The organism is Pseudomonas moorei (genome assembly GCF_042846945.1).
Taxonomy (GTDB): domain Bacteria; phylum Pseudomonadota; class Gammaproteobacteria; order Pseudomonadales; family Pseudomonadaceae; genus Aquipseudomonas; species Aquipseudomonas moorei.
In genome coordinates this window covers 970682-1082475 of record NZ_AP035776.1, presented here as the reverse complement: position 1 = coordinate 1082475, position 111794 = coordinate 970682, and the positions used below count along the sequence as shown (strand labels likewise).

At 60.5% G+C, this 111794-nt stretch carries 104 protein-coding genes and 1 other RNA gene (2 of these 105 running past the window's edge); 67 read left to right on the top strand and 38 right to left on the bottom strand.

What is annotated here, in order from left to right:
* Positions 1–427, top strand: partial view of a YaiI/YqxD family protein gene (locus ACGJAX_RS05155; RefSeq protein WP_390957686.1) — the 3' portion only. The gene continues 29 nt to the left of window position 1, outside the view; only the last 427 of its 456 coding nucleotides appear in the window; its start codon lies beyond the left edge, outside the window; its stop codon occupies positions 425–427.
* Between the two features lie 42 nt (positions 428–469).
* Here ACGJAX_RS05155 and elbB read toward each other — a convergent pair whose 3' ends face one another.
* Positions 470–1138, bottom strand: coding sequence for an isoprenoid biosynthesis glyoxalase ElbB (elbB, locus tag ACGJAX_RS05150; protein WP_248914523.1), 669 nt, complete (start codon positions 1136–1138; stop codon positions 470–472).
* A 115-nt stretch (positions 1139–1253) separates the two neighbouring features.
* Between elbB and ACGJAX_RS05145 the strand changes: the two genes are divergently transcribed.
* On the top strand, positions 1254–2489 hold the full coding sequence (locus tag ACGJAX_RS05145; protein WP_390957684.1) for a sterol desaturase family protein: 1236 nt from the start codon (positions 1254–1256) through the stop codon (positions 2487–2489).
* On the opposite strand, the gene ACGJAX_RS05140 is transcribed toward ACGJAX_RS05145, so the two are convergent.
* On the bottom strand, positions 2470–3102 hold the full coding sequence (locus ACGJAX_RS05140; protein WP_090326472.1) for a DedA family protein: 633 nt from the start codon (positions 3100–3102) through the stop codon (positions 2470–2472). The two genes, ACGJAX_RS05145 and ACGJAX_RS05140, sit on opposite strands and share 20 nt — an antisense overlap.
* Before the next feature lie 207 nt (positions 3103–3309).
* Here ACGJAX_RS05140 and hemB point away from each other — a divergent pair, with 207 nt between their 5' ends.
* Together hemB and ppk1 are read left to right on the top strand one after the other, a co-directional pair.
* Positions 3310–4323 carry a porphobilinogen synthase gene (hemB, locus tag ACGJAX_RS05135; protein WP_090326469.1) on the top strand — a complete coding sequence of 338 codons (1014 nt, stop codon included), beginning with the start codon at positions 3310–3312 and terminating at the stop codon, positions 4321–4323.
* A gap of 18 nt (positions 4324–4341) precedes the next feature.
* Positions 4342–6561: a polyphosphate kinase 1 gene (gene ppk1, locus ACGJAX_RS05130; RefSeq protein ID WP_090326467.1), complete on the top strand. Its 2220-nt coding sequence runs from the start codon at positions 4342–4344 to the stop codon at positions 6559–6561.
* 115 nt (positions 6562–6676) lie between these two features.
* Here the strand turns inward: ppk1 and ppx are convergent, their stop codons facing one another.
* From ppx to ACGJAX_RS05105, 5 genes are all read right to left on the bottom strand, one after another.
* Entirely contained in the window at positions 6677–8179 is a 1503-nt protein-coding gene (gene ppx, locus ACGJAX_RS05125) for an exopolyphosphatase (protein ID WP_090326463.1), read from the bottom strand.
* 129 nt (positions 8180–8308) lie between these two features.
* A complete protein-coding gene (locus tag ACGJAX_RS05120; RefSeq protein WP_090326459.1) occupies positions 8309–9046 on the bottom strand; it encodes an amino acid ABC transporter ATP-binding protein in 738 nt (245 codons plus the stop codon).
* A complete protein-coding gene (locus ACGJAX_RS05115; protein WP_090326456.1) occupies positions 9033–9683 on the bottom strand; it encodes an amino acid ABC transporter permease in 651 nt (216 codons plus the stop codon). The genes ACGJAX_RS05120 and ACGJAX_RS05115 overlap by 14 nt, the downstream gene beginning before the upstream one ends.
* Positions 9680–10348 carry an ABC transporter permease subunit gene (locus ACGJAX_RS05110; protein WP_390957680.1) on the bottom strand — a complete coding sequence of 223 codons (669 nt, stop codon included), beginning with the start codon at positions 10346–10348 and terminating at the stop codon, positions 9680–9682. The genes ACGJAX_RS05115 and ACGJAX_RS05110 overlap by 4 nt, the downstream gene beginning before the upstream one ends.
* 22 nt (positions 10349–10370) lie before the next feature.
* Positions 10371–11156 carry a transporter substrate-binding domain-containing protein gene (locus ACGJAX_RS05105; protein WP_047534861.1) on the bottom strand — a complete coding sequence of 262 codons (786 nt, stop codon included), beginning with the start codon at positions 11154–11156 and terminating at the stop codon, positions 10371–10373.
* A gap of 256 nt (positions 11157–11412) precedes the next feature.
* Between ACGJAX_RS05105 and ACGJAX_RS05100 the strand changes: the two genes are divergently transcribed.
* From ACGJAX_RS05100 to ACGJAX_RS05075, 6 genes are all read left to right on the top strand, one after another.
* Positions 11413–12120 (top strand): FadR/GntR family transcriptional regulator, encoded by a 708-nt coding sequence (locus ACGJAX_RS05100; RefSeq protein ID WP_247254377.1) that lies wholly within the window; start codon positions 11413–11415, stop codon positions 12118–12120.
* A gap of 121 nt (positions 12121–12241) precedes the next feature.
* Positions 12242–12571: a thioredoxin TrxA gene (gene trxA / locus ACGJAX_RS05095; protein WP_003206727.1), complete on the top strand. Its 330-nt coding sequence runs from the start codon at positions 12242–12244 to the stop codon at positions 12569–12571.
* A gap of 247 nt (positions 12572–12818) precedes the next feature.
* On the top strand, positions 12819–14078 hold the full coding sequence (gene rho / locus ACGJAX_RS05090; RefSeq protein WP_003206716.1) for a transcription termination factor Rho: 1260 nt from the start codon (positions 12819–12821) through the stop codon (positions 14076–14078).
* A 140-nt stretch (positions 14079–14218) separates the two neighbouring features.
* Positions 14219–16174 carry an SGNH hydrolase domain-containing protein gene (locus ACGJAX_RS05085; protein ID WP_390957677.1) on the top strand — a complete coding sequence of 652 codons (1956 nt, stop codon included), beginning with the start codon at positions 14219–14221 and terminating at the stop codon, positions 16172–16174.
* Between the two features lie 80 nt (positions 16175–16254).
* Positions 16255–17721, top strand: coding sequence for a 4-hydroxy-3-polyprenylbenzoate decarboxylase (gene ubiD / locus ACGJAX_RS05080; RefSeq protein WP_090326443.1), 1467 nt, complete (start codon positions 16255–16257; stop codon positions 17719–17721).
* Positions 17721–18689, top strand: coding sequence for a 2Fe-2S iron-sulfur cluster-binding protein (locus tag ACGJAX_RS05075; RefSeq protein WP_390957675.1), 969 nt, complete (start codon positions 17721–17723; stop codon positions 18687–18689). Before ubiD ends, ACGJAX_RS05075 begins: the two co-directional genes overlap by 1 nt.
* A gap of 47 nt (positions 18690–18736) precedes the next feature.
* Here ACGJAX_RS05075 and ACGJAX_RS05070 read toward each other — a convergent pair whose 3' ends face one another.
* Positions 18737–19213: a sn-glycerol-3-phosphate transporter gene (locus ACGJAX_RS05070; RefSeq protein ID WP_390959808.1), complete on the bottom strand. Its 477-nt coding sequence runs from the start codon at positions 19211–19213 to the stop codon at positions 18737–18739.
* A gap of 350 nt (positions 19214–19563) precedes the next feature.
* Here ACGJAX_RS05070 and ACGJAX_RS05065 point away from each other — a divergent pair, with 350 nt between their 5' ends.
* On the top strand, positions 19564–20232 hold the full coding sequence (locus ACGJAX_RS05065) for a gamma-glutamylcyclotransferase (protein WP_390957673.1): 669 nt from the start codon (positions 19564–19566) through the stop codon (positions 20230–20232).
* 112 nt (positions 20233–20344) lie between these two features.
* On the opposite strand, the gene ACGJAX_RS05060 is transcribed toward ACGJAX_RS05065, so the two are convergent.
* Complete coding sequence (locus tag ACGJAX_RS05060; protein ID WP_247254381.1) at positions 20345–21322, bottom strand: NADPH:quinone oxidoreductase family protein; 978 nt, start codon at positions 21320–21322, stop codon at positions 20345–20347.
* A gap of 150 nt (positions 21323–21472) precedes the next feature.
* On the opposite strand from ACGJAX_RS05060, the gene ACGJAX_RS05055 reads away from it, so the two are divergent.
* Complete coding sequence (locus tag ACGJAX_RS05055) at positions 21473–21880, top strand: flagellar basal body-associated protein FliL (RefSeq protein ID WP_247254382.1); 408 nt, start codon at positions 21473–21475, stop codon at positions 21878–21880.
* A 34-nt stretch (positions 21881–21914) separates the two neighbouring features.
* Here ACGJAX_RS05055 and ACGJAX_RS05050 read toward each other — a convergent pair whose 3' ends face one another.
* The 4 genes from ACGJAX_RS05050 to ACGJAX_RS05035 all read right to left on the bottom strand — a co-directional run bounded on the left by ACGJAX_RS05050 (position 21915) and on the right by ACGJAX_RS05035 (position 27300).
* Positions 21915–23033 (bottom strand): ABC transporter permease, encoded by a 1119-nt coding sequence (locus tag ACGJAX_RS05050; protein WP_390957671.1) that lies wholly within the window; start codon positions 23031–23033, stop codon positions 21915–21917.
* Entirely contained in the window at positions 23033–25756 is a 2724-nt protein-coding gene (rbbA, locus tag ACGJAX_RS05045) for a ribosome-associated ATPase/putative transporter RbbA (protein WP_390957669.1), read from the bottom strand. The genes ACGJAX_RS05050 and rbbA overlap by 1 nt, the downstream gene beginning before the upstream one ends.
* Positions 25753–26718 (bottom strand): HlyD family secretion protein, encoded by a 966-nt coding sequence (locus ACGJAX_RS05040; protein ID WP_247254384.1) that lies wholly within the window; start codon positions 26716–26718, stop codon positions 25753–25755. Before ACGJAX_RS05040 ends, rbbA begins: the two co-directional genes overlap by 4 nt.
* 132 nt (positions 26719–26850) lie before the next feature.
* The gene (locus ACGJAX_RS05035) at positions 26851–27300 is read right to left on the bottom strand and encodes an EVE domain-containing protein (RefSeq protein WP_247254385.1); all 450 of its coding nucleotides are present in this window, start codon (positions 27298–27300) and stop codon (positions 26851–26853) included.
* Between the two features lie 196 nt (positions 27301–27496).
* Between ACGJAX_RS05035 and ACGJAX_RS05030 the strand changes: the two genes are divergently transcribed.
* A complete protein-coding gene (locus tag ACGJAX_RS05030) occupies positions 27497–27652 on the top strand; it encodes a hypothetical protein (protein ID WP_390957666.1) in 156 nt (51 codons plus the stop codon).
* Between the two features lie 34 nt (positions 27653–27686).
* On the opposite strand, the gene ACGJAX_RS05025 is transcribed toward ACGJAX_RS05030, so the two are convergent.
* The 4 genes from ACGJAX_RS05025 to ACGJAX_RS05010 all read right to left on the bottom strand — a co-directional run bounded on the left by ACGJAX_RS05025 (position 27687) and on the right by ACGJAX_RS05010 (position 29111).
* Positions 27687–28292, bottom strand: a complete 606-nt coding sequence (locus tag ACGJAX_RS05025; protein WP_247254386.1) for a 5-formyltetrahydrofolate cyclo-ligase — start codon at positions 28290–28292, stop codon at positions 27687–27689.
* Between the two features lie 86 nt (positions 28293–28378).
* Positions 28379–28557, bottom strand: a non-coding RNA gene (gene ssrS, locus ACGJAX_RS05020) — 6S RNA.
* Positions 28558–28587: 30 nt separating this feature from the next.
* Complete coding sequence (locus ACGJAX_RS05015; RefSeq protein WP_090326411.1) at positions 28588–28905, bottom strand: cell division protein ZapA; 318 nt, start codon at positions 28903–28905, stop codon at positions 28588–28590.
* A complete protein-coding gene (locus ACGJAX_RS05010; protein WP_007982902.1) occupies positions 28902–29111 on the bottom strand; it encodes a TIGR02449 family protein in 210 nt (69 codons plus the stop codon). Before ACGJAX_RS05010 ends, ACGJAX_RS05015 begins: the two co-directional genes overlap by 4 nt.
* Positions 29112–29303: 192 nt before the next feature.
* Between ACGJAX_RS05010 and ACGJAX_RS05005 the strand changes: the two genes are divergently transcribed.
* From ACGJAX_RS05005 to gcvH, 9 genes are all read left to right on the top strand, one after another.
* Positions 29304–29864: a YecA family protein gene (locus tag ACGJAX_RS05005; RefSeq protein ID WP_090326407.1), complete on the top strand. Its 561-nt coding sequence runs from the start codon at positions 29304–29306 to the stop codon at positions 29862–29864.
* Between the two features lie 26 nt (positions 29865–29890).
* A complete protein-coding gene (gene pepP / locus ACGJAX_RS05000) occupies positions 29891–31225 on the top strand; it encodes a Xaa-Pro aminopeptidase (RefSeq protein ID WP_390957663.1) in 1335 nt (444 codons plus the stop codon).
* Positions 31222–32409, top strand: a complete 1188-nt coding sequence (ubiH, locus tag ACGJAX_RS04995) for a 2-octaprenyl-6-methoxyphenyl hydroxylase (protein ID WP_390957661.1) — start codon at positions 31222–31224, stop codon at positions 32407–32409. The genes pepP and ubiH overlap by 4 nt, the downstream gene beginning before the upstream one ends.
* Complete coding sequence (locus ACGJAX_RS04990) at positions 32402–32887, top strand: DUF4442 domain-containing protein (RefSeq protein ID WP_390957659.1); 486 nt, start codon at positions 32402–32404, stop codon at positions 32885–32887. The genes ubiH and ACGJAX_RS04990 overlap by 8 nt, the downstream gene beginning before the upstream one ends.
* 9 nt (positions 32888–32896) lie before the next feature.
* Entirely contained in the window at positions 32897–34114 is a 1218-nt protein-coding gene (locus ACGJAX_RS04985) for a 2-octaprenyl-3-methyl-6-methoxy-1,4-benzoquinol hydroxylase (RefSeq protein WP_247254539.1), read from the top strand.
* A gap of 246 nt (positions 34115–34360) precedes the next feature.
* On the top strand, positions 34361–35365 hold the full coding sequence (locus ACGJAX_RS04980; protein WP_390957657.1) for an extracellular solute-binding protein: 1005 nt from the start codon (positions 34361–34363) through the stop codon (positions 35363–35365).
* Positions 35366–35555: 190 nt separating this feature from the next.
* Positions 35556–37172: an ABC transporter permease subunit gene (locus ACGJAX_RS04975; RefSeq protein WP_390957655.1), complete on the top strand. Its 1617-nt coding sequence runs from the start codon at positions 35556–35558 to the stop codon at positions 37170–37172.
* Between the two features lie 156 nt (positions 37173–37328).
* On the top strand, positions 37329–38411 hold the full coding sequence (gene gcvT / locus ACGJAX_RS04970; RefSeq protein ID WP_090326388.1) for a glycine cleavage system aminomethyltransferase GcvT: 1083 nt from the start codon (positions 37329–37331) through the stop codon (positions 38409–38411).
* Between the two features lie 47 nt (positions 38412–38458).
* Entirely contained in the window at positions 38459–38842 is a 384-nt protein-coding gene (gene gcvH, locus ACGJAX_RS04965; RefSeq protein ID WP_090326385.1) for a glycine cleavage system protein GcvH, read from the top strand.
* Positions 38843–38888: 46 nt separating this feature from the next.
* Here the strand turns inward: gcvH and ACGJAX_RS04960 are convergent, their stop codons facing one another.
* On the bottom strand, positions 38889–40028 hold the full coding sequence (locus ACGJAX_RS04960) for a DegT/DnrJ/EryC1/StrS family aminotransferase (protein ID WP_390957653.1): 1140 nt from the start codon (positions 40026–40028) through the stop codon (positions 38889–38891).
* 154 nt (positions 40029–40182) lie between these two features.
* Between ACGJAX_RS04960 and gcvP the strand changes: the two genes are divergently transcribed.
* Complete coding sequence (gene gcvP / locus ACGJAX_RS04955) at positions 40183–43056, top strand: aminomethyl-transferring glycine dehydrogenase (protein WP_390957650.1); 2874 nt, start codon at positions 40183–40185, stop codon at positions 43054–43056.
* A gap of 109 nt (positions 43057–43165) precedes the next feature.
* Here gcvP and ACGJAX_RS04950 read toward each other — a convergent pair whose 3' ends face one another.
* The 3 genes from ACGJAX_RS04950 to ACGJAX_RS04940 form a co-directional block, all read right to left on the bottom strand.
* Positions 43166–43483 carry a DUF2388 domain-containing protein gene (locus tag ACGJAX_RS04950; RefSeq protein ID WP_010466645.1) on the bottom strand — a complete coding sequence of 106 codons (318 nt, stop codon included), beginning with the start codon at positions 43481–43483 and terminating at the stop codon, positions 43166–43168.
* Between the two features lie 71 nt (positions 43484–43554).
* On the bottom strand, positions 43555–45339 hold the full coding sequence (locus ACGJAX_RS04945) for an ATPase, T2SS/T4P/T4SS family (protein WP_390957648.1): 1785 nt from the start codon (positions 45337–45339) through the stop codon (positions 43555–43557).
* A 90-nt stretch (positions 45340–45429) separates the two neighbouring features.
* Positions 45430–45768, bottom strand: coding sequence for a hypothetical protein (locus tag ACGJAX_RS04940; protein ID WP_247254395.1), 339 nt, complete (start codon positions 45766–45768; stop codon positions 45430–45432).
* A 125-nt stretch (positions 45769–45893) separates the two neighbouring features.
* Here ACGJAX_RS04940 and ACGJAX_RS04935 point away from each other — a divergent pair, with 125 nt between their 5' ends.
* Positions 45894–46358, top strand: a complete 465-nt coding sequence (locus tag ACGJAX_RS04935) for an Lrp/AsnC family transcriptional regulator (RefSeq protein ID WP_247254396.1) — start codon at positions 45894–45896, stop codon at positions 46356–46358.
* Between the two features lie 124 nt (positions 46359–46482).
* Here the strand turns inward: ACGJAX_RS04935 and ACGJAX_RS04930 are convergent, their stop codons facing one another.
* Positions 46483–47850: a CYTH domain-containing protein gene (locus ACGJAX_RS04930; protein WP_390957646.1), complete on the bottom strand. Its 1368-nt coding sequence runs from the start codon at positions 47848–47850 to the stop codon at positions 46483–46485.
* A gap of 156 nt (positions 47851–48006) precedes the next feature.
* On the opposite strand from ACGJAX_RS04930, the gene argE reads away from it, so the two are divergent.
* Positions 48007–49167 (top strand): acetylornithine deacetylase, encoded by a 1161-nt coding sequence (gene argE, locus ACGJAX_RS04925; RefSeq protein WP_248914508.1) that lies wholly within the window; start codon positions 48007–48009, stop codon positions 49165–49167.
* A 246-nt stretch (positions 49168–49413) separates the two neighbouring features.
* Positions 49414–50712, top strand: coding sequence for an amino-acid N-acetyltransferase (argA, locus tag ACGJAX_RS04920; protein WP_090326363.1), 1299 nt, complete (start codon positions 49414–49416; stop codon positions 50710–50712).
* A gap of 106 nt (positions 50713–50818) precedes the next feature.
* On the opposite strand, the gene tauA is transcribed toward argA, so the two are convergent.
* Positions 50819–51808, bottom strand: coding sequence for a taurine ABC transporter substrate-binding protein (tauA, locus tag ACGJAX_RS04915; protein ID WP_390957643.1), 990 nt, complete (start codon positions 51806–51808; stop codon positions 50819–50821).
* Between the two features lie 363 nt (positions 51809–52171).
* Here tauA and ACGJAX_RS04910 point away from each other — a divergent pair, with 363 nt between their 5' ends.
* The 9 genes from ACGJAX_RS04910 to ACGJAX_RS04870 all read left to right on the top strand — a co-directional run bounded on the left by ACGJAX_RS04910 (position 52172) and on the right by ACGJAX_RS04870 (position 61246).
* Positions 52172–53512, top strand: coding sequence for an OprD family outer membrane porin (locus ACGJAX_RS04910; RefSeq protein WP_390957641.1), 1341 nt, complete (start codon positions 52172–52174; stop codon positions 53510–53512).
* 412 nt (positions 53513–53924) lie between these two features.
* Positions 53925–55292 (top strand): OprD family porin, encoded by a 1368-nt coding sequence (locus ACGJAX_RS04905; protein WP_090326354.1) that lies wholly within the window; start codon positions 53925–53927, stop codon positions 55290–55292.
* 357 nt (positions 55293–55649) lie between these two features.
* Positions 55650–56288: a peroxiredoxin gene (locus tag ACGJAX_RS04900; protein ID WP_247254401.1), complete on the top strand. Its 639-nt coding sequence runs from the start codon at positions 55650–55652 to the stop codon at positions 56286–56288.
* Between the two features lie 291 nt (positions 56289–56579).
* Entirely contained in the window at positions 56580–57173 is a 594-nt protein-coding gene (gene ssuE / locus ACGJAX_RS04895; RefSeq protein ID WP_390957639.1) for an NADPH-dependent FMN reductase, read from the top strand.
* Between the two features lie 90 nt (positions 57174–57263).
* A complete protein-coding gene (locus ACGJAX_RS04890; RefSeq protein ID WP_390957637.1) occupies positions 57264–58229 on the top strand; it encodes an aliphatic sulfonate ABC transporter substrate-binding protein in 966 nt (321 codons plus the stop codon).
* Between the two features lie 25 nt (positions 58230–58254).
* Positions 58255–59403 carry an FMNH2-dependent alkanesulfonate monooxygenase gene (gene ssuD / locus ACGJAX_RS04885; RefSeq protein ID WP_007939251.1) on the top strand — a complete coding sequence of 383 codons (1149 nt, stop codon included), beginning with the start codon at positions 58255–58257 and terminating at the stop codon, positions 59401–59403.
* Positions 59404–59411: 8 nt separating this feature from the next.
* On the top strand, positions 59412–60194 hold the full coding sequence (ssuC, locus tag ACGJAX_RS04880; RefSeq protein WP_047534732.1) for an aliphatic sulfonate ABC transporter permease SsuC: 783 nt from the start codon (positions 59412–59414) through the stop codon (positions 60192–60194).
* Complete coding sequence (gene ssuB, locus ACGJAX_RS04875; RefSeq protein ID WP_090326342.1) at positions 60191–60997, top strand: aliphatic sulfonates ABC transporter ATP-binding protein; 807 nt, start codon at positions 60191–60193, stop codon at positions 60995–60997. The genes ssuC and ssuB overlap by 4 nt, the downstream gene beginning before the upstream one ends.
* A 33-nt stretch (positions 60998–61030) precedes the next feature.
* Positions 61031–61246: a molybdopterin-binding protein gene (locus tag ACGJAX_RS04870; RefSeq protein WP_007967989.1), complete on the top strand. Its 216-nt coding sequence runs from the start codon at positions 61031–61033 to the stop codon at positions 61244–61246.
* Between the two features lie 57 nt (positions 61247–61303).
* On the opposite strand, the gene ACGJAX_RS04865 is transcribed toward ACGJAX_RS04870, so the two are convergent.
* Positions 61304–61936 carry a TetR/AcrR family transcriptional regulator gene (locus tag ACGJAX_RS04865; protein WP_090326339.1) on the bottom strand — a complete coding sequence of 211 codons (633 nt, stop codon included), beginning with the start codon at positions 61934–61936 and terminating at the stop codon, positions 61304–61306.
* 225 nt (positions 61937–62161) lie between these two features.
* Positions 62162–63538, bottom strand: a complete 1377-nt coding sequence (locus tag ACGJAX_RS04860) for a glutamine synthetase family protein (RefSeq protein WP_090326336.1) — start codon at positions 63536–63538, stop codon at positions 62162–62164.
* Positions 63539–63816: 278 nt separating this feature from the next.
* On the opposite strand from ACGJAX_RS04860, the gene ACGJAX_RS04855 reads away from it, so the two are divergent.
* The 8 genes from ACGJAX_RS04855 (at position 63817) to ACGJAX_RS04820 (ending at position 72643) form a co-directional block, all read left to right on the top strand.
* Positions 63817–64125: a glutamine amidotransferase gene (locus tag ACGJAX_RS04855; RefSeq protein ID WP_390957633.1), complete on the top strand. Its 309-nt coding sequence runs from the start codon at positions 63817–63819 to the stop codon at positions 64123–64125.
* A gap of 93 nt (positions 64126–64218) precedes the next feature.
* Positions 64219–65577: a glutamine synthetase family protein gene (locus ACGJAX_RS04850; RefSeq protein ID WP_390957631.1), complete on the top strand. Its 1359-nt coding sequence runs from the start codon at positions 64219–64221 to the stop codon at positions 65575–65577.
* 59 nt (positions 65578–65636) lie between these two features.
* On the top strand, positions 65637–67001 hold the full coding sequence (locus ACGJAX_RS04845; protein ID WP_090326331.1) for an aspartate aminotransferase family protein: 1365 nt from the start codon (positions 65637–65639) through the stop codon (positions 66999–67001).
* Between the two features lie 168 nt (positions 67002–67169).
* A complete protein-coding gene (locus tag ACGJAX_RS04840) occupies positions 67170–68282 on the top strand; it encodes a polyamine ABC transporter substrate-binding protein (RefSeq protein WP_090326329.1) in 1113 nt (370 codons plus the stop codon).
* Positions 68283–68525: 243 nt separating this feature from the next.
* Positions 68526–69623, top strand: a complete 1098-nt coding sequence (locus ACGJAX_RS04835) for an extracellular solute-binding protein (RefSeq protein WP_390957629.1) — start codon at positions 68526–68528, stop codon at positions 69621–69623.
* A gap of 73 nt (positions 69624–69696) precedes the next feature.
* The gene (locus ACGJAX_RS04830) at positions 69697–70839 is read left to right on the top strand and encodes an ABC transporter ATP-binding protein (RefSeq protein ID WP_090326325.1); all 1143 of its coding nucleotides are present in this window, start codon (positions 69697–69699) and stop codon (positions 70837–70839) included.
* Positions 70840–70874: 35 nt separating this feature from the next.
* Positions 70875–71756, top strand: coding sequence for an ABC transporter permease subunit (locus tag ACGJAX_RS04825; RefSeq protein ID WP_174552510.1), 882 nt, complete (start codon positions 70875–70877; stop codon positions 71754–71756).
* Complete coding sequence (locus tag ACGJAX_RS04820) at positions 71753–72643, top strand: ABC transporter permease subunit (RefSeq protein WP_090326320.1); 891 nt, start codon at positions 71753–71755, stop codon at positions 72641–72643. The genes ACGJAX_RS04825 and ACGJAX_RS04820 overlap by 4 nt, the downstream gene beginning before the upstream one ends.
* 143 nt (positions 72644–72786) lie before the next feature.
* Here the strand turns inward: ACGJAX_RS04820 and ACGJAX_RS04815 are convergent, their stop codons facing one another.
* Positions 72787–73428 (bottom strand): HD domain-containing protein, encoded by a 642-nt coding sequence (locus tag ACGJAX_RS04815; protein WP_248914504.1) that lies wholly within the window; start codon positions 73426–73428, stop codon positions 72787–72789.
* A 305-nt stretch (positions 73429–73733) separates the two neighbouring features.
* Here ACGJAX_RS04815 and ACGJAX_RS04810 point away from each other — a divergent pair, with 305 nt between their 5' ends.
* Positions 73734–74699 (top strand): DJ-1/PfpI family protein, encoded by a 966-nt coding sequence (locus ACGJAX_RS04810; RefSeq protein WP_390957626.1) that lies wholly within the window; start codon positions 73734–73736, stop codon positions 74697–74699.
* A 127-nt stretch (positions 74700–74826) separates the two neighbouring features.
* Here ACGJAX_RS04810 and ACGJAX_RS04805 read toward each other — a convergent pair whose 3' ends face one another.
* Positions 74827–77238 carry a penicillin acylase family protein gene (locus ACGJAX_RS04805; RefSeq protein WP_390957624.1) on the bottom strand — a complete coding sequence of 804 codons (2412 nt, stop codon included), beginning with the start codon at positions 77236–77238 and terminating at the stop codon, positions 74827–74829.
* Positions 77239–77337: 99 nt separating this feature from the next.
* Positions 77338–77919: a DUF6436 domain-containing protein gene (locus ACGJAX_RS04800; protein ID WP_390957622.1), complete on the bottom strand. Its 582-nt coding sequence runs from the start codon at positions 77917–77919 to the stop codon at positions 77338–77340.
* A gap of 97 nt (positions 77920–78016) precedes the next feature.
* On the opposite strand from ACGJAX_RS04800, the gene ACGJAX_RS04795 reads away from it, so the two are divergent.
* Entirely contained in the window at positions 78017–78964 is a 948-nt protein-coding gene (locus ACGJAX_RS04795; protein ID WP_248914500.1) for an alpha/beta hydrolase, read from the top strand.
* Between the two features lie 19 nt (positions 78965–78983).
* Here the strand turns inward: ACGJAX_RS04795 and ACGJAX_RS04790 are convergent, their stop codons facing one another.
* On the bottom strand, positions 78984–79736 hold the full coding sequence (locus ACGJAX_RS04790) for a DUF2059 domain-containing protein (protein ID WP_390957620.1): 753 nt from the start codon (positions 79734–79736) through the stop codon (positions 78984–78986).
* A gap of 108 nt (positions 79737–79844) precedes the next feature.
* Between ACGJAX_RS04790 and ACGJAX_RS04785 the strand changes: the two genes are divergently transcribed.
* Both ACGJAX_RS04785 and ACGJAX_RS04780 read left to right on the top strand, forming a co-directional pair.
* Positions 79845–80477 carry a 2OG-Fe(II) oxygenase gene (locus ACGJAX_RS04785; protein WP_390957618.1) on the top strand — a complete coding sequence of 211 codons (633 nt, stop codon included), beginning with the start codon at positions 79845–79847 and terminating at the stop codon, positions 80475–80477.
* Positions 80478–80479: 2 nt separating this feature from the next.
* On the top strand, positions 80480–80965 hold the full coding sequence (locus tag ACGJAX_RS04780) for a 2-thiouracil desulfurase family protein (RefSeq protein WP_390959805.1): 486 nt from the start codon (positions 80480–80482) through the stop codon (positions 80963–80965).
* Positions 80966–81093: 128 nt separating this feature from the next.
* Here ACGJAX_RS04780 and ACGJAX_RS04775 read toward each other — a convergent pair whose 3' ends face one another.
* On the bottom strand, positions 81094–81678 hold the full coding sequence (locus tag ACGJAX_RS04775; protein WP_390957616.1) for a transporter substrate-binding domain-containing protein: 585 nt from the start codon (positions 81676–81678) through the stop codon (positions 81094–81096).
* A 134-nt stretch (positions 81679–81812) separates the two neighbouring features.
* On the opposite strand from ACGJAX_RS04775, the gene ACGJAX_RS04770 reads away from it, so the two are divergent.
* Entirely contained in the window at positions 81813–82238 is a 426-nt protein-coding gene (locus ACGJAX_RS04770; protein ID WP_390957614.1) for a DUF4399 domain-containing protein, read from the top strand.
* A gap of 62 nt (positions 82239–82300) precedes the next feature.
* Here the strand turns inward: ACGJAX_RS04770 and serA are convergent, their stop codons facing one another.
* A complete protein-coding gene (gene serA, locus ACGJAX_RS04765) occupies positions 82301–83530 on the bottom strand; it encodes a phosphoglycerate dehydrogenase (protein WP_077048552.1) in 1230 nt (409 codons plus the stop codon).
* A 204-nt stretch (positions 83531–83734) separates the two neighbouring features.
* Between serA and ACGJAX_RS04760 the strand changes: the two genes are divergently transcribed.
* From ACGJAX_RS04760 to ACGJAX_RS04745, 4 genes are all read left to right on the top strand, one after another.
* Positions 83735–85129: an FAD-binding oxidoreductase gene (locus ACGJAX_RS04760; protein WP_090326295.1), complete on the top strand. Its 1395-nt coding sequence runs from the start codon at positions 83735–83737 to the stop codon at positions 85127–85129.
* A gap of 23 nt (positions 85130–85152) precedes the next feature.
* Positions 85153–85818, top strand: coding sequence for a fumarylacetoacetate hydrolase family protein (locus ACGJAX_RS04755; RefSeq protein ID WP_090326292.1), 666 nt, complete (start codon positions 85153–85155; stop codon positions 85816–85818).
* Positions 85819–86015: 197 nt separating this feature from the next.
* Positions 86016–86942, top strand: a complete 927-nt coding sequence (locus tag ACGJAX_RS04750; protein WP_390957611.1) for an SdiA-regulated domain-containing protein — start codon at positions 86016–86018, stop codon at positions 86940–86942.
* 112 nt (positions 86943–87054) lie between these two features.
* A complete protein-coding gene (locus tag ACGJAX_RS04745) occupies positions 87055–87972 on the top strand; it encodes an SdiA-regulated domain-containing protein (RefSeq protein ID WP_390957609.1) in 918 nt (305 codons plus the stop codon).
* Between the two features lie 123 nt (positions 87973–88095).
* On the opposite strand, the gene rpiA is transcribed toward ACGJAX_RS04745, so the two are convergent.
* On the bottom strand, positions 88096–88770 hold the full coding sequence (gene rpiA, locus ACGJAX_RS04740) for a ribose-5-phosphate isomerase RpiA (protein WP_090326285.1): 675 nt from the start codon (positions 88768–88770) through the stop codon (positions 88096–88098).
* Positions 88771–89060: 290 nt separating this feature from the next.
* Between rpiA and ilvA the strand changes: the two genes are divergently transcribed.
* Together ilvA and ACGJAX_RS04730 are read left to right on the top strand one after the other, a co-directional pair.
* Positions 89061–90575, top strand: coding sequence for a threonine ammonia-lyase, biosynthetic (gene ilvA / locus ACGJAX_RS04735; protein WP_390957607.1), 1515 nt, complete (start codon positions 89061–89063; stop codon positions 90573–90575).
* Positions 90576–90614: 39 nt separating this feature from the next.
* The gene (locus ACGJAX_RS04730; RefSeq protein ID WP_390957605.1) at positions 90615–91040 is read left to right on the top strand and encodes a DUF2269 family protein; all 426 of its coding nucleotides are present in this window, start codon (positions 90615–90617) and stop codon (positions 91038–91040) included.
* A gap of 119 nt (positions 91041–91159) precedes the next feature.
* Here the strand turns inward: ACGJAX_RS04730 and ACGJAX_RS04725 are convergent, their stop codons facing one another.
* Entirely contained in the window at positions 91160–91816 is a 657-nt protein-coding gene (locus tag ACGJAX_RS04725) for an HAD family phosphatase (protein ID WP_090326278.1), read from the bottom strand.
* Positions 91817–91959: 143 nt separating this feature from the next.
* On the opposite strand from ACGJAX_RS04725, the gene ACGJAX_RS04720 reads away from it, so the two are divergent.
* Together ACGJAX_RS04720 and ptsP are read left to right on the top strand one after the other, a co-directional pair.
* On the top strand, positions 91960–92439 hold the full coding sequence (locus ACGJAX_RS04720; RefSeq protein WP_007897732.1) for an RNA pyrophosphohydrolase: 480 nt from the start codon (positions 91960–91962) through the stop codon (positions 92437–92439).
* Between the two features lie 22 nt (positions 92440–92461).
* Positions 92462–94741, top strand: a complete 2280-nt coding sequence (gene ptsP / locus ACGJAX_RS04715; RefSeq protein WP_090326277.1) for a phosphoenolpyruvate--protein phosphotransferase — start codon at positions 92462–92464, stop codon at positions 94739–94741.
* Between the two features lie 114 nt (positions 94742–94855).
* Here the strand turns inward: ptsP and ACGJAX_RS04710 are convergent, their stop codons facing one another.
* Positions 94856–95602 carry an NRDE family protein gene (locus ACGJAX_RS04710; RefSeq protein ID WP_390957603.1) on the bottom strand — a complete coding sequence of 249 codons (747 nt, stop codon included), beginning with the start codon at positions 95600–95602 and terminating at the stop codon, positions 94856–94858.
* A 132-nt stretch (positions 95603–95734) separates the two neighbouring features.
* Here ACGJAX_RS04710 and ACGJAX_RS04705 point away from each other — a divergent pair, with 132 nt between their 5' ends.
* The 3 genes from ACGJAX_RS04705 (at position 95735) to ACGJAX_RS04695 (ending at position 98433) form a co-directional block, all read left to right on the top strand.
* Positions 95735–96517, top strand: a complete 783-nt coding sequence (locus tag ACGJAX_RS04705; protein ID WP_090326273.1) for a sulfite exporter TauE/SafE family protein — start codon at positions 95735–95737, stop codon at positions 96515–96517.
* Positions 96518–96600: 83 nt separating this feature from the next.
* Entirely contained in the window at positions 96601–97413 is an 813-nt protein-coding gene (gene lgt, locus ACGJAX_RS04700) for a prolipoprotein diacylglyceryl transferase (RefSeq protein ID WP_090326270.1), read from the top strand.
* Between the two features lie 48 nt (positions 97414–97461).
* Positions 97462–98433 carry a thymidylate synthase gene (locus ACGJAX_RS04695; RefSeq protein WP_248914491.1) on the top strand — a complete coding sequence of 324 codons (972 nt, stop codon included), beginning with the start codon at positions 97462–97464 and terminating at the stop codon, positions 98431–98433.
* Between the two features lie 133 nt (positions 98434–98566).
* On the opposite strand, the gene cadR is transcribed toward ACGJAX_RS04695, so the two are convergent.
* A complete protein-coding gene (gene cadR / locus ACGJAX_RS04690; RefSeq protein WP_390957600.1) occupies positions 98567–99016 on the bottom strand; it encodes a Cd(II)/Pb(II)-responsive transcriptional regulator in 450 nt (149 codons plus the stop codon).
* A gap of 85 nt (positions 99017–99101) precedes the next feature.
* On the opposite strand from cadR, the gene ACGJAX_RS04685 reads away from it, so the two are divergent.
* The 7 genes from ACGJAX_RS04685 (at position 99102) to ACGJAX_RS04655 (ending at position 108177) form a co-directional block, all read left to right on the top strand.
* A complete protein-coding gene (locus tag ACGJAX_RS04685) occupies positions 99102–101393 on the top strand; it encodes a heavy metal translocating P-type ATPase (RefSeq protein ID WP_390957598.1) in 2292 nt (763 codons plus the stop codon).
* Between the two features lie 16 nt (positions 101394–101409).
* Positions 101410–102273 (top strand): LysR substrate-binding domain-containing protein, encoded by an 864-nt coding sequence (locus ACGJAX_RS04680; RefSeq protein ID WP_390957596.1) that lies wholly within the window; start codon positions 101410–101412, stop codon positions 102271–102273.
* A gap of 218 nt (positions 102274–102491) precedes the next feature.
* Positions 102492–103568 carry a putative 2-aminoethylphosphonate ABC transporter ATP-binding protein gene (locus ACGJAX_RS04675; RefSeq protein WP_090326194.1) on the top strand — a complete coding sequence of 359 codons (1077 nt, stop codon included), beginning with the start codon at positions 102492–102494 and terminating at the stop codon, positions 103566–103568.
* Complete coding sequence (locus ACGJAX_RS04670; RefSeq protein WP_390957594.1) at positions 103568–105292, top strand: putative 2-aminoethylphosphonate ABC transporter permease subunit; 1725 nt, start codon at positions 103568–103570, stop codon at positions 105290–105292. Before ACGJAX_RS04675 ends, ACGJAX_RS04670 begins: the two co-directional genes overlap by 1 nt.
* A gap of 53 nt (positions 105293–105345) precedes the next feature.
* Positions 105346–106371: a putative 2-aminoethylphosphonate ABC transporter substrate-binding protein gene (locus tag ACGJAX_RS04665; RefSeq protein WP_090326187.1), complete on the top strand. Its 1026-nt coding sequence runs from the start codon at positions 105346–105348 to the stop codon at positions 106369–106371.
* Between the two features lie 115 nt (positions 106372–106486).
* Positions 106487–107620: a TIGR03364 family FAD-dependent oxidoreductase gene (locus tag ACGJAX_RS04660; RefSeq protein ID WP_390957592.1), complete on the top strand. Its 1134-nt coding sequence runs from the start codon at positions 106487–106489 to the stop codon at positions 107618–107620.
* Complete coding sequence (locus ACGJAX_RS04655; protein WP_090326182.1) at positions 107620–108177, top strand: phosphonate degradation HD-domain oxygenase; 558 nt, start codon at positions 107620–107622, stop codon at positions 108175–108177. The genes ACGJAX_RS04660 and ACGJAX_RS04655 overlap by 1 nt, the downstream gene beginning before the upstream one ends.
* A 59-nt stretch (positions 108178–108236) precedes the next feature.
* Here the strand turns inward: ACGJAX_RS04655 and ACGJAX_RS04650 are convergent, their stop codons facing one another.
* Together ACGJAX_RS04650 and ACGJAX_RS04645 are read right to left on the bottom strand one after the other, a co-directional pair.
* The gene (locus ACGJAX_RS04650; protein ID WP_390957590.1) at positions 108237–109601 is read right to left on the bottom strand and encodes a DUF3482 domain-containing protein; all 1365 of its coding nucleotides are present in this window, start codon (positions 109599–109601) and stop codon (positions 108237–108239) included.
* Positions 109594–110964 (bottom strand): DUF2868 domain-containing protein, encoded by a 1371-nt coding sequence (locus tag ACGJAX_RS04645; RefSeq protein WP_390957588.1) that lies wholly within the window; start codon positions 110962–110964, stop codon positions 109594–109596. The genes ACGJAX_RS04650 and ACGJAX_RS04645 overlap by 8 nt, the downstream gene beginning before the upstream one ends.
* Before the next feature lie 100 nt (positions 110965–111064).
* On the opposite strand from ACGJAX_RS04645, the gene ACGJAX_RS04640 reads away from it, so the two are divergent.
* Positions 111065–111577, top strand: a complete 513-nt coding sequence (locus tag ACGJAX_RS04640; RefSeq protein ID WP_247254430.1) for a dihydrofolate reductase — start codon at positions 111065–111067, stop codon at positions 111575–111577.
* Between the two features lie 44 nt (positions 111578–111621).
* Here the strand turns inward: ACGJAX_RS04640 and ACGJAX_RS04635 are convergent, their stop codons facing one another.
* Positions 111622–111794: the final stretch of a cation:dicarboxylate symporter family transporter gene (locus tag ACGJAX_RS04635; RefSeq protein ID WP_390957586.1), read on the bottom strand. 1219 nt of this gene lie beyond the right edge of the window; the window shows 173 of its 1392 coding nt (coding positions 1220–1392); its start codon lies beyond the right edge, outside the window; it ends in the stop codon at positions 111622–111624.

The following is a 111794-nucleotide window of genomic DNA, read 5'->3' as shown; positions in this document are numbered from 1 at the left end:
CCCCAGGGCGGCCAAGGACCTGGTGATGAAGTTCGCCCTCAAGCGCCGCTTCGAAGTGGTGCTGGTGGCCGGGCAGCCGCAGATCAAGCCGGGCCTGGCGCTGGTGAAGCTGATCGTGGTGCCGAGCGGCCCGGACGCGGCCGACGATTACCTGGTTGAGCACGCGGTGCCTGGGGAGTTGGTGATCTGCAGCGATGTGCCGCTGGCCGACCGTCTGGTGAAAAAGGGCGTTGCCGCGCTGGACCCGCGAGGCAAGGAGTTCGATGCGCAGAACATGGGTGATCGGCTGGCAGTGCGTAACCTGTTCACCGATCTGCGAGAGCAGGGGCAGATGGGTGGTGGCCCGGCGCCGTTTGGCGAGCGGGAAAAGCAGGCGTTTGCCAATGCACTGGATCGGATTTTGACCCGGTTATCGCGCAACGCCTGAGCGTGTGCCGCCCTCGCCACAGAAATCAGTCACTGCGATGTGTCAGGCGTCGTTTTCGTGGGTCAGCTCAAGCACTCGGTCGACCAGCTTGTTGATGCCGGACGCCGCTTCGCTGATCGACTGCGCCAACATGTACGCCGGAGTGGTCACCAGTTTGCGTGCCTTGTCTTCGACGATTTCGCTGACTGCGCATTCCTTGTGGGTTGCGCCCATCTTGTTCAGGGCGGCTGCGGTATCGGCGTCGTTGCCGATGGTGCAGGTCACGCCCGGCCCATAGATCTTCGCTGCCAGTGCCGGCGAGATGCAGATCAGGCCGACCGGCTTGCCGGCCTCGGCAAAGGCTTCGGTCAAGGCCAGTACGTCTGGTTGCACGGTGCAGCCGGTGCCTTCGACGGCAAAGTTGGAGAGGTTCTTGGCCGAACCGAAACCGCCGGGAACGATCAAGGCATCGAAATCCTCGACGCTGGCTTCGCGGATGTCCTTGACCTCGCCACGGGCGATGCGCGCCGACTCCACCAGCACATTGCGCGACTCGGGCATTTCTTTGCCGGTCAGGTGGTTGATCACATGCAACTGCGCGATGTCCGGGGCAAAACACTGCACCTGGGCGCCGCGCTGGTCCAGGCGCAGCAAGGTAATCACGCTTTCGTAGATCTCTGCGCCGTCGTACACGCCACAACCGGAAAGGATCACTGCAACTTTTTTGCTCATGGGCTTTTCTCCAGATTCATGGCGTTAAATGTCCACTAATTTGTCACTCGTTGCCATAGGGTTAAATCGCGGCTACACATAGCATCTGTCCCCAGGATTCCGATCAGGGCGCGTCATGGACTTCATTCTGTATGCGGTGCCGTTTTTCTTTGTGCTCATTGCCGTCGAGCTGTTGGCCGACCGTTGGCGCGGGATGAGCAACTATCGGGTGGCGGACGCGATCAACAGCATCAGCACCGGCGTGCTGTCGACCACCACCGGCCTGCTGACCAAGGGCGTGGGGCTGGTCACTTATGCCTTTGCCCTCAAGCATCTGGCGCTGTTCGAGCTTTCGGCCGACAGCGTTTGGGTCTGGGTTTTCGCCTTCGTCTTCTACGACTTCTGCTACTACTGGCTGCATCGCATGGGCCACGAACGCAACATTCTCTGGGCCGCGCATTCGGTGCACCACCAGAGCGAGGACTACAACCTCTCCACCGCCCTGCGTCAGACCAGCACCGGATTTCTGCTGAGCTGGATCTTCTACCTGCCCTTGGCGGTGGTTGGCGTGCCGCTGCTGGTATTCGTCAGCGTCGCCGCGCTGAACCTGCTGTACCAGTTCTGGGTGCATACCCGGCACATTCCCAAGCTCGGTTGGTTCGAGTGGTTCTTTGTCACGCCGTCCAATCATCGGGCTCACCATGCACAGAACGCTCTTTACATGGATCGCAACTACGGCGGGGTGTTCATTATTTGGGATCGCCTGTTCGGCTCGTTCCAGGAAGAAGACGACACCGAACCGGTGATCTTCGGCGTGACCACGCCGCTGGCGAGCTGGAATCCGATATGGGCGAACGTTCAGTTCTATGCGCAGTTGTGGGCGGATGCCCGGCGTGCGCAAAGCACCTGGGACAAGTTGCGGATCTGGTTCATGCGCACCGGTTGGCGGCCGGCGGACGTAGCGGCCAAATACCCGATGAGCAAACCGGACCTGACCCAGTTCCGCAAGTTCGAGGTGCCGCTGGACGGGCGTCAGCAGCTCTACGTCTTGCTGCAGTTCTGCGTTTACATCGCGTTGGGCAGTTACTTGATGAATCTGGAGCCGAGCCTGTCGACCACCGCTCTGGTCTTGGGCTGGAGTGCAATGGCGTTGGGACTGTTCGTGCTGGGCGTGGCCCTGGAGAATCGCTCGTGGGCGTTGAAGCTGGAGTTATTGCGACTGGTGTCGAACGTGCCGCTGGTATGGCTGGCGCCGCTGGTGGGGCTGTGGCCGGCCAGCGCGGTGGGCTGGGTCGGCCTGCTCAGTTACAGCTTGCTCAGCGGCATCGGTCTCTACTGCTGCAGAAACCGCTTCACTCGGCTGGCGTCTTAGGACTTTCGGTTTTGGCCCGCTCGGCCTTCAGGGCTTGCTCGTCGGCATAGATCTGTTTGGCCAGGCGGGCATTCTTGAAGCGTCGGCGCAGCCACAGGATCAGGCCCAGGATGAGCAGGGCGCCCAGCACCCATAGCTCGTATTTCTTGATGCTGCCGAGCATGCCTTCCAGCACCGCGCCGAAGTGATAGGCGGCGGCAGCCAGCGCGGCAGCCCAGACCGCGGCCCCAATGCCGTTGAGCAGCAAGTAGCGGCCCGGTGGGTAGCCCGACAGGCCGATGGCGACGGGCATCACGGTGCGCAACCCATAGACGAAGCGGAAGCTCAGCACCCAGATGTCCGGGTGTTTGCGGATATGTTCCAGCGCCCGGTCACCCATCAGTTGCCAGCGGGGTTTGCGCGCAAGCAACTTGCGCCCGTGCTTTCGTCCCAGGAAGTACCACAGCTGATCGCCGGCATAACTGCCGAAGAACGCCACGACCACCACCAGGTTGATATCCATGTATCCACGGAACGCGAGGAAGCCTGCGAGCACCAGAATGGTTTCGCCTTCGAAGAACGTGCCGAGAAACAGGGCAAAGTAGCCGAAGTCATGCAGAAATTGTTGGAGCATTGTCTGGGTGCTGGCGAAATGAACGCGCAGCCTAACCCTTCGTACACATTCAGGAAAGTGTCCAAATGTGTCTCGACGTGAACATTTCCTACAAGGACAATGGAATGCGGCTACCTGTCGCAGCGTGCACATAACTGTCACACGTTGGTCATAATGGCCGCTTATAACTGTCACGCTCGCCCGTCAGCGCGGGCTCAGGAGTCTGCCGTGAGCTTTACCCCCGCCAACCGTTTGTTCCCTGCAACCCGCCTGCGCCGCAACCGCCGTGATGATTTTTCGCGTCGTCTGGTCCGTGAAAACGTGTTGACCGTCGATGATCTGATCCTGCCGGTGTTCGTGCTGGACGGTGAGAACCGTCGCGAAGCGGTCGCCTCGATGCCGGGCGTCGAACGCCTGACCATCGATTTGTTGCTGGAAGAGGCGGCCAAATGGGTCGAACTGGGGATTCCGGCGCTGGCGCTGTTCCCGGTCACTCCGCCTGAACTCAAGTCGCTGGACGCCGCCGAAGCCTGGAACCCCGAGGGTATTGCCCAGCGTGCCACCCGGGCCTTGCGCGCGCGGTTCCCTGAGCTGGGCGTGATCACCGATGTCGCGCTGGACCCGTTCACCACCCACGGTCAGGACGGCATTCTCGACGAAGAAGGCTATGTGCAAAACGACATCACCGTCGACGCACTGGTCAAGCAGGCCTTGTCCCATGCCGAAGCCGGCGCTCAGGTCGTTGCTCCGTCGGACATGATGGACGGTCGCATCCAGGCCATTCGCGAGGCACTGGAACTGGCCGATCATGTCAATGTGCGGATCATGGCCTACTCGGCCAAGTACGCCAGCGCCTATTACGGCCCGTTCCGCGATGCGGTGGGCTCGGCGCTGAACCTGGGCAAGGCCAACAAGGCCTCCTATCAGATGGACCCGGCCAACAGCAACGAAGCCCTGCACGAAGTGGCGGCTGACTTGTCAGAAGGCGCAGACATGGTCATGGTCAAGCCAGGCATGCCCTATCTGGACATCCTCTGCCGGGTCAAAGAAGAATTCAAAGTGCCGACTTTTGTTTATCAGGTCAGCGGCGAGTATGCCATGCACATGGCGGCGATCCAGAATGGCTGGTTGAGCGAAGGGGTGATCCTCGAATCCCTGACCGCCTTTAAACGTGCAGGCGCTGATGGCATCCTGACGTACTTTGCCGTTCGCGCAGCTCAATTGTTACGAGAGCAAAAATAGCCCTCCCAGGAACATTCGATGAATACCGAAGTACTCACTGAAGTTGCCGTAAAAGACGCTCAGCCTGTGGTGGAGCAAATCGACGAAACCCCGCCGGAGCTGGAGCCCGCTCCGCAAGCGGTCGCCGAAACCGCCGCGGCAGCGCCAGCGATTGCGATTCCGGGCCTGGATGACAGCAGCCTGTATATCCACCGCGAGCTGTCGCAACTGCAGTTCAACATCCGCGTACTGGAACAGGCGCTGGATGAGTCCTACCCCTTGCTGGAGCGGTTGAAGTTTCTGCTGATCTTCTCCAGCAACCTGGACGAGTTCTTCGAAATTCGCGTGGCTGGCCTGAAGAAACAGATCACCTTCGCCCGTGAACAGGCCGGTGCCGATGGCCTGCAACCGCATCAGGCCCTGGCCCGCATCAGCGAGCTGGTGCATGGTCACGTTGACCGTCAGTACGCGATTCTCAACGATATCCTGCTGCCGGAGCTGGAGAAGCATCAGGTCCGCTTCATTCGTCGCCGGCACTGGACAACCAAGCTCAAGACCTGGGTTCGTCGTTACTTCCGCGATGAAATCGCCCCGATCATCACCCCGATCGGCCTCGATCCGACGCACCCGTTCCCGTTGCTGGTCAACAAGAGCCTGAACTTCATCGTCGAGCTCGAAGGCATCGACGCCTTCGGTCGCGATTCCGGCCTGGCGATCATTCCGGCCCCGCGCCTGTTGCCACGGATCATCAAGGTGCCGGAAGAAGTCGGCGGCTCCGGCGACAACTATGTGTTCCTGTCATCGATGATCCACGCTCACGCCGATGACCTGTTCCAGGGCATGAAGGTCAAGGGCTGCTATCAGTTCCGCCTGACCCGTAACGCCGACCTGGCGCTGGACTCCGAGGATGTCGAGGACCTGGCCCGCGCCTTGCGCGGTGAACTGTTCTCCCGTCGCTACGGTGACGCGGTGCGTCTGGAAGTGGCTGATACCTGCCCGAAACACCTGTCCGACTACCTGCTCAAGCAATTCAACCTGAGCGAGACCGAGCTGTATCAGGTCAATGGCCCGGTGAACCTGACGCGACTGTTCAGCATTACCGGCCTGGACAGCCAGCGCGAGCTGCAATACGTGCCGTTCACGCCGCAGATCCCCAAACTGCTGCAGAACAGCGAAAACATCTTCAGCGTGATCAGCAAGCAGGACATCCTGTTGCTGCACCCGTTTGAGTCATTCACCCCGGTGGTCGACCTGCTGCGCCAGGCGGCAAAGGACCCGCACGTTCTGGCCGTACGCCAGACGCTGTACCGCTCCGGCGCCAACTCGGAAATCGTCGATGCGCTGGTGGATGCCGCGCGTAACGGCAAGGAAGTCACCGCCGTCATCGAATTGCGCGCGCGGTTCGACGAAGAATCCAACCTGCAACTGGCCAGCCGCCTGCAAGCGGCGGGTGCGGTGGTGATTTATGGCGTGGTCGGCTTCAAGACCCACGCCAAGATGATGCTGATCCTGCGTCGCGAGGCCGGTGAAATCGTGCGTTATGCCCACCTGGGTACCGGTAACTACCACGCCGGCAACGCCCGCCTGTACACCGACTACAGCCTGCTGACCTCCGACGACGCCTTGTGCGAAGACGTTGGCAAGCTGTTCAGCCAGTTGATCGGCATGGGCAAGACGCTGCGCATGAAGAAGTTGCTGCATGCGCCGTTCACCCTGAAGAAGGGCATGCTCGACATGATTGCCCGCGAAACCCAGTTCGCCCTCGACGGCAAACCGGCGCACATCATCGCCAAGTTCAACTCGCTGACCGATCCGAAGATCATCCGTGCGCTGTACAAGGCCAGCCAGTCGGGCGTGCGCATCGATCTGGTGGTGCGTGGCATGTGCTGCCTGCGGCCGGGCATCGCCGGGGTTTCGCACAATATCCATGTGCGCTCGATCATCGGTCGCTTCCTCGAGCACACCCGGGTCTTCTACTTCCTCAACGGCGGCGACGAGCAGATGTTCCTGTCCAGTGCCGACTGGATGGAGCGCAACCTCGACAAACGCGTCGAGACTTGCTTCCCGGTCGAGGGCAAGAAGCTGATCATGCGGGTCAAGAAGGAGCTGGAGTTGTATCTCACTGATAACACCCACAGCTGGAGCTTGCAGTCGGACGGCCGTTACATCCGCAATACGCCGACCGGCAACCAGAACCCGCGCAGTGCACAGGCGACATTGCTGGAGCGCCTGGGCAGCCCGATCCTGACGGTTCGTTAACGCACAAAACCTGTGGGAGCGAGCAAGCTCGCTCCCACAGGGGTGGGTTACTTGCTGAATCGCGGGCACAAAAAAGGGCGATCCATTGGATCGCCCTTTTTGCTTTTGCTGGTTTTCAGCGAGCGTTCAGGACGATGTCGACCCGGGTGAGCCATTCCGCTTCGATGGCGAAATCAGCCTGTGTCAGCTGGTTGTCGTCCAGCCAGTTTTCCGGGAATACCACTTCCAGGCTGTTGCCATTGGCATTGAGTTCGACCTGAGGCATGGCTTGAGTGCCGCGGATGTGATGGAACAGGATCGCGAAGCGCAGCAGCACGCACAGGCGAATCAGTTTGATGCCGTCATCGCCGAACTCGGCGAATTTGTCCTTGGGAATATTGCGACGGTGGCCGCGCACCAGCAGTGCGAGCATCAATTGGTCTTCGCGGGAGAACCCGGCCAGGTCCGAGTGTTCGATCAGGTAGGCGCCGTGCTTGTGGTACTGGTAGTGGGCGATGTCCAGGCCCACTTCGTGGACCTTGGCGGCCCAGCCGAGCAGTTCACGCCAGACACCGTCCTCCAGATCCCAGTCCTTGGCCACCTGATCGAACGCATGCAGGGCCTTGCGTTCGACCCGCGCCGCCTGTTCAAGGTCGACGTGATAACGCTCCATCAGCGAGGTGAGGGTGCGTTCGCGCACGTCCTCATGGTGATGGCGACCCAGCAGGTCGTAGAGCACGCCTTCACGCAGGGCGCCTTCACAATGGTCCATGCGTTGCAGTTCGAGGGCGTCGAAAATGGCTTCGAGAATCGCCAGGCCGGCCGGGAAAATCGCGCGGCGGTCGGGCTTGATGCCTTCGAAGTCGATTTTCTCGACATCACCGAGCTTGATCAGCTTGCGCTTGAGCCAGGCCAGCCCCTCGGCGTTGACTTCGCCCGCACCATGACCGCCGGCCTTCAATGCCAGGCCGATGGCGCGGATGGTTCCCGAGGAGCCGATGGCTTCATCCCAGGTCAGGCGGTGCAGGGCGTGTTCAATGCTCATGATCTCCAGCCGTGCCGCCGTGTACGCCTGGGCGTAGCGGGCCGGGGTGATCTTGCCGTCCTTGAAATAGCGCTGGGTGAAGCTGACGCAGCCCATTTGCAGGCTTTCGCGCAGCAAGGGTTCGAAACGCTGGCCGATGATAAATTCAGTACTGCCGCCACCGATGTCGGCCACCAGGCGCTTGCCCGGGGTGTCGGCGAGGGTGTGGGACACGCCGAGATAGATCAGGCGCGCCTCTTCACGGCCAGAGATGACCTCCACCGGGTGCCCCAGGATTTCTTCGGCGCGACGGATGAATTCGGCGCGGTTGCGGGCTTCGCGCAGGGCATTGGTGCCGACGATGCGCACGGCGCCCGTGGGCATACCGTTGATCAGTTGGGCAAATCGTTTGAGGCAGTCGAGCCCGCGCTGCATGGATTCTTCACTGAGCTGGCGCTCCTCGTCGATGCCGGCGGCTAGCTGAACCTTTTCCCCGAGACGTTCGAGAATGCGGATTTCGCCGTTCTGGGCCTTGGCCACGACCATGTGAAAGCTGTTGGAGCCCAGGTCGATTGCGGCGATCAGGGACAGATTCTTGGCTTGGGATTGCGGCATGGTCAGGGTCTCGGTCGATAACCCTGACATCGTGCCACGATCAAAGGCTGCCGCCAACGCGCAGTGTTCAAAGCCTTGATCCTGCGCAGGTTCTGTGGCGAGGGAGCAAGCTCCCTCGCCACAGAGGATTTAACCGGTTGCTTCTACGGTGCCAATGAAATTCGCCAGCTCCGCCGTCTGTGGATTGGCGAACAGCACTTTCGGATCCCCCACTTCATGCACCTTGCCCAGATGCATGAACACCAACTTGTCCCCAACCTCCCGGGCAAAGCGCATTTCGTGGGTGACCATGATCAGTGTCATGCCTTCCCTGGCCAGTTGCCGGACCACGCTCAACACTTCATTGACCAGCTCCGGGTCCAGTGCCGAGGTGATTTCATCGCACAACAGCACTTTCGGCGACATCGCCAGGGCACGGGCAATCGCCACGCGCTGTTGCTGCCCACCGGACAGTCGATCGGGGAAGGCGTCGAATTTCTCGCCCAGTCCTACGCGCTCCAGCATCTGCCGCGCCAGTTCGGCGGCCTTGGCTTTCGGTACTTTCTGCACCACTTGCGGCGCGAGCATCACGTTCTCGCCCACCGTCAGGTGTGGGAACAGGTTGAACTGCTGGAACACCATGCCGACTTTTTGCCGCAGGCTGCGCAGGTCCGCGCGGGCGGCGTCGAGGTATTCGCCGTCGACTTCGATGACGCCGTCGTTGATCGACTCCAGTCCGTTGAGGGTGCGCAGCAGGGTCGATTTGCCCGAGCCGCTGCGCCCGATGATTGCCACCACCTGGCCTTCCTCGACACTCAGGTCGATGCCTTTGAGTACATGGTGATCGCCGTAATATTTATGCAAGGCGGAAATTCTAAGCAGAGGCATGCAGTCTCCTTTCCAGGTAGCGCGCGCTGAGGGACAAGGGGTAGCAGAGCAAGAAGTAGCCGAGGGCGACGAGGCCGTAGACCATGAAGGGTTCAAACGTCGCGTTGGCGAGCATGCCGCCGGTTTTGGTCAGCTCGGTGAAGCCGATGATCGAGGTCACGGCGGTGCCTTTGACCACCTGCACCGAGAAGCCCACGGTCGGCGCCACGGCGATGCGCAGCGCCTGCGGCAGAATCACATAGCGCAACTGTTCCAGAGGGCTCAGTGCCAGGCTCGACGAGGCTTCCCACTGGCCGTTGGGAATCGAATCGACGCAACCGCGCCAGATCTCTGCCAGGTAAGCGCTGGTGAACAGGGTCAACGCCAGCGCTGCCGCCGCCCACGGCGAAATTTCCACCCCGGCCAACGCCACGCCGAAGAACACCAGAAACAGTTGCATCAACAGCGGCGTGCCCTGGAACAGTTCGATGTAGGTGCGGGCGAAGTTGCGTGGCAGGGGATTGTCCGAGATACGCATCACCATGATCAGCAGCCCGATCAAGCCGCCACCGATAAACGCCACCAGCGACAGCGCCAGGGTCCATTGCAGGCCCGTGAGCAGGTTGCGCACGATGTCCAGGAAGGTGAAATCGCTCATCGGCTGCTCCTTGCTACGAATCGGTGACCGATCCAGTTGAGCAACTGGCGGATCAACAGGGCCATGCACAGGTAGATCAGCGTGGTCAGGGCGTAGGTTTCAAAGGCGCGGAAGTTGCGCGATTGAATGAAGTTGGCGGCGAAGCTCAGCTCTTCGGTGGCGATCTGCGAACACACGGCAGAGCCGAGCATGACGATGATGATCTGGCTGCTCAGGGCCGGCCAGACCTTGCTCAGGGCCGGCAGCAGCACTACGTGACGGAACGCTTCGAAGCGCGTCATCGCCAATGCCGCCGCAGCTTCCAGTTGACCGCGGGGGATCGCCTGGACGCCGGCGCGGATGATCTCGGTGGAGTACGCGCCCAGATTGATCACCATCGCCAGCACGGCGGCCTGCCATTCGGAAATCTGCAGGCCCAGCGAGGGCAGGCCGAAGAAGATGAAAAACAACTGCACCAGGAATGGCGTGTTGCGGATCAACTCGACATAGACGCCGAAAATCCCGGCGAACGGACGGATGTTCCACGCCCGCACCAAGGCTCCCACGATGCCGACACTCACACCGAGCACCGCGCCAATGGCCGTCAGCTCAAGGGTGAACAAGGCCCCGCGCAGCAGCAGATCGGTGTTTTGCACCGCCGGCAGGAAATCGAACTGATAAGCCATAAAGGGGCTCCTGCGCGCAGAGTCAGAGGTCGGCCGGCAGCGGTTCTTTGAGCCAGGTCAGGGCGTTCTTCTCCAGAGCGCCGTCGCCCTTGGCGGTGACGAGGATCTGGTTGACCTTGTCCAGCAGCGCCGGCTCGTTCTTGTTGACGCCCACGTAGACCGGCGAATCTTTGAGCTTCACTTTCAGCGCCGGCACGCGTTTCGGGCTCTTCTCGCTGATCGCCACCATCACCACGTTGCCGCTGGCGATCAGGTCGACCTGACCGGCCAGGTAGGCGGCGATGGTCGAGTTGTTGTCTTCGAAACGCTTGATGGTCACGCCTTCGGGGGCGACCTTGGTCAGTTCGATGTCTTCGATGGCGCCACGGGTGACGCTGATGGTTTTGCCCTTGAGGTCATCCAGGCTCTTGACGTTGGCGTCTGGCGGACCGAACACGGCGAGGTAGAACGGCGCGTAGGCACGGGAGAAGTCGATGACTTTTTCACGCTCAGGGTTCTTGCCGAGGCTGGAGATCACCAGATCCACCTTGCCGGTGGTCAGGAACGGAATGCGATTGGTGCTGTTGACCGGCGTCAGCTCAAGTTTGACCTTGAGCTGGTCGGCCAGCAATTTGGCGGTATCGATATCCAGGCCGCGCGGCTTCATGTCCGGGCCGACCGAGCCGAAGGGCGGAAAGTCCTGAGGCACGGCGACTTTAAGGACGCCGCGCTTGAGCACATCCTCCAGGCCGTCGGCGTGGGCGGGTGCCTGGCTCAGCATCAGACTGGCAAACAGGGCAGCGAGGAGGGCGCTGTATCGCTGGATCATGGCAAATCTCCGAATCGGCGAGGAGTAAATTCTGCGATTCGACAGAGCACGGGGCATGCCAACATGGGGTTTCTCGGGTCCAAGGCCGCGGTTTTGCTGGCTTCGCAAGGTCTTACTGGTCTGAACAGTCAGGTGTTGTTTCGCACCTCCATAGCGCACCTGAGAAAATCGCCGAACCCCCATGGGGCACGACTTGCCGGGCGCCGCGAATAGCTTTACAACTAGCCGCTCATTGGCCTGGTTCGTCTGGAAAACCATGAATTCGATCTCCCGCGCCGTACCTGAAGTGGCGCTGCAAGCCATCCGCAAACTGATCACCGAACAGGGTTTCGGTCCGGGCGATGCCTTGCCCTCGCAAAGGGACCTGGCGCTGCAATTGGGGGTCAGTCGAGCGTCGCTGCGCGAGGCGTTGTCATCGCTCAGTGCGCTGGGGGTTATCAGCATCCAGCCCGGTAAAGGCGTGTTCGTGCAGTCGCCCGTGGAGCTGCCGCGAGGCGAGGGCGCACCGGGCTGGCCGTTCGCGGCGCAGGCTTCGCCGCTGGATATCTTTCAATTGCGCTATGCACTGGAAGGTTTTGCGGCGGGGCTCGCCGCCGTGACCTTGAGCACCGATGAGCTTGATGCGCTGGAAGACAATGTCGCCGCCATGCGCGTTGAGCTGAAGTCCGGCGACTTCGAGGCGGCTGCGCGCCTGGACTTCGACTTCCACCGGCGCATTCTGCTCGCCAGTGGCAACCAGGCGATGCTGAGCATCCTGACCGCCAGCGCCGACATCTTCCTGGAAAGCCAGAAGCTACCGTTCATCCGGGCCGAGCGGGCCATGGAAACCTGGCAGGAGCACCGTAAAATCCTGCGGGCGCTGGCCCGGCGTGCCTCTGGGGCCGCGCAGAAAGCCATGCATGAGCATGTGCGCAATGCCGCCCTGCGCACCGGAATCGCTTTCGTCGCTCCCGCCGCGACCTGACTTGGGCTATACCCAAACTCATGCACCACCATAGCGAGACTCAATCAACTGCGGCTTCCTGAACGTGGGAAGGGCAGCTATGATGGGCCACGTTTTTTTGCTTACAACCCTGGAGAATTCCATGAGCAGCGATCTTATCAAACACGTTAGCGACGCTAGCTTCGAGGCCGACGTACTCAAGGCTGAAGGCGCTGTACTGGTCGATTACTGGGCTGAATGGTGCGGCCCTTGCAAAATGATCGCTCCTGTTCTGGACGAAATTGCCGAAACTTACAAAGGCAAGCTGACCGTTGCCAAACTGAACATCGACGAAAACCAGGAAACCCCGGCCAAGCATGGCGTGCGTGGTATCCCGACCCTGATGCTGTTCAAGAACGGCAACGTTGAAGCGACCAAGGTCGGTGCGCTGTCGAAGTCGCAGCTGGCGGCCTTCCTCGACGCCAACATCTAAGCGTCGTTGTAGCGTGCCATGAAAAAGCCCCGCAAATAGCGGGGCTTTTTCGTTATAAGGGGCTAGACGCTCCGAAACTCAGGTGTTACATTCGGCCCCGCACTGGTTTCTCCAGTGCCCCCTGCTAGCCGTCGCCGACGCTCTCCTTTTCGAATAAGTACGCGATCCTGTCGCCTTCTCCGCGGCGCGGCCTCATTAAGCCAAAAGCTTAATTTCCCCCCTCCATAAATGATTACGTCATTCCTATATGAATCTGACTGAACTCAAGCAAAAGCCGATTACCGAACTGCTCGAATTGGCCGAACAGATGGGCATAGAAAATATGGCCCGTTCGCGCAAGCAGGACGTGATTTTCTCCCTGCTGAAAAAGCACGCGAAAAGCGGCGAGGAAATCTCCGGTGATGGCGTGCTGGAGATTCTCCAGGACGGCTTCGGCTTCCTCCGCTCTGCAGACGCCTCCTATCTCGCCGGTCCTGACGATATCTACGTCTCGCCGAGCCAGATCCGTCGCTTCAACTTGCGCACCGGTGACACCATCGTTGGCAAGATCCGTCCTCCGAAGGAAGGCGAGCGTTATTTCGCGCTGCTCAAGGTCGACACGATCAACTTCGACCGTCCGGAAAACGCGAAAAACAAGATTCTCTTCGAGAACCTGACCCCGCTGTTCCCGACCGTGCGCATGAAGATGGAAGCCGGCAACGGTTCCACCGAAGACTTGACCGGTCGTGTCATCGACCTGTGCGCCCCGATCGGCAAAGGCCAGCGCGGTCTGATCGTTGCACCGCCGAAAGCCGGTAAAACGATCATGCTGCAAAACATCGCGGCCAACATCGCCCGTAACAACCCTGAAGTTCATCTGATCGTGTTGCTGATCGATGAACGTCCGGAAGAAGTAACCGAAATGCAGCGCACCGTGCGCGGCGAAGTGGTTGCCTCGACGTTCGACGAGCCGCCAACCCGCCACGTGCAGGTTGCCGAAATGGTGATCGAGAAGGCCAAGCGCCTGGTCGAACACAAGAAAGACGTGGTGATCCTGCTCGACTCCATCACCCGTCTGGCCCGTGCCTACAACACCGTGATCCCGAGCTCCGGCAAGGTATTGACCGGTGGTGTCGATGCCCACGCCCTGGAGAAACCGAAACGTTTCTTCGGTGCAGCGCGGAACATCGAAGAAGGCGGCTCGCTGACCATCATCGCCACCGCACTGGTTGAAACCGGTTCGAAGATGGACGAAGTGATTTACGAGGAATTCAAAGGCACCGGCAACATGGAACTGCCTCTGGATCGTCGTATCGCTGAAAAACGCGTCTTCCCGGCGATCAACATCAACCGTTCCGGCACCCGCCGCGAAGAGTTGCTGACCGCTGACGACGAGTTGCAGCGCATGTGGATCCTGCGCAAGCTGCTGCATCCGATGGATGAAGTGGCTGCCATCGAGTTCCTGGTCGACAAGCTGAAAACGACCAAGACCAACGATGAGTTCTTCCTGTCGATGAAGCGCAAGTAACAAGAAAGCTGTTTAAAAAGAAGCGCCCCGAAAGGGCGCTTTTTTTGTGCCGGTCTATTTGTATCTGGATTGAAATCTGTGCTGTTGATAACGTGCGCCCTTTCCTTGGACTATGTATCCGAAAATGAGAAAGGGCTTTTATGCACACGTTTGGCAATCGCCGTGATATCGACGGATTACGGGCACTGGCGGTTATTCCCGTCGTACTTTTTCATTTCGGATTCAATACATTCAGTGGTGGCTTTGTCGGCGTCGACGTATTTTTCGTCATTTCCGGCTTCCTGATCACCACCATCCTGTTCCGTGAAATCAGTGCACAGCGTTTCAGCTTCATTGATTTCTGGGCGCGTCGTGCCCGTCGTATCATTCCTGCCCTGACCGTGGTCATGTTGGTCACGCTGGCGCTGGGCTGGCTGCTGCTGACGGCCAAGGACTTTTCCGAGCTGGGACGAACAGTGCGCTATCAATCGCTGTTCATCTCCAACATTCTGTTCATGCGTGAGGACGGCTACTTCCAGCCCGCCTCCGAGCTGAAGCCGCTGCTGCATACCTGGTCGCTGGCCGTGGAAGAGCAGTACTACATTTTCTTCCCGTTGCTGATGGCAGCCCTGATCCGTTATGTCCGCCACTGGCGCTGGATGTTGCTCGCCGTGCTGCTGATCTCGTTCGGCTTGAATATTCATTCCATCGAGCAAAAGCCGGAATTCACGTTCTTTTCGCTGCCGACCCGGGCCTGGGAGTTGCTCTGCGGAGCCATGCTGGCTGTGATGCCGGCGCCCAAGCAGGCGGTGCGTGCGTGGGTGTATCAGGTTGTCGGCCTCGCCGGGCTGGTCGCGGTGCTGGTTGCGGTGTTCACTTTTGACAAATCCACTGTATTTCCGGGCTGGGCCGCCCTGTTGCCGGTGCTGGGCACGACTGCGCTGATCTGGTCAGGTGCGCAAGGCGCGAGCTGGACCGCGCGGTTGTTGAGCCTGCGTGCGCTGGTCTGGGTCGGCCTGCTCTCTTACTCGCTGTACCTGTGGCACTGGCCGGTCTATGTCTACGCCAACGCCATTTCCATCGACGGCATTCAGCCGCTGGAGGCGATCGGCTGGATCGCGCTGTCGCTGGGGCTGGCGTGGTTGAGCCTGCGCTATGTCGAGTTGCCATTCCGGGAGAAGCGTCTGCTCGCCAGTCGTAACGCGGTATTGACCGGGGCTGTTGCTGTCATCGTGGTGCTGGCGACGACGGGGACGGCGATCAATTCAGCTGACGGCCTTCCCCAGCGCTTGACCGGCAAGGCGCTGGAATATGCCCAGGCCCAGGAATGGCGGGCCGGACAGTTGAATTGCATGCTGGTCACCCAGGACAAGTCGCTGGACAAGGCTTGTCTGGTCGGTGACAACAAGGATATCCCGGCCACACAAATGTTTTGGGGCGACAGCCACGCCGCGGCATTGCTGCCGGCCATCGAACGCAACGCCCGTCGCGAAGGGCGCCCGATCTGGCTGTTCAGCATGAGTGCCTGCTCGCCGGTACTCAGTAATGATCAGCGCCAGCGTTGTATAGACTTCAACGAACAGACCATGGAAAAAGTGCGCAGTCTCGGGATAAAGGATGTGGTGCTGGCGTCCAATTGGAGCCTGAACGTATATGGTCGTGAAGACGGCGACAAAAAAGTATTGCTCAACTCCAATGACACTACCGCTCAGGCCGAGCAACGTATGGCTGCTGCGCTGAAGGCGCGCGTGGCCGCGTTGCGAGAGGCAGGGGTGCAAGTCTGGCTGTTCAAGGACGTACCACTGCAAAGCAAAGGCAGTGTCAACCGCCTCACTAGCCTGGCTCGGATCGGGCGTTCGGCCGAGGGGCTCGGTCGTCCGCTCGAAGAACATCTGACACGACAGCATTTCATCAATGCCTTGTTCGATTCCATGAGTGCTGCCGATCCAGGGGTGCACGTGATCGACCCTACGCCAATGATGTGCACCAGTAGAATTTGCAGCATCGAGGTCGACGGCCGCTCGCAATACCGGGACGAGGATCACTTGTCAGATGTGGGAGGCGCCAGGTTGAGTCCGTTGTTTGCGCCGCTGCTGCTGGGTGCGAGCCACAATTGAGCGATGCCGGGCACTGACGGGCTGCTGTTTGACCGTCAGAGCAGGTAGGATGTACGCCTATTTTAGGGGTGCCATCTTCAATGAAATTCAAGGATCTTCGGGATTTCGTGCAGCAGCTTGAGCAGCGCGGAGAGTTGAAACGCATCCAGATCCCCGTCTCTCCTGTGCTGGAGATGACCGAGGTCTGTGACCGTACGCTGCGTGCCAAAGGCCCGGCGCTGTTGTTCGAAAAGCCAACCGGTTACGACATACCGGTGCTCGGCAACCTGTTCGGTACGCCTGAGCGGGTAGCCATGGGCATGGGCGCCGAATCGGTCAGCGAACTGCGCGAGATTGGCAAGCTGTTGGCGTTCCTCAAGGAGCCCGAGCCGCCGAAGGGGCTGAAAGATGCCTGGTCCAAGTTGCCGATCTTCCGCAAGATCATCTCGATGGCGCCCAAGGTCGTCAAAGATGCGATCTGCCAGGAAGTGGTCATTGAAGGTGACGACGTCGACCTTGCCATGTTGCCGGTGCAGACCTGCTGGCCTGGGGATGTCGCCCCGCTGATCACCTGGGGCCTGACCGTCACCAAAGGCCCGAACAAGGATCGGCAGAACCTCGGCATCTACCGCCAGCAAGTGATTGGCCGCAATAAGGTCATCATGCGCTGGCTGAGCCACCGCGGCGGCGCCCTGGATTACCGTGAGTGGTGCGAGAAGCATCCGGGCCAGCCGTTCCCGGTGGCCGTGGCGCTGGGCGCCGATCCCGCGACCATCCTCGGCGCCGTGACCCCGGTGCCCGATACCCTCTCCGAATACGCCTTCGCCGGCCTGCTGCGTGGTAACCGCACCGAACTGGTGAAGTGCCGTGGCAATGACCTGCAAGTGCCGGCCACGGCCGAAATCATCCTTGAAGGCGTGATCCATCCAGGCGAGATGGCGGACGAAGGTCCGTACGGCGACCACACCGGTTACTACAACGAAGTCGACAGCTTCCCGGTGTTTACGGTCGAGCGCATTACCCACCGCATCAAGCCGATCTACCACAGCACCTACACCGGGCGTCCACCGGATGAGCCGGCGATTCTCGGGGTGGCGCTGAACGAAGTGTTCGTGCCGATCCTGCAGAAGCAGTTCCCGGAGATCACCGATTTCTACCTGCCGCCCGAAGGTTGCTCGTATCGCATGGCCGTCGTGACCATGAAAAAGTCGTATCCGGGCCATGCCAAGCGGGTAATGCTCGGCGTCTGGTCGTTTTTGCGACAGTTCATGTACACCAAGTTCGTTATCGTCACTGACGACGATATCAACGCACGGGACTGGAACGACGTGATCTGGGCCATCACCACGCGCATGGACCCCAAGCGCGACACGGTGATGATCGAAAACACGCCGATCGACTACCTCGACTTTGCCTCTCCGGTGTCCGGTCTGGGCTCGAAGATGGGGCTCGATGCCACGCATAAATGGCCGGGCGAAACCACGCGGGAGTGGGGTCGGGTCATCGTCAAGGACGAAGCCGTGACCAAGCGGATCGATGCCATCTGGAATCAGTTAGGAATAGATTGATGCGTGTAACTTTGCAGCCCTCCGGAGCGGTGCTGGATATCCTGCCCGGCGAGCGGATTCTCGATGGCGCACGCCGTCTGGGCTATGAATGCCCGCAAAGCTGTCGTAACGGTAATTGCCACGTGTGTGCCGCGCTGCTGGTGGAGGGGCGTATCGAACAGGCCGGCGGTGTGCGCGACCATGGTGAGTTCTACACTTGCATAGCAGAGCCGCTGGAAGACTGCATCGTGCTGTGGGATGGCGTGCTCTCGCTGGGAGAGTTGCCGGTGCGCAGTCTGTCGTGTCAGGTCACCAGTTGCACCGACGTCGGCGGTGATACCTGGCGGGTACGGCTGCGGGCGCCGGCCGGCAAACCGCCGCGTTATCACGCGGGGCAGTATCTGATGATTCACCGGGACAACGGCGAAAAGTCGTCGTTTTCCCTGGCCTCGGCCCCATCAGGTGGGCGCGATCTGGAAATCCACGTGCTGGCGCGCGAAGCCAGTGCGCTGAACCTGATCAAACAATTGCAACGCGAAACGATGGTGCGGATCGACATGCCGTTCGGCGACACGCACCTGGCCGAGTTGCCAGACGGTCCTCTGGTACTGATCGCCGCAGGTACCGGCATGGGTCAGGTCCACGGTCTGATCGAACATTGCCGTGCCACGGGATTCAAACATCCCGTACACCTGTATTGGGGTGTGCGCCGTCCGGACGATTTTTATCAAATCGAACATTGGGACGAGTGGCTGAAGTTGCCCAATCTGTTCCTGCATAAAGTCGTCAGCGATCAGTGCGGATGGCAGGGGCGTTGCGGCATGTTGCATGAAGCCGTTCGCGAGGACTTCCCGGATCTCAAGGCACTGCACGTGTATGCCAGTGGTTCGCCGGCGATGGTCTACGGCACGCTGGATGCGCTGGTCGAGGCGGGGATGGACGCCCACCAGATGCGAGCCGACGTATTTGCGTACGCGCCGCGCTCTTGAGCCGCGATCTTGATCCGCGCTCTTGATTGCCACCCGGCAGGCCCTTTCTAGAAGCGTATGCCCGTCGTCACCATGGCCGCGTTGGCGCCGAGGAACACCAACTCGGCGGCCAGCGGGCCGTAGTGCGCGCCAACGGATGGAATGATCACCGGCGCAATGCCGAAGTGGTTGAGTGGAATCTTGTCCTTGTACCGGCCGCTGTAGCCCTCGAGCAGCCCGCCGGTCAATTTCAGATACACCGGATAGTCGGCACTCTCATAGCGTTTGCCGGCATAGGCATAGTTGGAGCGCTGGCTGAACGAGTTGCGAAAAGTTGCTCCACCAAATACCCAGCCAGACGCTTCATTGCGTTCAATGCCAATCAGATCCTGATTGTTATTGTGGTCGGGATCAGGTGAGTAATGTCGGGTGTAGATGCTGGTCTGTGCATACCAGAAGCCTTTGTCCTGTTGTGCATCATCCGCTGCCAGAACATGGCCAGCCTGGACCATCAACAACATGGCAAAAAGCCCCGGTTTTCTCATCATCCAGCCTCTGTTAAACGGTATGGCTTACGCCTGAGGGGGCGTTATACGTGTACGCCTGGCAACGGGGAAGGCAGAAAATCCGAGAGTTTAGTAGGAAATTTCCTGCGCATTATGAACCTGCCCTGAACAGGCCGAATGCCTATGCATATGTCATTCAGGTATTTAAGCCATTTCCAAAATGGTATTAGGCTATATAAAACGAGGTGGCTGCAGTGATAGCCGGTATTTAGGGGCATCACGAGTGTCATACATCCCTTAGCACTTTTCGTTTTACAGTTACTGCTATATGTTCTATGTAACGAAATTTGCTGCATCTTGTAATACTTGTGGGGCCGAACACTTCCGCCATGACAGCCATTGAATCGACTTTTCTGAATCTGGCTTACCCTCCGCGGCTCGATCTGGGGCCGCAGCTCACTCACGAACAATTGCTCAGCTCGATGCAGTCGACCATGGCACGCCACAAGGGCGGCCCGGTCTGGTTGTTCGCGTATGGGTCTCTGATCTGGCGTCCCGAATGCACGGCGGTTGAGCGGGTTCGCGGGCGGGTGCATGGCTACCATCGCGGTTTGTACCTGTGGTCCCACGAACATCGCGGCACGCCGGAAATGCCCGGCCTGGTGTTTGGTCTGGATCGCGGCGGCTCTTGCAGTGGATTTGCCTACCGATTGCCGGAAGAGCAACTGGAGGCTTCGCTGTACGCGCTCTGGAAACGGGAAATGCCCTTTCCGTCCTATCGCCCGCACTGGCTTAATTGCCGACTTGAAGACGGCAGCCAGGTTCAGGCGTTGGGATTCGTTCTGGAGCGGCACCTGCCCAGCTATGCCGGTAACTTGCCGGATCACGTGCTCAGTCATGTGTTTGAAAACGCTTGCGGGCGCTACGGCACTACTCGCGATTATGTCGAGCAGACCGCCCACGCCCTGCGTAGCCACGCCATGCCGGACCGGAATCTGGAAGCGCGGCTCAAACGCTGCAAGTCAAAGTCCGATCAGACGGATGCGCCGCCGATGTGAAAGGGCGCAGGAAACATTACCTGCGCGCCCGCTTCGTGGCTTAGAGCTACGAACGAACAGGCCAGAACAACCTCGTCAGTTGTTCCGGCCTTTTTTGGTCTCTGGCGAAGGCTCAGCGAACCTGCACCACCACTTTCCCGACGGCCTTGCGCTGGCCGAGGTCATTGATGGCCTGTGCGGCGTTGCTCAGCGGGTAGACCTGCGATACCAGTGGCTTCAACTTGCCTTCGGCAAACCAGCCGAACAATTGCTGGAAGTTCGCCGCGTTGTCCTGAGGCTGACGCTGGGCGAACGAGCCCCAGAACACACCAAGCACCGCTGCGCCCTTGAGCAAGGCCAGATTCACCGGCAGTTCAGGGATACGCCCACTGGCAAAGCCAACCACCAGCAGGCGGCCGTTCCAGGCGATGGCGCGGATGGCCTGGTCGAACAGGTCGCCGCCCACCGGATCGTAGATCACGTCGGCGCCCTGGCCATCGGTCAGGCGTTTGATTTCGTCCTTGAGGCTGGTTTCGCTGTAGTTGATCAGTTCATCGGCACCGGCGGCCTTGGCCACGGCGAGTTTTTCCGCGCTGCTGGCGGCGGCGATGACTCGAGCGCCCATGGCTTTGCCGATTTCCACGGCGGCCAGGCCGACACCGCCGGAAGCGCCGAGAACCAGCAGGGTTTCACCCGGTTGCAGGTTGCCCCGTTGCTTGAGCGCATGCATCGAGGTGCCGTAGGTCATGCTGAAGGCGGCGGCAGTATTGAAGTCCATGGAAGGCGGAATCGGCAGCACGTTGTAGCCCGGCACCGCGACCTGTTCGGCGAAACTGCCCCAGCCGGTCAGGGCCATGACCCGGTCACCGACTTTCAGGTGGCTGACCTTTTCGCCTACCGCGCTCACCACGCCGGCGGCCTCGCCACCCGGAGAAAACGGGAAGGGCGGTTTGAACTGGTATTTGCCCTCGATGATCAGCGTGTCCGGGAAATTCACCCCGGCGGCGTGCACGTCCAGCAGTATTTCGTTCTTCTTCGCGACAGGACTGGCGACGTCTTCCAGCACCAGCGATTCGGCAGGGCCGAAGGCTTTGCACAGCACGGCTTTCATCAGGGCTATTCCTTTGGGAGTGATGGCCGATAAGTGTAGGTGTGTGAGTCGATGGGTCAACGAGCATGCCCGGCCCTGATAGTCAGCCATAAGCTTGTGCTTGAGCGGCGGGTCGTTATGCTAGGCCGCAAACCGGATAAGGAGCGAATTGTGAAAGCGTGGATCGTGTTGATGATGGCCCTGTCTCTGCCTGTGGCAGCAGTGGCCGAAGAGGCAAAAGAAGGTGAGGCTCCGAAGGTCAACTACATCACCCTCAGCCCGCCGTTCGTGGGCAACTATGGGTTGGACGGCACGCCGAAGCTCAAGGTCTACAAGGCCGACGTGGCGTTGCGCGTGACCGGTGACGAGGCCACCAAAGCGGTGAAAGCCAATGAACCGCTGATCCGCAATCAACTGGTGGCGCTGTTCGCCCAGCAGACCACCGAGACGATGAACAACGTCGAAGCCAAGGAAAAACTGCGTCAGGAAGCCCTGAAGCAAACCCAGCAAGTCATGAATGACGAAACCGGCAAACCGGTGGTCGAGGATCTGTTGTTCAACAACCTGATCATCCAGTAACGCTGGATCTACAGGCATTGGCTTGAGCAGCGCTTCAGGACGCCAGGCTCTTGCGAAACCGCATCAGCGCGATCGCAAAGAACAGCAGGCCGATGCCGGCGAGCTCGAGCAAGTCCGGCCATACCACGCTCAGCCCGGCGTCGCGAAACAGGATCGCGGCGCCAAGGCTGACGAAATGTGTCGATGGCGACCCCTGCATCACCCATTGCAACCATTGCGGCATGCTGTCGAGCGGCGTGCTGCCACCGGACAGCAGCAGCATCGGAATGATGACCGGAATGGCCAGCAGGCCGAACTGCGGTGTCGAACGGGCCAGGGTCGCGAGGAAAATCCCCAGCGCCGTACTGGCGAACAGATAAACCGCGGTCACCATCAAAAACAGACCCATGGAGCCGGCCAGCGGCACGCCGAGTGCGCCTTTGACGATCACTTCCAGTGAGATCCAGGTGCACACCACGACGACGAGCATGTTGCTCCAGATTTTCGCCAGCATGATCTCCAGCGCTGTCAGCGGCAGCACCAGCAAATGGTCGAGGGTGCCGTGTTCGCGCTCACGCAGCAATGCAGTGCCGGTGAGGATGATCGCGAGGATGGTGATGTTGTTGACGATCTGAATCACGGCCAGGAACCAGCCACCTTCCAGATTCGTGTTGAACAGCGAGCGGGTAGTCAGCAGGATCGGCGCCTGGCTGGCGGGATCGCTTTGACCACTGTAGGTCAGCAATTCGCGCTGGAATATCCGCCCGATGTAGCCGGCCCCCATGAATGCCTGGCTCATGGCCGTGGCATCGACATTCACTTGCACCGCAGGCTGGCGACCGGCCAGCAAATCCGTCTGGAAATTCACCGGCACGTTGATTACAAAGGTGTACCGGCCACTGTCCAGGACCTGATCGAGTTGCCCGTAAGGCAGCGGTTCAGGGCGCTGAAACTCGGGTGGTTGCAGGGCCTGGGCCAGTTGTCGTGACAGGTGGCTGTGATCTTCGTCCACCATCGCCACGCTGGCGTTGTGCACGCCGATCACCGAACCGGCGGCCGGCATGTAGATCGCCACGGTGAAGGCGTAGAACAGAAACACCAGCAATACGCTGTCGTGCCGCAAGCTGGTCAGTTCCTTGATGCCCAGACGCAAGATGTGAGCAAGCTTGTGCATCAGGCCTCCTGCTTTTTCAGCATGATCAGGCTCAGCCCGGTAAACCCGAGAAAAAAACCGAACAGCGCCAGGCATTGCGGCCACAACTGCCGCAGGTCCAGCGCTTTGGTGAAAGTGCCGACGGTGATATCGAGGAAATAGCCCGCCGGAAACAACATCCCCATCACCGCCGCCGCACCCTCAAGAGAAGAGCGCGGCACGATCAGCCCGGAAAACTGGATGGTTGGCAGACTGGTGATGATCATGGTGCCGAGGATGGCGGCGATCTGGGTCCGGGTGAACGCCGAGATCAACAGCCCCATGCTGGTCGTGGCCAATACGTAGAGCAGTCCGCCGAAGGCCAGGGTGAGGCCGCTGCCCTTGAAGGGCACGCCGAACAGCCAGCGGTTCATGGCCGTCAGCACGGCCAGATTGATCAGGCTGATCAGCAGATACGGCGCCTGTTTGCCCAGCAGGAATTCCAGGCGGGTGAGCGGCGTGGCGTAGAAGTTGGTGATCGACCCCAGTTCTTTCTCCCGCACGATCCCCAGGGCCGTCAACATGGCCGGGATGAACGCGAGGATCAGCGCCATCACCCCGGGGCCGATGGCGTTGACGCTGACCACGTCCTGGTTGTAGCGGAATCGGGTTTCCAGTTTGGCCGCCGCGGGGGCCTTCAGTGCGGGGCTGCTCTGTTCGGCCAGTCGCTCCAGATCTGACTGGTGCACCGCTTCCACATAGTTGCGACTGGTCTCGGCACGAAACGGCATGCCCCCATCCAGCCAGGCCGCCACAGTGGGTTGGCGTCCGGCGTACAGGTCGCGACCAAAGCCAGGCGGGATCTCCAATGCGAGTTTGATTTCCGAGCGCTGAAGGCGTCGATGCAGTTCTTTCGTGTCGCGGATCGGGGATTGTTCGGCGAAGTAGCGAGAGCTGCGAAAGGCCTCCAGGTAGGTGCGGCTTTGCGGCGTCTGGTCTTGATCGAACACGGCGAAAGCGAGGTTTTCCACATCCAGCGAAATGCCATAGCCGAAGATCACCATCATGAAAATGGCCCCGAGCAAGGCAAAGGCCATTCGCACTTTGTCGCGCAGCAATTCCTTGCCTTCGCGGGTGGCCACTGCCACCAGTCGCCCGACACTGAAACCGCGCTCTTTCATTGGCTTGGCCGCTGTGACAGGTGCGTCGACCGGGGCTGGCGGAGTCGGTGTCTCGGCCGTTCCTTGAGCCTGTTCCAGACAGGTGACAAACGCAGCCTCCAGGGTTTCGCCGTTGAACTGTCGTTGCAGCGCTGCCGGGGTGTCACAGGCCAGCACCTTGCCGGCGTGCATCAGTGAAATGCGGTCGCAGCGCTGGGCTTCGTTCATGAAGTGGGTGGAGAGGAAAATCGTCACGCCTTGCTCGCGCGACAGTTCGATCAGCAGTCGCCAAAAGTCGTCTCGCGCCGCCGGGTCGACACCGGACGTGGGTTCGTCGAGGATCAGGACTTCCGGTCGATGCAACACTGCGACGGCCAGTGACAGCCGTTGGCGCAAGCCCAACGGCAAGGCGCCGGACTGTTGGTCGGCCACACCGCCCAGGTTGAAGCGCTGGATCAGTTCGTCGATGCGCCGGACGCTATCGGCCTTGGGCAGATCGAACAGGCGGGCGTGCAAGTCCAGGTTTTGCCGCACGCTGAGCTCGCCATACAGCGAGAAGCTCTGGGACATGAAACCGACCCGTTTTCGCGTGGCCAGGTCCTTGGCGTTCACCGGGTTACCCAGCAACGTGGCGCTGCCTTCGCTGGCCGGCATCAGCCCGGTGAGGACTTTCATGGTGGTGGTTTTGCCGCAGCCATTGGAGCCGAGGAAGCCGAAAATTTCGCCGCGACCGATGGCGAAGCTGACCTTGTCCACGGCGGTAAAATCGCCAAAGCGCAGGGTCAGGTCGTGGGCCTCGATGGCAATGTCGGTAGTGGAGCCGGTCCGGGGAGGAATCACCAGCGGCTGGTTGTCGTGGCCACTGTCGCCCTGGAAATGTGTGAACGCCTCGTCGAGTTTGCCGCGGGGCGTGACGGCGGCCAATTCGCTGCTCAGGCCCGTGGCAATCAACCGACCGCCGTCGAGCATCAGGCAATGTTCGAATTGCTCGGCCTCTTCCATGTACGCGGTAGCGACCAGCAGTGTCAGTTGCGGGCGTTGACGCCGCACATCGTCCACCAGTTCCCAGAAGCGCCGCCGGGACAAGGGATCGACGCCTGTGGTCGGTTCGTCGAGGATCAGCAGGTCCGGCTCGTGGATCAGCGCACAGCAGAGCCCGAGCTTCTGCTTCATGCCGCCAGACAGTTTGCCGGCCGGGCGATCGGCAAAGTGCAACAGATCGGTGGCCAGCAGCAAGTTGTGCCTGCGCTGGTCGCATTCGGCTTTTGAAAGGCCGAACAGCGTGGCGAAAAACTGGATGTTCTCGCTGATCGACAATTCAGGATAAAGGTTGCCGCCCAGGCCCTGAGGCATGAAGGCGATACGCGAGTAGAGGCTATTGCGATGGCGACGGTCCTGAATCGAGCCGTCAAGCACGTTCAATTGACCTTGTTGCAGGGTTTTCACGCCTGCGATCAAACCCAGCAAACTCGACTTGCCGGCACCGTCCGGGCCGATCAGGCCGCAGCGTGTGCCGGTGGGCAGGCTGAAACTGATGTCGGTCAGGGCCTGCTGTTTGCCGTAAAGGTGGTTGATGCCAGTGGCTTGCAGCGCCAGGCCAGTCATTGCAGGTTGGCCGGCCAACTGATCGGCGCGGTACGTACATAACCGGCACCGGGCATTCCCGGCTTGGCCTGGGGCAGGGCGCCTGGATCGGTCAGGCGCAGTTTGACCCGGAACACCAGTTTTTGCCGTTCGTCGCGGGTTTCGACTTCCTTGGGGGTGAATTGCGACTTGGCGGCGACGAAGCTGATTTTGGCGGGTTGCGGGTGGTCGGGCAGGGCGTCGAGCAGGATCCGTGCATCATCGCCAACCGCCAGGCGTCCGGTAATGGAAGCTGGAAGGTAGAGGTTCATGTACTGGTCGCTGGGGTCTATCAGCAATAGCACCCGTCCGCCGGCACCCAGCACCTCGCCGGGTTCGGCCATGCGCAACTGGATAACCCCGTCGATGGGGGCTCGCAGGCTGCTGTCATCGATTTCGCTGGTCAACATCGCCACTTGGGCCTGGGCTGCGCCAATCGTCGCGCTGACCGCCGATACCTGGGCTCTGGAAGCGGCGACTGCGGCAACGCCTGTGTCCAGGCGCGCCTGTTGTTGATCGACGACCTGGCTGCTGACGAAACCGTGCTTTATCAGTTCCTGGGAGCGCTTGAGCTCCTGTTGAGCCAGCAGTTGTTCGCTCTGGCGCAGTTGCACGTTGGCCTGGGCGGCGGACAGGTTTTCCCGGGCACGCAGCACCTCGGCTTCAGCCTGGTTGCGCTGGGCTTCGAGGGTGCGGGTATCCATGCGGGCCAGCAGTTGGCCCTTCGTGACCTTGTCGCCTTCATCGACGAACACTTCTGCCAGGCGTCCGGGTGTCTTGCTGGCGATCTGCACTTCGGTGGCTTCAAGGCGGCCGTTGCCGACGTACAAGCCTTCGGGCAGCCGGTCATGCATTGACTTCCAGTAACCGAAACCACCGGCGGCCAACAGCAAAACCATCAACGAACTGGCGAAGAAAATCGAAGAGCGACTGTGGGTAGACATGCGGGCATCCTGCGGCTGTTGCGTCCTAGTCTGGTTGATCGAGCGCCGGGGCGATTTGATACCAGTCAACTGAGGGGCAAGCCTAACCTGATTGGTCAGGCAAAGGAGGACGATCGGCGCCTTCTGCTTTATTTAGCGTAATTCGAGGACGGCCGCCCATTGCTCGGCGGTCACCGGCATTACCGACAATCGACTGCCTTTCTGCACCAGTGGCATTTGCGCCAGTGCGGGCTGCTGTTTCAGGTAATCGAGCTTCAAGACCCTGGGAAACGTCTCGACGTGCGCGACATCAATCGCGCTCCAGGCGTTTTTCTCCGGTGAGGCTTTTGGGTCGAAGTAGTGGCTTTCTGGTTCCAGCGCCGTCGGGTCCGGATAAGCGGCTTCAACGATCTTGCCAATCCCGGCAATCCCCGGCTCGGGGCAGCTGGAATGGTAGAAGAAGAACTCGTCGCCGACCGCCATGGCCCTTAGGAAATTGCGCGCCTGATAGTTGCGAACCCCGTCCCAGCGCGCTTTGCCGAGCTTCTCCAGACCTTTGATCGAGAGTTCGTCGGGCTCGGATTTCATCAGCCAATAGGCCATGGTTTTAGCTCCTTGCGAGGTCATTGGGCGGCTTGTCCGGCCATTTTATGACAAACCGACAGTCGGTTGACGCCAGCATTTGCGTGCCGGTTCACGTTGTCGCAAAATGCCGGCCTTTAGAGCTTGACGCTGCTGCACGGCCTACAAACGGAAACCGCTGCTGTCATCGTGTTGATATGCCTTTGGGGGGCAATCGATGAAACGCAAACCGGATTTACTATGGATTTTGGTTATTTTGTTCGGCCTTGGGGTCGTGACTACCGGCTATGCCCAAAGCCTGTGGACCAACAAGACCGATGCCCCGGTCGAAGTCGTACAGTTGCAACAACAGTCGACCGCTTTCAAACGCTGAACCCGTCTCTCGACGCCGCTGATTCCGGTGGCGTCTAGCCTGCGTAATACCAAGCCTTGTCTGTCACCGTGCCCTGCAACGGTACATCCCAGCTCGCCTGAGCCAGGCGCTCTACCTTCTGGCATTCATGGGCCAGCCCCAGCAGCGTCGGTTTGCGCCAGTCATGCCGGCGCGACAGATAGGCCAGGCTGCGATCATAGAAGCCGCCGCCCATGCCCAGGCGTCCGCCGACATCGTCAAATCCCACCAATGGCAGCAGCACCAGGTCCAGCGCCCAGACTTTGCGTTGTCGGGCGAGGTTGTGCCTGGGTTCGAGAATCCGGAAGCGATTGGGCTTGAGTTTTTCGCCAGGGCGAATGCGCTGGAACACCATTTTGGTGCGCGGCCAGGCGCTGAGCACCGGAAGATAGGTGGCCTTGCCCCGACGCTGGGCGGCACGCAGCAGCAGGCGCGGATCGATTTCACCGTCGGTGGGCAGATAAAGAGAGATGTGTCTGGCGCGGCGAAACAGCGGTTGCTGGGCCAATTGCCTGTACAGTCCGCGAGCGGCCTGGCGCTGCTGACTGGCGGTCAGTGCACGGCGGGCCTTGCGCAGCATGCGTCGAAGTTGCGGGCGGGGAAGCAGCGCAGGTTCGGTCATGGATTCGGGCTTCAGCAGATCGGGTACGTGAAGCGTACCCGTAAAAACGCCGATGCCGGTATTAAAACCGGCATCGGACTGGAATCAGGCTCCCCGGATGAACCGCTGTCGACTTAGCCCTTGAACCCGAAAGTTCAAGGTGGAAGATGCAGTAGGCTTTAAGGCTTTCCGTCTAGCGGACATGCACACCAGCCCAACGTGCAACCTCCAGGGTATAGCAAATCGGCTCAGGGACATCGCCAACTGGCAAGCACCCCAGGGAGTGTTGGGAGTATACCGCAAGCGTCGGCGCGAATCAGCCTTTGGTGACATCCGGATCGGTAGACAGCACCAGATCGACACGATCGAGCAGGTCCCGTACCTGTTCGCGGGTCGAGCTGCTGGCCTGAACATCCGGACGCTCTTCCTTGTGCAGCAGGTCGTGCGTGATGTTTAACGCGGCCATGACAGCGATGCGATCGGCGCCGATGACTTTGCCGCTGCTGCGGATTTCACGCATTTTGCCGTCCAGGTAGCGAGCAGCGCTCACCAGGTTGCTGCGTTCTTCCTGGGGACAGATGATCGAATATTCTTTGTCGAGGATCTGCACGGTGACGCTATTGCTTGAACTCATGAGTCTTGCTCCAGGGCCTTGAGGCGCGAAATCATCGATTCGACCTTACGCCGGGCGATTTCGTTTTTTTCAATGAGGTGAGCGCGTTCCTCGCGCCAGGTCTTTTCCTGAGCTAGTAAGAGTCCGTTTTGGCTCTTAAGTTGCTCGACTCGGGTAATCAGCAGCTCGAGTCTGGCCATCAGCGCTTGCAGGTCGGTGTCTTCCATTGTCTTCACTGTCTGATGGGGGCGAACTGTAGGCGCGAACCTGCTCGCGATGGTCGCCAACGTTACCGCTGGGGCTCTGACACCCCATGGCGTTCTCGGGTTCATCGCGAGCAAGCTCGCTCCTACAGAGGAGTCGATGTAGGATACAAGGCCTTCATTCTAGACATAGCGCCGTCTGGCGCCTAGCTACCCATGCCCATTCAGAATTCCCCGTACCAAGCCTTCGCCACCCTGCTGACTTCCAGCGGTCATCCTGTCTCGCCCGCCGAACTGCACGGCTTGCTGCTCGGCCGCAGCTGCGCCGGCGCTGGTTTTGATGCCGAAGGCTGGCTGATCGATGCCGCCGAGCTGCTGGAAACCGAGCCGCAGGAAAACGTCCGCAATGCCTTGATCGGCCTGCAGGAAATGGTCAAGGGCGAACTCACTGGCGACGACGTGACCGTCGTTCTGCTGCTGCCCACCGATGACGCCCCCCTTGCCGAACGTGCCGCGGCACTGGGTCAATGGTGTCAGGGCTTCCTCAGCGGTTTCGGCCTGAACTGCCGCGATAGCAGCATGCTGAGCACCGAGGCCACCGAAGTGTTACAGGATCTGGCGGCGATTTCCCAGGTCCAGGACGCTCTGGAAGAGTCCGACGACGGCGAAAACGACTATATGGAAGTCATGGAGTACCTGCGCGTTGCGCCGCTGCTGCTGTTCTCCGAAACCCGGAAGGCGGACGCACCTGCTGCCGCCAAGCCGTCGCTGCACTGATCAATGCCAGGGAACGCCATCTGCCCATGATTCATATCCCGAAATCGGAATACAGCCGTCGCCGCAAGGCCTTGATGGCGCAGATGGAACCCAACAGCATCGCGATCCTGCCCGCTGCCGCGGTGGCCATTCGCAACCGCGATGTCGAGCACGTTTACCGCCAGGACAGCGACTTCCAGTACCTCAGCGGTTTTCCCGAACCTCAGGCCGTACTGGTATTGATACCGGGACGCTTGCACGGTGAGTACATCCTGTTCTGCCGCGAACGCAATGCCGAGCGAGAGTTGTGGGACGGCTTGCGTGCCGGGCAGGAAGGCGCGATCCGCGACTTCGGCGCCGACGACGCGTTCCCGATCACCGACATCGACGACATCCTGCCAGGCCTGATCGAGGGTCGTGACCGGGTGTATTCGGCGATGGGCAGCAACCCGGAATTCGACCGGCATCTGATGGAGTGGATCAACGTGATCCGCTCCAAAGCCAACCTTGGCGCCCAGCCACCGAACGAATATGTTGCCCTGGATCATTTGCTTCACGACATGCGCCTGTATAAATCGGCGGCAGAAGTGAAAGTGATGCGCGAAGCTGCAAGGATTTCCGCCCAGGCCCATGTGCGTGCCATGCAGGCCAGCCGTGCCGGGTTGCACGAATTCAGCCTGGAAGCCGAGCTTGATTACGAGTTCCGCAAGGGCGGGGCGAAGATGCCGGCCTACGGTTCGATCGTCGCGGCGGGGCGCAACAGTTGCATCCTGCATTACCAACAGAATGACGCGGTGCTCAAGGACGGCGATCTGGTGTTGATCGACGCCGGGTGCGAAATCGACTGCTACGCCAGCGATATCACGCGCACCTGGCCGGTCAACGGCAAATATTCTGCGGAACAGAAGGCCATCTACGAATTGGTGCTGGCGGCGCAGGAAGCGGCGTTTGCCGAGATCGCCCCGAACAAGCATTGGAATCAGGCCCACGAAGCCACGGTTCGGGTAATCACAACGGGGCTGGTCGAGTTGGGGTTGCTGCAGGGCGATGTCGACGAACTGATCGCCAGCGAAGCCTACAAGGCGTTTTACATGCACCGTGCCGGGCACTGGCTGGGCATGGATGTGCATGACGTCGGTGAATACAAGGTCGGCGGCGAATGGCGCGTGCTGGAAGTCGGCATGGCGCTGACCGTGGAGCCGGGGATCTACATCGCCCCGGATAACCAGAATGTGGCGAAGAAATGGCGCGGCATTGGCGTGCGCATCGAGGACGACGTGGTGGTGACCAGAACCGGCTGTGAAATCCTGACCAAAGGCGTGCCGAAAACGGTCGCCGAGATCGAGGCCCTGATGGCCGAAGCACGGACACAAGCGGCATGAGTCGAGTCAATCTGGCGATTATCGGTGGTGGCCTGGTTGGCGCCAGTCTGGCGTTGGCCTTGCAGGCCGGGGCCAAGGCCCGCGGCTGGAAGATCGTGCTGATCGAGCCTTTCGCTCCCGGCCATACCTGGCAACCGAGCTACGACGCGCGTTCCACGGCGTTGTCCTTTGGTGCCCGGCAGATTTATCAGCGCCTGGGCGTGTGGCAGGAGATTTCCCGCCGCGCCGAGCCGATCAAGCAGATTCACGTCTCCGACCGTGGGCGTTTTTCCACGGCGCGGTTGTCGGCGATGGAAGAGGGCGTTCCCGCGCTGGGTTACGTGGTGGAAAACGCCTGGCTCGGGCAATGCCTGTGGCAAGGCCTGGACAAGGACGTGATCAGTTGGCGCTGCCCGGCGGAAGTCACGCGCATGGAGCCGCTGACCGACGGCTATCGCTTGACCCTCAATGATGAAACCACTCTGGAATGCGACCTGGCTGTGCTCGCTGACGGCGGCCGTTCCGGCTTGCGCGAGCAGTTGGGCATCGGCATCAAGAAACGCCCGTACAACCAGAGCGCGCTGATCGCCAACATCACGCCGAGCGAAGCCCATAACGGCATGGCGTTCGAGCGCTTCACCGACGATGGTCCGATGGCCTTGCTGCCACTGCCGGACAACCGTTGTGCACTGGTCTGGACTCGCCAGGGCATGGATGCGCAGCGGCTGGCGGCCCTCGATGAACGCAGCTTCCTCAGTGAGTTGCAGGGTGTATTCGGCTATCGCCTCGGCACCTTGAAGCAGGTCGGCGCCCGGCATTTATATCCGCTGGCGCTGGTAGAGGCCGAAGAACAGGTGCGGCCGCATCTGGCTGTGCTCGGCAACGCGGCACACAGCCTGCACCCGATCGCCGGTCAGGGTTTCAACCTGTCCCTGCGTGATGCCCAGGCATTGGCCGATGCGCTGCTTGCCAGCGACGGAACGCCGGGCGATTTTGCGACCTTGCAGGCTTACCGTGAGCGTCAACGCCTGGATCAGAACCTCACGGTGGGCTTCTCCGACCAGGTCACGCGTTTGTTCGGCAGCACTCAGCCATTGGTTTCCATGGGGCGCAACCTGGGTCTGCTGGGCCTCGACCTGCTGCCGCCGGCCAAGCGCTGGTTCGCCCGGCAGGCGATGGGCCTGGGTACTCGCCCCGATGTTTGAGTGGCTAACCAAAAAGATCGGCAAGGCGCGGCTGATGCGCTGGTTTATGGGTCTCTACCCGCCGTACCTCGGTGCCGGGGTTCGGGTGCGGCACATCAGCGATGATTTTCGCGACATCCAGGTGTCCATGGGCTTGAGCTGGTACAACCGCAATTACGTGGGCACGCAGTTCGGTGGCAGCCTGTATTCGATGGTCGACCCGTTCTTCATGTTGATGCTCATGGAAAACCTCGGGCGTCATTACATCGTCTGGGACAAAGCCGCCGACATCGACTTCATCGCGCCGGGCAAAGGCACGGTGTATGCCCGTTTCAACATCGATGACACCCTGCTCGACGAGATCCGTCGGCAGACTGCGGGTGGCGACAAGTACCTGCCGCAATTGCAGGTCGATATTCACGACGGCGCCGGCCATCTGGTGGCGCGTGTCGGAAAAACCCTTTACGTGCGGCTCAAGCCGCAAGCGAGACAGGCTTAAAGCATGGAAATGCGCGCAGATCTGCTGATTGTCGGGGCTGGAATGGTCGGCAGCGCCCTCGCGCTGGCGTTGCAGGACAGCGGGCTGGAAGTCCTGCTGCTGGACGGTAGCCCTTTGAGCGTCAAACCCTTTGACGCCCAGGCGCCATTCGAGCCGCGAGTGAGCGCCTTGTCTGCCGCCAGTCAGCGGATTCTTGAGCGACTGGGTGTCTGGGACGGCATCGTCAGCCGCCGCAGCAGTCCTTACCGCGACATGCATGTCTGGGACGGCAGCGGCACCGGAGAAATCCACTTCTCGGCCGCCAGTGTGCATGCCGATGCACTGGGCCATATCGTCGAGAATCGCGTGGTTCAGGACGCCTTGCTTGATCGTTTGCACGACTGCGACCTGGGCATGCTGGCCAATGCGCGCCTGGAACAAATGCGCCGCTCTGGTGACGACTGGCTGCTCACCCTGGCCGACGGCCGCACCCTGCGCGCGCCACTGGTGATCGCCGCGGATGGTGCCAATTCGGCGGTGCGGCGTCTGACCGGCGTCGCGACCCGCGAGTGGGATTATATGCACCATGCAATCGTCACCAGCGTGCGCAGCTCAAAACCTCATCAAATGACCGCCTGGCAGCGCTTTACCGATAACGGCCCGTTGGCGTTCCTGCCGCTGGAACGGGACGGTCAGCAGGATTGGTGTTCGATCGTCTGGTCGACCACCCCCGGTGAAGCCGAACAGCTGATGGCCATGGATGACGAAGGCTTCTGTCGCGCGCTGGAGCGGGCCTTTGAAGGCCGGCTCGGTACGGTGCTCAGCGCTGACCCTCGCCTGTGTGTACCGCTGCGTCAGCGACATGCCAAGCGTTACGTCGCCGAAGGCCTGGCCCTGATCGGTGATGCGGCGCACACCATTCACCCGTTGGCCGGCCAAGGCGTAAACCTCGGGTTCCTCGATGCCGCCGTGCTGGCCGAAGTGCTGCTGCAAGCGTCGAGCCGGGGTGAACGCCTGGCGGATGTGAAAGTACTCAGTCGCTACGAGCGCCGGCGCATGCCCCATAACCTGGCGTTAATGGCGGCGATGGAGGGTTTCGAGCGCTTGTTCCAGGCCGATCCGTTGCCGGTGCGCTGGTTGCGAAATGCCGGATTGAAAATGGTCGAGCAAATGCCCGAGGCCAAGGCGTTGTTCGTGCGTGAGGCCCTAGGGTTGACCGGGGACTTACCGGCGCTGGCCAAGGCCTGAAGTGGGTATGGACCTGTGGCGAGGGGGCTTGCCCCCGTTGGCTGCGAAGCAGCCCCGGCATTTCTTCAGGCAGGACCTGCATTCCGATTTGCGACCGCTTCGCGCTCGAACGGGGGCAAGCCCCCTCGCCACAGGGTTAGTGTCTCCACGCAACATCTGGTAACTCCTCCGCAAACTGTTCGATTGAGAAGCTAAATGTGAGTCCTTATCATTTGCCCTCACTTTTTCAATCGAGGGACTGCTCCCATGTTGGCACCAAAGCGTCTATTGACCGCACTGGCCCTGACCCTGATCGGCAACACCGCCGCCCAGGCTGCCGGCGAGGTGGTGGTCTACTCCTCGCGTATCGATGAGCTGATCAAACCGGTCTTCGATGCCTACACCGCGAAAACCGGGGTGAAGGTGAAGTTCATCACCGACAAGGAAGCCCCGCTGATGCAGCGGATCAAGGCCGAGGGCGAGAACGCTACCGCCGACCTGTTGCTGACCGTCGACGCCGGCAACCTCTGGCAAGCCGAGCAAATGGGCATCCTCCAGCCGTTCACCTCGAAAACCATCGACGCCAACATCCCGCCTCAGTACCGCGCATCGTCACACGCCTGGACCGGCCTGAGCCTGCGGGCGCGGACCATCGCCTATTCCACCGAACGGGTGAAACCGGGTGAATTGACCACCTACGAAGCCCTGGCCGACAAGAACTGGGAAGGTCGACTGTGCCTGCGCACGGCGAAGAAGGTCTACAACCAGTCCCTGACCGCGACCATGATCGAAGTCCACGGCGCCGAGAAAACCGAGAAGATCCTCAAGGGCTGGGTCAACAACCTGTCCACCGACGTGTTCTCCGACGATGTCGCGGTACTGGAAGCCATCAAAGCCGGCCAATGCGATGTCGGCATCGTCAACACCTACTACTACGGCCGTCTGCACAAGCAGAAACCTGACCTTCCAGTGAAGCTGTTTTGGCCGAACCAGGCGGATCGAGGCGTGCACGTCAATCTGTCCGGCATCGGTCTGACCAGGCACGCGCCACATCCGGAAGCCGCCAAGGCGCTGGTGGAGTGGATGACCACGCCTGAGGCGCAGAAAATCTTCGCTGACGTCAACCAGGAGTTTCCGGCCAACCCTGCCGTGCATCCATCGGCTGAAGTCGCTGCCTGGGGGCAGTTCGTGGCCGATACCTTGCCGGTGGAAGTCGCCGGCAAGCGTCAGGCCGAGGCGATTCGCATGATGGATCGCGCTGGCTGGAACTGAGTTGCAGCGAGGGAGCCGCAGGGCTGCGAAGCAGCCCTGATGGCACCTACGGATCATGATCAAAATGATCTGATAACTTTTGCGGCCGCAACGCTCGGGTGCGGATCGGTCGAACGGGAGCGAGCTCCCTCGCCACACATTGGTGCCACAGTCGAATGACGGTGGCTCCATATCATTCTAGAGATCTTCCTTGGCCCACCCCGCCCAACGCCGCTGGTACCCGCTGGTCTTCGCCATCGCTGCGCTGGTCCTGCTGCCCCTGAGCGTTTTGCTGCTTTCCTGGCAAACCATCGATCAACAGATCTGGTCCCACCTCTGGGACACGCAAATGTCACGCTTGCTGGGCAACACGCTGACGCTGGTGCTTGGCGTCGGTGTCGGTGTCACGTTGCTGGGCGTGAGCCTGGCCTGGCTCACCAGCCTGTGCGAATTCCCTGGCCGGCGTTGGCTGGACTGGGCATTGATGCTGCCGTTTGCGATACCGGCCTATGTGCTGGCCTTCGTTTTCGTCGGCTTGCTGGATTTCGCCGGCCCCTTGCAAACCCTGCTGCGCGAATGGTTCGGAACGGGCATGCGCTTGCCTCGGGTGCGTTCCACGGGCGGGGTGATTATGGTTCTGGTGCTGGTCTTTTATCCCTACGTTTATCTGCTGGCACGTACCGCGTTCCTGGCTCAGGGCAAGGGCTTGATGGAAGCGGCGCGCGTCCTTGGGCAATCGCCATGGCAGGCTTTCTGGCGGGTAGCCTTGCCCATGGCGCGACCGGCCATCGGCGCGGGCGTGGCATTGGCGTTGATGGAAACCCTGGCGGATTTCGGTGCGGTGTCGGTGTTCAACTTCGACACCTTTACCACCGCGATCTACAAGACCTGGTACGGGTTTTTCAGTCTCTCCACCGCCACGCAACTGGCCAGCCTGTTGCTGTTGGTGGTGATGGTGGTGCTGTACGGCGAGCGTCGCGCACGGGGTGCCAACCGGGCGAGTAATGAGCGGCCAAGGGTCAAGGCCTTGTATCACCTGCGGGGGTTCAAAGCGCTGCTGGCCATGAGCTGGTGCGGTCTGGTGTTTGCCTGTGCCTTTGTCATTCCGATGCTGCAATTGCTGGTGTGGTTCTGGCAGCGTGGACGCTTCGATCTGGATGAACGGTACGCCGGACTGATCGTCCACACCCTGTACCTGGGCGCGATGGCCGCGCTGATCACGGTCAGTGTCGCTCTGGTGTTGGCATTCGCCAGGCGCCTGGCACCCACGCCAGGGATCCGTGCCGGAGTCAGTCTGGCCAATCTGGGCTACGCCTTGCCCGGCTCGGTGCTGGCGGTGTCGATCATGCTGGCGTTCAGTTACCTGGATCGCGAGCTGGTGATTCCGCTCTCCGGTTGGCTCGGTGGGGCCGGCAAACCTTTGTTGTTGGGCAGTCTGTCGGCGTTGTTGCTGGCATATCTGGTGCGCTTCATTGCCGTGGCCTATGGCCCCCTGGAAAGCAGTCTGGCGCGTATACGGCCTTCTTTGCCCGAAGCGGCCCGTAGCCTTGGCGTCAGTGGCCCACGACTGTTTTTCAAAGTGTATCTGCCGTTGCTGCTGCCCGGCTCGTTGAGCGCGGCACTGCTGGTCTTTGTCGACGTGCTCAAGGAAATGCCCGCGACCCTGCTGATGCGTCCGTTTGGCTGGGATACGCTGGCGGTTCGGATCTTTGAAATGACCAGCGAGGGTGAGTGGGCGAGGGCCTCTTTGCCGGCGTTGACCCTGGTATTGGTCGGGCTGCTACCGGTCATCGGATTGATCCGACGTTCAGCACATCGAAACAGCTAGGTGTCAGTCCTACACCTTGCGGCTACAATGCGCGGCATTCGGTGCGGTCCGTCTGACAGACACGGTAGTGAAAATCGGCTGGAGGCCCTTTATTTCAAGGCTTTCACCCGAAAAGACATTCAACCGCACCTTCGCCACGCCCGGAAGGAGAAACCCATGGGACAGCGTACGCCTCTGTATGACCTTCATCTCGCCCTCGGCGCGAAGATGGTCGATTTTGGCGGTTGGGATATGCCTTTGCATTACGGATCGCAAGTCGAGGAACACCATCAGGTGCGCCGCGATTGCGGTGTGTTCGATGTATCCCACATGACCGTGATCGATGTCGGCGGGTCCCAGGCCAAGGCCTGGCTTCAGCATCTGCTGACCAATGACGTCGAACGTTTGCACAGCTCTGGCCGTGCCTTGTACAGCGCCATGCTCAACGAGCAAGGTGGCATCGTCGACGACATGATCGTTTATCGCCTCGACGACGGTTATCGCCTGGTAGTCAACGCCTCGACCCGCAATCAGGATCTGGCTTGGATGCAGGCTCATCTCGACGGCTTTGACGTGCAGCTCAATGAGCGCTCGGAGTTGGCGATGCTGGCCATCCAAGGCCCCCACGCCAGGCAAAAAGTAGGCGAGCTGGTCACCCAGTCCCGTGGCAATCTCATCCAGCTCCTCAAGCCTTTCGAAGGCCAACCCGATGGGGACTGGTTCATCGCGCGCACCGGCTACACGGGTGAAGACGGCCTGGAAATCATTCTGCCAGCCAATCAGGCACCGGGATTCTTCAACGATCTGGTCGGGGCGGGCATTTCCCCGATCGGCCTTGGCGCGCGGGACACCTTGCGGGTTGAGGCCGGCATGAATCTGTACGGGCAGGACATCGGCCAGGATGTTTCACCGCTGGTCTCCAATATGGCCTGGAGCATCGCCTGGGAACCGGCCACCCGCCAGTTCATCGGTCGTGCGGCACTGGAGGCTGAACAGGCCGGCGGTATACAGCATCGGCTGGTCGGGCTGGTCCTCGAGGAGCGTGGGGTATTACGCGCTCATCAAGTGGTCCGCATCGCTGATGTTGGCGAAGGGGAGATCACCAGTGGTAGTTTCTCTCCTACGCTTAGCAAGTCGATTGCACTGGCGCGCGTGCCAATGGCAACTGCCGACCGCGCAGAAGTGGAAATCCGTGGCAAGTGGTACCCGGTCCGAGTGGTCAAACCGACCTTCGTACGCCATGGCAAAACCTTGATTTAACCTATTCTGGCGGCATTGACCGCCGACAATTCCCGAGGATACAGAACATGAGCGATATCCCTGCCGACCTGCGTTTTGCCGAAAGTCACGAATGGGCACGCCTGGAAGCCGATGGCACCGTCACCGTGGGCATCAGCGATCACGCGCAGGAAGCGCTGGGTGATGTGGTGTTTGTCGAGCTGACCGAAGTCGGAAAAACCTTTGCAGCGGGTGATCAATCCGGTGTGGTGGAATCGGTAAAAGCCGCGTCCGACATCTACTCCCCGGTTGCCGGTGAAGTGATCGCGATCAACGAAGAGCTGAGCGGCTCGCCAGAGCTGTTGAACTCCGACCCGTACGGCGCGTGGATCTTCAAACTCAAGCCAAGCAACGCCGCTGACCTGGACAAGCTGCTCGACGCGGCGGGTTACAAGGCCGCCATCGGCGAGTAAGACCCGCCCCGCAGGAGCCGGCAAGCCGGCTCCTGCAAGGTTGGACTCAAGGCTTCAGTACGGCTTTGACCGCTGCCACCGAACGCTCGACGTCCGCTTTGGTCATCGCGGTAAACATCGGCAGCGAGACAATCAAGCGTCCCACCCGTTCGGCTGTCGGGAACATCCCCTCCTTGAAACCGCGCTCGCGGTAAAGACTCAGCAAGTGAATCGGCGGGTAGTGATAGCCGATACCGATACCCAATGCCTGCATCTGTTCCATGAAGGTGGCTCGGGCCGGTTTGCCATCCTGACGCTCAGGCAATACCAGCTGGAACAAATGCCAGTTGCTGTTCTCGAAGTCCGCTGGGGGGAGTTGCGCCCCGTATTGCGCTTCAAAATCTTCGCCAAAGCAGCTGAAGTAGTGTTTGGCCAGTTCACGCCGATGAGCGGTAATCGCTTCGAGATGAGCAAATTGCCCCAGGCCGATGGCTGCGGCGACATCGGTCATGTTGAACTTTCCGCCCAGCACATCGACGTCCAGGCCATCAAAGCCGCTGCGCGTAACGCCTTGCAGACGGTACTTTTCCGCCAGCTTCACTTCTTCGGCATTGTTCAGCACCAGGCAGCCGCCCTCCGACGACGTGACGTTCTTGTTTGCCTGAAAGCTGAAGGAAACGAAATCGCCGGTCGAACCGATGCGCTGGCCGTTCCAGCTGGAGCCCAACGCTTGTGCCGCGTCTTCGATGATCCGCAGGCCATGCTTGTTAGCCAGGGCGTACAAGCGAGTCATGTCCACGGGCAGCCCGGCCAGATACACCGGGATGATGGCTTTGGTGCGCGGGGTGATCGCGGCTTCCAGCTGATCCAGATCGATGTTGCGGGTCACCGGGTCGATGTCGGCAAACACCGGTGTGGCGCCGACTTCCAGAATAACGTTGGCGGTGGCGACCCAGGAAATCGGGGTGGTGATCACTTCGTCACCGGCTCCGATGCCGGCAATGCGCAAAGCGATTTCCATGGTGCAGGTGCCGGAATTGAATGTGCGCACCGGGCGTCCGCCAAAATATTCCGACAGTTGCGCTTCAAAGGCCTGAACCTTGGGGCCGCTGGTAATCCAGCCCGAACGCAGGACCTCGCCGACGGCGGCGATGGTGGCCTCGTCGATAGTGGGTTTGGAGAAGGGCAGGAAAGGCAGTTGGCTCATAAATGTAAGCACCTCAGCAGCAGATATTGAGTAAGCGACGGACATGATGATCCGTAATGCCCGGCAGCGCCATGCTCTCGGTGTCGGCAGCGGCTGCTATGCTGGTTTGACCGTGTTGCATCGACGCTGAGCGCCAGTCCAGAGAGAGCCCGTCATGTCCCAGTTGCCGTCCCTGAGCCAGTTACGCGATCCCAATGCCTTCCTTCGCCGTCACCTGGGGCCCGATGCCGCCGAGCAACAGGCGATGCTCGACAGCCTCGGCCTCGGCAGCCGGATCGAACTGATCGAGCAAACGGTGCCGCCGGGCATTCGCCTGAACCGGGCGCTTGACCTGCCGCCAGCCCTCGATGAAGAAGCCGCGCTGGCCAAGTTGCGCGGCTACGCCGAGCAGAACCAGGTCTGGACCAGCCTGATCGGCATGGGCTATCACGGCACGCTCACACCCACTGTCATTCTGCGCAACGTGCTGGAAAATCCGGGCTGGTACACCGCGTACACCCCCTATCAGCCGGAAATTGCCCAGGGACGTCTCGAAGCGTTGCTGAACTTCCAGCAATTGACCATCGACCTCACGGGCCTTGAGCTGGCCAATGCCTCGTTGCTCGACGAAGCCACAGCGGCGGCGGAAGCCATGGCCTTGGCCAAGCGGGTGGCCAAATCCAAAAGCAATATTTTCTTCGTCGACGAAAATTGCCATCCGCAGACGATATCCGTGGTGCAGACCCGTGCCGAAGGCTTTGGGTTCGAGCTGGTCATCGGCCCAGTGGATAACCTGAAACAGCACCAAGTGTTCGGTGCACTGCTGCAATATCCCGACACCCACGGCGAGATTCGCGATCTGCGGCCCTTGATCGATCACCTGCATGCCCAGCAGGCATTGGCGTGTGTCGCCGCCGATCTGTTGAGTCTGTTGTTACTGACCCCTCCGGGGGAGTTGGGCGCGGACGTGGTGTTTGGCTCCTCCCAGCGTTTCGGCGTACCGATGGGCTACGGCGGGCCTCACGCAGCGTTTTTTGCCAGCCGTGACGAATACAAGCGTGCGATACCCGGGCGGATCATCGGCGTGTCGAAAGACGCGCGTGGCAATGTGGCCCTGCGCATGGCGCTGCAGACCCGTGAGCAACATATCCGCCGGGAGAAGGCCAACTCGAACATCTGCACGGCCCAGGTGCTGCTGGCCAATATCGCCAGTTTCTACGCGGTCTATCATGGCCCTGAAGGGTTGAAGCGGATCGCCCAGCGCGTGCATCGCCTGACCTGCATCCTCGCCGCCGGCCTTGAGCGCAAGGGCCTGATCCGCGTCAATGAACATTTCTTCGACACCCTGACCCTGGACGTCGGCGGCACCCAGACCGCGATCATTGAAAGCGCCCAGGCTGCGCAGATCAATGTGCGCATTCTGGGGCGCGGGCGATTGGGGGTGAGCCTGGACGAAACCTGTGACGAAGCCACGGTGGCGAAACTGTTCGATGTTTTCCTGGGCGCCGATCATGGGCTCAAGGTTGAAGAACTGGACGCCGAAACCCTGAGCCCCGGCATTCCCGGGGCCCTGGCGCGTACCTCGCCTTATCTGCGCCATCCGGTATTCAACGCCCATCACAGCGAAACCGAGATGCTGCGTTACCTCAAGCAGCTGGAAAACAAGGACCTGGCGCTCAATCAATCGATGATCCCGTTGGGCTCCTGCACCATGAAGCTCAATGCCACCAGCGAGATGATCCCGATTACCTGGCCGCAATTCGCCAATCTGCATCCGTTCGCACCGAAAGAGCAGGCTGCCGGTTATGCGCTGATGATCGAAGAGCTGGAGCGTTGGCTGTGCGCGATCACCGGGTTCGATGCGATCTGCATGCAACCCAACTCCGGTGCCCAGGGCGAGTACGCCGGGTTGCTGGCCATTCGCAAGTACCACGAGAGCCGGCATCAGGGTACCCGGGACATCTGCCTGATCCCGTCCTCCGCCCACGGCACCAACCCGGCTTCAGCGCAGATGGCCGGGATGCGCGTGGTGATTGTCGAATGCGATGAGGCGGGCAACGTCGATCTGGATGACTTGAAAGACAAAGCGGCACAGGCCGGGGACAAACTCGCCTGCCTGATGGCGACTTATCCTTCGACCCATGGGGTGTACGAGGAAGGCATCAGCGAGATCTGTGAGGTGATCCACAGCCATGGCGGTCAGGTCTACATGGACGGCGCCAACCTCAATGCCCAGGTCGGGCTTGCGCGTCCGGCGGATATTGGTGCGGATGTGTCGCACATGAACCTGCACAAAACCTTCTGCATCCCCCATGGCGGCGGCGGTCCGGGCATGGGGCCGATTGGCGTGCGCGCACATCTGGCACCCTTCGTGGCCAATCACCCGGTGGTGCCGATCGACGGGCCACTGCCGCAGAACGGTGCCGTCAGTGCCGCCCCCTGGGGCAGTGCGAGCATTCTGCCGATCAGCTGGATGTATATCGCCATGATGGGGCCGCAACTGGCGGACGCCAGTGAAGTGGCGATCCTTGCCGCGAATTACCTGGCGCAACACCTGTCCGGGGCGTTCCCGGTGCTCTACACCGGGCGCAACGAGCGAGTGGCCCACGAGTGCATTCTCGACCTGCGCCCCCTCAAGGCGCTGACTGGTATCAGCGAAGAGGACGTGGCCAAGCGACTGATGGACTATGGCTTCCATGCGCCGACCATGTCGTTCCCGGTGCCTGGGACCTTGATGGTCGAACCCACCGAAAGTGAATCGAAGGCAGAACTGGACCGCTTTATCGGCGCGATGCTGAGCATTCGCGCGGAAATTACCGAGGTGCAGAACGGTAACTGGCCGGGCGAGGACAACCCGCTGAAACGTGCGCCGCATACCCTGGCCGACATCACCGGTGTCTGGGAGCGGCCTTACAGCATCGAGCAGGCCGTTACGCCGGACGCTCACACCAAGGCCCACAAATATTGGCCGGTAGTGAATCGGGTGGACAATGTCTACGGCGACCGAAATCTGTTTTGTGCGTGTGTGCCGGTGGATGAGTACCGCTGATAAACACGCATCCCTTGTAGGAGCTGGCAAGCCAGCTCCTACAAGGGGATTTGTGTTGGCCATAAAAATGCCGCTCCATTTGAGCGGCATTTTTATTCAACTTGAAGGCTTATTCCGACGCCACGGCATTCTTCGCCAGGATCGCATTCGCCAGTTCCATGTCTGTCGCCTGCAGGCCCGGGTTGTCGGCGCGGACTTTCTGCATGGCGGCTTCCAGGTACGGGCCGCGGATACCGCCGTCGCTGGCGACGAAGCTGCCGGCATCGTCCTGGGCGGCGACGATCAGCTTGTGATCCTTGAACGTCAGGTAGGTCGAACCGGTGGTGGCACCGGAGGAAATGACGTTACGCCAAAAGCTATCGGCCATCGCCGAACCGACAGGCAGGGACAGCAGGGCGATGGTTGCGACAGCAAGTTTCAGACGCATAAAAGTGACTCCACAGGGTTAACTCCGGTGTTTGATAGCGATTCCCCCAATCGAGTTCCACAGCGGCCAATCTACTTTTGCTCACTCTGTGGCGTCACTCGCAGCACCTCCTCGATGGTCGTCAAACCGGCCGCCACTTTCTGCGCGCCGGACAATCGCAGACTGCGCATGCCTTCCTTAAAGGCCTGACGCCGCACGGCGAGCAAGTCCGTGTCCGGGTTGATCAGCGCCTTGAGACCATCGGTCAGTTGCATGATTTCGTAGACCCCGGCGCGGCCGTGATAGCCGGTGTCGCGGCATTCCAGGCAGCCGGTGGCGCGTTGCGCATGGGTGGGGAGCGGCGCTTGCCAGGGCCGGGTCAGGGTCTGCCAATCCTCTTCACTCAGGTCTTGCGGAGCCTTGCAGTGCGGGCACAAGGTGCGCACCAGCCGTTGGGCCATGACGCCCAGCAGCGTGGCCTTGATCAAATAATGCGGTACGCCAAGTTCCAGCAGGCGACTGATGGCGCCGGGCGCGTCGTTGGTGTGCAGGGTCGACAGCACCAGGTGCCCGGTGAGGGCCGCCTGAATGGCCATTTCCGCGGTTTCGAGGTCGCGAATCTCGCCGATCATGATGATGTCCGGGTCTTGTCGCATCAGTGCGCGCACGCCGGCGGCGAAGCTCAGGTCGATGTTGTGCTGGACCTGCATCTGGTTGAACGCCGGCTCGACCATTTCGATCGGGTCTTCGATGGTGCAGAGGTTGACCTGCGGCGTCGCCAGTTTTTTCAGCGTGGTGTAGAGCGTGGTGGTCTTGCCGGACCCCGTCGGCCCGGTGACCAGAATGATGCCGTTGGGCTGGCGCGTCATGTCGTGCCAGCGCCGCAGATCGTCGGCTGAAAACCCGAGCTGATCGAAGTCCTTGAGCAGCACCTCCGGGTCGAAGATCCGCATGACCATTTTTTCGCCGAAGGCTGTCGGCAGTGTCGATAGCCGCAACTCGACTTCGCCACCCTCCGGGGTCTTGGTCTTCACCCGGCCGTCCTGGGGTTTGCGTTTCTCCGCAACGTTCATCCGGCCCAGGCTTTTCAGGCGGCTGACGATGGCCATGGTGACCTGTGGCGGGAATTGGTAGACGTTGTGCAGCACGCCGTCGATGCGAAAACGTACCGTGCCCTGTTCGCGTCGGGGCTCGATGTGGATATCGCTGGCACGTTGCTGGAAAGCGTACTGGAACAGCCAGTCGACAATGTTGACGATGTGCGCGTCGTTGGCGTCCGGCTCCTGGTCGCTGGCGCCGAGATTGAGCAGCTGTTCGAAATTGCCCAGGGTGTTGAATGGCTGATCGGCGTTATTCGCGCCGCTGACCGACTTGGCCAGGCGAAAGAACTCCACGCTGAAGCGCTGGATATCCACCGGATTGGCCACCACACGTTTAATGGGTAGCTTCAGCACATGGGTCAGGTCGGCTTCCCAGCCTTTGACGTAGGGTTGTGCGCTGGCCACGGTCACAGCGTCGCGATCGATGGACACCGCCAGAATCTTGTGGCGTTGGGCGAAGGCGTAAGACATCAAGGGCGTGATGGCGGCGACGTTGATCTTCAGCGGATCGATGCGCAAGTAAGGCTGGCCAGCCTGCTGCGACAGCCACAGCGTCAGGCTTTCGAGGTCGAGGTGTTTGCCGGGTCGGCTGAGGTCCTCCAGCTGTTGGCTGGCGATGAACTCCAGGGGGTGCATCTGGCCATTGGCGACATGGCGACGGCGGGCGTTGAGCGCGTGTTCGGCCGAATCCTGGTTGATAAAGCCCTGGGCGACCAGTTCACGCAGCAAATCACTGAGATCCAGCCAGCGGTCCTGAAGGGCGAGTTGAACGGACATGCGGGCTCCTTGTGAACGACAGTTCGCAAAGGATAGTCGTGACCCTGCCGACCGCTGGGCCACTACCCGACCAAGCCGTATCGACTTTTTTCAGCCTGTCGCCTGAGCCGTTTCGCCCCAGGCAGAATCCGCCGATTGCAGATCGACCGAGCAGATGCTGATCAGGTTACGCAGTTTTTCCGCAATCACCTGGGCACGGTGCCAGGTCAACCCGTCGACGACTACATGGATGTCCATCAGGTCGTCCTGGCGCTGCACGTTCACCTGTTCCGGCGTCAGAAACTGCAGGGCGAACAGGTTCAATGCGCGGCAAAGCAGGTCCGGCTCAGCTTCGGCCAGCAACTGATAGCGAACGCGGCAGAGCGTGTTGCTGACGTTCCAGACATCGGCGCGGGTGGGTGGGGTGTTCACGGCTTCCAGATACGGCATGGTCGATCTCCAAATCACTGGAGAAATTTTTACATTCGTGGCCGGGTATTTCTTATCTATGATGGGGCGTATGGCGGCTATGTCGAATCGTTTAATTCATAAATTTGCTAATCAAGGGTTTTTTTATGCAGAGCGAACTGGATGGCTACGACCGCAGGATTCTCGCGTTGCTGCAAGAGGACGCTTCGCTCTCCAGTGCGCAGATTGCCGAACAGGTAGGGCTGTCGCAGTCACCGTGCTGGCGGCGGATCCAGCGGATGAAAGAGGAGGGGATCATTCGGGGTCAGGTGACGCTGCTCGACCGCAAGAAAATCGGGCTCAACACGCAGATTTTCGCGCAGGTCAAACTCAACGCCCACGGACGCTCGAATTTCACCGAGTTCACCGAAGCCATTCGCGGCTTTCCCGAAGTGCTGGAGTGTTATGTATTGATGGGAGCGGTGGATTTCATGCTGCGGATCGTCGCGGCAGACATCGAGGCGTATGAGCGATTTTTCTTCGAGAAACTATCGCTGGTGCCGGGGATTCAGGAGGTCAATTCGGTTGTGGCGTTGTCGGAAATCAAGTCGACCACCAGTTTACCGGTCTGAAGTGTTGTGGTGACGGTGCTGGCCTTATCGCTGGCAAGCCAGCTCCCACAGGGATTAACCGTCGTACACAAATTTTGTGTTTGCCAACGGTCCTGTGGGAGCGGGCTTGCCCGCGATGGCGGTATTACAGGCGCAGAAGCATCTTCCAGGCACGATTCTGATAAACCGCAATCGCCTGCTGCTTGCGCGCATCCAGGGTTTCGTTGGTGATCGGTTCGTTGGCCAGTTGCGCCAGCTTGTTCAGCTCGCCATACAGGCGATCCATTTCCGGGATGTCCAGCACGTGACGCGCGTGGTGCAGCCAGGCCTGGATGCGTTCGATACGCGGCAGTTGCTCGGCCAGGTCTTCCGGTTGCTGCTGGTAACGCTGCAATTGCAGCGAGTTGGCTTCTTCGCCCAGCAGGCGTGGCAACCAGCTGCCCAGTTGTGCGGCGCCCTGGCGATTGCCGCGGGTATTGCGGTCGGCGGCCCAGGTGCGAGCGAGCAACCAGCGCGAGGTGTTCAGGGAGAACAGGCCCCAGCGCGGGTCTTCGAGTTCTTCAAGGAACTGCTCCGGCGCGGCTTTGCGTACATCTTCGTCATCCAGGCCGGCCTGGACCAGCGGACGCCAGTCTTCGAGCAGGGCATCAAGCGCGACGCGCAGGTCGTGGGTCGATTGACGCGGCGCAGCCTGGCCGAGGCTGCTGACCAGCGCGCGCAATTCGGCGAGGTTTTCCACCCAGTCCTGCAGCAGGCGCCAGTGGCCATTGAAGCGATATTGTTCGGCCAGACGCTGGCTACTGCCCAGCAAGTGCCAGCTCAGGGCGGCAAAGGCGTCGTCCAGTGGCGTCTCGGCGGTGATCTGCGGGGCCGGCAGGCTCAGCGAATAGCTGTTGGCGTCGTACAGGCGATAGCCGCGCTCAGCCTTGCTGATGTCACAAGGCATCAGGGCCAGGGTCGCGGCCAGCTCGGCGGCCAGTTCCAGCAACGCAGCCGGTTCGCCTTCGCGCAATTCCAGTTCCAGCTCGCAGATTTCTTCTTTCTGTTTGCCCACCACCACGTGGCCCAGGTCCAGCGCGGCTTCGATGACCACTTTGGTCTTGCCGCGGCCCCAGGCGATTTCAGCGCGTTCGCGGACAAAATCGGTGGTGAAAATCGGCTTCAGGGTTTTCTTGTCCAGTTCAGCCAGGGCTTCGGGCCAGCATTCACCGTCGAGTTTCTTTACGTCGAGCTTGGCTTTGGGCAGGTGCCAGTCGTACTCATTGCGCTCGGACAGACCGGCGACGCTCTGGCCACGGGTCTTGAGCGTCTGAATGACTTCTTCGCCATCCTTGCGCAGGCGCAGGGCGACCTTGGCGCGGGCCAGATCGCGCTCGGGCGTGTCGAAGTACTGGTTCATCAACTCACGGCGTTCCCAGCCACTTTTGTTGCGTTTTTTCAGTAGCGGGTGCTCGCGCAGCGCAGCGAGGGTTTCGCGGCTGACGCGGAGTTTGATTTCGGTTTCTTTCTGCATGGCCGGAAAATCCAGGATCGGGAGCGCAGCCGGGGGAATGTGTGGCTGCCAAGGTCGTGCAGTGTACAGGAGTCGTCCTTGCTCCGCCCTGCGACGGTTTATTCCTGTCGCCGGATGGTTCTATGATGGACTTCAATCCGCGAGTGGGAGCCAGCGATGCCTTTGCCGTCCATGAAAGATCAGTTCGCTGCATTGATCGCGGCACCGTCGGTCAGTTGCACCCAGGCGAATCTCGATCAATCCAATCGCCCGGTGATCGACCTGCTGGCCGCCTGGCTTGGCGACCTGGGTTTCGCCTGCGACATCCAGCAGGTCAGTCCCGGCAAATTCAACCTGTTGGCCAGTTTCGGCTCCGGTCCCGGCGGTCTGGTGCTGGCCGGCCACAGTGACACCGTGCCCTTCGATGGCGCGCTGTGGCAGACCGACCCGCTGAAGCTGACCGAAGTCGACGGTCGCTGGGTCGGCCTGGGCAGTTGTGACATGAAGGGCTTTTTCGCCCTGGCCATCGAGGCGGTCAAACCGCTGCTCGATCAGCCGTTCAAGCAGCCGCTGCTGATCCTGGCCACCTGCGATGAAGAGAGTTCGATGTCTGGCGCACGCGCCCTCGCACAAGCCGGACGGCCGTTGGGGCGAGCGGCGGTGATCGGCGAGCCGACCGGGCTCAAGCCGATCCGCATGCACAAAGGCATCATGATGGAGCGCATCGACATTCTCGGGCAGAGCGGCCACTCCTCCGACCCACGCCTGGGGCACAGCGCCCTCGAAGCCATGCACGATGCCATTGGCGAACTGCGTGGACTGCGTCTGTTGTGGCAGCGTGAATTTCGCAATCCACAATTCAGCGTGCCGATGCCGACGATGAATTTCGGCTGTATTCATGGTGGCGATAACCCCAACCGAATTTGCGGGCAATGTTCGCTGGAGTTCGACCTGCGGCCATTGCCGGGCATGGACCCCAAAGCCCTGCGCGCGGCGATTTTGCAGAAGCTCAACCCGATTGCCGAACGGCATCAGGTCAAGATCGATTACGCACCACTGTTCCCCGAAGTGCCGCCGTTCGAACAGGCCGAAGACGCGGAACTGGTGCGGATCGCCGAAAAGCTCACCGGTCATACGGCCGAAGCAGTGGCGTTCGGCACCGAAGCGCCTTATCTTCAGCAACTTGGCTGCGAGACACTGGTGCTCGGCCCGGGCGATATCGCCTGTGCCCACCAGCCGGGGGAATACCTCGAAATGTCACGTTTGCAGCCTACGGTGCATCTATTACGTCAGTTGATTGAACATTACTGCCTGACACCGGCAAACAACCCCCTGTAGGAGCGAGCTCGCTCGCGATGGACGTCAATGATGACGAGGGCTGCCTGGAGCAACGCGGTAGCTCTACCACCATCGCGAGCAAGCTCGCTCCTACAGGTGTTTGCGGTTAAATTGCCCATGTCCCACCCCGTATTCATGAGGAGAGCGCGCGTGTCGCCAAGCCTGTTCCGACGATAACCATCAGCCCGCTGTGCGTTTTCTGTTTCGCCCTTTTTTTCGGCTGCTATTTATTACAGGCCCAGGTTCATGCCCGAATACGTCAATTGGCTTCGTCACGCTTCGCCATACATCAACGCCCACCGCGATTGCACCTTCGTCGTCATGCTGCCCGGCGATGGCGTTGAGCATCCCAACTTCGGCAATATCGTCCACGACCTGGTGCTGTTGCACAGCCTGGGCGTGCGACTGGTGCTGGTTCACGGTTCGCGTCCGCAAATCGAAGCGCGTCTCGCCGCTCGCGGCCTGACCCCGCATTACCATCACGGCATGCGCATCACCGACGCGGCAACGCTTGAGTGCGTGATCGATGCCGTCGGCCAGTTGCGCATCGCCATCGAAGCGCGGCTGTCGATGGATATGGCTTCCTCGCCGATGCAGGGCTCACGCTTGCGCGTGGCCAGCGGCAACCTCGTTACAGCCCGGCCGATCGGCGTGCTTGAAGGCGTCGACTATCACCACACCGGCGAAGTACGCCGGGTCGACCGCAAGGGCATCAATCGCCTGCTGGACGAGCGCTCCATCGTGCTGCTGTCGCCATTGGGCTACTCGCCGACCGGTGAAATTTTCAACCTCGCCTGTGAAGACGTCGCCACCCGCGCGGCCATTGATCTGGGCGCGGACAAACTGCTGCTGTTTGGCGCAGACCTTGGCTTGATCGATGAGCATGGCCGTCTGGTTCGTGAATTGCGTCCGCAACAGGTGCCGGCGCATTTGCAGCGTCTGGGCAGCAATTATCAGGCGGAACTGCTGGATGCCGCCGCAGAAGCCTGCCGTGGCGGCGTGGCGCGCAGTCATATCGTCAGCTATGCCGAGGACGGCGCTCTGCTGACCGAACTGTTCACCCGCGACGGTGGCGGCACGCTGGTCGCCCAGGAACAATTTGAAGTGGTGCGCGAAGCGGCCATTGAAGACGTCGGTGGTCTGCTGGACTTGATCAGTCCGCTGGAAGAGCAGGGGATTCTGGTGCGGCGTTCCCGCGAGGTGCTGGAGCGCGAGATCGAGCAGTTCAGTGTGGTCGAGCGTGAAGGCATGATCATCGCCTGCGCGGCGCTGTATCAGATTGCCGATTCCGATGCCGGTGAGCTGGCCTGCCTGGCCGTTAACCCTGAGTACCGTCATGGCGGTCGTGGGGATGAGCTGCTGGAGCGCATCGAAACCCGTGCACGGGCGCAAGGGCTCAAGACACTGTTCGTACTCACGACCCGCACCGCGCACTGGTTCCGCGAGCGTGGTTTCGAGCCCAGCAGCGTCGAGCGCCTGCCGTCGGCGCGGGCGTCGCTGTACAACTATCAGCGTAATTCGAAGATCTTCGAAAAGACCCTTTGACCGTGGCGGCCCAATCACGAGCAACTCGCTCTCACAAGGTTCTGTGTCGTTTGCAGAACCTGTGTGCAAGCCTGCTCGCGATGGGCCGCGCAGCTGCCTTCAGCAATTACTCAGTGACGAACTTCGCGCTCACATAAGGCGAATAGTCCGGCAGCACCGTTTCAACCTTCCCTTGTTCCTTCAAGAATTTCGCCGTCTCACCAATCGCCTTCGCCGTGCCGCCGTCCAGCAATGCGCTGGTCAGTTGCGCCTTGGCGTCCGGGAAGGCGGAGCCGGCCAGCAGTTCCGGCACGTCAGCGGCGTTGGCACCGGTCAGTTTGGCGATTTTTTGCACGGGTAGTGAGTCAGCGGTCCAGCTGTCCTTGTGCGCGGCATAGTCGGCAAAAGAGTCCAGGGTGACCTTGGCGAACCTGGCGACCACTTCCGGATGCTTCTCGGCGTAGTCCTTGCGTGCCACCCACACTTCGAAGGTGGGCGCTCCCCATTGGCCGACCTGTGCGGCATCCGTCAGGGTCTTGCCAGTCTTGCGAATTTCACCCAGGGCCGGCGACCAGACGAACGCCCCATCGATGTCTCCACGTTTCCAGGCCGCGGCGATTTCCGCCGGTTGCAGGTTCACCACTTTGACTTTCGAGGTGTCCAGGCCCCAGTGCTTCAGTGCACCCAGCAGGCTGTAGTGGGAGGTCGAGACGAACGGCGTCGCGATGGTTTTGCCGATCAGATCTTCCGGTTTGTTGATGCCGCTGCCGTTGCGCACCACCAGGGCTTCGGCCGCATTGATCTGGGCGGACACAATGAACGCGACGATCGGCAGCTTGCGCGAGGCTGCCGCAGCCAGTGGGCTGGAACCCAGATTGCCGATCTGCACATCGCCGGAGGCAATCGCCGTGACGACTTCCGGACCGCTATTGAAACGACGCCAGTCGATCTTCTCGCCGATGATTTTTTCGTAGACGCCGTCCGCCTGGGGGACTTTGCTGGGGTCGATACCAGTCTGGTAGCCCACTGTGAGATTCGTGGCATGGGCGAAAAAAGAATATGCCAGCAACACACAAACTGTAACAATTCGTCTGGATAGTTCGCGCTTGAATCTCATGGGGGGCGGCCTTTGCGTAAAGGAATTGTTTCCGAATTGAGTCAACGCTAAACGATCTAAAAAATGACCAATAAATACCATTTAGGAATTAGCTTATGAGTCGACCGCTCTAGGCTGGGGTAGCGCGCGGCGGTGAGTTAAATTCCTAAAAGGTATGAGAAAAGAATTGGTCTATTCTTTTCAGGTTTGTGACAGTTTCATGACCTGCAGGGACCAAAAAAACGGGCATTAGACTATGGTCGTAGACACACATGGTTACGATTGACTTGTGGGTCACGGTACAGCGCTAATCGCGCATCTTAGGAATCGGGGCATCGACTCTGAGCCAGGAACACAAGAATTAGAAACGAGAGGAGCTAAACAATGAACAAGTCCACCTTGGCATTGGCCGTGGCGGTTGGGGTTTTGGCGCAGCAGGCAGGCGCAGCAGGTTTCCTGGAAGACAGCAAGGCTTCGGTTAGTTCCCGGACCATGTATTACGACGCCGATGTCCGTGAAGGCGCCAGCACTGCTGCGAACCGTCAGCGAGAAACTGCTGAGGGTCTGAAGTTTGATTACCTGTCCGGCTTCACTCAGGGCACCGTTGGTTTCGGTATCGACGCCCAGGCGCTGGTCGGCATCCACCTGGATGGCGGCAGGGGTCACCACCCGCTGGGTAACAGCAACTCCTTCTTCCCGAGCGACGGCGACAGGTCTGCCGACGAGTGGAGCCGTCTGGATGCCAACGTCAAGGCGCGTTTCTCCAAGACTGAGGCCCACTTGGGTGGCGGCCTGGCACCTAACCTGCCAATCCTGATTGCGAACGACAGCCGTCTACTGCCGCAAACCTTCGAAGGTGGCACCATCTCCTCGAAGGAAATCGACAACGTGACCTTCAACCTGGGTCAACTGGAGCACGCGTCGGGTCGCGCTTCCTCCAACGACACGGGTATGGCAGTGGCTGGCGGTACCCAGGACAGCAACAAGTTCCGTTACGCCGGTGCTGACTGGAAGGTCACCAAAGACCTGTTGCTGCAGTACTACTATGCGAACCTGGAAGACTACTACAAGCAGAACTTCCTCGGCCTGGTGCACGTCTACCCGATCGCGGCGAACCAGTCGTTCAAGACTGATCTTCGTTATTTCGACAGCAGCTCCGACGGCAAGAACGGCGAGGCCGGCTACCGCTTTAACAACAACAATGGCTACGCCAAGAATCCAGGCGAAGTCGATAACAAGACCTGGAGCGCGACCTTCACCTACACCCTGGGTGGCAGTGCGTTCCTGCTTGGCCATCAACGTGTCAGCGATGACGGCGGCTTTGTTTTCTTGAACCAGGGTAACCTGATCGATAGCAAAGGTCGTCCAGAAGGTGCCGGTGGCTCCAGCTTCTACTCCTTCACCGACGCCACCGTGGGCAGCTTCATCCGTGCCGGTGAAAACACCACGTACGGTCAGTACTCCTATGACTTCGCCTCGCTGGGCGTGCCAGGTTTGAAAGCGTCGATTGCTTACCTGGATGGCCGGGACATCAAGGCCACCAGCGGCGTGGGTAAAGACCTGAATGAGCACGAGACCGACGCACGTATTGACTACGTGATTCAAACGGGCCCACTCAAAGGCTTTGGTACGACGCTGCGTCACGGTACTTACGGCGGTAACACCAGCACCGCTGACCAGGACCAGACCCGTCTGATCTTCAACTACACCTACAGCTTCCTGTAATACGCGCCACCCAAAGAAAACCTCGCCCATCGGCGAGGTTTTTTTTGCGCTGCGTTTTATATTCCATAAACAATGTGCGTGAGGATTTTTTATTCTTTTTAGCTTTTTCTTCAAGCGCATAAAGTAGGCGCATCCGACTCGCCATGCGTCTCGGATTTGGCGATTTCACCCCTCGACAAACCAACCATCAAGGAATTGGCCTGTCAGCCGATACCTCGGTTTCGTGCTGCGGATGTATATAGCCAAATGGCATTAAAAGTAATTAGGTAATTCTTTTAAGGTTTGTGTCGAGGTATCCTGTAGCAATGAAAACCCCGATTTAGAGCGGTTGACGCGATTGGCGCGTCTGCGGATCCAGGGCGTACGACCCAGGACCAGCAACAGAAAAATTAGAACCGATAGGAGCGAAACAATGAACAAGTCCACCTTGGCCCTGGCTGTGGCCGTAGGGGTTTTGGCGCAGCAGGCAAGCGCCGCCGGTTTCATCGAAGACAGCAAGGCCACCCTGGGGCTGCGTAACTTCTACATCAACACCGACAACCGCGATGGCCAGCCATCGGCGACGTCCAACACCCGTAACAAGAACGCCGAATGGGGCCAGGGCTTCGATCTGCGCTTCATCTCCGGTTACACCCAGGGCACTGTCCAGTTCGGTGTTGACGCCATCGGCCTGTACGGCGTGCGTCTGGACTCCAGCCGTGCAGAACACGGTAACTACACCGGCACGGCTTCGGGCGGCACCGTTTTCCCTAGCGATGGCAACGAAGCTGTGAATGATTTCGCCAGCCTGGGCGTGACCGGCAAGGCCAGGATCTCCCAGACCGAGCTGAAAATCGGCACCCTGCAACCCAACAACCCGGTCATCAAATACAACGATGGTCGTCTATTGCCACAAACCTTCCAGGGCGGCGCGATCACCTCGAACGAGATCAAGGACCTGACCCTGACCGCGGGGCAAATCGAGCACGCCAAAGGCCGTAACTCCAGCAACAATGAAGGCTTGTCCATCGCGGGTGCCAACGGCAGCTCGAACTATGACGCTGGTGAATTCGTCAACAAGTTCTACTACGGCGGCGCTGACTACAAAATCACCAAAGACCTGACCGCTTCGTACTACTACGGCAACCTGGAAGACTTCTACAAGCAACACTTCCTGGGTCTGGTGCACAACTGGGCCATCGGCCCTGGCGTGTTGAAGTCTGACTTCCGTTATTTCCACAGCTCCGACGACGGTGCCAACGGCAGCGATCCGCTTTACTACAGCTCTGGCAACTACAGCGGCGTGGCTAACGGTAAAGGCAAGGTCGACAACAACCTCTACAGCGGCCTGTTCCTGTACAGCGTTGCCGGTCACACCTTCGGTGGCGGTTACCAGGTCAGCAACGGCAGCAGTGACTTCCCTTGGCTGAACCAGGGCGACGGTTCGTCGAACTACACCATCACCGACTCGCAAATCCAGAAGTTCAGCCGTGCCGGCGAGCGCACCTGGCAAGCACGTTACTCGTATGACTTCGCCACCGTCGGCGTGCCTGGCCTGACGGCGGGTGTGGTTTACCTGCATGGCGATAACATCGACACCGTTAACGCACGCGGTGGCGAAGCGGCTAACGGCGCTACCGAGTGGGAGCGTGACTTGAGCGTAGGTTATGTGGTCCAGTCGGGCGCACTGAAGAACCTGGGCGTGGCGTGGAAAAACGCCACCTGGCGCACCGACCTGCCGAGCACCCGTTCGCAGGACGAAAACCGCCTGATCGTCAGCTACTCGATCCCGCTGTTGTAACAGCGAGCGAGCCTGCTCGCGAAGGTGTCGTCTCAGCCACAAACGTGCTGAATGACACACGCCTTCGGGAGTAAGCCGCAACCAAAAAAAAGCCCCGCCCGGCATCTCGCCGGGCGGGGCTTTTGCGTTTTCAAGGCGGGCTCACCCCCGCAAACCCGCCTTGAAACTCCCCTTTTTTGCAGCAACTCAAGGCCTTCTCGAACCTCGGAGGCGATGTTCGGCGGGATGGGCAGGCACGTCCAGTGAACAGATCTTTAATATTACTTATTGGTATAAACAAATCGATATTTATTCTTTTTAATAGATAAAAAACGCAGGCACAGTTGAGCTCATCAAGCACTCACAAGGAGCAGCACCATGAGCCTCAGACTCGGCGATATCGCCCCCGATTTCGAACAGGATTCCAGTGCCGGCACCATCCGGTTCCACCAGTGGCTGGGCGACAGCTGGGGTGTGCTGTTTTCCCATCCGGCGGACTTCACGCCGGTATGCACCACCGAACTGGGATTCACGGCCAGGCTCAAGGATGAGTTCGACAAGCGTGGGGTCAAGGCCATCGCGCTGTCCGTCGACCCGGTGGATTCGCATCACAAGTGGATCGAAGACATCAACGAAACCCAGAACACGGTGGTCACCTTTCCGATCCTCGACGATGCCGACCGCAAGGTCTCGGACCTGTACGACCTGATCCACCCCAACGCCAACGACACTCTCACAGTGCGCTCGCTGTTTGTGATCGATCCGAACAAAAAGGTCCGGTTGACCATCACCTACCCGGCGAGCACCGGCCGCAACTTCCATGAAATCCTGCGGGTGATCGACTCGCTGCAACTCACCGACAACTACAAAGTGGCCACTCCGGCCAACTGGCAGGACGGTGATGAGGTGGTGATTGTGCCGTCGCTCAAGGATGAAGACGAAATCAAGCAACGCTTTCCCAAGGGCTACCGCGCCGTCAAACCTTACTTGCGCCTGACGCCGCAGCCGAACCGCTAATCACCTTTGGAGCCGGCTTGCTGGCGATTGATGCGGCGCGGCGTGTGAGAGGGGCCGCCTTCGCTGGCAAGCCAGCTCCTACAGAGGTATGTGAAAACCACAAAGCAGGGGATTTCAGGCCGTTTCGACGGCCTTTTTTTTCGCCTGGAAGAAGTGGATTTATATATCTCTTAATTGCATAACCAAATGAATAAATATGATTTATAGATATATAAATCACCTGTTAAGGTCACTCCATCGAAGCGAGATCGCAAACCGCGAATCGCCCCCACCGTTCAAGGAATCGTCTGAATGCTGGTCGTCTCACTCGGTGGCAGTCCCAGCCAACGCTCCCGTTCCGGGGTGCTGCTGGACCGCTCCCAGCGTTGGTTACAAGCGCAAGGCGTGGAAGTGGTGAGTTATCAGGTACGGGACTTCCCGGCCGAAGACTTGCTGCATGCACGCTTCGACAGCCCGAAGGTGATCGACCTGTTGCAACAGATTGAAAACGCCGACGGTCTGCTGATCGCCACACCGGTGTACAAGGCGTCGTTCTCCGGCGCGTTGAAAACCGTACTGGATCTGCTGCCCGAGCGCGCGTTGAGTCACAAGGTGGTTCTGCCAATGGCAACCGGGGGCAGCATCGCCCACATGCTGGCGGTGGATTACGCACTCAAGCCGGTGTTGTCGGCCTTGAAGGCCCAGGAAATGCTCCACGGCATTTTCGCGGTGGACGGCCAGATCGCCTACGGCGAAGGCAGCGCACTGGCGCAGTTGGCGCCGGAGCTTGAGCAAAGACTGATCGAATCGCTGGAGCTGTTTTTCAGCGCCATGGCCCGACGGCCCAAGCCGCTCGATCCGAACCTGTTGAATGAACGTTTGTTGAGTGCTCGCTGGAGCATTTAAGCCCCACCCGACATTGATGTACTGGCCTTACTCGCCCGCTAACGGGCAAGCAGGTGCAGCCAAAACCCAACTGCAAAAAAGGAGAGCGCCATGCGCCCTGTTATTTTGCGTCGTGGTCTGGTCGCTCTGTTTGCAGCGGCTGTAGCCTTCGGCGCCATTACACAAGCTCAAGCTGAAACATTACGAATCGGCTATCAGAAATACGGCACCCTGGTGCTGCTCAAAGCCAAAGGCACGCTGGAAAAACGCCTCGCCGCCCAAGGCGTGGACGTGCAATGGACTGAGTTCCCCGGCGGCCCGCAGTTGCTTGAGGGCCTGAACGTCAGTTCCATCGACTTCGGCGTCACCGGCGAAACCCCGCCCGTGTTCGCTCAGGCGGCGGGCGCCGATTTGCTTTACGTCGCCTATGAACCCCCAGCCCCTCACAGTGAAGCGATCCTGGTACCGAAGGACTCGGCGATCAAATCGGTGGCGGATCTCAAGGGCAAGAAAGTCGTCCTGAACAAAGGCTCCAACGTGCACTACCTGCTGGTTCGCGCGCTGGAAGACGCCGGCCTCAAGTACACCGACATCCAGACCGTGTTCCTGCCGCCGGCCGATGCCCGCGCTGCGTTCGAACGTGGCAGCGTCGACGCCTGGGTCATCTGGGATCCGTACCAGGCAGCCGCCGAACAACAACTGCAGGCGCGCACCCTGCGCGATGGCCAGGGCATCGTCGACAACCATCAGTTCTACCTGGCGACCAAGCCTTACGCACAGAAAAATCCTGAGGTGATCAAGACCCTGGTGGAAGAAGTGCGCGCCGTCGGCGAGTGGTCCAAAGCCAATCCACAAGAGGTGACCCAACAAGTGTCGCCACTGCTCGGCCTGCCGGCGGACATCACCCTGACCTCGGTGAAACGCCAGGGCTACGGCGCATTGTTCCTGACCCCCGACGTGGTCGCCGCGCAACAGAAAATCGCCGACAGCTTCTACCAGCTCAAGCTGATTCCCAAGCCGTTGAGCATCAAAGACGTGATCTGGACGCCACCGGCAGCCGTTGCCAAAGCACAGTAATTCGATCCCCCAAGGAGACCACTCCATGAGCCTCAATATCTTCTGGTTCCTGCCAACCCACGGCGACGGCCATTACCTTGGCACCGCCGAAGGCGCTCGCGCCGTCGACCACGGTTACCTGCAGCAAGTCGCGCAAGCGGCGGATCGCCTGGGCTTCGGCGGGGTGCTGATTCCCACCGGTCGCTCCTGCGAAGACTCGTGGCTGGTGGCGGCGTCGCTGATTCCGGTGACCCAGCGTTTGAAATTCCTTGTCGCCCTGCGCCCCGGGATCATTTCCCCGACGGTGGCCGCGCGTCAGGCCGCGACGCTGGATCGCCTGTCCGGCGGTCGTGCGCTGTTCAACCTGGTGACGGGCGGTGATCCGGAGGAGTTGGCCGGCGATGGTCTGTTCCTCAGTCATGAAGAGCGCTACCAGGCTTCGGTGGAATTCACCCGCATCTGGCGCCGCGTGCTGGAAGGCGAAACCGTTGATTACGACGGTCAGCACATCAGCGTGAAGGGGGCCAAATTGCTCTATCCGCCGATTCAGCAACCGCGTCCGCCGCTGTACTTCGGCGGCTCCTCGGAAGCGGCGCAGGACCTGGCGGCAGAGCAGGTTGAAATGGTGCTGACCTGGGGCGAACCACCCGCCGCCGTTGCCGAGAAGATTGAGCAGGTACGCGCCAAAGCCGCGAAACTCGGCCGTACCGTGCGCTTTGGCATTCGCCTGCATGTGATCGTGCGCGAAACCAACGCCGAGGCCTGGCAAGCGGCGGACCGCCTGATTTCGCATCTGGACGACGACACCATCGCTCGCGCCCAGGCTTCCCTGGCGCGCTTCGATTCGGTCGGCCAGCAGCGCATGGCCGCGTTGCACGGTGGCAGTCGCGACAACCTGGAAGTCAGCCCCAACCTGTGGGCCGGTGTTGGCCTGGTGCGCGGCGGTGCCGGTACGGCGCTGGTGGGCGATGGTCCGACCGTGGCCGCTCGCGTGAAGGAGTACGCGGACCTGGGCATCGACACCTTCATCTTCTCCGGTTATCCACACCTGGAAGAGTCGTATCGCGTAGCCGAGTTGCTGTTCCCGCACCTCGATATCGAGCGTCCCGAGCTGCCGAAAAGCGCCGGTTACGTCAGCCCGTTCGGCGAGATGGTGGCCAACGACATTCTTCCCAAAGCCGCGTCCCAGAGCTGAGGCGCGCCATGAAGAAAATTATCCACAGTCTCGCGCCCTGGGCGTTGCCGGTGTTGCTGCTGGCGGTGTGGCAGTTGTCGGTGTCGGCGGGCTGGTTGTCGACTCGGATTCTGCCGGCACCGATCGCCGTGATCGAAGCCGGGGTGAGCCTGGTGCGCAGTGGCGAAATCTGGACACACCTGGCGATCAGCGGCTGGCGTGCCGCGCTGGGTTTCACCATCGGCGGTAGCATCGGCCTGACTTTGGGCTTCATCACAGGACTGTCGAAATGGGGTGAACGCCTGCTCGACAGCTCGGTGCAGATGATCCGTAACGTGCCGCACCTGGCGCTGATCCCGCTGGTGATTCTGTGGTTCGGCATCGACGAGTCGGCGAAGATTTTCCTGGTGGCGTTGGGCACCTTGTTCCCGATCTACCTCAATACCTACCACGGCATCCGCAACGTCGATCCGGCGTTGGTGGAGATGTCGCGCAGTTATGGTTTGTCCGGTTTCAGCCTGTTCCGTCAGGTGATTCTGCCGGGGGCGCTGCCGTCGATCCTGGTCGGCGTGCGCTTCGCCTTGGGCTTCATGTGGTTGACGCTGATCGTCGCCGAGACCATTTCCGCCAGTTCGGGCATTGGCTATCTGGCGATGAACGCCCGGGAGTTTCTGCAGACCGACGTGGTGGTGCTGGCGATTCTGCTGTACGCCGTGCTCGGCAAACTGGCCGACCTCGCCGCCCGTGGACTTGAGCGTGTGTGGCTGCGCTGGCATCCGGCCTATCAAGTCGCCAAGGGAGGTGCCGCATGACCGCACAGCAACCTCCACGCCTGCTGCGCGGCATCCCGCTGGCGGTGCGCAATCTGCAAAAAACCTTCGGTTCGCGGCAGGTGCTGCGTGACATCGACCTGCACATTCCGGCAGGCCAGTTTGTGGCTGTGGTCGGTCGTAGCGGCTGCGGCAAGAGCACCTTGCTGCGCTTGCTCGCGGGCCTTGATCAGCCTTCCGGCGGTGAATTGCTGGCCGGCGCCGCGCCGCTCAGTGATGCGCGGGAAGACACACGCTTGATGTTCCAGGAAGCGCGTCTGCTGCCATGGAAACGGATCATCGACAACGTCGGTCTCGGGCTCAAGGGCAATTGGCGACCACAAGCACTGGAAGCCCTGGAAGCGGTCGGCCTGGCGGATCGCGCCAACGAGTGGCCGGCGGCGCTGTCCGGAGGGCAGAAGCAACGCGTCGCCTTGGCCCGTGCGCTGATCCATCAACCACGCCTGCTGTTGCTCGACGAGCCGTTGGGCGCGCTGGATGCGCTGACCCGAATCGAAATGCAGCAACTGATCGAACGGCTTTGGCAGCAGCACGGTTTCACCGTGTTGCTGGTGACCCACGACGTCAGTGAAGCGGTGGCGATTGCCGATCGGGTGATCCTGATCGAAGACGGCGAAGTCGGCCTCGACCTGCAGGTGGAACTGCCGCGCCCTCGGGTTCGCGGCTCCCATCGGCTGGCGGCGCTGGAAACCGAAGTGCTCAACCGTGTGCTGTCACTGCCCGGCCAACCGCCGGAGCCGGAACCTGTTTCACCCTTGCCTACGCAGTTGCGTTGGGCTCAATAACTCAAGTCTTATCCCACGACAGGAATCAACATCATGACGATCAAAGCCATCAACGTTCGCAACCAGTTCAAAGGCTCCATCAAGGAAATCGTTCTCGGCGACGTGCTGTCGGAAATCGACGTGCAAACCGCTTCCGGCATCGTCACTTCGGTGATCACCACGCGTTCGGTGAAAGAGCTGGAGCTGGCCGTCGGCAGCGAAGTGATCGCATTCGTGAAATCCACCGAGGTGTCGATCGCCAAGTTGTAAGCCGTGCGCGCAAACAACAACCCCGAAGGGTTTGAGCCCTTCGGGGTTTTTTGTTCGTTAAAGATCGCGCTTGGGCAGATACGGCGGCAGGTACAAGCCAAGGTAGGCATCAAACACCCGCATCCCTTCTTCAGCCATGCGCGGCGTGATCTGTCCATGCTGCTGGACCGAACGCGCATAGACCCGATCGCCGAGCTCCATGGCCAGCGCAAACACATCGACATCACCCGGCAGCTTCGGCAGTTCGAAGTGGTGGTCGAACAGTTTGTGCATCAGGTCGCCCAATTCGATGTCGTGCTGACGATCGGCCTGGGTGACTTCGGTCAGGCCGTGTTGGGCAAGAATGAGTTGGCGGGCGGCGGCGTCTTCACTGTAGATCTCGAGCATGCGCTGTTCCACCAGGCGCGACAGATCCCGCCAGCTGCTCAGCGCCTGATGGTCGATGGGCGCTTGCAGGCAGGCGCGGAACGCGGCGTGGACATCGGCGGTCAGGGCTTCGAGCAGGGCCGGGACGCTGGCGAAGAAGTGGTAGACGGAGGAGGGCGGGATCTCCGCACGCTCAGCCACGCTGTAGATCGACAGGCTGGCCACGCCCTCGGCGGCCAGCAGCGTGCGGGCCGCATCGAGTATCGAGTCGATCCGGGCCTGGCTGCGTGCGCGGGGTTTGCGGGGGGTGGCTACGCGTGTCATTGAGGTCTCCTGCGGGGCAGCGGGCATTGTACGAGCGGGGTTGCGTGTTGTCTCGTCGGCCGCCATCGCTGGCAAGCCAGCTCCCACAGAATTTTCCGGTGTACACGGAATTTATGTTCACTGGAGATCAACTGTGGGGGCTGGCTTGCCAGCGATCCGCCGCAGGCGGCCATAAAAAAACGCCGCAAGCTGTAAAGCCTGCGGCGTTCTTTTCACTGCAATCGCTTACACGGTATGCAGGTACCAGTTGTACTCGAGGTCGGAGATGGAGTGTTCGAACTCTTCCAGCTCGCTCTCTTTACAGGCCACGAAGATATCGATGTATTTCGGATCGATGTACTTGGCCATGACTTCGCTGTCGTCCAGCTCGCGCAAGGCATCGCGCAGGTTGTTCGGCAGGCTTTGCTCGTTCTGCTCGTAGCTGTTGCCTTCCACCGGGGCGCCCGGCTCGATCTTGTTGACCAGGCCGTGGTGCACGCCTGCCAGGACCGAAGCCATCAGCAGGTAAGGGTTGGCGTCGGCGCCGGCCACACGGTGTTCCAGGCGGACCGCGTCGGCGGAACCGGTCGGCACGCGCAGGGCGACAGTGCGGTTGTCCAGGCCCCAGCTTGGCGAGTTCGGCACGTAGAACTGTGCGCCGAAACGACGGTAGGAGTTGACGTTCGGGCAGAGGAAAGCCATCTGCGCCGGTAGGGTCTCGAGCACACCGCCGATCGCGTGACGCAGTGCGGCGTTCTGCTCGGGATCCTCACTGGCAAAAATGTTTTTGCCGTCTTTGTCGAGAATCGAGATGTGGACGTGCAGACCATTGCCTGCCTGGCCTGGATAAGGCTTGGCCATGAAGGTGGTGTCCATTTCATGGTCGTAGGCGATGTTCTTGATCAGGCGCTTGAGCAGGACCGCGTAGTCGCATGCCTTGATCGGGTCGGCCACGTGGTGCAGGTTCACTTCGAACTGCGCCGGGGCACTTTCCTTGACGATGGCGTCGGCCGGGATGCCTTGTTCTTTCGCGCCTTCCAGAATGTCCTGGAGGCAGTCGACGTATTCGTCGAGGTCGTCGATCAGGTAAACCTGTGTCGAGTGCGGACGTTTGCCGGAGATCGGGGAGCGCGGTGGTTGTGGGCGGCCGTTCACGTTCTCCTGGTCGATCAGGTAGAACTCCAGTTCGAACGCGGCGCAGATGGTCAGGCCCAGCTCATCGAACTTGGTTACGACTTGTCGCAGCACTTCGCGCGGGTCGGCGAAGAAAGGGTCACCTTCGAGTTCGTGCATGGTCATCAACAGTTGCGCGGTCGGGCGCTTCTGCCAGGGCTCATTGCACAGGGTGTCGGGGATTGGATAGCAGATTCGGTCAGCATCGCCGATGTCCAGGCCCAGGCCGGTGCTTTCCACCGTAGAGCCATTGATATCCAGAGCAAATAGAGAGGCCGGCAGGTTGATGCCTTTCTCGTAAACCTTGTGGAGGCTGGTGCGTTCGATGCGCTTGCCGCGCACCACACCATTCATATCCGCAATCAGAAGGTCAACGTACAGAACCTCAGGATGTTCCTTAAGGAACGCGTTCGCTTCGTTAAGCTGAACGGCACGCGGGGGTACCGACATGATGCAACACCTTTGTTGTTAAAAATATCAATCATTGATCTCTTCGGATTCCAGTCAACCCGAACGGCATGCCGAAGTCAAGCGAGGCCGTTTTTGCCCTAAAAAAGCGCTCGTGTGGCTTTTTTGAAGCACTTTGGGGCGTTTTTATGCCCCTGAGCGCTATGCCGTACGCAGGCTTGAGCGGGCCGTGTTGTATTTTTTACGGGGGTGTTGTGTAAAAAAATGAACAAGGCTAAGCTCGAATCAAACCCATAACAGCAATAATACCGGGGTGCTTCATGTCTCGCCTGCCGTTAATCGGCGTCACCGACTGCTCTAGGCAGATCGGTCTGCATGCTTATCACATCAGTGGCGACATTGACGTCAGCGTCGCAGCCTTCACGGCTCCGGGACTGCCGGTGATTCTTCCGTCCCTGGCGAGTCGACCATTGGCGTCCGATATTCTGGACAGCCCTGATGTCACCCCCATTACGGTTACTCCATTCAATATAGAACCGATTCACAATAGCGGCGCCTCCATTGCCTTGGGCACCGCTTGCGATTCTGCACGCCCGGCATTTGCCGCGTGGTGCGAAAAAACACGATAGCCTTTCGTACACTGGAATTTCAACGCGACGCCGATGCGTCAAACATCGCCTGGCTCATGCAAGAGTCGGGAAACTCAAAGCCTAGAGGCATTTATGAGTAACAACCTCGACCAGCTCACCGATTGGTTGAAAGACCACAAGATCACAGAAGTCGAATGCATGATCGCCGACTTGACCGGGATTACCCGGGGCAAGATTTCGCCGACCAACAAATTCATCGCGGAAAAAGGCATGCGCCTGCCAGAGAGCGTGCTGCTGCAGACCGTGACCGGCGATTACGTCGAAGACGACATCTATTACGAGCTGCTTGATCCGGCCGACATCGACATGGTCTGCCGTCCCGACCAGAACGCGGTGTACCTGGTGCCTTGGGCCATTGAGCCCACCGCCATCGTCATTCACGACACCTACGACAAGCAAGGCAACCCGATCGAGCTGTCGCCGCGCAACGTGCTGAAGAAAGTCCTGAAACTCTATTCCGACAAGGGCTGGCAGCCCATCGTCGCGCCGGAAATGGAGTTCTACCTGACCAAGCGCAGCGATGACCCGGATTACCCGCTGCAGCCGCCGATCGGTCGTTCCGGACGCCCTGAAACCGGTCGCCAATCGTTTTCCATTGAAGCGGCCAACGAATTCGATCCGCTATTCGAAGACGTCTATGACTGGTGCGAACTGCAGGACCTGGACCTCGACACGCTGATCCACGAGGACGGCACGGCGCAGATGGAAATCAACTTCCGTCACGGTGATGCCCTGTCCCTGGCCGACCAGATCCTGGTGTTCAAGCGCACCATGCGCGAAGCGGCGCTCAAGCATGACGTGGCCGCCACTTTCATGGCCAAGCCCATGACCGGCGAGCCGGGCAGTGCCATGCACTTGCACCAGAGCATCATCGACATCGAAACCGGCAAGAACATCTTCTCCAATGAAGACGGGACCATGAGCCAATTGTTCCTGCACCACATCGGTGGCTTGCAGAAACTGATTCCCGAGCTGTTGCCGCTGTTCGCGCCCAACGTGAACTCGTTCCGCCGCTTCCTGCCGGACACTTCGGCACCGGTGAACGTTGAATGGGGCGAAGAGAACCGCACCGTGGGCCTGCGGGTTCCGGATGCCGGGCCGCAGAACCGTCGGGTGGAAAACCGCTTGCCGGGCGCCGATGCCAACCCGTACCTGGCGATCGCCGCGAGCCTGCTCTGCGGTTACATCGGCATGGTCGAAGGCCTGAACCCGAGTGCACCGGTGGTGGGCCGTGGCTATGAGCGCCGCAACCTGCGCCTGCCACTGACCATCGAGGACGCGCTGGAGCGCATGGAAAACAGCGCGACCATCGCGAAATACCTGGGCAAAAATTTCATCACTGGCTACGTCGCGGTCAAGCGGGCCGAGCATGAAAACTTCAAGCGCGTGATCAGTTCGTGGGAACGGGAATTCCTGCTTTTTGCCGTCTGACGCGCCGGGCGTCGTTGTGATCAAACGGCGCCTCCACCTGATTTTTTTAGGAGATTGGTATGACCAGCAACAACCCGCAAACCCGTGAATGGCAAGCCCTGAGCAGTGACCACCACCTGGCCCCGTTCAGCGACTTCAAGCAGTTGAAAGAGAAAGGCCCGCGGATCATCACCAACGCCAAAGGCGTTTACCTGTGGGACAGCGAAGGTAACAAAATCCTCGACGGCATGGCCGGCCTGTGGTGCGTGGCCATCGGTTACGGTCGCGATGAACTGGCCGATGCCGCCAGCAAGCAAATGCGCGAACTGCCGTACTACAACCTGTTCTTCCAGACCGCTCACCCACCGGTGCTGGAACTGGCCAAGGCCATCGCCGATATCGCGCCTGAAGGCATGAACCACGTGTTCTTCACCGGTTCCGGCTCTGAAGGCAACGACACCATGCTGCGTATGGTTCGCCACTATTGGGCGATCAAGGGCCAACCGAACAAGAAAGTCATCATCAGCCGCAAGAACGGCTATCACGGTTCCACTGTGGCCGGCGCGAGCCTGGGTGGCATGACCTACATGCACGAACAAGGCGACTTGCCGATCCCGGGCATCGTCCACATCGCCCAGCCGTACTGGTTCGCCGAAGGCGGCGACATGACGCCGGAAGAGTTCGGTGTCTGGGCGGCCAACCAGCTCGAAGAGAAAATTCTGGAAATCGGCGTCGACAACGTGGGCGCCTTTATTGCCGAACCGATCCAGGGCGCCGGCGGCGTGATCATTCCGCCAGACACCTACTGGCCGCGCATCAAGGAAATCCTCGCCAAGTACGACATCCTGTTCGTGGCAGACGAAGTGATCTGTGGTTTCGGCCGCACCGGCGAGTGGTTCGGTTCCGATTTCTATGGCCTCAAGCCCGACATGATGACCATCGCAAAAGGCCTGACCTCCGGCTACATCCCCATGGGTGGCCTGATCGTGCGCGACGAAGTGGTGGCAGTGCTCAATGAAGGCGGCGATTTCAACCACGGTTTCACGTACTCCGGGCACCCGGTGGCGGCTGCGGTGGCACTGGAAAACATCCGCATCCTGCGCGACGAAAAAATTATCGAGCGCGTACACAACGAAACGGCACCGTATTTGCAGAAACGCTTGCGGGAACTGAATGATCACCCATTGGTGGGCGAAGTTCGTGGTGTGGGTCTGTTGGGGGCTATCGAGCTGGTGCAGGACAAGGCCACTCGCAAGCGCTACGAAGGCAAGGGCGTTGGCATGATCTGCCGGCAGTTCTGCTTCGACAACGGCCTGATCATGCGCGCCGTGGGCGATACCATGATCATCGCTCCGCCGCTGGTGATCACACTGGCGGAAATCGATGAGCTAGTGACCAAGGCACGCAAGTGCCTGGACCTGACCCTGAGTGCATTGCAGGGCTAAGTGCTAGGCTCTGAGCGCAAGTATGAAACTTTCGCTCAGAGCAGCCATAAAGGGTGGCCTTTTGTTGAAAGACCGCCTCGGAACTTGCCAGACTAGCCGCGGTTCCAGTTGCCCGGGTTCGGCCGCTGAACTTAGTGGTTCAAAAAAGAAAAATTTGGAGCATCACGCATGAAGGCATTAGGCAAAAAGTTTGCTGGCAAGACTCTTCTCGCCATGTCCCTGATGGGCATTATGGCGGGCGCGGTTCAGGCCGATGACAAAGTTCTGCACGTGTACAACTGGTCCGACTACATTGCTCCGGACACTATCGCGAACTTCGAAAAAGAGTCCGGCATCAAAGTCGTGTATGACGTTTTCGACAGTAACGAAACCCTGGAAGCGAAGTTGCTGGCAGGCAAGTCCGGCTACGACATCGTTGTACCGTCGAACAACTTCCTGGCCAAGCAGATCAAGGCCGGTGTTTACCAGAAGCTGGACAAGTCCAAGCTGCCTAACTGGAAAAACCTGAACCCGGACCTGCTCAAGGCCGTATCGGTGAGCGACCCAGGCAACGAACACGCCTTCCCGTACATGTGGGGTTCGATCGGTATCGGTTTCAACGCCGAGAAGGTCAAGGCTGCACTGGGTGCCGACGCACCGACCAACTCCTGGGATCTGATCTTCAAGCCTGAAAACGCCGCCAAGCTGAAGTCGTGCGGTATCAGCCTGCTGGATTCGCCAACCGAGATGATTCCGGTGGCGCTGCATTACCTGGGCCTGCCAACCGACAGCCAGAAGAAAGAAGACATCGACAAGGCTCAGGCGCTGCTGCTCAAGGTTCGTCCTTCGATCGCCTACTTCCACTCTTCCAAGTACATCTCCGACCTGGCCAACGGCAACATCTGCGTAGCCGTGGGTTATTCGGGTGACGTGTACCAGGCCAAGTCCCGCGCGGCTGAAGCCGGTGACAAGGTGAAAGTCAGCTACAACATTCCGAAAGAAGGTGCGGGCAGCTTCTACGACATGGTCGCCATCCCTAAAGATGCCGAAAACGTCGAAGGCGCCTACAAATTCATGACCTACCTGCAGAAGCCGGAAGTCATGGCTGCAATCACCAACGCCGTGCGCTTCCCGAACGGTAACGCGGCTGCCACGCCACTGGTTGATAAAGACATCACCAGCGATCCAGGCATCTACCCGCCAGCGGATGTGCAGGCCAAGCTGTACGCGATTGCCGACTTGCCGGCCGCGACCCAGCGGATCCTGACTCGCAGCTGGACCACGATCAAATCCGGTAAGTAATGGGTAAAACCTTGTAGGAGTGAGCTTGCTCGCGATGAGTCTGATAGCGCCGCGAGGTGTCAGGCACCCAGCGTCATCCTTGACGGCCATTGCGAGCGGGCTCGCTCCTACAGGTAACTGCATAAAAGTTTTGCTGGAACGGTTTTTCGAGGGTAAGTTGCGCGCCGGTTTTGTTGCCAGGCAGCCGTGGCTGTCATGTAACGCGGGGCAACTTGGGCCCAACTAATTTTAGAGGACCTCCACTTGCCTATTTTTTCTTTTTTGCGCAATGCCTTGCTGGCTGCTGCCGGGTTGACGCTTGCCGTCAATGCCCAGGCCGCCGGTACCGTGCATGTTTATAATTGGTCGGATTACATCGGGCAGACCACCCTGGCGGACTTTCAGAAAGAGACCGGCATTAAACCGGTTTATGACGTTTTCGACTCCAACGAAACCCTGGAAGGCAAGTTGCTGGCCGGGCGCACCGGGTACGACGTGGTCGTGCCGTCCAACCACTTCCTTGGCAAGCAAATCAAGGCCGGCGCTTTCCAGAAGCTCGACAAGAAACTGCTGACGAACTACGGCAACCTTGATCCGGTGCTGCTCAAGCGCCTGGAGCAGAATGATCCGGGTAACCAGTACGCCGTACCGTACCTCTGGGGCACCAACGGCATCGGCTACAACGTCGACAAGATCAAGGCCGTACTGGGCGTCGATTCGATCGATTCCTGGGCGGTGCTGTTCGAGCCGGAAAACATCAAGAAACTGCAGAGCTGCGGTGTAGCGTTCCTCGACTCCGCTGACGAAATGATGCCCACCGTTCTCAACTACATGGGCCTGAACGCCAACAGCACCAACCCCGAAGATTACAAAAAGGCTGAAGCCAAGTTGCTGGCGGTGCGGCCTTACGTGACCTACTTCCATTCGTCGAAATACATCACCGACCTGGCCAACGGCGATATCTGCATCGCGGTCGGCTTCTCCGGCGACATGTTCCAGGCACGCAACCGTGCCGAAGAAGCCAAGAAAGGCGTGAAGATCGCCTACACCATTCCCAAAGAAGGTGGCGCACTATGGTTCGACATGCTGGCGATTCCGAAAGATTCGGCCAACGTCAAAGAGGCCCATGCGTTCATCAACTATTTGCTGAAACCTGAGGTTATCGCCCAGGTCAGTGATTACGTCGGCTACGCCAACCCTAACCCGGGGTCGGACAAACTGATGGAACAGTCCATTCGCACCGACGAAGCGGTTTATCCACCGCAAGCCGTGCTCGACAAGACTTACGTGTCTATCGAGTTACCACCAAACATTCAACGTTTGATGACCCGCAGCTGGACCAAGGTCAAGTCGGGTAAATAGCTTCAAGGCTCAAACTATCCAAGGTTGGCTCACCTTGAGCGAACTGCACTCTTTTTTTCTGGGAGTTTCGTAAATGGCAGTTGCCTCCGGCGCCTATAAGAAAGCCCTCGAGGGCGACCAGTCACCTAAACAGGTGCTGGTCAAAATCGACCGGGTCACGAAGAAGTTCGACGAGACGATTGCCGTGGACGATGTGTCCCTGGAAATCAAGAAAGGCGAGATTTTCGCCCTGCTCGGCGGTTCGGGATCGGGCAAATCCACCTTGCTGCGTATGCTCGCGGGTTTCGAGCGTCCAACCGAAGGACGGATCTTCCTCGATGGCGTAGACATCACCGACATGCCGCCGTACGAGCGGCCGATCAACATGATGTTCCAGTCCTACGCATTGTTCCCGCACATGACCGTGGCGCAGAACATCGCCTTCGGCCTCAAGCAGGACAAGCTGCCGGCCGCTGAAATCGATGCACGCGTGGCCGACATGCTCAAGCTGGTGCAGATGAGCCAATACGCCAAGCGCAAACCCCATCAATTGTCCGGTGGTCAGCGTCAGCGTGTTGCCCTGGCCCGTTCCCTGGCCAAGCGTCCGAAGCTGCTGTTGCTCGACGAACCGATGGGCGCACTGGACAAGAAGCTGCGTTCGCAAATGCAGCTGGAGCTGGTGGAGATCATCGAACGCGTCGGCGTAACCTGCGTCATGGTGACCCACGACCAGGAAGAGGCCATGACCATGGCCGAGCGCATCGCGATCATGCACCTGGGCTGGATCGCCCAGATCGGCAGCCCGATCGACATCTACGAAACCCCGACCAGCCGCCTGGTCTGCGAATTCATCGGCAACGTCAACATCTTCGACGGTGAAGTGATCGACGATGCCGAAGGCCACGCGACCATCACCTGCAAGGACCTGGACCGCCAGATCTATGTCGGCCACGGCATCAGCACCTCGGTGCAGGACAAGTCCGTGACCTACGCGATTCGTCCGGAAAAGCTGCTCGTGACCCCGACCATGCCGACCTGCGAATACAACTGGTCCAGCGGCAAGGTGCACGACATCGCCTACCTGGGCGGTCACTCGGTGTTCTACGTTGAACTGCCGAGCGGCAAGATCGTCCAGTCCTTCGTCGCCAACGCCGAACGCCGTGGCCAGCGGCCGACCTGGGGTGATCAGGTGTACGTGTACTGGGAAGACGACAGCGGCGTGGTACTTCGCTCATGAACATGCGCAAACTCAAACGCCGCTTCAGTCGAATAATTCCCGGTGGCCGCCAGTTGGTCATCGGGGTTCCCTTCATCTGGCTGTTCCTGTTCTTCATGCTGCCGTTCTTCATCGTCCTGAAGATCAGCTTCGCCGAAGCCGACGTGGCCATTCCGCCGTACACCGAGATCTACAGCTACGCCGAGCAGAAATTGCAGCTGCTGCTGAACCTGGGCAACTACGCGACGCTGGCTGGCGACGAGCTGTACATCGCCGCCTACCTCGGCTCGCTGAAGATGGCGTTTTTCAGCACCATCCTCTGTCTGCTGATCGGCTATCCGATGGCCTACGCCATCGCCAGCGCCCGTAAAGAGCTGCAAACGGTGCTGGTGCTGCTGATCATGATGCCGACCTGGACCGCGATCCTGATCCGCGTGTATGCGTGGATGGGCATCCTCAGCAACAACGGTCTGCTCAACGGTTTCCTGATGAGCATGGGCTGGATCAACGAACCGCTGCAGATCCTCAACACCAACCTGGCGGTCTACATCGGCGTGGTTTATTCCTACCTGCCGTTCATGATCCTGCCGCTCTACGCCAACCTGGTGAAGCACGATCAAAGCTTGCTGGAAGCCGCGTCGGACCTGGGTTCGAGCAACTTCAACAGCTTCTGGAAGATCACGATTCCGCTGTCGAAAAACGGCATCATCGCCGGCTGCATGCTGGTGTTCATCCCGGTGGTGGGCGAGTTCGTGATCCCGGAACTGCTCGGTGGTCCGGAAACCCTGATGATCGGTAAAGTGCTCTGGCAAGAGTTCTTCAACAACCGAGACTGGCCGGTGGCTTCTTCCCTGGCGGTAGTGATGCTGGCGATCCTGATTGTGCCGATCATTCTCTTCAACCGCAGTCAGGCCAAGGAAATGGAGGGTAAAGAATGAAGCGCTTCCGTTTCTCCAGCTTGATGCTGGTATTGGGTCTGCTGTTCATTTATGCGCCGATGCTGATCCTGGTGATCTACTCGTTCAACGCCTCGAAACTGGTGACGGTGTGGGGCGGCTGGTCGATCAAGTGGTACGTCGGCCTGCTCGACAACACGCAACTGATGGGCTCGGTGGTGCGCTCGCTGGAAATTGCCTGCTACACGGCGGTGGCGGCGGTGGCACTGGGTACGCTGGCAGCGTTCGTCCTGACCCGTATCACTCACTTCAAGGGCCGTACGCTGTTCGGCGGCCTGGTGACCGCGCCGCTGGTCATGCCCGAGGTGATCACCGGTCTGTCGCTGTTGCTGCTGTTCGTGGCCATGGCGCAGATGATCGGCTGGCCACAGGAACGCGGCATCGTCACCATCTGGATCGCTCACACCACGTTCTGTGCGGCGTATGTGGCGGTGGTGGTCTCGGCGCGTTTGCGTGAGCTGGACCTGTCCATCGAAGAAGCGGCCATGGACCTCGGTGCACGGCCATGGAAGGTGTTCTTTCTGATCACCATTCCGATGATCGCGCCCTCCCTGGGCGCGGGCGGCATGATGTCCTTCGCCCTGTCCCTGGATGACCTGGTGTTGGCGAGCTTCGTGTCGGGTCCGGGGTCCACGACCCTGCCGATGGAAGTGTTCTCGGCGGTACGCCTGGGCGTGAAGCCGGAGATCAACGCCGTGGCCAGTCTGATTCTGCTGGCGGTATCGCTGATGACGTTCCTGGTGTGGTTCTTCAGCCGCCGCGCCGAAGAAAGCCGCAAGCGGGCGATTCAGCAGGCCATCGAAGAAGGCGCTGCCGATTCGTGGAAGCAACCGGACGTGCGTCGCGCGCAGGCACCGGAAGCGGCTTGAGCTTGATGTCGGGTTGGCCACAATTTCGTGGCCGACCCTGATCCACTGTAGGAGCGAGCCTGCTCGCGATGGACTCCCAGTCGACCTCTTCGTTGACTGACACTCCTTCGCGATCGGGCTCGCTCCCACAGGTTGATTGGAGGTCAGGCAACCCAAGGGGATTTGCGGATGACCTCGACAAAGTTCATCGGTTTGAACCCCGGCTCCTGATCCAACAGCACATCCGTCTTCACGTTGCCAAACGTGGTCTGCGGGCGATGGCGCAAGCCGTCGGCAAAGGCGCAGATGATGCATTCCTTGAATCCTTCACCCCGTGGATGCGCATGCACCACTGCTTCGCGCTGCGCGGTGGGAAACGCGGCGTAGTCCATCCCCAGTACGTCCATCTCGACACCGGCCGTCACCAGCGCAACGGTAGGCCGCAAATGTTGGGGCACGCCAGGGGTGGTGTGCAGGGCGATCGACAACCAGACTTGCTCGATGTCGTCATCGCTGAACCCGTAGGGCCTGAGGAACGCGGCCGCCGCATTGGCGCCATCGACTTCGAAGCGTTCGCTGTCACTGCGATAGCCTTCCACCAGGCCGAGGTCATGGAACATCGCGCCGACGTACAACAGCTCAGGGTTATAGGCCAGTTGCTTGCGTTCACCGCTCAGCGCACCAAACAGGAATACCCGGCGCGAGTGGTGGTAGAGCAGGTCTGATTCGATGTCGCGGATGTATTCGGTGGTGGCTCTGGCCAAGGCGCTGTCGGGGATTTTGATACCGGCGATGGTGGTGCTCATGGGAGTTCCCTCGTGATGAACGCCGTGGCGGCGTTGAGGGGTTCAGTCTGTTCGTCCACCCCAAACCGGACAATCGATCCATGGCTGCGATCCCGGCCAATGAGCCTACATATCGCGCCAACCTCGCTTGTCGGGCCTGGATTGGCTAGGGTTGCACACAGCCCCTGTAGGAGCGAGCCTGCTCGCGATGGACGTCAACGATGACGCGGGCTGTCTGGATAAACACAGCGCCCTCACGGCCATCGCGAGCAGGCTCGCTCCTACAGGAGACGGTGTGATCCGATTCATAAAAGGCTATTCACGTCATGAGTAAAACCGTTGCCATCGTGGTGTTCGCAGGTGTGCAGTCGCTGGACGTCACTGGCCCCATGGATGTGTTTTCCGAAGCCAATCGATTCCTCGCCCCCAAGGATCATTATCAGATTGAAGTGATAGGCGTGGAGCGCGGCGCGATAGCGTGTTCCAACGGCCTGTCGCTCAACGCCCATCGACATTTCAGCGAAGCATTGCAGGGCTACGACTTGCTGCTGGTGGCGGGTGGGCCGCAGTTGCCATTCATGAATTTCGGCGCGGCATTCGATGCCTGGCTGCGCGATGCCTGCGCGCGGGCGCAACGCTTTGGCTCGATCTGCAATGGCGCATTCATGCTCGCCCGGGCGGGTTTGCTGCAGGGGCGTACGGTGACCACCCATTGGAGCGATGCGCCAGCGTTGGCGGCGCTTTGCCCGACCACTCAGGTCGAAGCCGATCGCCTGTACGTCCAGGACGCCGAGCTTTACACCTCGGCGGGGGTCACGGCGGGGATCGACTTGTCGTTGTCCCTGCTGGGTCGCGACCAGGGGCCGGAAGTGGCGTTGAGCGTGGCCAAGCGGCTGGTGGTGTTCACCCAGCGCTCGGGCGGCCAGTCACAGTTCAGCCCGTTCCTCGCTCCCCATGCCGAACCGACCTCGGCGGTGGCAATGGTCCAGCACTACGTGTTGGCCAACCTCAACGGCGACTTGACCATCGCCGACCTGGCCAATGCCGCCAACATGAGTGCGCGCAATTTTTCCAGAGTGTTTGCCAGGGAAGCGAAGATCACCCCGGCCGAGTTCGTCGAGCGGGCCAGGGTGGACGCGGCACGGGTGCTGCTGGAAAGCACCCGGTCGCCGCTCAAGACGGTGGCCTATCAATGCGGCTTCCGCGATGCCCAGCACATGCGCAGTGTGTTCAATCGCAGGCTGGGAGTGACGCCGCAACAGTTCAGGCTGAACTTTGCGGCGATGGTTTAAGCCAGGATTTGCGTTGTTCTCGCGGGCCTTATCGCGAGCAGGCTAGCTCCCACAATGGATCTGCGTGCGCCGGATCAATGTGGGAGCGAGCCTGCTCGCGATGAGGCCAGTCCAGGCAACACAAATCTTACTGAGCACCTCGCGCCGGCAACAGCTTCAACGTACTGCGCGTATTGGCCGTGACCTCTTCATCATTGAGATATGCCTGGTAGTACAGCCCTTCGATGTACGACTCGGCCTGATCGTCGTAGTGGCTGTCGAACGGCACGCCACTCTGGCCGACCGGGTTGACGGTCAGGCTGTGGGCCGGGTCGGCGAAGTCGATCAGGCGCCGGGTCGACGGGCCATACGTCACCGGCCAGGGCGCCGGGCCGATCTTGGCTGACAGGTTGTTCGGCACTTCATGGCTGCCGGGCGCGGCGAAGGGGCCGACGTTGAAAATCAGGTCCAGCGGTTTTTGCTGCCCCAGCGGATGGCCGTGGGTCAGCGTATGGGCCTTGCCCCACTGCCATTGCGCGAAGTCCGGACCGAGGGTGGTCTTGAGGTGGGCGATGCTGGCCTGCCACGCAGCCTTGACGGTATCGGCCCGGGTTTCCTTGCCAAGGGTGTTGCGATTGTCCCACCACGGCGAGTCGGGGCTGGCGGCCAGGCGCGGCAGCGCGGCGTCGATCACGCGGGTCGAGAGCAGCGTTTCGAAGAAATCGTTGCCCAATTCATCGTGCATCGTCGCGTCAGCCAGATTGAACAGAAACTGGTTGAACACCGTGGCGCTGGTGGATTCCAGCGGGTAGTCGCCCTTCCATTGAGCCAGTTGTTCCACCAGTTTCAGTTCGGCGGGATCGCTCACCACTGCACGCAACACCGGCAGTAATGGCGCTAACACGCGCGGGCCGTAGGCAGTGGTGGTACCCAGTTGCAGCTTCTGGCTGGATTCCAGATCCCACTTGACGCCCTTGGCGCTGAGTTGTTGATTGAGCTGCTGACCACGGTCGGCCAGGTTGTAATAACCGGGAATCTCCATGCCCGTCGGTGACACCGGCTGGAAGTTGGCCGAGACGATGTACCCCCGCGCCGGGTTTTCTTCCTGCGGGTTGGCGCTGAAGGGGTAGAAACCGTCCTTGTCGGCGTCAGGCGTGCTGCCGTCGAGGATAAAGCCGGGGCGCACACCCGCAGGGCGCTTGGGTAGTTGTGCTGCGGCCCACCAGCCGATGTCGCCCTTGGCGTTGGCCCAGACGATGTTCAGGCCGGGGGCCTGGACCTTGGCGGCAGCACTGCGTGCCTTGGCCAGGGTGTCGGCACGGTTGAGCTGATAGAAGCCCTCGAGGATCGGGTTCTGGCTTTCGAGAAAACCCCACCACATGGCGATTGGCGTCTTGCCCACGCCGCTGCCCAATGCATCGTTGACGATCGGGCCGTGGGGCGACTGGCGCAACACCAGTGTGACCGGAGCCTGACCCTTGACCGCGATTTGCTGTTCGCTGGTCGACATGTCCACCCACTTGCCGCGGTACCAGACCTGGTTGGGGTTGTCCGGGTTGACCTTTTCGGCAATCAGGTCGAGGTCGTCGTTCTGGAACATGGTGATGCTCCAGCCGAAATCACGGTTCATGCCCAGCGAAGCGAACGGCATCAAGGCCTGATAGTGGCCGTAGAGTTCGAACCCCGGCGCAGAGAGATGCGCTTCGTACCACACCGCGGGCGCGGAAAAGCGGATATGCGGGTCGCCGGCCAGCAGCGGCTTGCCGCTTTGGGTTCGGCTGCCGGCGACGACCCAGGCGTTGCTGCCTTCGAATTGCGGCAGACCATTGTCGGCCAGCGCCTGTTCACTGAGGCGGGCGAGGGCGTTGAGGTCTTTCCAGTCACTGCTGGCGAGTGCGGGTGCCGCGCCGCCGTGACGTTTCGCCAATAGGCCCTTGGGCTGCCAGTCGAGATCGAAGATGTTCAGGTAGTCGGCGCCCAGCTGATCGCGCACGTAGGTCAGCAGGGGCTCGGTGCGAAACGCCGCGGCAAAACTGTAGGCCATGTAACCGGCGATGCTGATGGTGTCCTGGGCCGTGAACGGGCGCTTGGGAATGCCCAATACATCGAACTCCACGGGTTTGGCGTGAGTGTCCTGATACTGGTTGATGCCATCCAGATAGGCCTGCATGGCGATGAAGGCGGGCGATTGTTTATCCAGGTTCGCTAGGTAGGTTTCGGCGCGCTCGCGAATGCGCAGGCTGCGCATCAGCTTGTCGGTGTCGAGCAGTTTCGGCCCGAGCACTTCGGCCAGCTCGCCACGAGCCAGGCGACGCAGGATTTCCATCTGGAACAAGCGGTCCTGGGCATGGACGTAGCCGAGGGCGCGGTAAAGATCGGTTTCGTTTTCGGCGCGGATGTGCGGCACGCCACGCTCGTCGTAGCGCACGGTGACCGAACCTTGCAGGTGTTGCAGTTCCACCATGCCCTGGCGTGACGGCTGCTTGCTGTAGGCGTACCAGCCGCCCGCCGCGGTGAGCGCGATGATCAGCAAGCCGAGAGCGGTCAGGCTACGTTTCATGGTGTCTCCTTATTGTTATGTGTGACAGCGATTCCCTGGCGCCACTGTTTAACACGGCAGGCCGGTTTGGCCCATCGCCCGTAGGAGGGATTCGTGTGGCTACTTCGTTGTGCCAGGGGGCCAGGGGCAGTAACACCCCACCGCCAGGGTGTGCGTGGCACTCACCTCACGACCTTCGTTCAGCGCTTTGAGGATCGGTTCGATAAAGCTGTTGCTCGAATTGCAGGTCAGGCCTTCGCTGTAGGGGCCGAAGTACGCCAGTTTGCCGCTGCGATCCCAGATCGCCACGGCCGGGCTGGCCGGGATCTGCTCGGAGCCGGGCAAGACGTCGAGGCTTTTCAGGCTGCTCAGGGTGCTGGGTAGCTGGCCATGACTGCCGGGCTTTTGCACTGCATAAAATTCCACACCTTGTGGCACGTAGCGCTCGACCAGTTCGGCCAGGTGTTGTTGATTGCCGACATTGCACGGACAGGCCGGGTCCCAGAAATGCACCAGGCGGATGGCGCCCGGGCCGGCGAGGTCAGCGGGAAGACGCAGCGGATCGCCGGAGAACACCGCCGTGTGCTCACTGAACGCGCGCAGGTAACGCCCTTGAAACCAGTCGTATGCAGCCCACAGTACTCCGGCACACATGAGCGCCAGCAGGCCGATAAGCAGTGTGGCGCGGTAAGGCGGGCGCATTGAGGGCACTCCTTGAGGGTCGGCTAGCTTGCCATGCTTGCTGCGACAGATGAATATCGCAGGTCAATAAAGTCCGTTTCACGCCCTGGAATCGTTCATGCCTGCCACCTTCGACCCTGATCACCTGCGCGCCAGCCTGCGGCCATTGGCCGAGAGGCAGCCGTTGTCGGTAGAGGCGCAGGCTTATCAGCGGTTTTACCGGCTGGACTTTTCTTCACGCAATGTGCGCAGCGGCCTGGGGCGTTTCCAGGTCGACGGCTATGAAGTCGTCAGCCAGTTCTGGTGGCCCGAGCGGGCGAAAGCGACGCTGTTTGTGTTCCATGGTTTTTATGATCACACCGGGCTTTACCGGCATGTGATCGAGTGGGCGCTGGATCAGGGTTTTGCCGTGATTGCCTGTGACTTGCCGGGGCATGGACTGTCCAGCGGCGAGCGGGCGAGCATCAGGGACTTCGCCGAGTACCAGGACACCCTGCAAGGGTTGTTCAGCGAAGCGCAATCCCTGGAGCTGCCGCAACCGTGGCATTTGTGCGGGCAAAGCACCGGCGGCGCCATTGTGATCGATCATGTGCTCAATGCAGGGGCGAGCAGCCCGGCCCAGGGTCAGGTGATTCTGTTGGCACCGCTGGTGCGGCCGCGGGCGTGGGGTTGGTCGAAATTCAGCTATTACCTGCTCAAGCCTTTCGTCAAAGCCATTGCCCGCCGCTTCAGCGAGAACTCCAACGACCCGGAATTTTTGCCCTTCCTGCAGGCCGATCCGTTGCAGCCACTGCGTCTGCCGACGGCTTGGGTAGGCGCGCTGGCACGCTGGATCAAACGTGTCGAAGCCGCACCGGCAAGCCCCCGGCGACCCCTGATTGTGCAAGGCCAGGCGGACATGACGGTGGACTGGGAGCATAACCTTGAGGTGTTGCGGGGCAAGTTCGATCGGCCGCAGGTGCTGATGCTGCCCGAGGCGCGGCATCATTTGGCGAATGAAGTGCCGGCGTTGCGAGGGGAGTACTTCGGGTTTTTGACCAAGCGGATCAAGGGGCGGAATCAGTGATCATTCGGGCCCCCAAAAATTATTGGGCCAGGTTCGACGTGCTTTGCCCCACCGCGAGCCCCGCCCGAATCGCCGCCAGTGCCGCCTGGTAATAAGCCTTGCCCTCTGCCGACTCGGCAAACGTGGCGAACTCTTCCAGTTCTTCATCCGACAGATCGCGATAGACATACAGCAGTGTGTTGTTCAGGTCGCTGCCGATCTGCTCCATCAAACGCTGACGCTGACTGTTCAACATGCCTTGCGCCTGACCGGCGCCGAGCAGGCCGGGGATCATCGCGCTCAAGCTGTCGGCCGCGACACCGGCAATCGCCAGGCTGACTTCCGCGCCGGCCTCGCGAGCGGGCAGGGCCTGGGCCAGGTGACCGATGATCAACAGGCGGTTATCGCTGGCCTGCATCCTCGGCAAGCCCTTGGCGTTTTTCGCCAGTTGGTCGCGGCGCGTCGCCAGCAATTCGGCGGTGACGATTTTCTTGCCCAGTGGCGATTGGAAGAAGGCCAGCGCCGGTTTCGGATCGGCGAGATTCTTGCGCAGTTGCGATTCGGCGCGCTGATCCACGGCTTTGGGGTCAAAGCGTTGATTGCTGTTGTTGACCAGTGCCTGGAACACCGCGGGTGGCAGACTGCTTTGGTAGCGTTGTTGGGCGGCTGAAAGAGCGTCGTTGAAATGCGCGCGTTGTTCTGGCCAGCCGGCGACCTTGTACAACTGGTCGTGGCCGTCTGCCCAAGCGGGCAAAACGCAGAACATCAGCAGGGAGAAAAGCAAACGGCGCATAGGGACTCCTGTCAGCAGGCGACTATTCTCCGTGTGGCATACGGACTTGTCGAGAATTCGTATCAACCCGCTGCGTGGCTCTGTCGGATTTTCAGGCGCAGGAATACTATGCGCGCCATGCCAATACCTTCTGATCACCCATTGCTGTTACGAATCGTCGATGACCTGGCCGCCAATGGCTGGTCGCAGCAAAATATTTTCCTGCCTCTGGATCTGACCCGGGCACTGGCGGCCGAGTGCCGTAAACGTGCCGCCGAAGGTGAGTTGGCTCCCGCTGCGGTGGGGCGCGGGCCGTCCTCGGAGATTCGCGAGGGTATTCGCGGCGATCATATCCAGTGGATCGAGCCCGGCCAGGCCGAGCCTTGCGACAGTTACCTGGAGTTGATGGACAGCCTGCGCGAGGCCATGAACCGCGATCTGTTCCTGGGGCTGGAAGATTTCGAAAGCCATTTCGCGATGTACCCGCCGGGGGCGTTCTACCTCAAGCATGTCGACCGGTTTCGCGATGACGACCGGCGCATGGTCTCGGCGGTGGTCTACCTCAATGAGGGTTGGCTGCCCGAGCACGGCGGCCAATTGCGCATGTACCTGGAAGAAGGCGCGGCATACGATGTGACACCGATCGGTGGCTGCCTGGTGGTGTTCCTGTCGGGTGAGGTCCCCCATGAAGTTTTGCCTGCGACCCGCGAACGCCTGTCGTTGACCGGCTGGTTCCGGCGTCGCGGCAACGAGCCGTTCTGATGATGCAGAAAATTCTGGTAAGCCGCTGCCTGCTGGGGCATCGCGTACGTTACGACGGCGGGGCCAGCGGTCCGTTCGATCAGCTACAGATCTGGCTCGATGAAGGTCGTGTCGTGCCGTTGTGCCCGGAAGTCGCCGGTGGATTGCCGACACCACGTGCGGCGGCGGAAATCCCGGGCGGGCAGGGCGGTGAAGTGCTGGATGGCCAGGCGTCGGTGCTGACGACCGAGGGCGAGGACGTCAGCGCGCAGTTTCTGAGTGGGGCCTGCCAGGCACTGGAATTGGTGCGGCAGCATGCCATCCGCATCGCCGTACTCAAGGCCAACAGCCCGTCTTGTGGCAATCTGCTGACCTATGACGGGACGTTCAGTGGGGTGAAGGTCCGTGGCGAAGGCGTGACGGCTGCACTGCTCAAGCGCCACGGCGTGCAAGTCTTCAGCGAGCTGGAGCTGGCTGAAGCGGCGACAGCCCTGGAAAACCTGAGCTGACCCCGAACCCTGCAGGCGCTGGCTGGTCGGGTCGCCGCATCGCAGCGATGGTCGTTAACGATAACGCGTGTGATCTGGGTAAACGCTACGCACTTGAGTCCTTCGCGAGCAAGCTCACGCCTGCAGGGTCATTGCTTTGGCGTTACACCTGCATCTGGCCCAAACCATTTCTCTTCCAGCGCTTTAAGCCGGCCATCGGCCTTGATTCGCTGCAACGCGTTTTCCAGGCTGGCATGAAAGGCCGGATTACCCTTCTGAAACGGAATCGCCAGGTTCACGGGCGAACTGGCTTTGGGCTTCTCTTCTGTCAGCGATTGCAGCAGCAGCATTGAGCGCGGCTCGTCTTTCTGCGCAATCAGCTGTGCATCGGTACGACGATAAGGTTCGCTGAAGTCGAAACGTTCCTTGAGCGCCGGGGTCTCTGTTATGTGATTGATGGCGATGTCGTACTTGCCGCTTTCGACGCCGGTCAACAGATCGCTGCCGTCAGTGACGACGAAATCGGCCCGAACTTCCAGTTCGTTGGCGAGCAGTTGACCCAATTCAACTTCGAAGCCCTCGAGCTTGTCGTCTTTCTTGAAATTGAAAGGGGGAGTATTGGCCTCAAGGGCTATGCGCAGTTCGCCGCGGTCGTTGACGTCATCAATCAGTTCGGCATGAGCCAACGGGCTCAAAAGGGGTAGCAGGCAGATCAGGCCAGGCAGAAAACGCATGGTCACTCCTTTGAAATCATTATCGCGACGCTGTTATCAGGTTCGCTTTGCTATGGTTATCGAGTGCCTTCGACAACGATTGACCATGAAGTTGTGATGGTCACGCGGATTTTACGGAAAAACTGGAGAAGAGAATGAAAACCTTTATGTCACGAGCTGCTTTGGCTGGCCTGCTGATGGGCGTTTCTGTGCTGGCCAGTGCTGCGACTCCGGCGCCTGCGGGTGCTGCAGTGTCCATCGTTTCTCCTAAAGACGGTGCGACGGTTCCACAGACTGTCGTCGTCAAGTTCGCTGTCGAGAACATCGCGCTGGCGCCAGCTGGCGATCCCACCAAGAACACAGGCCACCATCACCTGCTGATCGATGTGGATAAAATGCCGGCGGCGGGTATGCCGATTCCGAACGATGCCCACCACCTGCACTACGGCAAGGCGCAGACCCAGGCTGAAATAACCCTGACACCGGGCAAACACACCCTCCAGCTGGAGCTGGGCGACAGTGGCCACATGCCATTCGATCCGCCGATCGTCTCGAAGAAGATCACCGTAAACGTTAAATAACGTTATTGCGCGCATGAAAAAGGGAGCCCCGAAGGCTCCCTTTTTTGTCGCTCAACTCGCGATCAGAACAACACGCGGCTACGGATGGTGCCGTTGACGTGTTGCAGCTTCTCTTGCGCCAGCTCCGAGTATTCGGCGTCTACGTCGATAACCACGTAGCCGACTTTCTCGTTGGTCTGCAGGAACTGACCGGAAATGTTGATGCCGTTTTCGGCGAAGACCTTGTTGATCTCGCTCATCACACCCGGAATGTTTTCGTGGATGTGCAGCAGGCGGTGCTTGCCAGGGTGAGCCGGCAGGGCCACTTCCGGGAAGTTCACGGACGATACCGAGGTACCGTTGTCGCTGTACTTGACCAGCTTCTCGGCCACTTCCAGGCCAATGTTGGCCTGCGCCTCGGCGGTGGAACCACCGATGTGCGGGGTCAGGATCACGTTGTCCAGGCCACGCAGCGGGCTTTCGAACTCTTCGTCGTTGGAGCGTGGCTCCACCGGGAATACGTCGATGGCAGCGCCGATCAGGTGCTTGTCCTTGATGGCGGCGGCCAGGTGGTCCAGCTCGACCACGGTGCCGCGTGCGGCGTTGATCAGGATGCCGCCCTTTTTGATGGCGCGGATTTCCTTCTCGCCGATCATCCACTGGGTCGCAGCGGTTTCCGGTACGTGCAGGGTCACGATGTCGGACATGCCCAGCAGCTCGTGCAGGTTGCCGACCTGGGTGGCGTTACCCAGTGGCAGCTTGGTCACGGTGTCGTAGAAGTACACCTGCATGCCCAGGCCTTCAGCCAGGACCGACAGTTGGGTACCGATCGAGCCGTAGCCGACGATGCCCAGCTTCTTGCCACGGATTTCGAAGGAGTTGGCCGCGCTCTTGATCCAGCCGCCACGGTGGCAGGAAGCGTTCTTCTCGGGGATGCCGCGCAACAACAGGATCGCTTCGGCCAGCACCAGTTCTGCGACGGAGCGGGTGTTGGAGTACGGGGCGTTGAACACGGCGATACCGCGCTCGCGGGCCGCGTCCAGATCAACCTGGTTGGTGCCGATGCAGAAACATCCAACCGCGACGAGCTTCTTCGCATGATCGAAGATCTCTTCGGTCAGTTGAGTGCGCGAGCGAATGCCGATGAAGTGAGCATCAGCGATCTTTTCCTTGAGTTGGGCTTCCGGCAGAGAACCTGTGAGGTACTCGATGCTGGTGTAGCCCGCCGCCTTGAGGACGTCGACAGCCGATTGGTGGACGCCTTCGAGAAGAAGGAACTTGATCTTGCTCTTATCGAGAGAAGTCTTGCTCATCTGCGTAAACCTGTATCCCGGAGAAAAATGGCAGGAGATAGCCAGCAGACGCTGACCCGGACGGCAGGAAAGCCGTCGCCGCAGAACAGCCGTTGGGCACTATGCTGCGGGGTCGGTATGCTAGCATATGCGCCCCGCTAAACACTCATTCCTGCGACGTGAAGCGTTCTCAGGATGACCATGAATTGTTCGAGAGTTCTGTCGATGACCAATCCTGCCCTGATTGATGAGCTGAAGACCCTGGTTGAGCCCGGCAAGGTGCTGACCGATGACGACTCCCTGAATGCTTACGGTAAGGATTGGACCAAGCATTTCGCCCCGGCACCCACGGCCATCGTGTTCCCGAAGACCACCGAACAGGTCCAGGCCATTGTCCTGTGGGCCAATAAACACAAGGTGGCGCTGGTGCCGTCCGGCGGACGTACCGGTCTTTCTGCGGCGGCGGTCGCGGCCAACGGCGAAGTCGTCGTGTCGTTCGACTACATGAACCAGATCCTCGACGTGAACCTCACCGACCGCACCGCCGTGTGCCAGCCGGGCGTGGTGACCGAGCATTTGCAGAACGTGGCCGAAGAAAACGGCCTGTACTACCCGGTGGACTTCGCGTCGGCGGGTTCGAGCCAGATCGGCGGCAACATCGGCACCAATGCCGGCGGGATCAAGGTGATTCGCTACGGCATGACCCGTAACTGGGTTGCCGGCATGAAAGTGGTCACCGGCAAGGGCGACGTGCTGGAACTGAACCGTGACCTGATCAAGAACGCGACCGGCTACGACATGCGTCAGCTGTTCATTGGTGCTGAAGGCACCCTCGGTTTCGTGGTCGAGGCGACCATGCGCCTGGATCGCGCACCGAAAAACCTCACTGCCATGGTCCTCGGCACCGCCGATTTCGATTCGATCATGCCGGTGCTGCACGCGTTCCAGAGCAAACTCGACCTGACTGCCTTCGAATTCTTCTCCGATAAAGCCCTGGCCAAAGTCATGGCCCGTGGCGACGTTCCGGCGCCGTTCGAATCCGATTGCCCGTTCTACGCACTGCTCGAATTTGAAGCGACCACCGAAGAAGTGGCCAACCACGCGCTGGAAACCTTCGAGCACTGCGTCGAGCAGGGCTGGGTGCTGGACGGCGTGATGAGCCAGAGCGAAACCCAGCTGCAGAATTTGTGGAAACTGCGCGAATACATCTCCGAAACCATTTCCCACTGGACGCCATACAAGAACGACATTTCGGTCACCGTGTCGAAAGTTCCGGCGTTCCTGAAGGAAATTGATGCGATCGTCGGCGAACACTACCCGGATTTCGAAATCGTCTGGTTCGGTCACATTGGCGACGGCAACCTGCACCTGAACATCCTCAAGCCGGATAACCTGAGCAAGGACGAGTTCTTCGCCAAGTGTGCGACCGTTAACAAATGGGTATTCGAAACCGTCGAGAAGTACAACGGTTCGATTTCCGCCGAGCACGGCGTGGGCATGACCAAGCGTGATTACTTGACCTACAGCCGCTCCCCGGTTGAGATCGAGTACATGAAAGCCGTCAAGGCGGTGTTCGACCCGAACGGCATCATGAACCCGGGCAAGATTTTCGCTGTTTGAATCAACGAATCAGGAGTCGGTCAATGAGCTATCAGCACCAGTATGTCGACGGTACGCGTATTCATTTTCCGCTGGGGAAAGTGGTGTGCATCGGCCGTAACTACGCCGAACACGCCAAGGAACTGGATAATCCGATCCCGACCGAGCCATTGCTGTTCATCAAGCCGGGCAGTTGCGTGGTGTCACCGGAAGGTGGTTTCAGCATTCCGACCGACCGTGGTGCAGTGCATTACGAGGCGGAAATTGCGGTGTTGATCGGCAAGTCACTGTCGACCAAGCCAAGCCGTGAAGAAGTGCTCGACGCGATCTCCGGTTTCGCTCCGGCCCTGGACCTGACCCTGCGTGACAAGCAGGCCGAGCTGAAATCCAAGGGCCTGCCCTGGGAAATCGCCAAGTCCTTCGACGGTGCGGCGGTGATTGCTCCGTTCGTATCCGGCAGCACTTTCGCCGACCTGACCGATATCGGCATTCGCCTGACCATCAACGGCGAAGTTCGCCAGGATGGCAACAGCAGCGCGATGCTCAACCCGATCGTGCCGATGATCCAGCACATGGCCGGCTGCTTCTCGCTGCAGGCCGGTGATGTGATCCTCACTGGCACGCCAGTGGGCGTGGGTCCGTTGAATGTCGGTGATGAGATCGTTCTGGAACTGCCGGGCGCCAGCAGCTTCACCAGCAGCGTTCGCTGATCACACGCAAGACCTCGGTAGGCGCTGGCTTGCCAGCGAAGGCGGTCTTCCAGTCAACCTGTTCATTGACTGTGAGGGCCTCTTCGCCGGCAAGCCAGCCCCTGCAGAGGTGTCACTTCGCCCGCCTGGTTTTCGGCGCCTGAGCCGAGCCCAAGCGTGCTTTTACCCACCGATTGATTTTCTGGATGCATTCCCCGATGGCCACCCGACCGCTGACCACGCTGAAAACCGCCCGCCGATCGCGCTTCGCCATGCGTTGGTACTCCTGGCTTTTGCTGGTCATCGTCGCCGCCTACGGCCTTGCATTTGCCATGCATTGGGACAATCGCGGCGTGCTGTGGGTGCGAGAGCAGTTCAAGAGCCCGGCTGAGCGCCAGGCGAGTGTCTGGCTGCCGGACTATCGTGCGGTGATCGACGCCAAGCCCCTGCCGGGCATGGAAAAGGACGAAGCGTCGGACCTCGCCTACGATCCGCAGACCAAAACCCTGTTTTCGGTCATGGGGAAAAACCCGTTTCTGGTCGAGTTGACGTTGCAGGGCGATGTGTTGCGCAAAATGCCGCTGGTGGGCTGGAGCAACCCGGAAGGCGTCACGGTGCTGGGCAACGGCTTGCTGGCCATTGTCGATGAGCGCTCTCACTTGATTACCATCGTCAAGGTCGATGCCGATACCCGCGAGCTGAACATCGCCAATTTCCCGAAATACGACCTCGGCCCGTCTAAAGACCAGAACAAAGCGTTCGAAGGGGTCACCTGGGATTCGAGCAATCAGCAATTGATGCTGGGTGAAGAGCGCCCGCCAGCGTTGTTTGCCTGGAAAGGCGACGGCAAGGTCCTGACCGGTGACAAGGTCAAGCTTGCCAGTCATGCGCTGGACATGCGCAACCTTTCGGCCCTGGCCATTGATCCGCGGACCGGGCACATGCTGGTGCTGTCCGCCGATTCCCATCTGCTGCTGGAGCTGGATAAAAAGGGCGAGCAGGTCAGCTTTATTGCCCTGCTGGGTGGCTTCAATGGCCTGAAAAATACCATTCCCCGCGCTGAAGGCGTGGCCATGGATGAGGCCGGTACGCTGTACATGGTGAGTGAGCCGAACCTGTTCTACCGCTTCGAAAAGCACAAGTAATCGCGGCGACGCCGGCAGCTCTTGCGTTGTCCTTCAGGGCTGATGGCCATTAAGCTGCAATTCAGGCAGGCGTGATATTTCATCCGCCTGTTTTGATTCCGAGCCTGTCCGAATGCGTCGATTTGCCCGCCCCAAGCCTCTGATACTGATCCTGTCGGCGATTGCGCTGATCGTTCTGGTCGCAATCGGCCAATACCTGCGCCTGTTCGAGCGCGCGTGGTTCAACCTGAATACGCTTTGGCAGCCGATGGATACCCAGTCCATTGGCCTTGACCAGTATCAAGTGGTCCTGGAAGGGCAAGTCATCAAGGGGCTGGACGCCGATGTTTCGGCGTTGACCTTCGATCCGGTGCGCAAAAGCCTGTTCACCGTCACCAACAAAAACGCCGAGTTGATCGAGCTGTCCCTGGACGGCAGGATTTTGCGTCGTGTGGCATTGATCGGTTTTGGTGATGCGGAAGCGGTGGAGTTCATCAGTGCCGACACCTACGTGATTGCCGACGAAAGCCAGCAGCGCCTGATCAAGATTCACCTGGAACAGGGCACTACCTTCCTCGATGCGGTGGACGCCGAACAGATGACGCTCGGCGTGCACGCGAGCGGCAACAAGGGCTTCGAGGGGCTGGCCTACGATTCGGTGGGCAAGCGTCTGTTTGTCGCCAAGGAGCGCGACCCGATGCTGATCTACGAAGTGCACGGGTTTCCGCACTTCAATCCGGAAAAATCCTACGCGGTGCACGTCATCAACAATCCCAAGCGTGACGCCGGTTTGTTCGTGCGGGATCTGTCGAGCCTGCAATATGACGAACGCAGCGGGCACTTGATGGCGCTGTCCGACGAGTCTCGGTTGGTTCTGGAGCTGGATGTGGACGGACGACCGCTGAGCACGATGTCGTTGAGCAAGGGGCGCCAGGGGTTGCAAAAGAACGTTCCGCAAGCGGAAGGGATCGCCATGGGTGACGACGGTACGATGTACCTGGTGAGTGAGCCGAACTTGTTCTATGTCTTCAAGAGGCCGCCGCAGCCTTAACCAGCACCGTAAAGCCAATGTGGCAGCGAGCCTGCTCGCGATTTCGGTCCATCATTCAACATCTGAGTCGACTGATCAGGCCTGATCGTGAGCAGGCTCGCTGCCACAGGTTTTGTGTCTGGCTTATTCGGCGCGCAGGGTCTTCACGCCTTCACTGGTCCCGAGCAACAGCAGGTCCGCCGGACGCGCCGCGAACAGACCGTTGGTGACTACGCCGACGATCGCGTTGATTTGCTTCTCCAGCTCCACTGGGTTGGTGATCTGCATGTTGTAGACGTCGAGGATGATGTTGCCGTTGTCGGTCAGCACGCCTTCACGGTAGACCGGGTCACCGCCGAGTTTCACCAGTTCGCGGGCCACGTGGCTGCGGGCCATCGGGATCACTTCCACCGGCAGCGGGAAGGTGCCCAGTACCGGCACCAGCTTGCTGGCGTCGGCGATGCAGATGAAGGTCTTGGCCACGGCCGCGACGATTTTCTCGCGGGTCAGGGCTGCGCCGCCGCCCTTGATCAGGTGAAGGTGCTCGTCGCTTTCATCGGCGCCGTCGACGTAGAACTCCAGGTCGCTCACGGTATTGAGCTCGTACACGGGAATGCCGTGGCCCTTGAGGCGGGCGGCCGTGGCTTCGGAGCTGGCGACCGCGCCGTCGAATGCACCCTTGTGTTGGGCCAGGGCGTCGATGAAGCAGTTGGCGGTGGAACCGGTGCCGACCCCGACGATGCTCTTGTCATCGAGTTTCGGGAGGATGAAGTCGACGGCGGCCTGAGCCACTGCCTGTTTGAGTTGATCCTGGGTCATGCGGGCTCCGAGGTGCCGAAGAGGGGAACGAAAGGCCTGCATTATAGGCGTCGGGGCGGGGAAGGTCATTGCCCGATTAGTGCAGGCGCGAGCTTGCTCGCGATGGTCGCGAACGATAATGCGTAAAACCAGATACCCCGCGGTGCCTTTGGTTTTTTCGCGAGCAAGCTCGCTCCTGCAGACAGTGATCTCTTTCGGGTGACTTAAAACCACCGGTTTAGTGTGGTCGCCTGCCCAAAAGCCGGGTTAGACTCCTTGGTCCTGCCCAACCCGCTCAGTGATGCTTTCCGATGCTTGAACAGTACGTCAAAAAGATCCTCACCTCGCGCGTTTATGACGTTGCCGTAGAAACCCCATTGCAGACTGCCCGTCAGCTCTCCGAGCGGCTGGGCAACAGTATTTTGCTCAAGCGCGAAGACTTGCAGCCGGTGTTCTCGTTCAAGATTCGCGGCGCTTACAACAAGCTGACCCAATTGAGCGACGAAGAGCGCGCGCGTGGCGTGGTCACCGCTTCGGCGGGCAACCATGCGCAAGGCCTGGCCCTGGCGGCCAAGGTGTTGGGCGTGAAGGCGACCATCGTAATGCCCAAGACCACTCCCGAGATCAAGGTCGAAGGCGTGCGCTCCCGTGGTGGCAAAGTGGTGCTGCACGGCGATTCGTTCCCGGAAGCCCTGGCCTACTCGCTGAAACTGGTCGACGAAAAAGGCTACGTCTACATCCATCCTTATGACGATCCGCACACCATTGCCGGGCAGGGCACGGTGGCCATGGAGATCCTGCGCCAGCATCCCGGGCGCCTGGACGCGATTTTCGTTCCGGTGGGCGGCGGCGGGCTGATCGCCGGTATCGCGGCGTACGTCAAATACCTGCGCCCCGAAATCAAGATCATCGGCGTCGAACCGGACGACTCCAACTGCCTGCAAGTCGCCATGGCGGCAGGTGAACGGGTTGTGCTGCCGACCGTGGGCATCTTTGCCGACGGTGTCGCGGTGGCCCAGATCGGCCAGCACACCTTTGATATCTGCAAAGACCATGTCGATGAAGTGATCACCGTCAGCACCGACGAAATCTGCGCCGCGATCAAGGATATCTACGACGATACCCGCTCGATCACCGAACCTGCCGGGGCCTTGGGCGTGGCGGGGATCAAGAAGTACGTCGAGCAGCGCGGCGTCACCGGGCACACCTTCGTGGCCATCGATTCCGGGGCCAACGTCAACTTCGACCGTTTGCGCCACGTGGCCGAGCGCGCCGAACTGGGTGAGGGTCGCGAAGCCATCATCGCCGTGACCATTCCCGAGAAACCGGGCAGCTTCAAGGCGTTCTGCGAAGCCATCGGCAAGCGCCAGATCACCGAATTCAACTACCGCTACAACACCGGCAGCGAGGCGCACATCTTCGTTGGCGTGCAGACGCACCCGGAAACCGACCCGCGCAGTGCGCTGATCGCCAGTCTCGGCGAGCAGGGCTTCCCGGTGATCGACCTGACGGACAACGAACTGGCCAAGTTGCACATCCGTCACATGGTAGGCGGCCGCGCGGCCCATGTGGTCGATGAAGTGATCCTGCGCTTCGAGTTCCCGGAGCGTCCGGGGGCGTTGTTCAACTTCCTCAACAAACTCGGCGGGCGCTGGAACATTTCGATGTTCCACTACCGCAACCATGGTGCGGCGGATGGCCGTGTGGTTGCCGGCCTGCAGGTGCCTCACGATGAGCGTCACCTGGTGCCCGCAGCGCTTGAGGAAATCGGCTACCCGTACTGGGACGAAAGCGACAACCCGGCCTATCAGCTGTTTCTCGGCTGAACGGCTACGCTGATGGGCAAGCCATAAGGAACTCGAGCCATGGAAACGTTAACTGCCCTGAAAGCGGCGCACACGGTGGCAACGGTCGTGTTGCTGCTATGTGCTTTGGGTCTGGGGATCTGGGTCTGGCGGACCCGGCGAAACGGTGATGCCACGGCGGGAAGTCGCACCTTGCAGAAACCGCGGGTGTTTGTCTGGTTGTTGATGGGACTGGCGCTGCTGAGCATGCCGTTTACCGGCTGGGGGATGGTCCACTTGGTGGGCTGGCCATTGGGTCAGACCTGGCTGCTGGCGTCGAGCGTGTTGTACACCGTGGCGGCGCTGGCTTGGTTCTGGTTGCTGGTGCGCTTGAATCGGTTGCGCAAGACGCCGGGCGGTGTCGGCAAGTTCAGCGTTGCCTTGGCGCTGTTCAGCTTTGTGTGTTTTATCGCGATTGCCGGCTTGATGGGCGCCAAGCCGGTCTAACCTCGAAACCGCGCTGGCCCAATCGCTGGCAAGCCAGCTCCCACAGGGATCTTCAGTGAATACGGATTTTGTGAGCACCAGAGACACTTGTGGGAGCTGGCTTGCCAGCGATGGCGATATCAGCCGCGCAGACTGATGACCGGCCAGCCACGCTTTTTGGCTTCAGCATGAAGGTTGGGGTCCGGGTCGACGGCCACCGGGTTCGCCACCTGCTCCAGCAACGCCAGGTCATTCATCGAGTCGCTATAGAAGTAGCTGTCTTCCAGCGAATGCCCGGTTTCTTCCAGCCAACGATTCAACCGTGTCACCTTGCCTTCACGGAAGCACGGCACGTCGGTGCTGCGCCCGGTGTAGCGGCCGTCGACCATCTCGCATTCGGTAGCAATCAGGTGTTCGACACCCAGGCGCACGGCAATCGGTCCGGTGACGAAGCGATTGGTCGCGGTGATGATCACCAGCTTGTCGCCGGCTTCCCGGTGTTTGGCCAGCAGATCAATCGCCTTGGGCAGTACGATCGGCTCGATGCAATCGCGCATGTAGTCGCTGTGCCATTGATCCAGGGTGGCCATTTCGGTGCGGCCGAGGACCTCGAGGCAGAAATTCAGGTAGGCGGCGTTATCCAGCTTGCCGGCCAGGTAGTCCTGATAGAACTCGTCGTTGCGTGCCTTGTAGGCCACGGCGTCGAGGAAGCCGCGTTCACAAAGGTAATCGCCCCAGGCGTGGTCGCTGTCACCGCCCAGAAGGGTGTTGTCCAAGTCGAATAAAGCCAGCCGCATTGCAGTTACTCGCTGAAAAGTCTGTAGAAAGGTGTCCAGAATACGGACTTTTCACAAGAGTGCACATAAGGTAGGCCCGCGCGTTGCTGCCTTCACAACCTTTGTGGAACAATGCGGCGACATGCGTTTGCGAGGTTGTTGCCGTGATCGACCCCGATGGTTTCCGTCCTAATGTCGGGATCATTCTCACGAATGATGCCGGACAGGTGCTATGGGCTCGCCGTATCAATCAAGATGCCTGGCAGTTTCCCCAAGGTGGAATCAACCCCCAGGAGACGCCGGAAGACGCCTTGTACCGCGAGTTGAACGAAGAAGTGGGCCTGGAGCGCGAAGATGTTGAAATTCTCGCCTGCACCCGGGGCTGGTTGCGCTATCGTTTGCCGCAACGTCTGGTCAGGACTCACAGCCAACCGCTGTGCATCGGCCAGAAGCAGAAATGGTTTCTCCTGCGCCTGATCTCCAACGAGCAGCGGGTGCGGATGGATTTGACCGGTAAACCGGAGTTCGATGGCTGGCGCTGGGTCAGCTATTGGTATCCGTTGGGCCAGGTGGTGACATTCAAGCGCGAGGTGTATCGACGCGCTCTCAAAGAGCTTGCCCCGCGCCTTTTAGCGCGCGACTGACGACGGAGTTCGACCCCGAGCCATGCTCAATACGCTGCGCAAGATCGTCCAGGAAGTTAACTCCGCCAAGGATCTCAAGGCGGCGTTGGGGATTATTGTGTTGCGCGTCAAAGAGGCCATGGGCAGCCAGGTCTGCTCGGTCTACCTGCTTGACCCCGAGACCAACCGTTTCGTGCTGATGGCCACCGAGGGCTTGAACAAGCGCTCGATCGGCAAGGTCAGCATGGCGCCCAATGAAGGTCTGGTCGGTCTGGTCGGCACGCGTGAAGAACCCCTGAACCTCGAAAATGCCGCGGATCACCCGCGCTACCGCTACTTCGCCGAAACCGGCGAAGAACGCTACGCCTCGTTCCTCGGGGCGCCGATCATCCACCACCGTCGCGTTGTCGGCGTGTTGGTCATTCAGCAAAAAGAACGTCGCCAGTTCGATGAAGGTGAAGAAGCCTTCCTCGTGACCATGAGCGCGCAGCTCGCCGGCGTTATCGCCCACGCCGAGGCCACCGGTTCGATCCGTGGCCTGGGCCGTCAGGGCAAGGGCATCCAGGAAGCCAAGTTCGTCGGCGTACCGGGCTCACCGGGCGCGGCGGTCGGTACGGCGGTGGTCATGCTGCCTCCGGCCGATCTGGACGTGGTGCCCGACAAGACCATCATCGACATCGACGCCGAGCTGGGGCTGTTCAAGACCGCCATTGAGGGTGTGCGCGCCGATATGCGCGCATTGTCCGCCAAGCTCGCCACGCAGCTGCGTCCCGAAGAGCGCGCCCTGTTCGACGTCTACCTGATGATGCTCGACGACGCGGCGCTCGGCAGTGAAGTGACCACCGTGATCAAGACCGGTCAGTGGGCCCAGGGCGCGTTGCGTCAGGTGGTGACCGATCACGTCAACCGTTTCGAATTGATGGACGACGCCTACCTGCGTGAGCGCGCTTCGGACGTCAAGGACCTGGGCCGGCGCTTGCTCGCCTACCTGCAGGAAGAGCGTCAGCAAACCCTGGTCTACCCCGACAACACCATTCTGGTCAGCGAAGAGCTGACGCCGGCCATGCTCGGCGAGGTGCCGGAAGGCAAGCTGGCGGGGCTGGTCTCGGTACTCGGTTCGGGTAACTCCCACGTGGCGATCCTGGCGCGCGCCATGGGTATCCCGACGGTGATGGGCCTGGTCGACCTGCCGTATTCCAAGGTCGACGGCATCCAGATGATCGTCGACGGCTACCACGGCGAGGTCTACACCAACCCGAGCGACGTATTGCGCAAGCAGTTCGCCGACGTGGTCGAGGAAGAGAAACAACTGGCGCTGGGCCTCGATGCCCTGCGCGATTTGCCGTGCGTGACCGTCGATGGCCACCGCATGCCGCTGTGGGTCAACACCGGCCTGCTGGCCGATGTGGCGCGAGCGCAGAAGCGCGGTGCCGAAGGCGTTGGCCTGTACCGCACCGAAGTGCCGTTCATGATCAACCAGCGCTTCCCCAGCGAAAAGGAACAACTGGCGATCTACCGCGAGCAACTCGCTGCATTCCATCCGCAACCGGTGACCATGCGCAGCCTGGACATCGGCGGCGACAAGGCGCTGTCGTACTTCCCGATCAAGGAAGACAACCCGTTCCTCGGCTGGCGCGGCATTCGCGTGACCCTCGACCACCCGGAAATCTTCCTGGTGCAGACCCGCGCCATGCTCAAGGCCAGCGAAGGCCTGAACAATCTGCGAATCCTGCTGCCGATGATCTCCGGCACCCATGAGCTCGAAGAAGCCCTGCACCTGATTCATCGGGCCTGGGGCGAAGTACGCGACGAAGGCACCGACGTGCCGATGCCGCCCATTGGCGTGATGATCGAGATTCCGGCGGCGGTGTACCAGACCAAGGAGCTGGCGCGGCAGGTGGACTTCCTGTCAGTCGGTTCCAACGACCTGACCCAGTACCTGCTGGCCGTGGACCGTAACAACCCACGGGTGGCCGATCTCTACGATTACCTGCACCCGGCCGTGCTGCAAGCGCTGCAAAACGTGGTGCGCGATGCCCATGCCGAAGGCAAGCCGGTAAGCATCTGCGGTGAAATGGCCGGTGATCCGGCGGCGGCGGTTCTGTTGATGGCCATGGGTTTCGACAGCCTGTCGATGAACGCCACCAACTTGCCGAAAGTGAAGTGGATGCTGCGCCAGATCAACCTGAGCAAGGCCAAGGAGTTGTTGGCGGAGCTGATGACCATCGACAACCCGCAAGTGATCCACAGCTCGCTGCAACTGGCGCTGAAAAACCTCGGGTTGGCGCGGATGATCAATCCGGCTTCGGTCAAAACCCTCTAAAAAGCTGACGGCCCCATCGCGAGCAGGCTCGCTCCCACACTGGATCTGCGAACGACGCAAATTCCTTGTGGGAGCGAGCCTGCTCGCGATGAGGCCTGTCCATGCAATACAAAACTAAACCCTGATCTCTATTTCCCCCAAATGCCCGCCATAGGGCCCAAAACTCCTTTCGACCAAATGCCGCGAGCCGTCCGCGTGCACAATCAACGCCGTACTCGCCCGGGTGCCGTAACTCTGGCTGGCAATGAACACGCTCGACAGCAATGTCTCGGTGGCCAGTCCCACGCCGGTATCCGGCAACTCGGCGAATGGCGCGGTCTGCGGATCGCTCAGCAAGGTCAGTAGCGTCTCAGGTCGTGGATCATCCATTGCCGCGCTCAATGCAGCCTTGGCCTTGAGCAGCTTCGGCCACGGCGTATCCAGCCCGGCATTCGACACCCCGTAGACGCCCGGTTGCAGCATGACGGCTTCCGATTCCCGGGCATTGAAGTGCCACAGCTCATGCAGGTTGCCCACCAGCAGGTTAAAGCCGCCGTATTCCGGCGAACGTGCGACAACGTCGTCTAAATAGTCGTCAATCGGCAGTTCGCTGGTGAGAAAGCGCGCCACCAGTTCACCACGGGACCGGCGGCCGGGCGGTCGATGCGGATCGCGGATATTGGTCAGTGCGGCAAAGCGACCATTGGCGCCAATGCCGAGCCAGGTTCCACCCGCCTCCAGGTCGCGGCCGGCATGAACCTGCGGTGCTTCAGGCCATTGCGCCAGCGGCAGGCTGGGGCGGGCGTAGAACTCGTCGCGGTTGGCCGCCACGATCAATGGCTGGGCATGACCCGGGCGCCAGGCGAAAACAATCAGGCACATAAGGTTGTCCTTGTGTGTTTTTTGCTCACTCTACGCAGTCATTGCGCGGGTATCCATCGCCATCCAGTGGAGCCGAGGGCCATGCATCCGTTACCATGCCGCTCCGGTTTTGGGGTTGGGTGGTGTAGCACCATGGAATTTCTGCTCTATCTGGCGCTCGGCGCCTGTGCCGGCGTGCTGGCCGGGCTGTTTGGCGTGGGCGGCGGGATCATTATCGTCCCGGTGCTGGTGTTCAGCTTCAAGGCGCAAGGGTTTGATCCGTCGATCCTCACGCACCTGGCCGTCGGCACGTCCCTGGCGACCATCATTTTTACTTCGGTCAATGCCATTCGCGAGCATCACCGGCGTGGCGCCGTGCGCTGGCCGATTTTCGTCTGGCTGACCGTTGGCATTCTGATCGGCGCCGGTTTCGGCGCAGTGACGGCTGAGGCGATTTCCGGGCCAAACCTGCAAAAGATCATTGGTGTGTTCGCCCTGGTCATTGCCGCGCAATTGGCGCTGAACCTCAAACCCAAGGCCAGTCGAACGGTGCCGGGTAAATTCGGTCTGACCGTGGCCGGCAGCGTCATTGGCTGGGCGTCGGCGATTTTCGGGATTGGCGGCGGTTCGCTGACCGTGCCGTTCCTGACCTGGCGCAGTGTGCCGATGCAGCAAGCAGTGGCCACGTCATCGGCCTGCGGCTTGCCGATTGCGTTGTCCAGTGCATTATTTTTCATGATTCTGGGCTGGCACGATCCCTTGCTGCCGGCCCATAGTCTCGGTTTTGTTTACTTGCCGGCGCTGCTGGGCATTGCCCTGACCAGCATGTTCTTCGCCCGCATCGGCGCACGTTTGGCCCACAAGCTGTCGCCGAAGTTGCTGAAAAGACTGTTTGCCGCTTTGCTGTTCTGCGTCGGCCTGAACTTCTTGCTCTGACACAGGGCGCAATCCTGGCTTAATCCTGAGGTGGCAGCGTCGCCCGGGAATTTTTGAGATTTGAACTCTAACGAGGAGTCGCAATGCTGCCTTACCCGCAGATCGACCCGGTGGCCGTGGCCATCGGTCCGCTGAAAATCCACTGGTACGGTCTGATGTACCTGATCGGCATCGGCGGCGCCTGGCTGCTGGCGTCGCGCCGGTTGAACCGCTTCGACCCGACCTGGACCAAGGAAAAACTCTCCGACATGGTGTTCTGGATGTCGATGGGGGTGATCGTCGGCGGCCGCCTCGGCTACGTGTTGTTCTACGATCTGAGTGCGTACTTGGCCAACCCGACGCTGATTTTCGAAGTGTGGAAGGGTGGCATGTCATTCCACGGCGGCTTCATCGGAGTGATGCTGGCGGCCTTGTGGTTCGGTAAAAAGAACAACAAGTCGTTCTTCCAGCTGATGGACTTCGTCGCACCCATGGTACCGATCGGCCTTGGCGCCGGACGCATCGGCAACTTCATCAACGCCGAGCTGTGGGGCAAGCCGACCGACGTGCCGTGGGCAATGATCTTCCCGCCGTTCAGCGATCCGGCGCAGTTGCCGCGTCACCCGTCGCAGCTGTATCAGTTCGCCCTCGAAGGCGTGGCGCTGTTCCTGATCCTGTGGCTGTTCTCGCGCAAGCCGCGGCCGACCATGGCGGTCTCCGGGATGTTCGCGCTGTTCTACGGCATCTTCCGTTTCATCGTCGAATTCGTCCGCGTGCCGGACGCACAACTGGGCTATCTGGCCTGGAACTGGCTGACCATGGGTCAGTTGCTGTGCGTGCCGATGATCGTTGGCGGGCTGTTCCTGATCTGGCTGGCGTATCACCGCGCCCCGGCGACTCCAGCGGCAGCGGCATAAATTCGAACCCCGCAGCGACGGCTGCGGGTTCAAGGACACAGGTAACTCATGAAGCAATATCTCGAACTGGTCGCCCACGTCATCAAGAACGGCACCAAACAGGCCAATCGTACGGGCGTGAACACCATCAGCTTCCCCGGTGCGATGCTGCGTTATGACCTGAAGGAAGGTTTCCCGGCGATCACCACGCGCAAGATGGCCTTCAAATCTGCCATCGGCGAGATGTGTGGCTTTCTGCGGGGCGTGAACAACGCAGCAGAATTCCGCGCCCTGGGCTGCAAGGTCTGGGACCAGAACGCCAACGAAAACGCCCAGTGGCTGGCCAACCCGTTCCGTCAGGGCGAAGACGACCTCGGCGAGATCTACGGCGTGCAATGGCGCAAGTGGCCGGCGTACAAGCAGATCCCGGTCAGCAACCAGGCCGCTATCGAGCAGACCCTGAAGCAAGGCTACCGTCAGATCGCCGAAGGCGAAGAAGGCGGCCAGGCTTACGTGGTGCTGTACAAGGCCATCGACCAGGTTCGCCAATGCGTCGACACCATCATCAAGGACCCGGGCAGCCGCCGTATCCTGTTCCACGGCTGGAACGTCGCCCAGCTCGATGAAATGGCCCTGCCGCCGTGCCATCTGCTGTACCAGTTCCACCCGAATGTCGAGACCAAGGAGATTTCCCTGACCCTCTACATCCGCTCCAACGACCTGGGCCTGGGCACGCCGTTCAACCTCACCGAAGGTGCCGCGCTGCTGAGCCTGATCGGTCGCCTGACCGGCTACACGCCGCGTTGGTTCACCTATTTCATCGGTGACGCCCACGTCTACGAAAACCATCTGGACATGCTCAACGAGCAGCTCAAGCGCGAGCCGTTCCCGATGCCGAAACTGGTGATCAGTGATCGTGTGCCGGAGTTTGCCAGGACGGGTGTGTACCAGCCGGAATGGCTGGAGTTGGTCGAACCGAGCGATTTCTCGCTGGAAGGCTACGAGCACCATCCGCCGATGACGGCGCCAATGGCGGTCTGAAGCCTAACGCTACCCCCTGTAGGAGCGAGCCTGCTCGCGATGGACGTGAACGATGACGCGAATTGTCTGAAAGAATGCGTCGTCATTGAGTCCATCGTGAGCAGGCTCGCTCCTACAAGGGTAAGTGGTGTTTTCAGTGGCCGTGGCTACGGCCCACATGTGAATGCTCAACTTCCGTCGCCACCACCCCGCCACTCACTTCCAGCCGCTGCAAAATCCCGCATTGATCGATGTCCGGCCCTTCGCCACAGCGTTGGCGCAGGTCGAGCAGTTGTGCCTGTAGCGCGAGCAGCCCGTCGATCCGCGCCTTGACGTGGTGGATGTGTTCGTCGATCAACGCATTCACGCTTTCGCACTGATCCTGCGGACTGTCGCGCAACGTCAGCAGGCTGCGGATTTCTTCGAGGGTCATGTCGAGGGTGCGGCAGTTGCGGATGAAGGTCAGGCGCTCGGCGTGGGCCTGGGTGTAGACGCGGTAGTTGCCGTCGCTGCGGGCCGGTTCCGGCAGCAGGTTTTCGCGCTCGTAGTAGCGGATGGTTTCCACGGCGCAGTCGGTGAGTTTCGCCAACTCTCCAATCTTCATGACGGCAATCTCCAAATGGGTGCTTGACCCTATAGTGGCTACAGGGTCTTTACTTGGCAACAGGCACCTTCATGGACGCGACCCAATGAGCGATTCCCTTCACACCCATAAACCCGAGGCTGATCACGATCACGATCACGATCACGATCACGATCACGATCACAGCCACAAGCTGCAGCCTGTGCAGAAGCATGAACATGGCGGTCACGGCGATTCCTGCTGTTCCGCCAAAGTGGCGGCGCCGTCGTTGGTCAAATTGAGCGAAACGCCAACCGCTGGCGCGCGGCTGAGCAGTTTCCGCATTGAAGCGATGGACTGCCCGACCGAGCAAACACTGATCCAGAACAAACTCGGCAAGCTGGCGGGTGTGCAGCAGCTGGAATTCAACCTGATCAACCGGGTGCTGGGCGTGACCCACGACCTGCCAGGCACCGCACCGATCATCGAAGCCATCAAGTCCCTTGGCATGCAGGCCGAGCCGCTGGAGCAGGGCGTTGAAGCGCCAGCTCCGGCCGTCGAGAAAAAGCCCTGGTGGCCCTTGGCGCTGTCTGGCGTCGGTGCATTGCTGGCCGAAGTCATTCATTTCACCGGCGCTGCGCCGAACTGGGTGGTCGCGATCATTGCGCTCGTGTCGATCCTCAGCGGCGGGTTGGGTACTTATAAAAAGGGCTGGATCGCCCTGAAGAATCTCAACCTGAACATCAACGCACTGATGAGCATTGCAGTGACCGGTGCGATCCTGATCGGGCAGTGGCCGGAAGCGGCCATGGTGATGTTCCTGTTCACCGTGGCCGAGTTGATCGAAGCCAAATCCCTTGACCGTGCGCGCAACGCCATCGGCGGCTTGATGCAGATGGCCCCGGAGCGGGCCACGGTGCAGCAAGCCGACGGTGTTTGGGTCGAACAGGACGTCAAAACCATCGAACTCGGCGCCCGCGTACGTGTACGTCCCGGCGAGCGCATCGGCCTGGATGGCGAGGTGCTGTCCGGCACTTCGACCATCGATCAGGCACCGATCACCGGCGAAAGCTTGCCGGTGGAGAAAACCGTCGGCGATAAAGTGTTCGCCGGCACCATCAACCAGGCCGGTTCGCTGGAATACGCCGTGACGGCGGCAGCGAACCACTCGACCCTGGCACGGATCATCCACGCCGTCGAACAGGCCCAGGGCGCGCGGGCGCCGACCCAACGATTCGTTGACCGGTTTTCGAAAATCTACACCCCGGCCGTGTTCATCCTGGCCTTGGCGGTGGCGGTCATCCCGCCGTTGTTCATGGGCGCGCTGTGGTTCGACTGGATCTACCGCGCACTGGTATTGCTGGTGGTGGCCTGCCCCTGCGCGCTGGTGATTTCCACACCTGTGACCATCGTCAGCGGCCTCGCTGCGGCGGCGCGCAAAGGCATTCTGGTGAAGGGGGGCGTTTATCTGGAAGGTGGTCACAAGCTGGATTACCTGGCCCTGGACAAGACCGGCACCATCACCCATGGCAAACCGGTGCAGACCGATTACCTGGCGCTCGATCCGGTTGCTGCAACGTTGGCCCCGGCCCTTGCCGCGGCGCTGGCCGGTCGCTCGGACCACCCGGTGTCCCTGGCCATTGCCAATGCAGCTGTGGATAAACAACTTGCGCCGCTGACTGTGGATAACTTCGAGGCCCTGGCCGGGCGCGGGGTGCGCGGGGAGGTGGGCGGACAGGTCTATTACCTGGGCAACCACCGCCTGGTGGAAGAGCTGAATCTTTGCTCGCCTGAATTGGAAGAGAAGCTGTTCGCGCTGGAAAAACAGGGTAAATCCGTGGTGCTGTTACTCGATCAGACCGGCCCATTGGCGCTGTTTGCCGTGGCCGACACGGTAAAGGACTCCAGCCGTGAAGCGATCCGACAATTGCACGATCTGGGTATCAAAACCCTGATGCTGACCGGCGATAACGTCCACACCGCGCAGGCGATCGCGGCGCAGGTCGGTATCGATCAGGCCCGGGGTGACCTGCTGCCGACTGACAAACTGCAAGCCATCGAAGCGCTTTATGCACAGGGCCATCGTGTGGCAATGGTCGGCGACGGCATCAACGATGCGCCGGCACTGGCCAGGGCGGAAATCGGTTTCGCCATGGCCGCCGCGGGCACCGATACCGCCATCGAGACCGCCGATGTTGCCCTGATGGACGACGATCTGCGCAAAATCCCGGCATTCATTCGCCTGTCGCGGCAAACCTCGAGCATCCTCAAACAGAACATCGCGTTGGCATTGGTCATCAAAGCGGTCTTTCTTGGGGTAACCTTCGCCGGGCTCGCTACCATGTGGATGGCGGTGTTCGCCGACATGGGCGTGAGCCTGTTGGTGGTGTTCAACGGTTTGCGCCTGTTGCGCAAGTAGAAGAAGAGGGACGGGTGTGCTGAGTGCCGAGCTTAAGGCTTTTTACATGGTGGCCCGCCTGGGCAGCATTACCCTGGCGGCAAAAAAGCTCGGCCTGAGCCAACCGACGGTGACGACGCAGATTCGCAACCTCGAGAGTCAGTATTCGGTGGAGCTGTTCTACCGTGGCGGCCGCCGCCTCAGTGTCAGCGATGAAGGCGCGAAGCTGTTGCCGATGGTCAAGGTACTGATGCAGCAGGAAGCCGACATCGAGTTTTTCCTGCGCAACTGCGGCCAGGTCCAGGGCACATTACGCATCGCAGCCACGGCGCCGTATTACATCCTGGATCTGGTGAAGACCTTTCGTGAGCGCTTGCCCCAGGTGGAGGTGTCGGTGGAAATCGGCAACTCACAACAGGTGCTCGAAGCGCTTGAGGAGTATCGGGTCGATGTCGCGGCATCCTCGCAGTTGCTGGAAGACGCTCGGTTGATCCGCCGGGTGCTCGGCAGCGATCCATTGGTGCTGGCGGTGCATCGCAATCACCCGCTGGCAGTTCACGATCATGTGCCGCTCAGTGCACTGGCGGGGCATACCTTGCTGATGCGTGAACCGGGCTCGACCACCCGTCGGCTGACTGAAGAGCTGCTGGCTGGCGCAGGCGTGTGCTTTGGGCCGTTGCTGGAGATTGGCAGTCGTGAGTCGATCCGTGAGGCGGTGCTGCGCAACATCGGCATCAGCATCATCGCCCGCCAGGAAGTCCCCCATGATCCGCAATTGCGGGTGCTGACCATCGAGAACGCGCCGCAGATCCCCGAGTATCTGTATTGCCTCAAGGAGCGGAAAAACGCCCGGTTGCCGGCGGCATTTTTGGGCGTGGCGCAGGAAATGGCGCCGGCCTGAAATCTCTATTGCTTGTCCCGGCCTCATCGCCGGCAAGCCCGCTCCCACAGTTGACCACAATCCCCTGAGCGAGCTTGCTCGTGATGGCGGCCGATGGAACAACGCAAGACTTGAACCAAAATCCTCGAATACCACTATCGGCAGTTTTTGCCCTACTGCCACATGACGGACTCATTACAACTCTAGGATGGCTCTCATCTGCCAGATGAGGTCCGTCCATGAACAACCCGATCGCAACTGCCCTGACCAACCCGGGCGCACCCATGAAAGTGCGTGGCGTCCAGAAACGCTTTGGCGCCTTCACTGCGCTGGATAACGTTTCCCTGGACGTGGCGGCCGGTGAGCTGGTGTGTCTGCTCGGCCCGTCGGGCTGTGGCAAAACCACCTTGCTGCGCTGCATCGCCGGGCTGGAAAAGCAGGACAGCGGCGAGTTGTACCTCGGTGACCGCGACGTCTCCCACCTGGCACCCCAGGCCCGTGACTACGGCATTCTGTTTCAGTCCTACGCGCTGTTTCCCAACCTGACAGTCGAAGCGAACATTGCCTACGGCCTCGCCGGCAGTGGTCGCGATGAAATGCGCCGCCGGGTCGGTCAGATGCTGGAACTGGTCGGCCTGACCGGCAGTGAGAAAAAGTACCCAGGACAGTTGTCCGGTGGTCAGCAGCAACGGGTTGCCCTGGCTCGTGCCCTGGCACCGGCGCCTTCGCTGTTGCTGCTGGATGAGCCGATGTCGGCACTGGACGCTCGGGTCCGCGAGCATCTGTGCACGGAGCTGCGCCAGCTGCAACGCAACCTCGGCATCACCACCCTGATGGTCACCCACAATCAGGACGAGGCCATGCTGATGGCCGACCGCATTGCCGTGATGAACAATGGCAAGGTCGAGCAATACGCCACGCCACAGGAAATCTACAACCGCCCCGCCACGCCATTCGTGGCGGAGTTCGTCGGTCAGGGTAACTGGTTGCCATTCCATCGCAGCAGCGACAGTCACGCCCAGGTCGGTGGCATGAACATGCGCCTGGCCGACGGCAGTGCCAAAAGCGCTTCGGGGCGGCTGTTCTGTCGCCCTGAAGCGATCAACGTCAACCCGCCGGTGCATGAAGAAAACCTGTTCCCGGCCAAGGTTCGCGAAATCACCTTCCTCGGTAATCGCTGCCGCATGAGCTTCGAACTCGATCAGTTGCCGGGGCACGCGCTGCTGGCCGAACTGGCGCCGGAAGCCATGCCGCGTCTGGGTTCGCAGCAAATCATGGTCGCCTTGCCGCCGCGCAGCCTGCAGGTGTTTGCCTGATGAGCGCCAATATCGCGCTGCCGCTGCCACACAAGCAGGTGCGGCAGACCTCCCGTGCCGAGATCGGCGATCGGTTGTTCGTGGTCGGCGGCAAAGTCCTTCTGCTGGTGTTGCTGGGCGTCGCGGTGTTGATGCCGTTGTTGGCGATTTTCTGGCGCGGGTTCAGTTCTGAAGCCGGGCAGGGCGGAGGCTGGATCGCCGCCAGGGAATTGGTGACCAGCGACAATTTCCACTGGTTGCTGGGCAATAGCCTGAAAGTTTCCCTCAGCGTCGCGGCCATCGTCGTACCGCTGGCCTACCTGTTTGCCTACGCCTTGCAGCGCACCTTGATCCCGGCCAAAGGCATCTGGCGCGGCATTTCCCTGCTGCCCTTGATGGCGCCATCGATGCTGCCGGGGATCGCGCTGGTTTACCTGTTCGGCAACCAGGGCCTGTTGCGTGGCCTGCTCTCGGACAACATCTATGGCTTCTGGGGCATTGTGCTGGGTGAAGTGATCTACACCTTCCCGCACGCCCTGATGATTCTGCTGTCGGCCTTGTCCCTGGCGGATGCGCGGCTGTTCGATGCCGCCTCCAGCATGGGTGCCAGTCCGGCGAAAGCCTTTCGCAGCATCACCTGGCCGGCGACGCGTCAGGCGGTGTTCGCCGCGTTCTGCCTGGTGTTCACCCTGACCATCACCGACTTCGGCGTGCCCGTGGTGGTCGGTGGCGACTATCAAGTGCTGGCGCTGGAAGCCTACAAGGCCGTCGTCGGCCAGCAACAGTTCGGACGCGGCGCCTTGATCGGCATGGTGTTGCTGCTGCCTGCGCTGTTCAGCTTCGGTGTCGATGCCTGGTTGCGCCGTCGCCACGGCGACTCCATGAGCGGGCGGGCCCAGGTGTTCAAGCCGGCGCCATCGAAGCGGCGCGACGGTTGCTACCTGGCCATCGTCCTGCTGATCAGCGCCGCGCTGTTGCTGGTGTTCGGCATGGCGGTGTTCTCCTCGCTGGTGAAGTTCTGGCCGTACAACCTGTCGCTGTCGCTCAATCACTACCAGTTCAACGAAACCGCCGGCGGTGGCTGGCTGGCCTACGGCAACAGCCTGAAGATGGCCCTGGGCACAGCGTTGATCGGCAGCCTGCTGATCTTCACCGGTGCCTACCTGATGGAAAAAACCAAGGGACAGCGCGGCCTGAACCTGACCCTGCGCATGCTCAGTTTCGTGCCGATGGCCGTGCCGGGCCTGGTGCTGGGGTTGGGGTACGTCTTCTTCTTCAACCTCACCGGCAACCCGCTGCATGTGCTCTACGGGACCATGACCCTGCTGATCGTGTGCACCATCGCGCACTACCTGACCACCGCGCAAATGACCGCCACCACCGCGTTGCGCCAACTCGACGCCGAGTTCGAAGCCGCCGCGTTATCGCTCAAGGCGCCGCTGTACCGGCACTACCTGCGCGTCACCGTGCCGATCTGCCTGCCGGCGCTGCTGGACATCGTGCGCTACTTGTTCGTCTCGGCCATGACCACCGTTTCGGCGGCGATCTTCCTCTACAGCCCCGACACCATCCTCGCGGCGGTGGCGGTGCTGAACATGGACGACGCCGGCAATGTCGGCGGCGCGGCGGCCATGTCGACCCTGATTCTGTTCACCTCGGCGGGCGTGTCCCTGCTGCTGGCCTGGGCTTCGCGCGGCTTGCTGCGCCGCTCCCAGGCCTGGCGGCAGACCGCGCCTGGTCACTGAATCCTTCTCCTCAAACCGAAAGCACCCACTCAACTCAACAACAGGAAAAGATCATGTTCAAGCCTATGGCCCTGGCCGCTGCTGTCCTCACCGCTTTCAGCCTGAACGCCTATGCGGCGAAAACCGAGTTGACGGTGTACACCGCCCTCGAAGCCGAACAGCTGACGGCCTACAAGGCCGCGTTCGAAAAGACCAACCCGGACGTTGAAATCAAGTGGGTGCGTGATTCCACCGGAATCATCACCGCCAAACTGCTGGCCGAAAAAGCCCGCCCACAAGCTGACGCGGTCTGGGGGCTGGCTGCTTCGAGCCTGGCGATCCTCGACCAGCAAGGCATGTTGCAAAGCTACGCGCCAAAGGACCTGGGCAAGATCGGCGGCAACTACCGCGACGCCGCCAACCCGCCAGCCTGGGTCGGCATGGATGTCTGGGCCGCGACCATTTGCTTCAACACCGTCGAAGCCGAGAAGCAGGGCCTGAGCAAGCCAGTAAGCTGGCAGGACCTGACCAAGCCTGAGTACAAAGGCAAGATCGTCATGCCGAACCCGGCTTCGTCCGGCACTGGTTTCCTCGACGTCAGCGCCTGGCTGCAGACCTTCGGCGAGAAGCAGGGCTGGGCTTACATGGACGCCCTGCACCAGAACATCGGTCAGTACGTCCACTCCGGTTCCAAGCCTTGCAAACTGGCGGCAGCCGGTGAATTCCCGATCGGTATTTCCTTTGAATACCCGGCCGTACAGCTCAAGCGCCAGGGCGCGCCGCTGGACATCATCCTGCCGAAAGAAGGCCTGGGCTGGGAAATCGAAGCCACCGCCGTGATCAAGGGCACGCCACACGAAGACGCGGCGAAGAAACTCGCGGACTTCTCGGCTAGCCCAGAGGCCATGGAACTCTACAAAGAGAACTTCGCCGTCCTCGCACAACCTGGCATCGCCAAGCCGCAGACTGAACTGCCAGCGGATTACGAGCAGCGCCTGATCAAGAACGACTTTGCCTGGGCTTCGAAGAACCGCGACGAGATCCTGACCGAATGGCGCAAGCGCTATGACGGTAAGTCCGAGAAAGTTGTAGCCAAGTAATTTTCATCGGCTGACAGGGCCTCTTCGCGAGCAGGCTCGCTCCCACATTGGAATGCGCTCTCCTGTGGGAGCGAGCCTGCTCGCGAAAGCGGTCTCGAATTTAAGGCATCTCTTAATGACACAACACAACGACATGCTGATCGTCGGCGCTGGCATCCTGGGTTTGTCCCACGCTTATGCCGCGGCCAAACGCGGTCTCAAGGTCACGGTTTTCGAACGCAGCGAAACGCCCGTCGGTGCTTCGGTGCGCAACTTCGGCCAGGCGTTGGTCACCGGCCAGCCGCCGGGTCCGATGCTGGAGCTGGCCCGCGCCAGTCGCGGCATCTGGGGCGACTGGGCGCAACTCGCCGGCGTGCAACTCAAGCGCAATGGCTCGTACCTGTTCGCCCGCACCGAGGCCGAAGAACAGTTGCTTGAAGCCTTCTGCGAGGGTCGCGCCGTTGAACACGGCTACCGCGTCGACTTGCTGCGCGGCGCTGCATTGCGCGATTTGTACGACGGCCAATTTCGCCATCATCGCGCCGCTTTGCACGGCATGGACGACCAGCAGCTGTATTCGCGTGAAGCGATTCCGGCGCTGATCGATTTCCTGCGCCGCGACCTGGGCGTCGAGTTCCACTTTTCCACGCTGGTGCGCGATATCGAACCGGGCCGCTTGAACAGCACGGCCGGTAGTTTCAGCGCCGGGCAGATCATTGTCTGTTCCGGCCACGATTATCAGACCTTGCTGGCCGAGCAGATCGCCGAACTCGATCCGCAAATCTGCCGCCTGCAAATGCTCCGCGCCCGACCGCAGATCAACCTGAACCTGCAACACGCCTTGCTCACCGGTTTGAGTTGCGTGCATTACGGCGCCTTCGCCGACCTGCCGGAAGCGGCGGCGGTGCAGGCTGAAATTCTGCGGCACGCGCCGCATCTGCACGAAAACGGCATTCACCTGCTGATCAGTCCGACGCCCTATGGCGAACTGATCATCGGTGACTCCCACCATTACGGCCGCGATCCATCGCCCTTCAATGCCGAGCAGGTCGACGACTGGATGATCGAGCTGGCTGAGCAGACGCTGGGCTGCAAGGTGCAAGTGGTTGAACGCTGGCAGGGTGTCTATGGTTCACGGGGGCCGGGGCCGTTTTCGTTCCTGCGTCCGGCTGAAGGTCTGAGTGTGGCGTTGATGCACACCGGCGTCGGCATGAGCGTCGGGCCGGCGATGGCCGAGCGCAATGTGGCTACTGTTTTGGGAGAAATCTGATGGCGCGTCATGAGCAAGTCATCGCCGAAGTGTTCGGGTTATACGAGCGCTTTGGCGACAGCGATTACATCGGCGAGCCGGTGTCGCAGATCGAGCACATGTCCCAGGCCGCCGAACTGGCCATGGCTGAAGGCTTCGACGATGAAGTGGTGTTGGCGGCATTTTTCCACGATATCGGGCATATCTGCAGCGAAGGCGCGGAGAACATGGGCGGTTTCGGTGTGGTCAGTCATGAGCGGTTGGGCGCCGACTACCTGCGCCGCGTCGGCTTCAGCGAACGCATGGCGCGCTTGGTGGAGTATCACGTTCAGGCCAAGCGTTATCTGACGCTTCGGGAGCCGGGGTACTACGAACGCTTGAGTGAGGCCAGTCGCCGGACCCTGGAATATCAGGGCGGGGTGATGACGCAGACCGAGGCCGAGGCGTTCGAAAAAGACCCGTTGTGCGCGGTCAGTTTGCGCATGCGCCAATGGGATGAACAGGCCAAAGAGATGCATGTGCCGGTCATTGATCTGGCGGTATTGAAGGACAAGGCATTGCGGCTGTTGGCGGCGTAAACCGCTGGCACCGAGTCGCGGCCATCGCGAGCAGGCTCGCGAAGAGGCCGGTCAGGCCACTAGAGCTGCTGCGCCAAGACTTCGATCTGCTCCTGCCGCTCCGCCTGATTCAACTTCGCATGGGGATTGAGCGACGACCACTGCGGGTACGCCCGCGCCTTGTTCAAGGCTTCCGGCAGTTTGCCTTCGCGCCAGGTCTTGTCCTGGGGCGTGGCCACTTGAATGCTGTCCATCGCCGCGTGTCCTCGCGCGTCGAGCACTTGCAGCAGCTGTCGTTGGCGCAGCGCCAGTAACCGCAGCACACTGTCATCGACAGTCAGTTCGCGCTGGCCTTTGATCTTGCCGAGCAACCGGCTGCCGTAACTGCGCGCGGTTTGCAGGGCGCCACCCGCGATGGCTCCGGCCAGTGCCGCTGCGCCAAGGGTCAGGCCGCCGACCAGCAAGTCGACCCCGGCCCCGGCGGCCGCACCGGCCGCAATTCCACCACCAACCCGCACGCCCAGTTGCTTGAGGGTCTCGGGGTTGAACAGGTCATCGCCCCAGCGGCCATCGAGCAGCGGCAGATCACTGGCCGCCGCATCCTGCTGGCGGAAAGCGTAGAGCTTGAGCAAGGCTTCGACGCAGCGCTGTTCCCGTTGACGCACGGCCTTGCGCAATTCGCCGATGGCCTGTTGTTCCTGCTCGGCATCACTGGCCACGCTGCGCCGGCAGGCGGCGCAGTCGATCAATAACTCGGCGATCAAACGCACCGCACTCTGCTGACGTGCCCGGCGCTGAGCCTGTTGATCGGCAATCAAACGCTCCAGCTGCGGGCGGGCATGTTCGAGCAACAGCGCGAGGCTTTCATAGAGTCGGCGTTCGCCATCCTCGGGCGGTGCAACGCTGTCGAAACGCACCAGCGCATGCAGGCCGAGGCGCGCCAGGGCTTCGCGCCAGGCCGGTTCGCGGTGGTTGGCGCTGCTGACAAAATTCAGCACCGGCAGCAGCGGTTTGCCACAACCGGCCAGCACTTCCAGTTCGTCGCGGTACTTGGCCAGCACCGGCTCGCGGGCATCGATCACATAGAGGCCGGCGTCGCAGGCCAGCAATTGCCGCAGCACCTTGGCTTCCTGTTCGAAACGCTGTCGTGCTTCGCTGCCCTCGAGGAAGCGAGCCAGCCGGGCAGGGCCATCGAGGCGTTCGCCGGGGCGCTCCAGGCGTTCGAGGTAATCGAGCAGGGCGATGGCGTCTTCCAGGCCGGGGGTGTCGTAGAGATCGAGCAAGGGCTCGCCCTCCACCGACAAGCGCGCGCCTTCGACGTGTCGCGTGGTGCTGGGGCGATGGGACACTTCACCAAAGCCGACGTCACGGGTCAGGGTGCGCAGCAACGAGGTCTTGCCGACATTGGTGTGGCCGACAACGGCGAGCTTCAGCGGTTTAGTCATGACCCGTCTCCAGCCAACTGAGCGGTGCGCAATCGGCAAACGGCAGCTCCAGTTGTTGCAACGCTACGTGCCAGTCGCCAAGGCGCTCGGCGTCCAGCGCCTCACCGGGCGGTGCTTGCAACAACCAGACGCGGGTGGCGCTGGCGCTGCGGGCCAATTCGGCGATCAGCGCAAGACTGCCGCGATCCGGCGAGCGCCGTGGATCGCAGGCGATGGCCAGGCGCGCTGGCGGGAAACGGCTGAGTTGTTCGAGGAGTTTGTGCCGCGACTCGCGACTGTCGAGGACGCCGGCATTACTCACATTCTTCGGCAGTGGCGGCGGCCACGGACGCTGGTCGTCCAGTTCGATGGCCACCAACAGCGCGCCATCGCTTTGCTGGTCGCTGACACCGCTTTCGACCCGATGCAGTTGCTCGGGCGCGGCGTCGCTGATGCCCAAACGTTCGCTGGTCGGCATCAAGCGTTCGCGCAATTGCGCATAGCCGGGCAGATTCAAATCCAGGTGCAAGGAGGCCTGGCCGGTTTTCCAGCGCCACAGACAAAAAGCGGCGAGCAGCAGGCGCGGGACAACGCCGCAGACCAGTAGCACGCCCACCAGCCAGGTGGCCCAGGCCTGGCGGGCGCTTTCGATGTTCAGTGCGGCATCGCCACTGGCGCGGATCATTTCCACGGTCGGCACGTTGAACCCGAGCAAGGACGGCAACGCACCGAGGGCCTGTGTCACGGTGATGAAGGTATCGGCGCTGAGAATGGTGGTCTCCCAGACAAAGCCATAGCGCCGGGTCGCCAGCAGCGTCAGCAGAATCGCCAGCGCGCTGAGCATCGCCAGCAACCACAAGCTGTTGACCAGGATGCCGATGGCCCAGCGATTGAGTTTGTGTCGTTGCAACATCAGGATCAGGGCCGGTGCCAGTTGCGCGGCTTTGGCGTCGCGGGCGAGCTTTTCGCTGAGCCACAGCCACAAACGCCCGAGGCTGGCGCCATGTTCGCCGGCAAACACCAGGCCCAATGTCCAGCTCAACAGCAGGATCAGGTTCAGTCCGAGCAAACTGCCCAAGGCCCAGAACACATTGACCGGCATCTGGCCGTCCCCCAGGGCGGCAAACGCCAGTCCGGCACCACTGACCACGGCCAGCACGGCCAATACCAGCAGCGCCAGCCGCGCACCTTGCAGCCAGTGTTTGAGGGCGTCGCTCAGGCCATCGCGCTCGGCCAGCCACAAAGCGCGGCGTTGAATGCGTGTCGGCAAATCACCGCCGGCATTGCGGGCGAGGCGATTGGCTTCCAGATCCTCCAGAGGGCCGGCGTGCTCTTCGCGCAGGCGGATGGTTTCTGTCAGCCAGAGGTTGTTCAGTTCAGTCACGCGGCATCCCGTCGCTTGGATTGAGTCGTGAGCATAACCGCTGTGGCACTTGTCGGGGGGCTACGTTGCGAGAAGCCGAGCCTCTGGTATCCTCGCCGGCATGACTAAATCACTCCCCCTCAGCCTGATCGCAGCCCTCGGTGAAAACCGTGTGATCGGCATCGACAACAGCATGCCCTGGCACTTGCCAGGGGACTTCAAATACTTCAAGGCCACCACTCTGGGCAAGCCGATCATCATGGGGCGCAAGACCTGGGATTCCCTCGGTCGTCCGTTGCCGGGCCGCTTGAACATCGTGGTCAGTCGTCAGGCCGATCTGGTGCTGGAAGGCGCGGAGGTTTATCCGTCGCTGGAGGCTGCGGTGATTCGCGCAGAAGCATGGGCGAACGAACAAGGTGTCGATGAGCTGATGCTGATTGGCGGCGCGCAGTTGTATGCGCAAGGGTTGGCGCAAGCTGATCGCTTGTACCTGACGCGTGTGGCGTTGAGCCCGGAAGGGGATGCGTGGTTTCCGGAGTTTGATTTGGGCCAGTGGAAGCTGGTGTCGAATGTGCCAAACCCGGCCGAAGGCGACAAACCGGCGTACAGCTTCGAAGTCTGGGAAAAAGCCTAAAAGCTTCGCTGGCTTGCCAGCGAAGGCGATCTGTCAGGCGCTGCTTATGCGTGCGCCAACTCCGGATGCTCATCCGCATCCAGCAACGCTTTATCCGTCTGTTGCATCACCTGACTGGTAATCGCCCCGGCCGTGATCGAACCACTCACGTTCAACGCCGTGCGCCCCATGTCGATCAGCGGCTCGACCGAAATCAGCAACGCCACCAGTGATACCG

Excerpts from the sequence above, each read along its gene's own strand:
- elbB (WP_248914523.1), bottom strand. The coding sequence starts at position 1,138 with ATGAGCAAAAAAGTTGCAGTGATCCTTTCCGGTTGTGGCGTGTACGAC.
- ACGJAX_RS05145 (WP_390957684.1), top strand. The coding sequence starts at position 1,254 with ATGGACTTCATTCTGTATGCGGTGCCGTTTTTCTTTGTGCTCATTGCC.
- ACGJAX_RS05140 (WP_090326472.1), bottom strand. The coding sequence starts at position 3,102 with ATGCTCCAACAATTTCTGCATGACTTCGGCTACTTTGCCCTGTTTCTC.
- ppk1 (WP_090326467.1), top strand. The coding sequence starts at position 4,342 with ATGAATACCGAAGTACTCACTGAAGTTGCCGTAAAAGACGCTCAGCCT.
- ppx (WP_090326463.1), bottom strand. The coding sequence starts at position 8,179 with ATGCCGCAATCCCAAGCCAAGAATCTGTCCCTGATCGCCGCAATCGAC.
- ACGJAX_RS05120 (WP_090326459.1), bottom strand. The coding sequence starts at position 9,046 with ATGCCTCTGCTTAGAATTTCCGCCTTGCATAAATATTACGGCGATCAC.
- ACGJAX_RS05115 (WP_090326456.1), bottom strand. The coding sequence starts at position 9,683 with ATGAGCGATTTCACCTTCCTGGACATCGTGCGCAACCTGCTCACGGGC.
- ACGJAX_RS05110 (WP_390957680.1), bottom strand. The coding sequence starts at position 10,348 with ATGGCTTATCAGTTCGATTTCCTGCCGGCGGTGCAAAACACCGATCTG.
- ACGJAX_RS05105 (WP_047534861.1), bottom strand. The coding sequence starts at position 11,156 with ATGATCCAGCGATACAGCGCCCTCCTCGCTGCCCTGTTTGCCAGTCTG.
- ACGJAX_RS05100 (WP_247254377.1), top strand. The coding sequence starts at position 11,413 with ATGAATTCGATCTCCCGCGCCGTACCTGAAGTGGCGCTGCAAGCCATC.
- trxA (WP_003206727.1), top strand. The coding sequence starts at position 12,242 with ATGAGCAGCGATCTTATCAAACACGTTAGCGACGCTAGCTTCGAGGCC.
- rho (WP_003206716.1), top strand. The coding sequence starts at position 12,819 with ATGAATCTGACTGAACTCAAGCAAAAGCCGATTACCGAACTGCTCGAA.
- ACGJAX_RS05085 (WP_390957677.1), top strand. The coding sequence starts at position 14,219 with ATGCACACGTTTGGCAATCGCCGTGATATCGACGGATTACGGGCACTG.
- ubiD (WP_090326443.1), top strand. The coding sequence starts at position 16,255 with ATGAAATTCAAGGATCTTCGGGATTTCGTGCAGCAGCTTGAGCAGCGC.
- ACGJAX_RS05075 (WP_390957675.1), top strand. The coding sequence starts at position 17,721 with ATGCGTGTAACTTTGCAGCCCTCCGGAGCGGTGCTGGATATCCTGCCC.
- ACGJAX_RS05070 (WP_390959808.1), bottom strand. The coding sequence starts at position 19,213 with ATGAGAAAACCGGGGCTTTTTGCCATGTTGTTGATGGTCCAGGCTGGC.
- ACGJAX_RS05065 (WP_390957673.1), top strand. The coding sequence starts at position 19,564 with ATGACAGCCATTGAATCGACTTTTCTGAATCTGGCTTACCCTCCGCGG.
- ACGJAX_RS05060 (WP_247254381.1), bottom strand. The coding sequence starts at position 21,322 with ATGAAAGCCGTGCTGTGCAAAGCCTTCGGCCCTGCCGAATCGCTGGTG.
- ACGJAX_RS05050 (WP_390957671.1), bottom strand. The coding sequence starts at position 23,033 with ATGCACAAGCTTGCTCACATCTTGCGTCTGGGCATCAAGGAACTGACC.
- rbbA (WP_390957669.1), bottom strand. The coding sequence starts at position 25,756 with ATGACTGGCCTGGCGCTGCAAGCCACTGGCATCAACCACCTTTACGGC.
- ACGJAX_RS05040 (WP_247254384.1), bottom strand. The coding sequence starts at position 26,718 with ATGTCTACCCACAGTCGCTCTTCGATTTTCTTCGCCAGTTCGTTGATG.
- ACGJAX_RS05035 (WP_247254385.1), bottom strand. The coding sequence starts at position 27,300 with ATGGCCTATTGGCTGATGAAATCCGAGCCCGACGAACTCTCGATCAAA.
- ACGJAX_RS05030 (WP_390957666.1), top strand. The coding sequence starts at position 27,497 with ATGAAACGCAAACCGGATTTACTATGGATTTTGGTTATTTTGTTCGGC.
- ACGJAX_RS05025 (WP_247254386.1), bottom strand. The coding sequence starts at position 28,292 with ATGACCGAACCTGCGCTGCTTCCCCGCCCGCAACTTCGACGCATGCTG.
- ACGJAX_RS05015 (WP_090326411.1), bottom strand. The coding sequence starts at position 28,905 with ATGAGTTCAAGCAATAGCGTCACCGTGCAGATCCTCGACAAAGAATAT.
- ACGJAX_RS05010 (WP_007982902.1), bottom strand. The coding sequence starts at position 29,111 with ATGGAAGACACCGACCTGCAAGCGCTGATGGCCAGACTCGAGCTGCTG.
- ACGJAX_RS05005 (WP_090326407.1), top strand. The coding sequence starts at position 29,304 with ATGCCCATTCAGAATTCCCCGTACCAAGCCTTCGCCACCCTGCTGACT.
- pepP (WP_390957663.1), top strand. The coding sequence starts at position 29,891 with ATGATTCATATCCCGAAATCGGAATACAGCCGTCGCCGCAAGGCCTTG.
- ubiH (WP_390957661.1), top strand. The coding sequence starts at position 31,222 with ATGAGTCGAGTCAATCTGGCGATTATCGGTGGTGGCCTGGTTGGCGCC.
- ACGJAX_RS04990 (WP_390957659.1), top strand. The coding sequence starts at position 32,402 with ATGTTTGAGTGGCTAACCAAAAAGATCGGCAAGGCGCGGCTGATGCGC.
- ACGJAX_RS04985 (WP_247254539.1), top strand. The coding sequence starts at position 32,897 with ATGCGCGCAGATCTGCTGATTGTCGGGGCTGGAATGGTCGGCAGCGCC.
- ACGJAX_RS04980 (WP_390957657.1), top strand. The coding sequence starts at position 34,361 with ATGTTGGCACCAAAGCGTCTATTGACCGCACTGGCCCTGACCCTGATC.
- gcvT (WP_090326388.1), top strand. The coding sequence starts at position 37,329 with ATGGGACAGCGTACGCCTCTGTATGACCTTCATCTCGCCCTCGGCGCG.
- gcvH (WP_090326385.1), top strand. The coding sequence starts at position 38,459 with ATGAGCGATATCCCTGCCGACCTGCGTTTTGCCGAAAGTCACGAATGG.
- ACGJAX_RS04960 (WP_390957653.1), bottom strand. The coding sequence starts at position 40,028 with ATGAGCCAACTGCCTTTCCTGCCCTTCTCCAAACCCACTATCGACGAG.
- gcvP (WP_390957650.1), top strand. The coding sequence starts at position 40,183 with ATGTCCCAGTTGCCGTCCCTGAGCCAGTTACGCGATCCCAATGCCTTC.
- ACGJAX_RS04950 (WP_010466645.1), bottom strand. The coding sequence starts at position 43,483 with ATGCGTCTGAAACTTGCTGTCGCAACCATCGCCCTGCTGTCCCTGCCT.
- ACGJAX_RS04945 (WP_390957648.1), bottom strand. The coding sequence starts at position 45,339 with ATGTCCGTTCAACTCGCCCTTCAGGACCGCTGGCTGGATCTCAGTGAT.
- ACGJAX_RS04940 (WP_247254395.1), bottom strand. The coding sequence starts at position 45,768 with ATGCCGTATCTGGAAGCCGTGAACACCCCACCCACCCGCGCCGATGTC.
- ACGJAX_RS04935 (WP_247254396.1), top strand. The coding sequence starts at position 45,894 with ATGCAGAGCGAACTGGATGGCTACGACCGCAGGATTCTCGCGTTGCTG.
- ACGJAX_RS04930 (WP_390957646.1), bottom strand. The coding sequence starts at position 47,850 with ATGCAGAAAGAAACCGAAATCAAACTCCGCGTCAGCCGCGAAACCCTC.
- argE (WP_248914508.1), top strand. The coding sequence starts at position 48,007 with ATGCCTTTGCCGTCCATGAAAGATCAGTTCGCTGCATTGATCGCGGCA.
- argA (WP_090326363.1), top strand. The coding sequence starts at position 49,414 with ATGCCCGAATACGTCAATTGGCTTCGTCACGCTTCGCCATACATCAAC.
- tauA (WP_390957643.1), bottom strand. The coding sequence starts at position 51,808 with ATGAGATTCAAGCGCGAACTATCCAGACGAATTGTTACAGTTTGTGTG.
- ACGJAX_RS04910 (WP_390957641.1), top strand. The coding sequence starts at position 52,172 with ATGAACAAGTCCACCTTGGCATTGGCCGTGGCGGTTGGGGTTTTGGCG.
- ACGJAX_RS04905 (WP_090326354.1), top strand. The coding sequence starts at position 53,925 with ATGAACAAGTCCACCTTGGCCCTGGCTGTGGCCGTAGGGGTTTTGGCG.
- ACGJAX_RS04900 (WP_247254401.1), top strand. The coding sequence starts at position 55,650 with ATGAGCCTCAGACTCGGCGATATCGCCCCCGATTTCGAACAGGATTCC.
- ssuE (WP_390957639.1), top strand. The coding sequence starts at position 56,580 with ATGCTGGTCGTCTCACTCGGTGGCAGTCCCAGCCAACGCTCCCGTTCC.
- ACGJAX_RS04890 (WP_390957637.1), top strand. The coding sequence starts at position 57,264 with ATGCGCCCTGTTATTTTGCGTCGTGGTCTGGTCGCTCTGTTTGCAGCG.
- ssuD (WP_007939251.1), top strand. The coding sequence starts at position 58,255 with ATGAGCCTCAATATCTTCTGGTTCCTGCCAACCCACGGCGACGGCCAT.
- ssuC (WP_047534732.1), top strand. The coding sequence starts at position 59,412 with ATGAAGAAAATTATCCACAGTCTCGCGCCCTGGGCGTTGCCGGTGTTG.
- ssuB (WP_090326342.1), top strand. The coding sequence starts at position 60,191 with ATGACCGCACAGCAACCTCCACGCCTGCTGCGCGGCATCCCGCTGGCG.
- ACGJAX_RS04870 (WP_007967989.1), top strand. The coding sequence starts at position 61,031 with ATGACGATCAAAGCCATCAACGTTCGCAACCAGTTCAAAGGCTCCATC.
- ACGJAX_RS04865 (WP_090326339.1), bottom strand. The coding sequence starts at position 61,936 with ATGACACGCGTAGCCACCCCCCGCAAACCCCGCGCACGCAGCCAGGCC.
- ACGJAX_RS04860 (WP_090326336.1), bottom strand. The coding sequence starts at position 63,538 with ATGTCGGTACCCCCGCGTGCCGTTCAGCTTAACGAAGCGAACGCGTTC.
- ACGJAX_RS04855 (WP_390957633.1), top strand. The coding sequence starts at position 63,817 with ATGTCTCGCCTGCCGTTAATCGGCGTCACCGACTGCTCTAGGCAGATC.
- ACGJAX_RS04850 (WP_390957631.1), top strand. The coding sequence starts at position 64,219 with ATGAGTAACAACCTCGACCAGCTCACCGATTGGTTGAAAGACCACAAG.
- ACGJAX_RS04845 (WP_090326331.1), top strand. The coding sequence starts at position 65,637 with ATGACCAGCAACAACCCGCAAACCCGTGAATGGCAAGCCCTGAGCAGT.
- ACGJAX_RS04840 (WP_090326329.1), top strand. The coding sequence starts at position 67,170 with ATGAAGGCATTAGGCAAAAAGTTTGCTGGCAAGACTCTTCTCGCCATG.
- ACGJAX_RS04830 (WP_090326325.1), top strand. The coding sequence starts at position 69,697 with ATGGCAGTTGCCTCCGGCGCCTATAAGAAAGCCCTCGAGGGCGACCAG.
- ACGJAX_RS04820 (WP_090326320.1), top strand. The coding sequence starts at position 71,753 with ATGAAGCGCTTCCGTTTCTCCAGCTTGATGCTGGTATTGGGTCTGCTG.
- ACGJAX_RS04815 (WP_248914504.1), bottom strand. The coding sequence starts at position 73,428 with ATGAGCACCACCATCGCCGGTATCAAAATCCCCGACAGCGCCTTGGCC.
- ACGJAX_RS04810 (WP_390957626.1), top strand. The coding sequence starts at position 73,734 with ATGAGTAAAACCGTTGCCATCGTGGTGTTCGCAGGTGTGCAGTCGCTG.
- ACGJAX_RS04805 (WP_390957624.1), bottom strand. The coding sequence starts at position 77,238 with ATGAAACGTAGCCTGACCGCTCTCGGCTTGCTGATCATCGCGCTCACC.
- ACGJAX_RS04800 (WP_390957622.1), bottom strand. The coding sequence starts at position 77,919 with ATGCGCCCGCCTTACCGCGCCACACTGCTTATCGGCCTGCTGGCGCTC.
- ACGJAX_RS04795 (WP_248914500.1), top strand. The coding sequence starts at position 78,017 with ATGCCTGCCACCTTCGACCCTGATCACCTGCGCGCCAGCCTGCGGCCA.
- ACGJAX_RS04790 (WP_390957620.1), bottom strand. The coding sequence starts at position 79,736 with ATGCGCCGTTTGCTTTTCTCCCTGCTGATGTTCTGCGTTTTGCCCGCT.
- ACGJAX_RS04785 (WP_390957618.1), top strand. The coding sequence starts at position 79,845 with ATGCGCGCCATGCCAATACCTTCTGATCACCCATTGCTGTTACGAATC.
- ACGJAX_RS04780 (WP_390959805.1), top strand. The coding sequence starts at position 80,480 with ATGCAGAAAATTCTGGTAAGCCGCTGCCTGCTGGGGCATCGCGTACGT.
- ACGJAX_RS04775 (WP_390957616.1), bottom strand. The coding sequence starts at position 81,678 with ATGCGTTTTCTGCCTGGCCTGATCTGCCTGCTACCCCTTTTGAGCCCG.
- ACGJAX_RS04770 (WP_390957614.1), top strand. The coding sequence starts at position 81,813 with ATGAAAACCTTTATGTCACGAGCTGCTTTGGCTGGCCTGCTGATGGGC.
- serA (WP_077048552.1), bottom strand. The coding sequence starts at position 83,530 with ATGAGCAAGACTTCTCTCGATAAGAGCAAGATCAAGTTCCTTCTTCTC.
- ACGJAX_RS04760 (WP_090326295.1), top strand. The coding sequence starts at position 83,735 with ATGACCAATCCTGCCCTGATTGATGAGCTGAAGACCCTGGTTGAGCCC.
- ACGJAX_RS04755 (WP_090326292.1), top strand. The coding sequence starts at position 85,153 with ATGAGCTATCAGCACCAGTATGTCGACGGTACGCGTATTCATTTTCCG.
- ACGJAX_RS04750 (WP_390957611.1), top strand. The coding sequence starts at position 86,016 with ATGGCCACCCGACCGCTGACCACGCTGAAAACCGCCCGCCGATCGCGC.
- ACGJAX_RS04745 (WP_390957609.1), top strand. The coding sequence starts at position 87,055 with ATGCGTCGATTTGCCCGCCCCAAGCCTCTGATACTGATCCTGTCGGCG.
- rpiA (WP_090326285.1), bottom strand. The coding sequence starts at position 88,770 with ATGACCCAGGATCAACTCAAACAGGCAGTGGCTCAGGCCGCCGTCGAC.
- ilvA (WP_390957607.1), top strand. The coding sequence starts at position 89,061 with ATGCTTGAACAGTACGTCAAAAAGATCCTCACCTCGCGCGTTTATGAC.
- ACGJAX_RS04730 (WP_390957605.1), top strand. The coding sequence starts at position 90,615 with ATGGAAACGTTAACTGCCCTGAAAGCGGCGCACACGGTGGCAACGGTC.
- ACGJAX_RS04725 (WP_090326278.1), bottom strand. The coding sequence starts at position 91,816 with ATGCGGCTGGCTTTATTCGACTTGGACAACACCCTTCTGGGCGGTGAC.
- ptsP (WP_090326277.1), top strand. The coding sequence starts at position 92,462 with ATGCTCAATACGCTGCGCAAGATCGTCCAGGAAGTTAACTCCGCCAAG.
- ACGJAX_RS04710 (WP_390957603.1), bottom strand. The coding sequence starts at position 95,602 with ATGTGCCTGATTGTTTTCGCCTGGCGCCCGGGTCATGCCCAGCCATTG.
- ACGJAX_RS04705 (WP_090326273.1), top strand. The coding sequence starts at position 95,735 with ATGGAATTTCTGCTCTATCTGGCGCTCGGCGCCTGTGCCGGCGTGCTG.
- lgt (WP_090326270.1), top strand. The coding sequence starts at position 96,601 with ATGCTGCCTTACCCGCAGATCGACCCGGTGGCCGTGGCCATCGGTCCG.
- ACGJAX_RS04695 (WP_248914491.1), top strand. The coding sequence starts at position 97,462 with ATGAAGCAATATCTCGAACTGGTCGCCCACGTCATCAAGAACGGCACC.
- cadR (WP_390957600.1), bottom strand. The coding sequence starts at position 99,016 with ATGAAGATTGGAGAGTTGGCGAAACTCACCGACTGCGCCGTGGAAACC.
- ACGJAX_RS04685 (WP_390957598.1), top strand. The coding sequence starts at position 99,102 with ATGAGCGATTCCCTTCACACCCATAAACCCGAGGCTGATCACGATCAC.
- ACGJAX_RS04675 (WP_090326194.1), top strand. The coding sequence starts at position 102,492 with ATGAACAACCCGATCGCAACTGCCCTGACCAACCCGGGCGCACCCATG.
- ACGJAX_RS04670 (WP_390957594.1), top strand. The coding sequence starts at position 103,568 with ATGAGCGCCAATATCGCGCTGCCGCTGCCACACAAGCAGGTGCGGCAG.
- ACGJAX_RS04665 (WP_090326187.1), top strand. The coding sequence starts at position 105,346 with ATGTTCAAGCCTATGGCCCTGGCCGCTGCTGTCCTCACCGCTTTCAGC.
- ACGJAX_RS04660 (WP_390957592.1), top strand. The coding sequence starts at position 106,487 with ATGACACAACACAACGACATGCTGATCGTCGGCGCTGGCATCCTGGGT.
- ACGJAX_RS04655 (WP_090326182.1), top strand. The coding sequence starts at position 107,620 with ATGGCGCGTCATGAGCAAGTCATCGCCGAAGTGTTCGGGTTATACGAG.
- ACGJAX_RS04650 (WP_390957590.1), bottom strand. The coding sequence starts at position 109,601 with ATGACTAAACCGCTGAAGCTCGCCGTTGTCGGCCACACCAATGTCGGC.
- ACGJAX_RS04640 (WP_247254430.1), top strand. The coding sequence starts at position 111,065 with ATGACTAAATCACTCCCCCTCAGCCTGATCGCAGCCCTCGGTGAAAAC.